Source organism: Nocardioides segetis (assembly GCF_051390595.1).
Classification (GTDB): domain Bacteria; phylum Actinomycetota; class Actinomycetes; order Propionibacteriales; family Nocardioidaceae; genus Nocardioides.
This window is the reverse complement of the sequence record NZ_JBNINR010000005.1, coordinates 1-111,592: the sequence shown is the minus strand read 5'-3', so window position 1 is coordinate 111,592 and position 111,592 is coordinate 1. Positions and strand designations below refer to the sequence as shown.

Genomic DNA, 111,592 nt, shown 5'->3' with positions numbered 1-111,592 from the left:
GGTGGCTCCGCCGTTGTAATCCCGACCTCTGTCGATCGCTATTGATGCGGTTTGGTCCCAAACCGCATCAATAGCGGCCTCGGACGTGCGGTTTGTGCCCAAACGGTGCGCTCCCACATCGGCCGATCGTGGCGTGCCCGGAACGGATATCCACAGCCGGGACGAGGGCACTTGTTCCCGGCCGCACGTCCGTCGAGTCTGGGCGTCATGCAGATCGGACCCGACGGCGCCATACGTGGCGAGGTGCGTGCCGCCGGTCATCAACGTGTGGCGCACGGCCTGTACCGGATCGAGACACCGGAGCTCGCCCCGTGGGAGAACTTCCTGCGTGACCTCGGCGCGCTACGGCTCGTGCTGCCCGCAGACGCCGTCTTCACCCACGTGACAGCAGCGCGCCTGCTCGGTTGGCAGCTGCCGGCGCTGCCGGAACAGGTCCCTCACTTCGCAGCGGTCAGGGGAGCCAACCGTCCCCGCCGGCCCGGTCTGATCTGCTCGCGACTGGTCCATGACACGAAGGCCCGCCTCGTCCACGGACTGCCCGTGGACGAGCCAGCTGAGATCCTGTTGCGCGCCGCCCGTGACCTCGGCCATCTCGATCTCGCGATCATGGTCGATTCGGCGGCGCGGCTGGGGCACGTGACGGATCGGGACGTTCGCGAGGTCCTCGCCTCGAAGCGCCCTGGGGTCCGGCGGCTTCGCGACGTGTGGCTGAGCCGCAACGAAGGCGCCGAGTCCGCTGGCGAGACGCTTCTCCACAGGTTCCACCAGGTCCTGGACGTGCCGACCAGGTCACAGGTCGACATCGTCGACGACGACGGGCGCTTCGTCTGTCGTGCCGACCTGCTGGTCATCGGGACGCAGAGCCTCCATGAGTACGACGGCGCGGTGCATCGCGACAAGGCCGTTCATCGCCGCGACCTCCGCCGCGAGCGGGCCCTCACCCGCACGTCGTACGTGCGGCGTGGCTACACCCTGGACGACCTGCTCAACCATCCCGCGGTGTTGATGCACGAGTTCGACCGGCTTCTCGGGCGTCCGCACAAGGCTGCGAGACTCCGCGCTTGGCGGGCTCTGATCGGAGATTCCCTCTATTCGGATGCGGGGCGCACGCGGGTGATGAACCGCTGGTACCGCTCGACGAACCCCGTCGATTGGGCGAGAACCGCATGACTTTGGCCCGGAACGTTGCGGTTTGGGACCAAACCGCAACCACCGGTCCCACATCCCCCTACGAGCGCCCAGTACGGCAGTACTGTGCCTTCATGGACCGTCGGATCTTCGGGATCGAGAACGAGTACGGCGTGACGTGCACGTTCCGGGGGCAGCGCAGGCTGAGTCCCGACGAGGTGGCGCGCTATCTGTTCCGCAAGGTCGTCAGCTGGGGACGCAGCAGCAACGTGTTCCTCCGCAACGGCGCCCGGCTCTACCTCGACGTCGGCAGCCACCCGGAGTACGCCACGCCCGAGTGTGACGACATCACGGAGCTCGTCACCCACGACAAGGCGGGCGAGCGGGTCCTCGAGGGGCTGTTGCTGGACGCGGAGCAGCGTCTGCACGACGAGGGCATCGCCGGGGAGATCTACCTGTTCAAGAACAACACCGACTCGGCCGGCAACTCCTACGGCTGCCACGAGAACTATCTCGTCAGCCGGGCGGGCGAGTTCAGTCGGCTGGCCGATGTCCTCATCCCGTTCCTGGTGACCCGGCAGATCGTCGTGGGCGCAGGGAAGGTGACTCAGACCCCGCGAGGGACGACCTACTCGGTGAGCCAGCGCGCCGAGCACATCTGGGAGGGCGTCAGCAGCGCGACCACCCGCAGCCGGCCGATCATCAACACCCGCGACGAGCCGCATGCGGACGCGGAGAAGTACCGCCGACTGCACGTGATCGTGGGCGACTCCAACATGAGCGAGACCACCACGATGCTGAAGGTCGCCTCGTGCGACCTCGTGCTGCGGATGATCGAGGAGGGCGTGGTGATGCGCGACCTCACGATGGAGAACCCGATCCGGGCGATCCGCGAGATCTCCCACGACGTCACCGGTCAACGGAAGGTCCGCCTGGCCAACGGCCGCGAGGCGAGCGCTCTGGAGATCCAGGGGGAGTACCTCGCCAAGGCGCGCGACTTCGTCGACCGGCGCGGGATCTCCACCCCGGTCATCGAGCGGGCCCTCGACCTGTGGGAGCGGGGCCTCAAGGCGGTCGAGTCCGACGACCTCGGTCTGGTCGACCGCGAGATCGACTGGGTGATCAAGTGGAAGCTGATTGACCGCTACCGCGCCAAGCACGGCCTGCCGCTGAGCCACCCTCGGGTCGCGCAGCTCGACCTGGCATACCACGACATCCACCGCAACCGTGGCCTCTACTACCTGCTGGAGAAGCGTGGCGCCGTCGCCCGGGTGACCTCCGACCTCAAGATCTTCGAGGCGAAATCGGTGCCGCCGCAGAACACCCGCGCGCGGCTGCGCGGCGAGTTCATCCGCCGAGCTCAGGAGCGTCGCCGCGACTTCACGGTCGACTGGGTCCATCTCAAGCTCAACGACCAGGCGCAGCGCACCGTGCTCTGCAAGGACCCGTTCCGGGCGTACGACGAGCGGGTCCAGCGCCTGATCGACGGCATGTGACCCACGGCGACCTGGCACTCGGTAGGGTTTGCGCGTGCTGATGCGCCTGCGACGTCCCTCCCTGCTGCTTCTGTCGACCCTGCTCCCCGCGAGCCTGGCTCTGGCCGCGTGCGGCGGATCCGACTCCGACGAGGTCAAGGGCCTCGACGCGGTCGAGATCAGCGGCCCGGTCGGCGAGACCCCCGAGCTGGACTGGAAGGCGGTCATGACCGCCGGCAAGCCCCAGACCAAGGTCCTCGCCGAGGGCGACGGCGCCGAGTTGAAGAAGGACGACGTCGTCCGGGTCGAGTTCACGCTCGCCGACGGCTGGACCCACAAGATCAACTACGACAGCTACGACGCCACCTCGCTCAGCACCCTCGTCAAGGTCGGCGCCGAGAAGGAGCCGCAGACGCTCACCGATCTGCTCTCGCTCGCCTTCGCCGACCAGATCGAGGCCGGTCAGACGATCGGCACTCGGCTCGCTGTCACGGTCGGCAGCGACGTCGCCTTCGGCGGCTACCTCGGCAGCCAGGCCGCGGGCCTGCTCGCCGGACTCGACATCGGCAACGAGGACGGGCTGCTCTTCATCGCCGACCTCGTGGGCCTCGCCGGTCCCGAGGGCGCTGAGGAGGCCGCACCCGGCTGGGCGCCGAAGATCGTCGAGGAGGCCGGGCTGCCGGCGAGCCTCGACTTCTCCGACGCGCCGAAGCCGAGCGGCAAGCTCGAGGTGGCGACACTGACGAAGGGCACCGGCCCGGTCGTCGCCGAGGGCCAGACGATCCTGGTGAGCTATCTCGGGCAGATCCCGGACGGCGAGAAGCCGTTCGACGCCAGCTACGCCGACGGCCGCGGCCTCGAGGCCGTCGTCGGCGGCAAGGACGCCACCGTCGTCAAGGGCTGGTCGAAGGCGCTGGTCGGCCTCCCCGTCGGGAGCCGGGTCATGATCCAGATCCCGCCGAAGCTCGGCTACGGCAAGGAGGGCCAGGGCGAGGACATCCCCGGCAACTCGACGCTCTACTTCGTGGTCGACATCCTCGACGCCGCCGACACCAAGCCCAAGCCCGAGCCGGCTCCCGAGGCGACCCCGGAGGCCACCCCCGAGCCGAGTACGGATGCCAGCACCGAAGAGTGAGCGCCTGCTCAACCTGCTGATCATGCTCCTAGTCCAGCGACGACCGATCGCCAAGGAGCGGATCCGCGAACTGCTGTACCCCGACTCGCGCCTCGACGCCTTCGAGAAGATGTTCGAGCGCGACAAGGAGGAGCTGCGCAGCCTGGGCGTCCCCGTCGAGGTCGCGACCATCGACCCGTTCTTCGACGACGAGGTCGGCTACCGGATCCCGCCGGAGGCCTTCGCCCTGCCCGACGTGGAGCTCACCTCGGAGGAGGCGGCGGTCGTCGGCATCGCGTCGCGGGTCTGGCAGCACGCCACCATGGCGCAGGCCACGACGGACGCCGTGCGCAAGCTGACGGCGTCCGGCATCGACGTCGATCTCGACGCGCTCGACATCGCCCGACCGCTGCTGACGGCCGAGGAGCCGGCCTTCGAACGGTGCTGGGTCGCGGTCTGCGAGCGCAACGCGATCGAGTTCGACTACCAGCGGCCCGACGCCGACGCGCCGATGCGCCGGCGCGTCCAGCCGTGGGGCGTCGTGCGCTCCTCCGGACGCTGGTACCTCGTTGGCTACGACGCCGACCGGGGCGCCGAGCGGGTCTTCCGGCTGTCCCGGGTCCAAGGTGAGGTCCGGTTGGTCGGGCCGCCCGGCGCCTACGACGTGCCCGCGGAGACCGACGTCCGCGACATCGCCCGCCGGATGGCGCCGCCGATCCCGGCCACGACCGCGGTGCTCCTCGTGCGCGAGGGCGCCGGGCACGGGCTGCGGCGGAGCGCCGAGGAGGTGACGACCGGGGTCGACGGTCCCGATGACCGCACTCGCTGGGACCGGCTGGTGCTGGTCCGCCCGACCCAGGGGCTGGCCGACGAGGTCCTCTCGCACGGGCCCGACGTGGTCCTCCTCGAGCCCGTCGAGGTGCGCGAGCAGGTCGTCGCACGGCTGAGGCAGTCCGTCTCGTGAGCGGCGTGGAGGATGCGGTTTGGTCCCAAACCGCAGCGACACACCGCATAACGCTGCAGTTTGTGCCCAATCGAGGAGCAGGAGGAGCGAACTCGTGAGGCGTACGCCGGCGCCGGGCGCACGCGACCAGGTCGCCCGCCTGCTCACCCTGGTGCCGTTCCTGCACCACCGTGACGGCGTGCGCCTCGAGGAGGCGGCCACGCTGCTCGGCACGACACCCCAGCAGGTCGTCCAGGACCTCAAGGTGCTCTTCATGTGCGGCCTGCCGGGCGGCCTGCCCGACGACCTGATCGACGTGGACCTCGACGCGATCGTGACCGAGGCGGGCAGCCCGGTCACGGAGGGCGTGATCCGGATCGAGAACGCTGACTACCTGGCCCGCCCGCTGCGACTGAGCGCGACGGAGGCGTCGGCGATGATCGTCGCGCTGCGGATGCTTCGCGACACGGGTGCGGCCGGTGCCAGTCCGGAGCTGGTCGACCGGGTGCTCGCGAAGCTGGAGTCCGCCGCCGGCGCGCCGCGGGTCGAGATCACGCCGTCGCCCCGCGACGCCCAGCAGGTGGTGGTCGCGCAGCTGACCGCGCTCGTCGAGGAGGCGCTCGCCTCGGGCCGGCAGCTGCGGCTGCTGTACTTCGTGCCGTCGCGCGACGAGGAGTCCGAACGGGTGGTGGACCCGTACGGCGTGGTCACGCACGGGGTGTTCTCCTATCTCGACGCCTACTGCCACCGGGCCGGAGCCGACCGGCTGTTCCGGCTGGACCGGATCACCAAGGCCGAGCTGCTCAGGACCGCCCCGACGACGCCAGCGCGGGAGCCCCGCGACCTCAGCGACGGACTGTTCACCGACGACGCGGCGCCCGACGCCACGATCGTCACGCTGCGCCTGGAGCCGGCCGCGCGCTGGGCGACCGACTACTACCCGGTCCGCGAGGTGCGCGCCCACGACGACGGCTCCGCGGAGGTCGACCTGGTCGTGGTCGACCGGCGGTGGCTGACCCGGCTGCTGCTCCGCCTGGCCCCGCATGCCACGGTGATCCGTCCCGCGGAGTTCACCGACACGTTCACCGCCCGTGCACAGGAGACCCTCAGCCTCTATCGGTGAGGAGGCGTAGCATGGACGCCGTCAGTCGAACCCGATGATCGAGAGTTGGTCCCGTCGATGATTCCCCAGATCGGAATGCCCCAGGGAGCCGAGTGGCTCATCATCCTGGCGATCGTGATCCTGGTCTTCGGGGCTGCCAAGCTCCCGGACCTGGCTCGCGGCACGGGACAGGCACTGCGGATCTTCAAGGCGGAGACCAAGGGGCTGCGCGACGACGACAAGAAGTCCTCCGCCGCGCCGAAGTCCACCGGCGAGCTCCCGCCGGCCGACGGCGGACGCCTCGATGACGTCGCCGAGGGCGAGATCGTCGACGAGCGTCGCGAGAACAACGCCTGACCTTGGCGTTCACGGGTCTCTTCAAGCTCTTCATCGGAAAGCCCGTCCATCCCGTCGGAGCCGACGGCCGGATGGCGCTGTCCGACCACCTTCGGGAGCTGCGCGCGCGCATCCTGAAGGCGGGCTTCGCGGTGCTGCTCGCGTTCGCGATCGCGCTGTTCTTCTTCGACCAGCTCTTCCAGCTGGTGCTGGAGCCGTACCTCGACGCCCAGGCGCAGCTGCCGGAGGGGTCGAGCGAGGCGACGACCTCGGGGCCGGCCGGCGGGTTCCTGCTCTATCTCAAGCTCTGCGGCCTGGCGGCCCTGGTCGGTTCCAGCCCGGTCTGGCTCTACCAGATCTGGGCGTTCATCCTTCCGGGCCTGCACCCGAGCGAGAAGCGGTGGACCGGCATCTTCGCGGTCATCGCCGGCCCGCTGTTCGTCGTCGGCATCGTGCTCGGCTACGTGACCCTGCCCAAGGGCCTGGAGATCCTGATCGGGCTCAACCCCGACGAGCTGACCAACCTGGTCGAGTTCAACGACTACCTCACCTTCTTCAGCCGGACCCTGCTCGGCTTCGGCATCGCCTTCGAGATCCCGGTCTTCGTGGTCCTGCTCAACATGGCCGGGGTGCTCAAGGGCAAGACACTCGGGGCGCACCGGCCGTGGATGATCGTGGGGACGTTCATCTTCGCCGCGGTCATCACCCCGTCGGGCGACCCGTTCACGATGAGCTTCATGGCGGTGCCGATGGTGGTGCTGTTCCTGATCTCCGAGGTGATCGCCCGCCTCAACGACCGGCGCCGCGACCGCAGGGCGATCAACGCCGGCCTCTCGCCCGACGAGCCCAGCCCGATCTGATGCCGCGCGCGATCGTCCTCACCAATCCCACCTCGGGGAAGGGGCGGGGCGCCCGGATGCGCGACGAGGCGCTGCCCCGCTTCCACGACGCGGGGTGGCGCACCACGGCACTCACCGGACGTGATGCCGGCGAGGCGCTCGACCTGGCGCGACTGGCGGTCAGCGAGGAGCCCGACGTCCTGGTCCTGTGCGGCGGCGACGGCATGGTCAACATCGGCCTGCAGGCGGCCGCGGGCACCGAGGTCCCCGTCGGGATCCTGCCCGCCGGCACCGGCAACGACTTCGCCCGCTACTTCGACCTGCCGCTCGGGCACGGCGCGGCGGCGGCGACTCGGATCCTGCAGGCCTCGCCGCGCACGATCGACCTGGCGCGGATCGGGGACCGGTACTTCGGGGGAGTGCTGGCCGCCGGATTCGACGCGATCGTCAACGAGCGGGCCAACCGGATGCGCTGGCCCCGGGGTCAGATGCGCTACAACCTGGCCACCCTCGCCGAGCTGCGCGTCTTCCAGCCGCTGTCGTACGTCTTGGAGCTCGACGGCGTCGAGCGGCGCCTGGAGGCGATGCTGGTCGCGGTCGGCAACGGGCCCTCCTTCGGTGGAGGCCTGCGGATCACCCACGGCGCCCAGCTCGACGACGGCCTCCTCGACGTGGTCGTCATCAAGCCGCTCAGCAGACTGGAGCTGGTCCGCACCTACCCCCAGCTCTTCGACGGGAGACACGTGAGCCATCCGCAGTACGAGCGCCACCGCGTCCGGCGCGTGACCGTCGCGAGCCCCGGCATCGTCGGGTACGCCGACGGCGAGCGCTTCGGGCCGCTGCCGGTGACCGTCGAGGTGGTCCCGGGTGCCGTGCGGGTGATGGCGTGAGCGCGGGCGAGGGCGGCGAGGAGCAGCAGAGCCCGGCGGAGCGCTACGCGTCGTACCGCAAGGACCGGGGGCACCCCGTGTTCCGCGACTTCGCCGCGGGCTTCTCCTTCGAGCTCGACGACTTCCAGGTCGAGGGCTGCAAGGCGGTCGAGGACGGCGACGGCGTGCTCGTCGCGGCGCCGACCGGCGCCGGCAAGACCGTCGTCGGGGAGTTCGCGGTCCACCTCGCGCTGGAGACCGAGCGCAAGTGCTTCTACACCACTCCGATCAAGGCGCTGTCGAACCAGAAGTACCACGACCTCGTCGAGCGGTACGGCGCCGACCGGGTCGGTCTGCTCACCGGCGACACGACCATCAACGGCGAGGCGCCAATCGTCGTGATGACGACCGAGGTGCTGCGCAACATGCTCTACGCGCGCTCCCGCACCCTCGTCGGGCTCGGGTTCGTGGTCATGGACGAGGTGCACTACCTCGCCGACCGCTCCCGTGGCGCGGTCTGGGAGGAGGTGATCATCCACCTGCCCGAGTCGGTGTCGGTGATCTCGCTGTCCGCGACGGTCTCCAATGCCGAGGAGTTCGGCGAGTGGCTCGAGACCGTGCGGGGCTCGACCCGCACGATCGTCGCCGAGCGGCGCCCGGTGCCGCTGTTCCAGCACGTCATGGTGGGGCGCCGGCTGCTCGACCTCTTCGCCTCCTCCGACGTCGACGCCGCGGCCGGGTTCGTCCGCGAGGGCGCCCCGGTCAACGACGAGCTGATGAAGCTGGCACGCGACGACTGGGCCTCCTCCCGGCTCAAGGACCGGCGCACGCCGAAGGGCGCGCGCGGCCGCCAGGGCGGGCCGGGCAGCCGCAACGTCGGCAGCGGGCGCCGGATCTGGATCCCCGGACGCCTCGACGTCATCGAGCGGCTGCGGCGCGACGACCTGCTGCCCGCCATCGACTTCATCTTCAGCCGCGCCGGCTGCGACGCGGCCGTGCAGCAGTGCCTCGACGCCAACCTGCGCCTCACCGACCCCGACGAGCGCGACGAGGTCATCGCGTACGTCGAGCAGACGCTCGGCGGGCTGCCGTCGGCCGACCTCCACGTGCTGGGCTACCACGACTTCCTCGACGCCGCCTCGCGCGGGGTCGCGGCGCACCACGCCGGGATGCTGCCGGCGTTCAAGGAGTGCGTGGAGGAGCTCTACCTGCGCGGGCTGATCAAGATCGTCTTCGCCACCGAGACCCTCGCGCTCGGCATCAACATGCCGGCTCGCACCGTCGTGCTGGAGAAGCTCAGCAAGTGGAACGGCGAGACGCACGCCGACATCACGCCGGGGGAGTACACCCAGCTGACCGGGCGCGCCGGGCGGCGCGGCCTCGACGTCGAGGGACACGCCGTCGTGCTCTGGCAGCCCGGCATGAACCCCCGCGAGCTGGCCGGACTCGCGTCCACGCGCACGTACCCGCTGCGCTCGAGCTTCCGGCCGTCGTACAACATGGCCGTCAACCTGGTGCACTCCTACGGACGCCACCAGGCGCGCGAGCTCCTGGAGCAGTCCTTCGCCCAGTTCCAGGCCGACCGGGCCGTCGTCGGGCTGGCCCGGCAGCTGCGCAAGGCCGAGGACGCCCTCGAGGGCTACGCCGAGGCGGCGCGGTGCCATCTGGGCGACTTCATGGAGTACGCCGGCCTGCGCCGGCAGGTCGGCGAGCTCGAGAAGGAGGCGAGCAGGTCCCGCCGCCAGGACCGTCGCGGCGAGGCGCTCGACTCGCTGGAGCGGCTCACTCCGGGCGACGTGATCATCGTGCCGGTGGGCAAGTTCGCCGGCCCCGCGGTCGTGGTCGACCCGGGTCTCTCCGAGCACGGTCACCGCCCCCTGGTCATCACCGCCGAACGGCAGGGCCGCCGGCTGGCGATGATGGACTTCCCGACGCCGGTCGAGCCGGTCGCCCACATCCGGCTGCCCAAGCGGGTCGACGCCCGCAACCCCCACCAGCGCAAGGACATCGCCCAGCAGGTCCGCGAGGCCGTCCGGGCACTGCCCCTGTCGGTCACCCGCCCCCGGGCGGAGCGGGGCCCGGTCGACGAGGCGACCGCGAGCGAGATCCAGGCGCTGCGCGCCCGGATCCGCGAGCACCCCTGCCACGGCTGCGCGGAGCGTGAGGACCACGCCCGCTGGGCCGAACGGCACGCCAAGCTCCAGAAGGACACCGACACCCTCTCCCAGCGCATCGAGCGGCGCACCAACACCGTCGCACGCACCTTCGACCGGGTCTGCGAGGTCCTGGAGGCGCTCGACTACCTCCACGGCGACGAGGTGACCGAGCGCGGGCGCGGCCTGATGCGGATCTACTCCGAGCTCGACCTCGTCGCCGCGGAGGCGCTGCGCACCGGCCTGTGGGACGAGCTCACCCCGTCCCAGCTCGGCGCCGTCCTCTCCGCGCTGGTCTACGAGGCCCGGCGCCCCGAGGACGGACCGCCGAGCGTGCCCGGCGGTGCCATCGCGGTCACGATCGAGGCGATGACCCGGCTCTGGGGCGACCTGGAGCGGCTGGAGCGCGAGCACCGGCTCGACTTCCTGCGCCGCCCCGACGCCGGGTTCGCGTGGACCGCCTGGCGCTGGGCGGAGGGACAGGAGCTCGACGAGATCATCACGCGCAACGACCAGACCGCCGGCGACTTCGTGCGCCAGATGAAGCAGCTCATCGACTTCGCGGGCCAGATCGCCGACGCGGCGGCCGGCACGCCCGTCCGCGACACCGCGCGTCAGCTGGTCCGGCTGCTGCGGCGCGGGATCGTCGCCACGGACTGAGCCGGTCCGGCGGCAAGGGGCTGATCAGCCCCGACGTCCACGATTGGGCACAAACCGCATGCCTCCTCGGCGTGTCGCATGCGGTTTGGGACCAAACCGCACCACCTCAGCCCGCCGACAGCGACCCCAGCACACCCGTCAGCCGCTCGACCGGCGACGCCAGCGACCACCGCTCGACCAGCGCGGCGAGCGCCTCGGGATCGGCCGGCGTGCGGGGGAGGGCGAGGTGGTCGCGGGGCAGGTCGATGTCGCGAGCCACGGCGACCACGGCGGGGGCGACGGCGAGGTAGTCCGCCGCGTCACGGATCTTGGCCCGCGGCCCGGGGCCGAGGTCGCTGGCCGGGTCGTCGACGGCCGCGACGATGCCGGCGAGGTCGCCGTACTTCTGCAGCATGCTGGCCGCCGTCTTCTCGCCGACCCCCTTGACGCCCGGAAGCCCGTCGGAGGCGTCGCCGCGCAACGTCGCGAAGTCGGCGTACTGGTCGGCGCGTACGCCGTACTTCTCGACCACCCAGGCCTCGTCCACCCGCTCGTGCCGGCCGACGCCCTTGCCGACATAGAGCACCCGGACGCCGGCGGCGTCGTCGACGAGCTGGAACAGGTCACGGTCGCCGGTCACCACGTCGACGGGCATGCCGGCGCCTGTGGCGAGGGTGCCGATGACGTCGTCGGCCTCGTAGCCGGGCGCGCCGACCACGGCGATGCCGAACGCGGCGAGCACCTCGCGGATGACCGGCACCTGCAGCTCGAGCGGGTCCGGGACCTCCTCGACGTCGGGTGCGCCGACGACCTCCTCGACGACCCGGTGCGCCTTGTACGTCGGGATCAGGTCGACGCGCCACTGAGGGCGCCAGTCGTCGTCCCAGCAGCAGGCCAGGTGCGTGGGCCGGTACTGGTCCACCAGCTGCGAGATGTAGCCGAGCAGACCCCGCACGGCGTTCACGTTGGTGCCGTCCGGCGCGAGGAGCTCCGGGGAGCCGAAGTAGGCCCGGAAGTACAGGCTGGCCGTATCGAGGAGTAGAAGGCGCTCAGTCATCACGGCGCAGCCTATTAGGGTGGCGCCGTGAGTCAGAGCAGCAATCCGGCGGTCGAGGCGATCGACCGGCAGATCCTGGAGCTCCTGGCCAAGGACGGACGGATGTCCTACACCGACCTCGGGCGCGCCACGGGACTGTCCACCTCGGCCGTGCACCAGCGCGTCAAGCGCCTGGAGCAGCGCGGTCTCATCCTCGGCTACGGCGCGACCGTCAACTACGCCGAGATCGGCGTACCCCTGACGGCGTTCATCGCGATCCGCCCGATCGACCCGTCCCAGCCCGACGACTGCCCGGACCGCCTCGTCGGCATCCCGGAGATCGAGTCGTGCTGGTCGGTCGCGGGGGAGGAGTCCTATCTCCTCAAGGTCCGCACCACCACGCCGGCCGAGCTCGAGCTCCTGCTCGGCCGGATCCGCTCGGCGGCCAACGTGTCGACGCGCACGACGATCGTGCTGTCGACCTACTACGAGAACCGCCCCGTCGGCCACTGACCGGGCGTCCCTCCGGCGCGTCGCCACGCGACACGCCGCACGCGGGCGATTTTTTGCTGATTTCTTGCCGCCCGACCGGCCCGTCCTGACCTGCGAGAATGCGTATCGTCGCAGGTCAGCGGGCGGTTGACAGGACGGTTGAGGGTCACCAAAGTACGGAGACGTTCGCCCGTGCAGGTCGTGGCAGGCGGACCGACGTCCGAGTGGCCGTATGTCGGCGGAGTAGCACCAGCTCCGCGCGGGGACGGTTCGCGGAGGTCGGTTCGCTCCTCGGGGGCGAGCCGGAAGGACTCGGATCTCCCTAGACAACGTCGCGGGCGGCGGCAGCCAGTCGGTCGCCGGGATGGTCCGAAGGCGATCCGAGTCCTTCCGTGCCTGATGACGAGGCCGGATCCCGGGCCGACTAGGCTCACGCCGTGGTGCAGCGTCTCCTTCTCGCGATCGTCGGCGGCGCGCTGCTCACCGCCTCCTTCGAGCCGGTCGCCCTGCCGTGGCTGCTGCCGGTCGGCGTCGCGTGCTACGCCCTCGCCACCCGCGACCTCACCGTCCGCCGGGCCGGAGCGGTCGGACTGGTGTTCGGCGTGGTCTTCTACTTCAGCCACATCTCCTGGATGCGCGCCTCGATCGGCCCGGACGCCTGGCTGGCGCTGGCGAGCATCGAGGCGCTCTTCTACGGTCTGCTCGGCCTCCTCGTCCCGCTGCTGCGGCGCCTGCCGGCCTGGCCGCTGTGGCTCGCGGCGGCCTGGACCACGATGGAGACGGTGCGCAGCGGCTGGCCGTTCAGCGGGATGCCGTGGGGACGGCTGGCGTTCGCCGCGATCGACACCCCGGCCGCGCCGGCGGTGGCGTACGTCGGCATGACCGGTCTCTCGTTCCTGCTGGCGCTCGCCGGCTTCTGCCTGGCGCGGTTCGCCGAGGCGACGCTGAGCCGCGAGCGGCGCGGGGCGTGGGCCGCGGCCAGCGTCGGCGTGCTGGCCGTCCTGGTCACCCCCGCCGTCGTGCCGTACGACGTCCCCGAGACCGGCCGCACCACGGTCGCGGTCGTCCAGGGCGACGTCCCGGGGCCGGGCAACGACATCCTGTGGGACCACGAGGGCGTCACCCGCAACCACGTCGACGCGACGGTGCGGCTCGCGGCCGATGTCGCCGCGGGGCGCGTGCCCCGACCGGACTTCGTGCTGTGGCCCGAGAACTCCACCGCCGTGGACCCGTTCGAGCCCGGCCGCGTGAACACGGGGATCCGGGAGGCGGTGGCGGCCGTCCAGGCGCCGGTGGTGGTCGGCGGCATCGTCGGCGACGGTCCGGAGCACGTCCTCAACCAGGGCATCGTGTGGGATCCGGTCAGCGGCCCGGGGGACCGCTACACCAAGCACCACCCGGTGCCCTACGGCGAGTACATCCCGATGCGCGACATCTGGGACCCGAAGTTCGGCAAGCTGGCGCTGATCACCCGCGACATGAAGAGCGGCACCCGCACCGAGCCGCTCCGCGTCGCCGGGGTGCGGGTGGGGGACGCCATCTGCTTCGACGTGGCCTACGACGACGTGATGCCGCCGCAGGTCCGCGACGGCGCCGAGCTGCTCGTGGTCCAGACCAGCAACGCGAGCTTCATCTTCACCCACCAGATCGAGCAGCAGTTCGCCATCACCCGGCTGCGCGCGATCGAGGCCGGGCGCTGGCTGACGGTGGCCTCCACGAACGGCCAGACGGGCGTCATCGCCTCCGACGGGACCGTCGTGGCCACCGCGACGCCCCGGACGACCGACGTGCTCGTCGAGGAGGTCGGGCTGAGCACCGCGCTCACGCCGGCGATGCGGCTGGGGCCGTGGCCGTCGCGGTTGTTCACCCTCCTGACGCTCGCCGCTCTCGTGTCAGGTGCCGTCGCGTACCGTCGAAGGCAAGAGTTCGATGGCCCCGCGCGGGAGGATCCGTCCGCGGAGCCCCCCGTGCCGTCCCCGACCCCGAGTGAGGCACCCGTTGTCTGACCAGCTCTCCACCCTGGGCCGCACGGTGATGGTCATCCCCACCTACAACGAGGCCGGCAACATCGCCTGGATCATCGACCGGCTGCGGGCCGCCCAGCCCCACGTCGACGTCCTCGTGGTGGACGACGGGTCGCCCGACGGCACCGGCGCCGTCGCCGACCGCCTCGCCCGAGCCGACGACCGGGTCCACGTGCTGCACCGCACCGCCAAGGAGGGCCTCGGTGCCGCCTACCTGGCCGGCTTCGCCTGGGCCCTCGCGGAGGGGTACGACGTGATCGGCGAGATGGACGCCGACGGCTCCCACCAGCCCGAGCAGCTCCAGCGCCTCCTCACGGGGCTGCTGGACGCCGATCTGGTGATCGGCTCGCGCTGGGTGCCCGGCGGCTCGGTGGTCAACTGGCCCTGGCAGCGCGAGGTGCTCTCGCGGGGCGGCAACCTCTACGTCCGGCTCCTGCTCGGGATCGAGGTGCGCGACGCGACCGCCGGCTTCCGGCTGTTCCGCCGCTCCACCCTGGAGAAGATCCGCCTCGACGAGGTCAGATCCACCGGCTACGTCTTCCAGACCGACCTCGTCACGCGCACCCTCCACGCGGGGCTGACGGTGCGCGAGGTCCCGATCGAGTTCGTCGAGCGGGTCCGGGGCGAGTCGAAGATGAGCGGCCAGGTCGCCCTGGAGTCGCTCAAGCGGATCACCTGGTGGGGACTGCGCGAGCGCTGGGCCCAGATGGCGTCCCGACGATGAGGCGGAGATCGCGCCGCGCAGCGGTGCTGCTGTTCCTCGCCTTCGTGGTGATGCCCGTCCTCGAGATCGTCGTCCTCATCCAGGTCGGACAGGTGATCGGTCCCTGGTGGACGATCCTGCTGCTCGTCCTGGACAGCATCGTCGGTGCCTGGCTGATCAAGCGCGAGGGGCGGCGGGCCTGGCTCGCGCTGCGGGAGCGGGTGGAGACCGGCCGGCTGCCGGCCCGGGAGCTCGCGGACGGAGCGCTGGTCGTCCTGGGCGGCGCGTTCCTGCTCAGCCCGGGCTTCGTCACCGACCTCCTCGGCATCCTGTTGATCCTGCCGGTCACCCGGCCGCTGTTCCGCGGGCTGCTGATGGCGTACGCCGGGCGTCAGGTGACCCGGCGGACCTCGCCGACGGGCCCCGGAAATGGCCCTCGCCCCGGACCGACCGTGGTCCGGGGCGAGGTCATCGACGAGGGGGAGTGAAACCCCGGCGTCGCTCAGGCCTTGGCGGGCTTCTTCTTCCGGGCGTTGGCGCGGTGCAGGTGCGCCGGGCCGATCTCGCCGCCGCGGAGCAGCTCGAGGCGCTCGGTGAGGATCTCCTCGAGCTCCTTCTCGGAGCGCCGCTCCAGCAGCATGTCCCAGTGGGTGCGCTGCGGCTTCTCGGCCTTGACCTCACGCTCGATGCCGGCCGTCGACTCGGCCTCGAGGCCGCAGCGCGGACACTCCCAGACCGCCGGGACCTCGGCCTCGATCGACATGGTGATCTCGAACTCGTGACCGTGCGGGCACTTGTAGCCGACCTGCTGCCGGGCAGCGAACTCGATGCCGCGCTCGTCCTCGAAGGACTGGCCCCCCAGTCGGGCACCGCGCAGTGTGCGCTCTGCCATCAGACCCCACCTCCCGTGTTTCGTCCTCGAACCCTTTAACGCTACCCGGCGGTAAAAGGTTCCATCCGCGCTCAGATCACCCCCGGATCGGCTCAGATCACGGCGGGGCGGGCGTTGCCGGCGTCCCGGATGCCGCGCTCGGTGTCGACCCGGAGCAGCAGCAGGCCGCCGAGGACGAAGAACGCGATGAGGGCGAAGATCGCCGGACGGTAGGAGTCGGTGAGCTGGTAGACGACACCGAAGGTGAGCGTGCCGAACCACGACGTGCCGCGGTCCATGGCGTGGTAGAGGCTGAAGTACTCCGCCTCCTTGCCGCGCGGGATGAACAGGGAGAAGTACGACCGGGCGAGCGCCTGGGTGCCGCCGAGGACGAGTCCGATGGCGACCCCCAGCACGAGGAACGGCACCAACCGGCCCTCCGGCACGACGAGCGCGACCGTGACGATCGCCATCCACCCGACGATGCCGCCCAGGATGACCTGCTTCGCCCCGAAGCGGGCGGCGGCCCGGCCGAAGCCGACCGCGCCGAACATCGCGACGAACTGCACCAGCAGGTAGGTGCCGAGGACCGTGCCCTCCTCGAAGTCGAGCTCCTCGATGCCGAAGGTCGAGGCCGACGCGATCACGGTCTGGATGCCGTCGTTGAAGAACAGGTAGGCCACGAGGAAGGTGAGGGCGACGGGATAGTTCCGCAGGTCGCGCAGCGTCGCGGCGAGCTGGCCGAAGGACCGACTCAGCAGACCGCCCGCGACCTCCTCCACGGCGACCGGCTGGTGCCGCTTGATGCCGCGCCACGGGATGATCATGAAGGCCGCCCACCACACCGCCGCGGAGAGCAGCGAGAGCCGCACCGCCAGCTCCTTGTCGAGCCCGAGGGCGTCGTGGAAGGTGACGACGGCGAAGTTGACGGCGAGCAGGAGTCCGCCGCCGGCGTACCCGTAGGCCCAGCCGACCGATGAGGTCCGGTCGCGCTCGGCCTCGGTCGAGATGAGCGGCAGGACGGAGTCGCTGACCACGATCGCCGCGCCGGCCGCGAGGTTGGCGACCATGAAGGCGATGCTGCCGAACAGCCAGTTCTCGCCGCTCATGAAGAACAGCAGGCCGGCGGCCGTGGCGCCCACCCAGGACAAGCCGACGAGCAGGTCGGGCTTGCGGGAGGTGCGATCGGCGAGCGCGCCGACGATCGGGAAGAGCAGGGCGCTCAGCAGCGTCGAGAGCGTGATCACGTACGACGGCAGCGAGCCCGGCGCGATCGCCAGTCCGAGCACATGGATGCGGCCGTGCTCGCCGACCGCGTTCTCGGCGACGGAGATCAGGTAGGGGGCGAACAGGACGCCGGCCACCGTGGTCTGGAAGGCCGAGGCGGCCCAGTCGGTGAAGTACCAGGCCCGCTGCTCCCGCGCGCGGTTGAGCGGCCCCAGGTCCGCGATGCCCGTCGTCCCGCTCATGCCGTCGTCCCTCCCGGCGCGGACCTCCACTGGCCGCGTCCCAGGAGGACATCCTTGAGCAGATCGGTGCGGTCCGTGAAGAGGCCGTCGACGCCGCGGTCGAGCAGGGTGGTCATCTCGGCGGGGTCGTCGATCGTCCACACGTGGACCTGGAGACCCGCGGCGTGCGCGCGCCGGACCAGGCCGGGCGTGGTGACCGTGAACCCGTGCCGGCGGTGCGGGACCTGGAAGGCGGCGAACCCGCCGCCGGCGAGCAGGCGGGCGAGCCGGACACTGGGGGAGAGCCGGAAGGCGACGATCTGCCACGGGTCGGCCGCGGTGGGCACCCGGCCGTCGGTGAGCCTGCGGAAGCGCCGGATCCGGCGGCGGGAGAAGGACGCGACCAGCAGCCGGTCCCACAGGCCGCGCTCGCGCACCAGCTCGGCCAGCGCCTCGACGGCACCGTCGGACTTGAGGTCGATGTTGAAGCGGGCGGCCGGGAACGCGTCGAGCAGCTCGACGAGGGTCGGCACCTGCTCGCGCCCGCCGATCCGTGCTCGGCGTACCTCGGTCAGGGTCAGCTCGTGGATGGCACCGCGCTGGTCAGTCACCCGGTCCAGCACATCGTCGTGGAACGCCAGCAGCACGCCGTCGGCGGTCACGTGGACGTCGGTCTCGAGGTAGTCGTAGCCGAGGGCGGCGGCGTGCCGGAACGCGGCGAGGGTGTTCTCGAGACCCTCGATCTCGGGGTGGTAGGCACCGCCGCGGTGCGCGAACGCCAGCACCCGACCCGGCTCGAGGTAGGTCACGAGACTAGATGTCCCGGAAGGTCTCGATCTCGGCGCCGAGGTCGCTGAGCCGCTCGGCGAGGTCCTCGTAGCCCCGATGGATGACGTAGGTGCTGCGCAGCACCGAGGTGCCCTTGCTGGCCAGCATGGCCAGCAGGACGACGACCGCGGGCCGCAGCGCGGGCGGGCAGACCAGCTCGGTCCCGGTCCACGACGTGGGGCCGTCGATCTGCACCCGGTGCGGGTCGAGCAGGGTGACCCGGCCGCCGAGCTTGTTGAGCTCGGTGAGGTAGATCGCCCGGTTGTCGTAGACCCAGTCGTTGAGGTAGGTCGTGCCCTCCGCGACGGCCGCGATCACGGCGAAGAAGGGCAGGTTGTCGATGTTGAGGCCCGGGAAGGGCATCGGGTGGATCTTGTCGCGCGGCGCGACCAGGTCGGAGGGGTGCGTGGTGATGTCGACCAGCCGGGTGCGCCCGTTGGCCGCGAGGTACTCCTCGGAACGGTCGTAGCGGAAGCCCATCTCCTCCAGGACCGCGAGCTCGATCTCGAGGAACTCGATGGGAGCGCGCCGGATCGTGATCTCCGAGCGGGTCACGATCGCCGCGGCCAGCAGCGACATCGCCTCGATCGGGTCCTCGCTCGGCGCGTAGTCGACGTCGACGTCGATGCTCTCGCGCCCGGTCACCGTGAGCGTCGTCGTGCCGATGCCCTCGACCTCGACGCCGAGCGCCTGCAGGTAGAAGCAGAGGTCCTGGACCATGTAGTTGGACGAGGCGTTGCGGATGACGGTGGTGCCGGGGTGCAGCGCCGCCGCCATGAGCGCGTTCTCGGTCACCGTGTCGCCGCGCTCGGTGAGCACGATCGGCCGGCCGGGGACGATCGCGCGGTTGAGCTGGGCGTGGTACCAGCCGTCGGTGGCCTTGACCTCCAGGCCGAACGGCCGCAGGGCGGACATGTGCGGCTCGACGGTGCGGGTGCCGAGGTTGCAGCCGCCGGCGTAGGGCAGCTCGAAGGTGTCGGCGCGGTGGAGCAACGGCCCGAGGAACATGATTACCGAGCGGGTGCGCCGGGCGGCCTCCTCGTCGATCCGGGTCAGGTCGAGGTCCTTGGGCGGGACGATCTCGAGGTCGTTGTCCGCGTTGATCCAGCGGGTCTGCACGCCGATGCTCGTCAGCACCTCGAGGAGTCGGTTGACCTCCTCGATGCGCGCGACCTTGCGCAGGGTGGTCCGACCGCGGTTGAGCAGCGCCGCGCAGAGCAGGGCGACGCCAGCGTTCTTCGACGTCTTGACGTCGATGCTGCCGGACAGCGTCGTGGGGCCCTTCACCCGCAGATGGGTGGGGCCGGCGCCGAGGGCGACGATCTCGGAGTCCAGCGCCGCGCCGATCCGGGCGAGCATCTCCAGGGAGAGGTTCTGGTGCCCCTTCTCGATCCGGTTGATCGCGCTCTGGCTGGTTGCGAGCCGTTCGGCGAGTTGGGCCTGGGTGAGTCCGCGGTGCTTGCGGGCGTCGCGGATGAGGTTCCCGATCCGGCCCTTGTAGTCGTCGTGCGGCACGTCGAGGGTCATGTCTCGACGGTAACTCACATATGAGATAACGCAAGTCGCCGCGGCGGCGGACCGCGGAGCGGCGTCTGCAAGGATCCTCCCATGCGCGCCACCACGATCCACGCTCCGGGCGACATCCGCTTCGAGGAGGTCCCCGACCCCCAGCTCAAGAAGCCGACCGACGCCATCGTCAAGGTCACCGCCGGCTGCATCTGCGGCTCGGACCTGTGGCCCTACCGTGGCGAGAACCCGATCCGGGCCGGAGCCACCATCGGCCACGAGTGCATCGGCGTCGTCGAAGAGGTCGGCAGCGAGGTCCGCGACGTGCGCCCCGGCGACTTCGTCGTCGTGCCGTTCTGCCACTGCGACAACACCTGCGCCCACTGCCGCGCGGGAGCGCAGTCCGCGTGCGACCAGCTCGGGATGACCACCAGCGGGCAGGCGGAGTACGCCCGGGTCGGCCAGGCCGACGGGAGCCTGGTCCGGGTCGACGGGGCGGTCCCCGGCGAGCTCGACGACGAGCTGGTCGCCTCGCTGCTGGCGCTCAGCGACGTGATGCCGACCGGGTGGCACGCCGCGGTCGCGGCGGGGGTCGAGCCCGGTGACACGGCGGTCGTCGTCGGCGACGGCGCCGTGGGCCTGTGCGGGGTCATCGCCGCGTCGGTCCTCGGCGCGGAGCGGATCGTCGCGATGTCACGCCACCAGCCGCGCCAGGAGCTCGCCCGGGCCTTCGGGGCCACCCACGTCGTCGCTGCCCGCGGCAAGGAGGGGATCGACGAGGTCCGCGAGCTCACCGACGGCATCGGCGCGGACGCGGTGCTCGAGTGCGTCGGCACCAACGACGCCATGACCACGGCGATCGGCGTCACCCGGCCGGGCGGGGGCGTCGGGTTCGTCGGCGTGCCGCACGGCGTGGACCTGCCGGTGCGCACCCTGTTCGAGAGGAACATCGGACTGCGCGGCGGCATCGCGCCGGTGCGGCGCTACCTGCCCGAGCTGCTCGCGCTGGTGCAGGAGCGCCGGATCGACCCCGGACGGGTCTTCGACCTCACCCTGCCGCTCGCGGAGGTCGCCGAGGGGTACCGCGCGATGGACGAGCGCCGGGCGATCAAGGTCCTCCTGCAGCCGTGAGCGGTCGCCGCCCTGTCGTCGCCCGGCGCTAGCGTCGCGCCGTGACCCGTCTCGACCACACCGCCTATCTCGAGCACATCCGCACCGAGTCGGCGCGATTCCTCGCCGCCCTGGAGGCCTGCCCGCCCGGCGCTCGGGTCCCGTCCTGTCCCGACTGGGACGCCGCCGACCTGCTCTGGCACCTCACCGAGGTGCAGCACTCGTGGGACCACGTCATCCGCCACCGGCCCGCCGCGCCGGACGACTACACCGAGCCCACGCGTCCGCGGACCTACGACGCGCTGGTCGCGTCGTTCCGCACCACCCATGCCGCCTTCGTCGAGGCGCTCGAGGCGGCGGCGCCGGACGACGCCGCGTGGTTCTGGTCGGGCGACCCCGACCACCAGAACGTCCGCCACCTGGCCCGACGCCAGGCCCACGAGGCGCTCATCCACCGCCTCGACGCCGAGCTGACGGTCGGCCGGGTCACGCCGTTGCCACCCGCGCTGGCCGCCGACGGGATCGACGAGATCCTCGATGTGATGTACGGCGGACTCCCGCCCTGGGGCCGCTTCGAGCCGCGCGAGCAGTACGCCGAGTTCCGCGCGACCGACACCGGGACGTCGGTGTGGGTGCAGTTGGGCACGTTCTCGGGCACGGCGCCCGACGGCGTGGAGCGCACCGGCGAGCCCGATCAGCACGTCGTCGCCGACCCGGGCGTGGCGGCCGACCTCGTCGTCACCGGCACCGCCGGCGACCTCGACGCCTGGCTGTGGCATCGCGGCGCCGAGGAGCGCGTGGTGATCAGCGGCGACGACGCGGTGCGCGCCCACGTCGGCGCGGTGCTCGGTCAGGCGATCGACTGAGATCCGGTCTCGCGGACCTGCGCCCGGCGACCCGTGCGCCCCGCGACCAGCACGACGCCGAACAGCGCGGCGATGCCCAGGACGAACAGCAGCATGACCCCCAGCACGATCACCAGAGCGAGAAGACTCATGGGCGACAGCCTCGCATGACGCACGTCACATCCCAAGGGTGATGCGAGTCACACTCGCGCAGGCGGGATTGCGACCGGGGGAGGAGGACACCCGGCCGCGGAGGGCGCAGGATCCACCGCATGGGTGATCTCCAGGGCACAACCTTCCTCGTCACGGGAGCCAACACCGGCATCGGCAAGGAGACGGTGCGCGCGCTCGCCGGTCGCGGCGCGCGCGTGGTGCTCGCCGGCCGGTCCGAGGAGCGGACCCGGGCGGCGATCCGCGAGATCGCGGCCGGGACGGGCAACACCGACCTCGACTTCCTCCCGCTGGACCTCGGCGATCTCGCCTCGGTCCGCGCGGCCGCCAGGACCTTCCTCGCCTCCGGCGAGCGGCTCGACGTGCTCATCAACAACGCCGGCCTGGCCGGGAAGCGGGGGATGAGCGCCAGCGGCTTCGAGCTGGCCTTCGGCACCAACCACGTGGGCCCGTTCCTGCTCACCGAGCTGCTCCGCGACCACATCGCCGCGACCGGGCCCGGCCGCATCGTCAACGTCGCGAGCACCGGCCACTACCGGGCCAAGGGCATCGACTGGGCGGCCGTGCGCCGGCCGTCGGCCACCCGGACCGCCTTCGACGAGTACTGCGTCTCGAAGCTGGCCAACGTGCTCCATGCCCGCGAGCTCGGCCGGCGCCTGCAGGGCACCGGCGTGACGACGTACGCGCTGCATCCGGGGGCCATCGCCTCCGACGTGTGGCGCGAGGTGCCGTTCGGCGTGCGTCACGTGATGAAGAGGTTCATGAAGTCGCCGGAGGAGGGCGCCGTCACCTCGCTGTACTGCGCGACCTCGCCCGACGTCGCCCACGACACCGGCCGCTACTACGACGACCGGCGTGAGAAGGAGCCCTCGCGGATCGTCACCGACGAGCTCGCGGCCGAGCTGTGGGAGCGCAGCGCGGCCTGGGTCAGCGCGGGCTGACCAGCACGCCCGGGTTCAGGATCCCGGCCGGGTCCAGCGCCGTCTTCGCCGCACGCAGCGCCGCGGCGAACGGCTCCGGGCGCTGGGCGTCGTACCACGGGCGGTGGTCGCGGCCGACCGCGTGGTGGTGGGTGATCGTCCCGCCGTGCTCGGCGAGGGCGGTCGACACCGCCGCCTTGATCTCGTCCCACTGGGCGAGCGTGCCGCCCCAGCGCCCCGCGGCGTAGATCCCGTAGTACGGCGCCGGGCCGTCCGGGTAGACGTGGGTGAACCGGCAGGTGACCACGCCCCGACCGCCGCAGACCTCCGCGATCGCGGACTGCGCGGCCCGGGTGACGGCCTCATGGAGGGCCGGAAAGGCGTCCCACGTGCACGCGGTCTCGAAGGTCTCGACGATCATCGACCGGCGCGCCAGCTCGTCGCGCTGGTAGGGCATCCGCAGGAACGCCGAGCGCCAGGCCCGCGCGGCGTCCGCGCCCCGGTCGGCGTGGTGCTCGTCCTCCGGGTCGGGCCGGTCGCGCGTCGCGAGCACCACGCCGCCGTGGTCGCGCACCAGCTCCAGCGCCCGGTCCAGCCGGGCGTCGACGGGATGGTCGGCCGACTCGAACGCCACGAGGAGCAGTCCGCCGTCCACCGGGCTGCCGGCGTTGATCAGCGCCTCGGCCGCGTCGAGCAGGCGGCAGTTGGCGGGGTACAGGCCGGACTGGGCGATCGCCCGGGTCGCGGCCACCGCGGCGTCATACGAGCCGAAGCCGACCGAGGCGGTGCGCTGCCAGCGCGGCCGGGGCCGCAGGCGCATCCAGGCCTCGGTGATCACGCCCAGGGCGCCCTCGGACCCGAGGAACATCCGGTCGGGGGAGGGACCGGCACCGGAACCCGGCAGTCGACGCGACTCCCCGACGCCGGCCGGCGAGACGACCCGGATCGCCTCGGTCAGGTCGTCGATGTGCGTCTCGAGCGTGGCGAAGTGCCCACCGGCGCGGGTGGCGAGCCAGCCGCCGAGGGTGGAGAACTCGAAGGACTGCGGGAAGTGGCGCAGCGTCAGCCCGTGTGGCCGCAGCTGGTCCTCGAGGGCCGGGCCGTAGGTGCCCGCCTGGATCCGGGCGGCGCGGCTGACCGGGTCGACCTCGAGCACGCGATCCAGCAGTCCGAGGTCGAGCGAGACGGCCGGCCCGTCGAAGCGCGGCTCGACGCCGCCGACGACCGAGCTGCCGCCGCCGTACGGCACGACGGGGGTGCCGGTCGTGGTGCACCAGTCCAGTACGTCGACCACGTCCTGCTCGGCGCGCGGCCGGACGACCAGGTCGGGCACGTGGGCGATGTCGCCGAGCAGGTTGCGCGCCACGTCGCGGAACGCCTTGCCCCGCGCGTGGGCGAGCCGGTCGACGGGATCGGCGGAGCAGAGCGCGGCCAGGGCGGCGGGTGGCGCCACCCGCGGCGGCGCCACGCCGAGTCCGCGCGGGTCCGGCACGGCGTGGTCGGTGAGGTCGTGACCGGGGAGGAGCCCCGCCACGCGGGCCACCAGGTCGGCGGTCTCGCCAGGGGACAACCGGCTCTCCTCGGTGCCCCAGCCCCACCAGGACCGGGTGGGAGCCGGCGTGGGCACGTGCGTCATGCCGACGCCAGGATCGCGGCAACGGGCAGGCCGACGACGATCAGCAGGAGGAGGACGAGCAGCAGCACGAACGCGAGCATCCCGGGGACCTTCTGCTTCGTGAAGCCCATGGCGCCCGCGATGAAGGTGAGGACCGGCGCGGCGTAGAAGACGTCGACGGTCTGTCCAGGGGCCAGCTGCACCTGCTGGCTGGCCTGGCCGTAGCGCCACATCCACTGCGCGTGGGCGGAGACGGTGTGCACACCGGGCGGCATGGGATAGACGTTCTGGCCGTAGCGCGCCGCCACGGGATAGCCGTTGATCTGCACACTCGGGGTGATCATGGTGAGCATCCGGTTGCCCTGGACGTTGACGCGGAGGTAGCCCGGCGGGGGCGGCGGCGGAGGCTGCATGGTCATGGCGGCGACCCTACGACGCGCGGCGGCGGACCGAGCCACACGGCGGTGACGCGCCGACCGGGCCGTGCGTCCATGATGGGTCCGTGAGCACCCTCGATCCCGAGCGACTGCGCACCCTCACGCTGCTGCGCCGGGTGCGCGACCGGATCGACCGCGAGTACGCCCGCCCCCTCGACGTCGAGGCGCTGGCCCGCGACGTGCACATGTCGGCGGGCCACCTGAGCCGGGAGTTCAAGAAGGCCTACGGCGAGCCGCCCTACTCCTACCTGATGACGCGGCGCATCGAACGGGCGATGGCGCTGCTGCGCCGCGGCGACCTGAGCGTCACCGACATCTGCTTCGCGGTGGGCTTCTCCTCGCTCGGCACCTTCAGCACCCGGTTCACCGAGCTGGTGGGCGTGCCGCCGAGCGCCTACCGCGACGACGCGCCGGAGCCCGAGGACGGCGCCGCCGAGCCGCCGTCGTGCGTGACCAAGAAGGTGACCCGGCCGGTCCGGCGCGGCGGCGCGCAGACGAGTCCGGACGTGCCGGCATCGGTCAGGAATCGAGAAGCACCCCGGTTCGGGCCGCCACTAGCGTGAGCGGCATGGACATCAGCATTCAGCACAGCTTCCTCCCGCAGACCGACCCCGAGGCCTCGCTGGCCTTCTACCGCGACGTGCTCGGCTTCGAGCTCCTCAACGACGTCGGGTACGGCGACATGCGGTGGCTCACCGTGGCTCCGAAGGGCCAGTCGTCCCCATCGGTCGTGCTCTGCCCGCCCGCCGCGGACCCGGGCATCACCGAGGACGAGAAGCGCGTCATCGCCGAGATGATGGCGAAGGGCACCTATGCCACGCTCGTCCTCAGCACCCCCGACCTCGACGGCACCTTCGAGCGCATCCAGGCGACCGGCGCGGAGGTGATCCAGGAGCCGATCGACCAGCCCTACGGCGTGCGCGACTGCGCCTTCCGCGACCCGGCGGGCAATCACATCCGCATCAACCAGGCGGGCTGACCCGCCGACGTCGCGCCCGCCACCTAGGCTGGCGTCGTGCCCGCGTCCGTCCCGCCCCCTGCCCGGGACCGCGCCACCCGGCAGGCCGACGCCCGGGCGCTGCTCGCCACGCCGGAGATCGACGTCTGGGTGGCCACGGCATCCGCGGCCGGCGTACCCCACCTCGTGCCGGTGTCCCTGGCGTGGGTGGGGGAGCGGGTCGTGATCGCGGTCGAGGGCGGCTCCCTCACCGCGCGCAACCTGACCGCCTCGGGGGTCGCGCGCCTCGGGGTCGGCCCCACCCGCGACGTCGTCATGGTCGATGCGATCCTCGACCGGTCGGTGCCCGTCGACGAGGACCCCGCGCTGGGCGAGGCCTACGCCGGCCAGGCCGACTGGGACCCGCGCGGCCTGGCCGGCTACGTGTTCCTCGTGCTCCGGCCCGAGCGGATCCAGGCCTGGCGGGAGTCCAACGAGATCGCCGGCCGCACGATCCTGCGCGCGGGTGCGTGGCTCAGCTGAGCACGACGAGACGCTGCGTGGCCCGGGTCATCGCGACGTAGCGGTCGACGGCGCCCGCGACGCCCGTGCCGAACCGCTCCGGCGCGACGAGGACGACCAGGTCGAACTCCAACCCCTTCGCGTGCTCGGGTCGGAGCGAGCGCACCCGCGGTCCGGTGGGGAGCAGCGGATCGCCGATCACGGCGGCGACGCCCTCGTCGTGCTCGGCCAGCCACTCCTCGAGGACCCGGTCCAGCTCGGCGAGCTCGCCGTACCGGACCGGATCGCCGGTGCTGCGGATCGACGTCGGCACGTTGGCATCGGGCAGCACCTCCCGGATCACGGGTGCGGCGGCCGCCATCACCTCGGCCGGGGTGCGGTAGTTGACGGTGAGCGAGGCGAGCTCGGCGTCGGGCAGGCCGACCCGCCGCAGTCGCTCGGCCCAGGTCTCGGTGAAGCCGTTCCGGGCCTGGGCACGGTCGCCGACCACCGTGAAGCTGCGCGACGGGCAGCGGCGCAGCAGCATCTGCCACTCCGCGTCGGTCAGCTCCTGCGCCTCGTCGACCACGACATGGGCGAACGGCCCCGCAAAGCGCCCGGGGTCGGCCGCGGGCGTCTCGGAGCCGGCCTCGAGCGCGCCGCGGAGGTCGGCGCCGCGCAGCATCGACATGATCATCAGGTCGGAGTCGTCGCTGGCGACGAGGTGGTCGACGACGCGGTCCATCTCCTCGCGCTCCGCGGCCGCCTCCGCCTCCCGGCGGCGCCGGTCGCGGGCCGCGTCTGGGTCGCCCAGCCGGGCCCGTGCGGCGTCGAGGAGCGGGAGGTCGGACACCGTCCACGCCTGCGGTCCGGTACGCCGCAGCGCCCGCACCTCCTCCGCCGACAACCAGGGCGCGCAGTGCCGCAGGTAGGCCGGGACCTCCCAGAGGTCCCCGACCAGGTCCGTGGCCTCGATCATCGGCCAGGCCCGGGTGACGGCCTCGACGAGCCCGCCGTTGCGCCGGTAGGCGCGGCGCAGCTGCTCGTCGGTCGCCTCGGTCCCGTCGTGCTTGTCGACGAGGATGTCGAGCAGCGCCTCCCAGACCTGGTCGCGCGCCTCGTTGTGGGGCGTGCCCGGGTCGGGCGCTGCGAAGGCCTCGGCCCAGTCGCTCGCGCTGAGCCACACGTCCGACCACTCGGTCTCGACGACCATGCCGTCTGTCGGCGGCTCCTCGTAGAGCCGGACCGCGGGCTCGATGGCGCCGACCATCGCGGCGTCCGCCTTGAGCCGGGCCACCTCGGGGTCGTCCTCCTCGACCGCGCCGGCGCCCTCCGCGACGAGGTCGCGGACCGTGCACGTGCGCACGCCCTCCTCGCCGAGGCTCGGCAGCACGTCGGCGACGTAGGACAGGTAGGGCTCGTGCGGTCCGACGAAGAGCACGCCACCGCGTCCGTCACCGAGGCGGGGGTCGGCGTAGAGGAGGTAGGCGGCGCGGTGGAGGGCGACGACCGTCTTGCCGGTGCCGGGTCCTCCGTCGACCACCAGCGTCCCCCGGGACCCGGCGCGGATGATGGCGTCCTGGTCGGCCTGGATGGTGGCGAGCACGTCGCGCATCCGCTCCGAGCGACTGCTGCCGAGACTCGCGACGAACGCCGACTGGTCGTCCCAGGCGGCGCTGCCCGTCGCGCCGTCGAGCGCGGCCGCGGAGAACACCTCGTCCCAGTAGTCGGTGACCCGACCGTCGGTCCACCGGTAGCGACGCCGGCTGGCGAGTCCCATCGGGTTGCCGTGGGTGGCGCCGAAGAAGGGCTCCGCGGCGGGGGAGCGCCAGTCGACGAGCAGGCGGCGGCCCTCCGCGTCGGTCAGCCCGAAGCGTCCGATGTGGACGGTCTCGCCCTCGGTCGACACCATCCGGCCCAGGCACAGGTCGAGGCGGTAGCGGCGCAGCGCCTTGAGCCGCGCGCTGAGGCGGTGCACCTCGAGGTCGCGGTCCATCGCCTCCTGACCGGTGCCACCCGGCTGGCGGCGTACGTCGGCCAGACGCTGCTCGAGCTCGGCGACGGTGCGCGCGAGGTTGTCGCCGATCGCGGCGAAGTGGGCCTCGTCCGCGCCGACGAGCGCCGGGTCGTCCTTGGCCGGGTGGTCGTGGAGGTCGAACGCGCGGGTCGTCGCGTTGGTCAAATCATCAGCTCCCTTGCGGGTTTCGTGACGTGTCAGCCGGTCGGAGACCGGGATTCTGCCCGCTGCGGGGGGCCTTGCGGCAAGACCCCCTGTGCGCTATACGTTGAGAGTGGCAGGGGATGTCCGCGCCGCCCGGTAGAACCGAGGCATGAGCCGCGACATCCAGATCACCTTCGACTGCCACGACCCCCGCGCGTTGTCCTCCTTCTGGCGTGACGCCCTGGGCTACGTCCACCCCGGCCCGCCGGGGGTCCCGCTCGCTCCCGGGGAGGACCCGCTGGCGGCGTGGGACGTCTTCCTCGAGCGGATCGGGGTCCCCGAGGCAGCGCGCAACTCCCGCTCGGCGATCGAGGACCCCGACGGCACGGGACCCCGCGTCTTCTTCCAGCAGATCCCCGAGGGCAAGACCGCCAAGAACCGCGTGCATCTCGACGTCCGGGCCGCGCCCGGGTTGGCAGGGGAGGAGCGGATGGCCGCGCTCGAGGCGGAGTGCGCCCGGCTCGTGGCCCTCGGCGCGACCCGGCTGGCCCGGCACGAGCCGGCGCCGCCGATGGGCGCCGGCCACATCGTGATGGCCGATCCCGAGGGCAACGAGTTCTGCCTCGACTGAGGGCTCGGTACCGTCGGCGCATGGAACGACGTCTGGCGGTGGTGACCGGAGGCAGCCGCGGGATCGGCGCGGCGACGGCTCGGATGCTGGCCGGGACCGGGTGGGACGTGCTGATCACCTACCACGCCGACGCCGACGCGGCTGATGCCGTCGTCGCCGACTGCCGGACGGCCGGAGCGTGGGCCGACGCCGTCCCGCTCGACGTGAGCGACGAGACCGCCGTCGAGAGCGTGTTCTCCGCACTGCCGGCGCAGGCCGGCCCGCTGCGGGGGCTGGTCAACAACGCCGGCATCGTCGCCCCGACCACCACCGTCGCCGAGCTCAGCGCCGATCGGGTGCGGCGCGTCCTCGAGGTCAACGTGCTCGGTCTCCTGCTCTGCTCGCGGGAGGCGGTCCGGCGGATGGCGACCGATCGCGGGGGAGCCGGCGGCGCGATCGTCAACGTCTCCTCCCGCGCCGCCGTGCTCGGCGCGGCGGGGGAGTACGTCGACTACGCCGCCTCGAAGGCGGCCGTCGACGCGGTCACCCGGGGCCTGGCCGCCGAGACCGCCGGCCAGGGGATCCGGGTCAACAGCGTGCGGCCCGGGCTGATCGAGACCGAGATCCACGCCCGCAACGGCGAGCCCGGCCGTCTGGCCCGGTTGGCGCCGGCGGTGCCGATGGGCCGGCCCGGCACGCCCCGGGAGGCCGCCGCGGCCATCTGCTGGCTGCTCGACGACGCGTCGTCCTACACGACGGGCACGATGCTGGACGTCTCAGGCGGCCGCTGACGCTCCACCAGAACGCGGACGTGTCGGTGGGGCGGGTGGGGCGCTCGGACGTGCCGATGTCCCCGCAGGTGTGCTCCTGCGGGGTCTGGGGCGGGCTGGCTACCGGTCGGGCGGGTCGGCGGTCCGGTCGGTCCTGACCGGGTGGGTGCCGCGGTGGTCGACGCGGAACCGGTGGCCGTTCGGGCTGGTCCACACGTACGTCGCTGGTGTCGGGGTGTCGTAGCGCCAGGTCGAGTGGGTCTTCGCGCGATGGTGCCGGCGGCACAGCGGCACGAGGTTGCACGGACAGGTGGCTCCGCCGTCGGCGTGGGGTCGGGCATGGTCGACGTCGCAGGCTCGGGCGGGGCGGGTGCAGTGGGGGAACCGGCAGGTGTGGTCGCGCAGGATCACGCGGGTGCGGTGGCGGTCGGGGATCTCGTAGGCCCCGACCGGGACATGGTCGGCCAGGTCGATCACCGGGCGGACGATGATGGTGGTGTGCCGGGCGCGGAGCCATTCGCGGATCTGGGCCGAGGTGATCGGGCACCGGCCCTCCTCCCACCGACCCACCCGATTCCGGTCGTTTGCGGGGGTGAGGGTGGTGTTGGTGATGTGGACGTTGAGCACGACCTTGCGGCCCGGGACCGTGTCGACGACGTCTCCGGTGTCGGGGTCGGGGATCAACAGGTCGAGGGCGAGGTCGTGGCGGGCGAGCTCGGCGGCGGCCTTGGACCGCCGCACATCCAGAGACGACTCGTCACCCAGCTTGGCGAGGGTCTCGGCACGGCGCGCGTCCGCTTGGTTGAGGTCGTGCCCGTCGGCGGCGTCCATCAGGGCGTCGAGGTGGACCAGGCCGTGCTCGTCGACCTCACCGACGTCGAACCGGCGACCATCCGCCGCGGTCTGCCGCTCAGCCTCAGCCTTCTCCGGATCGAACCGCAGCACCGCCTCGGTGACGAGTCGTTCGAGCTGGGCCCACCCGACACCGGTGGCGTCCCACAGCTGCCGGTCCACGAACGCCGCCGCCTCGGCGGAGAGGGGTCGGGTGAGGTCGGCGATCCGTTCGGCCCGCCACGGCGCCAACCGCCCCGCCACCACCGCGGCATACACCTTCGGGAGGCGCCAGGCGCACTCGATGACCCGCCCGACATACGCCCGCCCACCATCCGGCGACCGGCCGAGGACCGCGATGAGCTCCATCAACGCGAACTCCGACACCAACGGTGCACCCGCACCGGCGATCGGGACCCCGGTGTCGAGGTAGCCCTCCGTGATCGTCGCACCCCCCTCGGGACCGGCGATGACGTGGTTGCTCGCCCAGGCGGTGATGTCCTCCCATTCCTCGACGAGCAGTGCCTCGCGGGACCGGATCCGCTCACCCACACGCGACAGCAGGACTGCTGTCGACGGGGCGCGGGTTCCGAGATCCATGACCGGATCCTCCCACCGGGCCACGACACAACCCGAGCGTCGCAAACCCGCCTGTGCACAAGGGAAACCCACTCGCCGAGCACCGAAAAACAGAGGTCTCGACCAGTGGGAGATGAGCCGGTGACACCCACGGCAGGTCAACGACCCACACCGACCTGCCGCACGTGTCACCGGCCTAGGCCAGACCCCCCGACCGTCGCCAAAACCGCAGCCGGCAACCCAACCCAGCCACGCTGCCGACCCTCCTCGTCGCTGCCTTTCGGAACGAAACCACGCACCCGACCGCAACCCACGGACAATCCCCCGAGCACACTGGCCCCCTGACCGGCGGTCACCGCCTCCGCGATCTCCTCGCCGCCGTCCTGGACGAGGACGGCCCGACCTGACAGTCATGGCGGACCGGGCGCTCGCGTCGCGGGCAACCGGCGGCGCGGAGGGCGAGTCCTAACCCACCGGCGCGACGCGCACCTCCGTGCCGAGCACCCGGCCCGCGGCGTCGAGGAACGTCAAGGTGACCTCGGCCGCGCCGCTCGCCTCCGGGAGGGCGCTGCCGTAGCCGAGAGAGTCGGCGCGCACCGGCAGGGTGCGATCGACGCCGACGCCCTGCACCCGCACACGGACCGTGCCGGGGTACGGCGAGATCCCGTAGACGAGCGGCTCGGAGTCCTTGAAGAAGCCGCCGAGCTGAGCGGGCGAGGTGAGCTCCTGCGGTGGCACGTCGTCGCCGGCCCAGATCACCCCGCCACAGCCGTACTCGAGCTCCTTCCTCGTCGGCGTGCCGGTGCCGTCCCAGGCACCGTCGCTCATCGCGAAGCAGACCTTCCCGGTCGAGGAGGTCGCCACCCAGAAGGCGAACACGCCGTGGCCGGTGTCGAACCGGGCGACCAGTGCGGGCTCGTGAAGCTCGCCGAGCCCGTTGCCGGTCGTGTTCGGCTGGCGGGCGAAGTCCTCGATCGCGCTGGAGACCACCTCGGTCGGTCCGCCGATCGCGACCGCCGTGGCGGCGCCGATGGTCGAGAACGCGAGCCCGAGGCCGATCGCGGTACGACGCCGGGCGCGCCGGCGGCGTACCCGTGCCGCGTGGGCGACCGCTGTCCGGTCCTCGGCGAGGATCCGGGCAAGGGTGACCTCGGACCACTCCGGGTCGAGGGGGAGGGGAGTGGGGGCGAGAGCGGAGAGGGGGTCGGTCATCGAAGGCCACCTTCGGTCACGGGTCGGTTGGGGAGGGCGGTGCGCGGCTCCGCCGGGACGGTCAGGTCGCGCAGGGCGCCGCGGGCACGGTGCGTCCGCACCCGGAAGGTGCCGGGGCGGACCCCGAGGACGGCGGCCGCCTGGTCCGGTGTCAGGCCGTCCCACGCGACGAGCAGCAGGGCCTCGCGCTGCTCGTCGGGCAGTCCGGCGAGCGCCTCGAGCGCGGCCATCCGGTCGGTCGCGACGAGCCCGGCGTCCTCGGCCGGGCGCGCCGCGGCGTCGAGCAGCCGCAGCCGGTCGTGCAAGGCCGTCCGCCGGCGCGCGGCACGCCGGCTGTTGCCGATGACCTTGCGGGCCGCTGCGATCAGCCAGGCGATCGGCGGTCGCGGCACGTCGTCCCAGCGACGCCAGGCCTGCACGAAGGTCTCAGCGACGACGTCCTGTACGTCGTCGGGCGGGACGTGGCGGCGCACGTACGCCGCGACGCGCGGCCCGTCGCGGCGCCACGCCTCGCTGAACTCGGCGTCCTCGGAGGTGCTCATGTCCTCGTAGTGTCCGGCTCCTCCCGGGTGTTACCGACCGCCTGCGACCCACCGCGGAGGTGTCGCTCCTGGGCGTCCGCCTCGCGATGTGGTCCCGATGATCCTCCACCCGACACAGCGGGCTTCGTCCCGCATCCGGCGCGCGGCGACCCGGCCTCGCGGCTCCCGACCGGAGACGACCCGGGCCCGGCCGCTCCGTAGACTGAGGCGGTGCGGCGCGCTCTCCTCCTGACGGCGGCGCTGCTGGCGACGGTCCTCGGCGCGGCCGCGTGGCTCGGCGCCGACCGCGGCGGTGCGGACCCCGACGTGCATCCGGAGGCCGACGATCTCGTCCTCGGCTGGCGCCAGGTCGACGGCGTACCGTGGCCCGAGATGCCGAGCCTGGTCCCGGTGGACTCCTCCACCGAGGACCTCCCCGGCGCGCACGGCACCGTGCTGGTCAACTTCTGGGCGTCCACCTGCGGTCCCTGCCGCGACGAGATGCCGATGCTCGAGCGCCTCGCCGCCACCGGCCGGATCCCGGTCGTGGGAATCTCCCGCGACCTGGACGACGGCGCCGCCCGCGCCGCCCTCGAGGAGTTCGGGGTGACCTATCCGAACTTCCGCGACCACGACAGCCGTCTGGCCGAAGCACTCGCCGACGTCGTCCCGTTCAACGGGGTCCCGTCGTCGGTGCTCGTGGTCGACGGCCGGATCCGGTGGGCCCACCTCGGCGACTTCGACAGCTATGCGGAGCTGTCGCGCGATGTCGAGGCGCGTGCCGCCGACGGCGCGGCGCCCGCGTCGTAGAGTCCGCCCCATGGAGCTGCTCGCCGCCGGCGTCTATCGTCGGACCCGGGCCGAGCGGGACGATCAGCGGCTCTCCTGGTCGCGGCCGGACCGCGCGTTCTTCGCCTCGGGGGCGTGTCACATCCTGGCCTGGACCTGTCGTGAGCTCCATCCGGACCGGCCGATCGGTCTCGCTGCCCTGCGCACCGAAGCCGACGACCAGGTGTTCCACGTCTTCGCCACCTGGTCCGACTGGGCGTTCGACCACAGCGGGTGGCATCCCGCGGGCGACCTGGTCACCGTGAACCAGGAGTTCCTCGGCGAGCCGCTCCTGCGCGTCGACGTCGGCACGGAGCTCGCCACGTTCTGCATCGCGCACCACCACCGGATGCCCGATCAGTACCACGACGATCCGCGGCCCCGCGCGCGGGCCTACGTACGCCGGTTCCCCCCGCCATGGTCGTGACCCGGAGGGCGGGGAGCCGGGCGGCTCTCGGCAGAGAGCTGCCTCGTCATGGCTGAGCCCTACGGACAGGACGGATTCGACGTTCGATTCGACTGGGGCCCGGCCGGCGCGCTGGCCGTCGCGCCCGACGTGGCCGTGGTGGTCGACGTTCTGAGCTTCTCGACCTCGGTGACCGTCGCCGTCGAGCGAGGGATGCGCGTCTTCCCCTATCCCTGGCGCGACGCCGCCGCGGTGGAGTTCGCCGCCACCCACGACGCGGTCCTCGCCGTGGGCCGGCTCGAGGCCGCCGCCGAAGGCACCACTCCTGCACCGTCGCTCTCACCGGCCGGGCTGCTGGCCTGTGAGCCGATCCCGCGACTCGTACTGCCCTCGCCCAACGGCTCGACGATCGCCGCCGCCCTGTCCGCAAGCCGCGCCACGGTCGCGATCGGCTGCCTCCGGAACCGGTCTGCGGCCGCGGCCTGGCTCGCGCCGCTCGCGGCGGCCGGTCGTACGGTCGCCGTGATCGCCGCCGGCGAGCGATGGGACTCCGACGACTCATTGCGGCCCGCGCTGGAGGACCAGCTCGGCGCCGGCGCTGTGCTGTCGGCACTCGTCGGCCTGGGCTGCACGAGCACCTTCAGCCCGGAGGCGCGAGCAGCCGTCGACCTCTTCGACGCGAGCCGTGCCGGCCTGCGCGAGCGGATCCAGCAGTGCGTGGGCGGCCGCGAGCTCACCGGCCGGGGCTTCGGTCTCGATGTCGAGGTGGCGGCTGCTCTCGACGCTTCGACGGTCGTACCTGTTCTCGTCGACGGCGCCTTTGCCTCAGCTGCCACCTGACCGGGACCGACTCGCGCGTCGCTACCTCGACGGTGCAGGTCGGTTCACCAGCGGTGTCCACGGGTCGACGCCCGTCGGGTCCCTGCTCGCCGCTTCGCCAGACATCGCCGATAAGTGACATTATGTCATTCTGCGGAGGTCTGAGCCCGCTCCTCCGCGGCGCACTCGCTTCCCCGGAGACGATGACCCACTCCCTTCGGGAACACCGCCTGCGGCCTGCGGGTGCGGCTCGTCGGCCAGCGCGCTCGGTGGGCGGGGTCGGTCAGCGCATCTCACAGAAGGCGTGCGGTCGACCGTGGTGCCCTCGGAGCACGTCACTTCCGGCCAAGGCGGCGTCTCGCTTGCGTGTCAGCATATGCTGACACGCATGGAGACCTCGATGGAGGACGGCGACGACCGTGGCGTCGTCGCGGAGCTGGCAGCGGTGGCAGAGGCGAAGCGGGAGCTGTCGCGCCGTGAGGAGGTGGCCGTGCGGCGCGCCAGGAACCTGGGCCTGACCTGGGCCGAGATCGGCACGCTGCTCGGCGTCACCCGTCAGACGATGCACCGGAAGTACCGGAAGGTCGGCTAGCCCCGACGGCTCTTCGTCACCGCCCTGGCGACGGCCCCCTCAGCGTTCGCCGACCCGGCCGGCCTCGACGTACAGCTCCCGGTCCGTCGACACCGCGGAACGCATCCGGCGGTCGTGGGTGACCAGGAGGAGGGTGCCCGGGAAGGAGGCGAGCGCCGACTCGAGCTGCTCGATCGCCGGCAGGTCGAGGTGGTTGGTCGGCTCGTCGAGGACGAGGAGGTTCACTCCCCTGGCCTGCAGCAGCGCCAACGCGCCGCGGGTCCGCTCGCCCGGCGACAGCGTCGCCGCGGACCGCAGGACGTGGTCGGCCTTCAGGCCGAACTTCGCCAGCAGCGTGCGCACCGGCTCCGGGGCGAGGTCGGGCACGTGCCGCTGGAAGGCGTCGACCAGCGGCTCGTCGGCCTCGAACAGCCGCCGCGCCTGATCGACCTCGCCGACGACCACGCCCGGCCCCAGGTGCGACTCCCCCGAGGCGAGCTCGGTACGTCCGAGCAGGGCCGCGAGCAGCGTGGACTTGCCGGCGCCGTTCGGGCCGGTGATCGCGACCTTCTCCGCCCAGCCGATCTCCAAGGTCACCGGGCCGAGCGTGAACCCGCCCCGGCGTACGACGGCCTCCCGGAGCGCCGCGGTGACCGCGCCGGAGCGCGGCGCCGCCGCGATCTCCATCCGCAGCTCCCATTCCTTACGGGGCTCGACGACCTCCTCGAGGCGCTCCAGCGCGCGTTCGGACTGACGCACCTTGGCCGCCTGCTTCTCGCTGGACTCGGCGCGGAACCGGCGGACCGACTTGTCGGGCTCCTTGTCGATGCTGCGCCGGGCATTGCGCACGCCCTGGGCCGCCCAACCGCGCTGCGTGGTGATCCGGGCCTGGAGGCCGGCCACGGTGTCGGCGTACTCCGCGTAGGCCTCACGGGCGTGACGACGGGCGATCTCGCGCTCCTGGAGCCAGGCCTCGTACCCGCCGCCGTAGACGTTGATCGCCCGCTGATGGAGGTCCAGCTCGACGATCCGGTTGACGGTGCGGGCGAGGAACTCCCGGTCGTGGCTGACGATGACCGCGGCCGCGCCCAGCTCGGCGACGAAGCGCTCCAGCCGGTCGAGCCCGTCGAGGTCGAGGTCGTTCGTGGGCTCGTCGAGCAGGAACACGTCGTAGCGCGAGAGCAGGAGGCTGGCCAGGCCGGCCCGCGCCGCCTGACCACCCGACAGCGAGGTCATCGGCCGGTCGAGGTCCACCGCGAGACCGACGTCGGCGGCGACCGCCTCCGCGCGCTCGTCCAGGTCCGGCGCGCCCAGCGCGAGCCAGCGCTCCAGCGCCTCGGCGTACTCGTCGTCGGCGCCGGCCTCCCCCGCCTCGAGCCGCGCCGTCGCGGCGTCGAACCGGGCCTGCGCCTCGGCGACACCCGTACGGCGTCCCAGGAACCCCCGCACCGTCTCGCCCGGTCTGCGCTCGGTCTCCTGGGGCAGGTACCCGATCGTCGCCGACGCCGGCGCGATCGTCACCGAGCCGGCCTCGGGCCGCAGCTCGCCGGCCAACGTCCGCAGGAGAGTCGACTTGCCGGCGCCGTTGGGGCCGACCAGGCCGATGACGTCGCCCGGCGCGATCACCAGGTCGAGTCCGGAGAACAGCGCGGTCGCCCCGTGACCGGCCGCCAGCCCGGCGGCCTTCATCGTCGCGCTCACGCGGCCGAGGCTAGCCGCACCGCCTATGGCCGGATCCATCCGCGTCGCAGGCCCTCCTCGACGAGCAGGGAGGTCGCATCCCCCAACGACGTCGACGCGGCGACGACGCCTGCCTCGCGGGCACGCACGGTGGCCTCCGTGGCCCCGGGCAGGCCCCAGGTCCCTCCCCCGGCGAGCCAGTTGAGCAGCATCGGCTCCAGCCGGTCCATCGCCTTGCCGAAGCGTGCCTCGGGCGTGGTGCCCGCCTCGAACTCGTCCCACAAAGCGCGCAGCTCCCCCGCCTGGTCCAACGGCAGCAGTCCGAACAGCCGGTCCGCGGCGGCGGCCTCCCGCTCCTGCTGGTCGTCGGCGGCGCCGGGCACGAACACGGGACTGTCCCCCGCGTAGATCTCCACGAGGTCGTGGATCACCACGAGCTTGACCGCGTGCCCGACGTCGATCGGCTCGTCGGCGTACTCGGCGAGCAGCACCACCATCAGCGCGAGGTGCCAGGAGTGCTCGGCGTCGTTCTCACGACGATCCGCGGCCGCGAGCGGCGAGGCGCGGAGCACGGTCTTGAGCTTGTCGGCCTCCGCGAGGAACCGCAGCTGGGCCGCGAGTCGCTCCGGGATCCCGGCGGGCAGCGGCTGACGGTCGATGATCAGCGCGTCGTCGTCCATGGATCCACCCTGCCACCGCCGGGGCGCCGGCCGGCCCTACAGGGGTACGTCGACGAAGTGCTCGACCACCGGGAACGGCTCGTAGAACCGGTGCAGGAGCTCACGCCAGCGCTGGTAGTCCGCAGAGCCGCGGAAGCCGACGGTGTGGTCCTCCAGCGTGTCCCACTCGACGAGCAGCAGGTAGTGCTGCGGCGTCTCCAGCGAGCGCCGCAGCGCGAGACTGCGGAAGCCGGGCATCGCCGCGATGATCGGGCGCGCCTCGGCGAACGCCGACTCGAAGGCCTCCTCCTCGCCGGGTACGACGGGCAGGACGGCGTGCTCGAGGATCATGGGACGAGTCTCTCAGCAACCGCCAGGCCGGAACGACGCCGGGCGCTCAGGTCCGCTGCGTACGATGCGCCCCATGCGCTCTCGCCTGCTCGCCGGTGTCCCGGCCCTCCTGCTGCTCGCCACCCTGTCCGCCTGCGGCGACGACTCGACCGCCGAGGACCCCGAGACGGGAGACTCGACGACGCCGTCGGCCGACACCACGACGGCCGGCTCGGACGGCGCCCCGGCGGCCGGCGGTCAGTGCGACTGGCAGGAGGACGGCGAGCCCGCCCGCGAGGTCGAGCTGCCGGACGCCTCGGCGCAGTTCTCCGGTGACGTCCCGGCCGTGCTCAAGACGTCCATCGGCGACCTGGCCGTCACGCTCGACGCGGCCAAGGCGCCCTGCACGGTCACGTCCTTCGCCTCGCTCGCGGAGCAGGGCTACTACGACGACACCTCCTGCCACCGCCAGGGCAACGACCCGGGCTTCGAGTTCCTCCAGTGCGGCGACCCGTACTTCGACCCGAAGGCGACCGACGCCGACCCGAAGACGGGCACGAGTGGGCCCGGCTACACGATCCCCGACGAGGTGGACGGCACCGAGACCTACCCCGCCGGCACCCTGGCCATGGCCAACACCGGGCAGCCGCACAGCGGCGGCGGCCAGTTCTTCATCGTCTTCGGCGACTCGCAGTTCCCGCCCGACTACACCGTCTGGGGGCACCTCGACGAGGCGTCGGTGAAGACGCTCAAGGAGGCGACCGCCAGCGGCAACGACGGCTACTGGGCCCAGAGCGGCGGCGGGCGCCCGAACACGCCCGTCACCTTCCAGAGCATCGAGATCGGCTGACGCAGCCGGTCAGCGGCCGGTCAGCAGCCCGTCAGCAGCCGGTCAGCGCGACCGAGCGGTCCCACAGGGCCCGCGCCAGGAGCTGGTCGTCGGCCTTCCGCGACATCCGCGCCGGCGCGGGCCACCCCCACAGCTCGGTGCGCCCGTGCGGGCCGATGTAGGTGCCGCCGGGCACGTCCATCGTGGCCGCGTAGACGGTGCACAGGGCGCCGCGCCAGGCCGGCATGCCGACGAGGCGCTGGCCGTAGTGGCCGATCGCCGTGACGACCGGGTGGCCCGATCCGCTGGTGATGCCGGTCGCCGACGCGCCGGGGTGGGCGGCGACGGCGCGCAGCGGCATCCGCTCGGCCCGGAACCGCCGGTCGAGCTCGCGCATGAACAGCAGGTCGGCGAGCTTGGAGTCGCCGTACGCCTGGAACGGCCGGTAGCGGCGCCGCTTCCAGCCCAGGTCGTCGAGGTCGAGACGGCCGGAGCGATGTTCACGGGAGCTGACCACGACCACCCGGTCGGTGAGGAGCGGCAGGAGCGCCTGCGTCAGCAGGAAGTGGCCGAGGTAGTTGGTCGCGAAGTGCATCTCGACGCCCTCCGCCGTCAGGGCGTACGGCACGCCCAGCACGCCCGCGTTGTTGATCAGGACGTCGACCGGGCGACCCTCAGCCTCGAGTCCCGCCGCGAACGACCGGACCGAGGCCAGGTCGCTGACGTCGACCTGGCGGATCTCGACGCGGCCGCGGTCGTGGCCGGGGACGCTGCGCGCGGCCTCCTCCGCCTTCGCGACGCTGCGGCAGGCCATCACGATGTCGGCGCCGCGGGAGCCGAGGATGCGTGCGGTCTCCAGACCGAGGCCGCCGTTGGAGCCGGTGATGACGAACCGCCGGCCCTGCTGGGGCGGCACCTGGGTCCACGGACGCATGGCCCGAACCCTCCCACATCCGCTCCGGGCCGGAGTGCGTTCTAGGCTGACCGGATGAGCCTCACCCGCGCCGAAGCCGAGCACCGGGCGAGCGTGCTCGCCGTGACGTCGTACGACGTCGAGCTGGATCTGTCGCAGAGCGAGGAGACGTTCCACTCGCTGACCGCGATCCGGTTCCGGAGCGAGCGCGCGACCACCTTCGTCGACGTGAAGCCGCGGGCACTGCACGCGGTCCGGCTGGACGGGCAGGACCTCGACGTGGCGCTGCTCGCCGACGGCCGGATCCCGCTGGACCTCGCCGCGGGCGATCACGAGCTCCTGGTCGAGGCGACGATGGGCTTCCGCAACGACGGCGAGGGGCTGCACCGCTCGGTCGACCCGGCCGACGGCAGGGCCTACGTCTACGGCATGTCGTTCATGGACGCCGCCCCGTCGGTCTTCGCGTGCTTCGACCAGCCCGACCTCAAGGCGTCGTACGCGATGGGGGTGACCGCGCCCGCCGACTGGCTCGTGGTCGGCAACGCGCCCGCCGTCGAGGACGGGTCCGACGGGGCCACGCGGCGGTGGCTGCTCGGGCCGACGCCGCCGCTCGCGACCTACTTCGTCACTCTCGTCGCCGGCCCGTACCACCTGGTCCGCGCCGAGCACGACGGCATCCCGCTGGGCCTGAGCTCGCGGCAGAGCCTCGCCGCGACGCTCGACCGGGAGGCGGAGGAGCTGCTCACCCTGACCCGGCAGTCGTTCGACGAGCTGCACCGGCTCTTCGGGATCCGCTACCCGTTCGGCGACTACCACCAGGCGTTCGTGCCCGAGTTCAACGCCGGCGCGATGGAGAACCCGGGCTGCGTGACGATCCGCGACCCCCTGCTCTTCGAGGGCAGCACCACGCGCGCCGACAAGAGCTTCCGAGCCGCGCTGATCGCCCACGAGATGGCCCACCAGTGGTTCGGGAACCTCGTCACGCCGACCTGGTGGGACGACCTGTGGCTCAACGAGTCCTTCGCCGAGTACCTGGGCTATCGCGTGATCGCCGAGGCCACCGAGTACGCCGACGCGTGGCTCCACCAGTCCTACGCCCGTCGCACGTGGGGCATCACCGCCGACCAGCGGCCGACGACCCACCCGGTGGCCGGGAACGCGGCCCCCGACGCGCTCTCGGCGCTGCAGAACTTCGACGGCATCTCCTACGCACGCGGGTCGAACGTGCTGCGCCAGCTCGCCCACCGGCTGGGCGACGACGCCTTCCTCGGCGGTGTCCGCGAGCACTTCGAGCTCCACCGCTTCGGCAACGCGACCATGCACGACCTCTTCGCGAGCTGGGAGCGGGCCGCCGGCGGGACCTCCCTGGACGGCTTCGTGAAGGACTGGCTGCTGACGCCCGGCGCGGACCGGCTGGAGCTCGACCGCGCCGCCGGCGTGGTCCGACGCTCGTCCCCCGCGGACCACCCCGCCGACCGGCGCCACGAGATCGACGTCGCGGTCCACGGGCCCGACGGCTGGACCTCGCGGTCCCTCGTCGTCGACGCGGCGGCGACGCCCCTCGACCTCGGGGACTCCCCCGCCCTGCTCGACGCCACCGAGACCACCTGGGCCGTGAGCCCGCCGGACGCCGTGACGATGGCCGCGCTGCCCGCCCTCGCGCCGTCGATGACCGACCCGCAGCTGCGCGCGAGCATGTGGAACAGCGTCCGGCTCGGCCTGTTCGAGGGCGTCCTGACACCCGCCCAGGTCGGCGACCTCCTGGCGACCGCGCCGCCCGTCGAGGACACCGCCGACGGCGTCCGCAACCTGCTGCCATGGGTGCTCGACACCGTGCTGCCCATCGCCCCGGCCGGCACGACCGAGCGGTTCCACGCGGCCGTCAGCGACGCGGCACACCGTGCCGCCCCCGGCTCCGAGGTCCAGCTCTCGGCGTTCCGGGCCACCGTCTTGTCCAGCGCCGACGCCGACGCGCTCGAGCGCTGGGCCGCGGGCGAGGACCTGCCCGAGGGCATCCTGGGCGACAGCGACCTGCGCTGGAAGGCGCGCCGCCGCCTGGCCGAGCTGGGGGCCACCGACCGGTCCGCGCTGGACGCCGCCCTCGATGCCGAGCGCACCGGCGCCACGACGGTCCACCATGCCCGCGCGGTGTCGTCGCTCCCGACGGCCGCGGCCAAGGAGTTCGCCTGGGTGCGCGCCACCGGCGAGGTCTCGGTGCCCAACTACGAGGTCAAGGCGGCCGGCATCGGGATGTGGCAGGCCGCGCAGCTCGATGTGACCGCCCCGTTCGCCGCCGTCTACTTCGACCGGCTCGACACGATCATCGGCGCCCACCAGGGCTGGGTGCAGGGCGACGTGGTCGAGGCGTTCTTCCCGATCACCCACCTGGACGACGCGACGGAGGCCGCCGCGGCGACCGCGCTGGAGCGCGACCTCCCCGGCGCCGTACGCCGTCGGCTGGCCGACCGCCTCGACGAGCTGCGTCGGCGGCGGGCTGTGCTGTGACCGGGGTCCGGGCCCGTCGGCCGGGTCCCACCACCCGGCTGCGGGTCGAGGAGCACCGCGAGGACGACGTACGGCGGCACGAGGACCGCGTCATGACCGAGGAGCCCCTGGAGATCCGGCTCGCCTGGCCCGGCGTCGCCGCCCGGCGGGTCTGGACGACGCTGCGCACGCCCGGGAACGACTTCGAGCTGGCGGCAGGCTGGGTCCACCACGAGGGCCTCGGGCGGCCGTCCGCCGTCGCCTACTGCACCGACGTGGAGCTGCGCCCGGAGCAGGAGTTCAACGTCGTCACGGTCACCCTCGATGCCGCACCGCCGCGGGTGCCGCGTCAGCTCGACGCGCTGAGCTCCGGCTCCGCCGCCTGCGGGGTGTGCGGATCCGACGAGGTGGACGAGGTGCTCGCCAGGCGCGCGACGGCGCCGTGGTCGGGCCCCCTCCCCTCCCCCGACCTCGTCCGCCGGCTGCCGGGACTGATGCGGCCCCGGCAGGACCTCTTCGAGCGGACCGGCGGCGCCCACGCGGCCGGGCTGTTCACGGCGGACGGATCGCTCCTCGCCGTCCGCGAGGACGTCGGGCGGCACAACGCCGTCGACAAGGTCGTGGGATCGCGCCTCCTCGCCGGCGCGGCCGCGCCTGCCGCGGCGCTGGTGGTCAGCGGCCGCGCCGGCTTCGAGCTCGTCCAGAAGGCGGTCGCCAGCGGCGTCGGCGCCCTCGTCGCGGTCGGCGCGCCGACCGGACTCTCCGTCCGGCTGGCCGAGGCGGGTGGACTGGCGCTCTACGGCTGGACCAAGGACGAGCGGACCGTTCGCTACACCTGAGACAGCCCGGATCGGCGTGCCCCGCGACGTTGTGTCGTGCCCTGCTGTTTGACTGCTCCCATGGCCATCCTCCTCGCCCTCCTCGTCGGTCTCCTGCTCGGTGCAGGGGTCGGCTGGTTGGTGCGCCAGGCCACGCTGCCCCCGGCCGAGGCGGTCGCGCCCGAGGAGGCGCCCGAGGTGGTCGCGGCACGCCACGAGGCGGTCCTCGCCGGCCTGCGCGCCGAGCACGAGGCGGCCCTGGCCGAGCTGCGCCACGAGGTCCAGCGGGCCCAGCTCCAGGGCGAGTCCCGCATCGCCGAGGCGCGCGCCGAGGAGGCCGTCGCCCGCGCGGCCGTGCAGGCGGAGCTCACCGGCGCCCTCGCGACGGTCGAGGAGCTGCGCGACGCGGTCGACGACGCCCGGGCCCGCTACCGGACCCTGGTCGAGCAGCAGCGCCAGGCCCAGCGGGAGCGGGAGCGCGGCGAGACCGGCCAGACCCAGGTGCTCAAGACCCTCACACCCGTCGTCGAGCACCTGCGCGCGATGCAGCGCAAGGTCGACGACCTCGAGAAGGCCCGCGTCCAGCAGCACACCGAGCTCGCCACCCAGATCAAGCACACCCAGCGCTCGGTCGAGGACTCCCGCAAGGCAGCGGACACCCTCGCCTCGGTGCTCAAGAACAACGCCGTGCGCGGCGCCTGGGGCGAGACGCAGCTGCGCACCCTCGTCGAGACCGCCGGCCTGCTCAACCGGGTCGACTTCGAGCTGCAGCACTCCGTCGAGGCCGACTCCGGCAACCGGCGCCCCGACATGGTCATCAACCTGCCCGGTGGCAAGCAGATGGCGATCGACGCCAAGGTGCCCTACAACGCGTTCATGGAGGCGCAGCGCGAGGGCATCGAGCCCGAGACCCGCCAGCGCCTCCTCGAGGACCACGCACGCAAGGTCCGCGGTCACGTCGACACCCTCGCCCGCAAGGGCTACTGGACCGGCCTGACGGTGAGCCCGGAGTTCACCGTCGCCTTCATCCCCAACGAGCAGCTGCTCAACGCCGCGCTCGAGGTGGACCCATCCCTGATGGAGCACGCCTTCGGCAGCGGGATCGTGCTGGCCACGCCCACCAACCTGTGGAGCATGCTCAAGACGGTCGCCTTCACCTGGAAGCAGGAGGCGCTGACCGAGGACGCCCAGGTCCTCTTCGAGCTCGGCCAGGTGCTCTACCGCCGCATCCTCAAGCTGTCCGAGCACGTCGACAAGCTCGGCCGCTCGCTGCAGCGCAGCGTCAAGGACTACAACGCCTTCACCGGGTCGCTGGAGCGCTCCGTCCTGCCGGCGGCGCGCAAGCTCAACGCCGCCGATCCGGTCGCCGCCATCCCCGCCCCCAAGGAGATCGAGGAGACGCCGAAGGCCCTCACCTCCGGCGAGTTCGCCGCCTTGGCCGACCTCGACCGCGACGAGCTCACCTTCGACTTCGACCTCCCGGTCGACGCCGAGATCGTCGACGACGCCCAGGCGGGCTGAGCCGCGGCGGACCGGGCCCCGGCGGACCGGGCCTCGGCGGACCGGGCCGCGGCGGACCGGGCCCCGGCGGACCGGGCCCCGGCGGACTGAGCCCCAGGCGGGCCCGGCAATGCGGTCCCGCCCCTGCCGGGGTGCGGCCGGTGGTGCTCATGACGGGTGGGGCGACGGCGAGCTGTCACTGGTCGCGGATTGGGCACAAACCGCACGGAATTGCCCCGAATTGCTGCGGTTTGGGACCAAACCGCAACGACCATCGCCCCGTCAGACCGCGCCGCGGGGCTCCACCCCGGCCGACAGGTCGACGGTGCGCCGAGTGTTCGCCAGCGAGGTCACCGTGGCGGTGCCCAGCGTGCCGCTGCCGTCGAACACCTCCGCCGTACCGACGGCGATGCCGTCGCTCGCCACATGGTCGGTCGCGCGCAGACCGAGTCGGCTGCTGTCCGGGAGGCGGCACAGCGCGAGGTCGATGTCGGTGTTGATGTGCTCGACGCCGTGGGCGCCCCAGTTGGTCACCATGCTCGTCGCGTCGGCGATCGACGCCACCGCCTGGAACGGCGTGCACTCCTCGCCGGCGACGATGGGGATCGCGGTCTGCCAGGTCTGGTGCTGCCCGGCGTTCTGGTGGTCGGCGAAGTTGTCCGACCAACCCGCGGCACTGGCGAACATCGGGACGTGATGCTCGCCGGGCGCCGGGAGCAGGTCGTCGGGGGGTGGCACCGGCCGCTCCCCCGGCGCCGACCAGATCTCGCCCGCGGCGTTGGCCGACGGAGCCAGGAAGGTCGCGCCGGCCCGGGCGACGACCTCGTCCTCCTGCTCGACGACGGCGTCGACCAGGACGAGGCGCGGGCCCTCGCGCACGATCCGAGTGGAGGCGGTGGTGGTGATCATCCGCGCCGGCCGGAACAGGTCCACGTGGTAGCGCGCGGGCACCAGCCCGGTCCGCCCGAGGTCGGCGACCGCGTGCTCGAGGGCCCGGGCGAGGAGCCCGCTCACGGCCACCCCGTGCATCTGGTCGTCGCGCCACAGGCTCTGCGCGAGCGGCAGCGGGTCGAAGCCGGCGGCGGACTGCTGGAACCAGGCGAACTGGAACGCGTTCTCGTTCACGGCAGCATCATGCCCCGCCGCTCAGGCCGGCGCGGCAGCGCCCCCGGGGATCGGCGCCAGCGGGTCGTAGGGCGTGCGGGTCCACACGAAGGTCGCGCACTCCAGGTGACCGACCGACCCGTCGGGACGTCGGCGTGGGTGCAGCGTCTCGCCACGGTGATAGCCCGCGACGCCCACGAAGGCCGGCCCGTCCGGTCGGAACCGGTCCTCGAGACTGCCGCTGCGCAGGTCGCGGACCTGCAGCTCCCCGTCCACCCACTCGAGGCCGAGAGCGGTGTTGCCCCAGAACCAGACGCCGAGCACCTCGGCCACCTCCGGCGGCACCGGACGGGCGGACGGCCGCCACGGCCTCACCCCGCCGTCGCCGCCTCCGTCGCCGTCGCCGCCCCCGTCGGCGTGGTCCAGGAAGCGGCCGGGCGCCTCCTCGGTGTCCAGGCCGGTGGTGGCGTCGGCCAGGACGGCCACCGCGTCGCGGGTCGCCGGGTCGACGAAGAGGGAGGCCTGGAAGCCGGGCATCGACCCGGTGTGCCCCACCAGGCGACGACCGCCCGTGGAGAGCAGCCGCAGGCCCAGCCCGTACGCCTCCTCCGCTCCGGGCGGGGACGCACGCACGGCCATCTCGGCCAGCGTCGCCGCGCCGAGCACCGCGGGGTGCCCGGTCGCCAGGAAGTCGGCCCAGCGCAGCAGGTCCGCCGTCGTGCTCCACAGCTGACCGGCCGGCGCCATCGCGCCGGTGTCGGTGTGCGGCTCGGCGCTCAGCGTGTGGGCGAAGTGGTCGACGCTGCGGCCGGGAGCGTGATCGGCCGGCGGGTGGTAGCTCGTCGCCGTCATGGCGAGCGGGTCGAGCAGTCGCTCCCGCACGACGTCCCACCACGAGGCGCCGCGCAGCCGGGCGACCGCCTCACCCAGCAGCGCGAAGCCCAGATTGGAGTAGTGGAACCACTCCCCCGCCGCGGCGACCCGGCCGGACCCGTCGTTCGCCGCCGCCAGCTCGGCGAAGGTCCCGCCGTCCACCCGCTCCCACCAGGCGCCCGCGGGCTCGCTCTGCAGCCCACCGGTGTGCGACAGCAGCTCCCGCACCGTGACGGCCGCATACGCCGTGTCGGGCACGATCCGGCCGACCGGGTCGTCGAGGTCGAGTCGTCCCTCGTCGCGCAGCTGCAGCACGAGGACCGCGGTGAGGGTCTTGGTGATCGACCCGATCCGGTACGACGACGCGCTGGTCACCTCCCGATCCGGCAGCACGCTGAGACAGCCCTGCCAGACCGGGGTGCCGCCGCGGGCCACCGCCGCCGAGACCGACGGCAGCCGGCCCTCGGCCTGCAGGCGGGCCAGCGCTTCGTCGTCAGCGGTCACTCGGCGTAGGCGTCGATCGGCGGGCAGGCGCAGACCAGGTTGCGGTCGCCGTACGCCTGGTCGATGCGGGCCACCGGCGGCCAGTACTTGTCGGGCGAGATGCCGGCCGGGAAGACCGCGACCTCGCGGGAGTAGGGCCGGTCCCACTCGCCGACGAGCGCCCGCGCGGTGTGCGGGGCGTGGCGCAGCGGCGACGCCTCGACGTCCCACTCCCCCGCCGCGACGCGGTCGATCTCACCCTTGATGGCGATCATCGCGTCGCAGAACCGGTCCAGCTCGGCGAGGTCCTCGGACTCGGTCGGCTCGACCATCAGCGTGCCGGCGACGGGGAAGGACATGGTCGGCGCGTGGAAGCCGTAGTCGATGAGGCGCTTGGCGACGTCGTCGACCGAGACTCCGGTCGCGGCCGTGATGCCCCGCAGGTCGAGGATGCACTCGTGGGCCACCAGCTCGGACTCGCCGCGGTAGAGCACCGGGAAGTGCTCACCGAGCCGCGCCGCGACGTAGTTGGCCGAGAGCACCGCGACGGCGGTGGCGCGGGTCAGGCCCTCGCCGCCCATCATCCGGATGTAGGCCCAGGAGATCGGCAGGATGCCGGCGGAGCCGAACGGCGCCGCGCTGATCGCTCCGGTGCCCTCGCGCCGGGCGGTGTCGGGGTGCAGCGGGTGCGTGGGGAGGTACGGCGCCAGGTGGGCGCGTACCGCGACCGGGCCGACACCCGGGCCGCCGCCGCCGTGCGGGATGCAGAACGTCTTGTGCAGGTTGAGATGGGAGACGTCGCCGCCGAACCGGCCGGGCGCCGCGTAGCCCAGCAGGGCGTTGAAGTTCGCGCCGTCGATGTAGACCTGGCCGCCGTGCTCGTGGACCAGGTCGCACAGCTCGGTGATGGTCTCCTCGTAGACGCCGTGCGTCGAGGGGTAGGTGACCATGATAGCGGCGAGGGTCTCGGAGTACTGCTCGCACTTGGCGCGCAGGTCGGCGAGGTCCACGGTGCCGTCCTCGGCCGCCTTGACCACGACGACCTTCATGCCCGCCATCACCGCGGAGGCCGGGTTGGTGCCGTGCGCCGACGACGGGATCAGGCACACGTCGCGCTGGGCCTGCCCCTGCGCGCGGTGGTAGTTGCGGATCGCGAGCATGCCGGCGTACTCGCCCTGCGCGCCCGCGTTGGGCTGGATGGAGACCCGGTCGTAGCCGGTGACCTCGGCGAGCCAGCCTTCGAGCTGGTCGATGAGCCGGCGGTAGCCGTCGGCGTCCGCGGCCGGCACGAACGGGTGCAGGTCGGCGAAGCCGGCCAGCGAGATCGGCTCCATCTCGGTGGTCGCGTTGAGCTTCATCGTGCAGGAGCCGAGCGGGATCATGCCGCGGTCCAGCGCGTAGTCACGGTTCGAGAGCCGCGCGAGGTAGCGCAGCATCGAGGTCTCGTTGTGGTGGGTGTTGAACACCGGGTGGGTGAGGAAGTCCGTCGTTCGGCGCAGCGCGGCGGGGAGTCCGGCCAGCGGCTCCACCGCGGCAGGGGTGACGCCGAAGGCGGTGTGCAGCGCCCGCAGCGTGGGCGCGCCGGCGGTCTCGCCGAAGGAGATGCCGACGAGGTCGTCGTCGACCTGGCGCAGGTGGACGCCCTCGGCGCGGGCCGCGGCCACCACCTCGGCGGCGCGGCCCGGCACGCGCACCTGCAGGGTGTCGAAGAAGGTGTCGCCGACGACGTCGAGGCCGGCGTTGCGCAGGGACGCGGCGGCCCGACCGGCCAGCTCATGGATGGTGCCGGCGATCTCCCGCAGGCCCTGCGGGCCGTGGTAGACGGCGTACATGCCGGCGGTGACGGCGAGCAGGACCTGGGCGGTGCAGATGTTGGAGGTCGCCTTGTCGCGGCGGATGTGCTGCTCGCGGGTCTGCAGGGCGAGCCGGTAGGCCGGGCGGCCCTCGGCGTCGACGGAGACGCCGACCAGGCGGCCCGGCAGCTGGCGCTCGAGGCCCTCGCGGACCGCGATGAAGCCGGCGTGCGGACCGCCGTAGAACAGCGGCACGCCGAAACGCTGGGTCGACCCGACGACGACGTCGGCACCGAGCGTGCCAGGCGCCTCGAGCAGGGTCAGCGCGAGCAGGTCGGCGGCCACGACGGCCAGACCGCCGTGCTCGTGGGCGGCGTCGATGACCGGCTTGATGTCGGCGATCCGGCCCGACGCGCCCGGGTACTGGATCAGCACGCCCGCGACGGGACCGGCGGGCAGGCCCTGGGCGAGGTCGGCGACCAGGATCTCGATGCCGAGGCCCTCGCAGCGGGTGCGCACCACGTCGATGGTCTGCGGGAGAGCGTCGGCGTCGATGACGAACGGGCCCGACGCCTTCCGGTTGGACCGGTAGGCCAACGCGACCGCCTCGGCGGCGGCGGTGCCCTCGTCGAGCAGCGACGATCCGGCCGTGGTCAGCCCGGTGAGGTCGGCGACCATGGTCTGGAAGTTGATGAGCGCCTCGAGGCGGCCCTGGGAGATCTCCGGCTGGTACGGCGTGTAGGCGGTGTACCAGCTGGGGTCCTCGAGCACGTTGCGCCGGATCACGGCCGGGGTGATCGTGGCGTGGTAGCCGAGGCCGATCATCGCCTCGCCGGGGGCGTTCGCGCCCGCCAGCGCCCGGAGCTCGGCGGCGGCGGTCTCCTCGTCGACGCCGACGGCCAGGCCGAGCGGGTCCGTGGCCCGGATGGACTTCGGCACCGCCGCGTCCATCAGCGCGTCGAGGGAGGGGTGACCGAGACGGTCGAGCATCGCCTCGATCTGGGCGTCATCGGGTCCGATGTGGCGCCGGACGAAGGGAGCGGAGACGAAGGGTGCGCTCATGTGCAGGGAGGCTTCCTCGGGGTCGGGTCGATGAGATGAATCGAGCCCTCCCCCTCTGTCGGCGCGTCACTGCACCTTCAGAGTTGCCTGCTCCGCACGGTCCTGGCGCCTGAGAGGTTCCGGGGAGGGATTGCCCCTTCGGCGCAGGCACGGGGCCTGACTCTCCCGTGCGGCATCGAACAGCGACTACAGGCTACCCCACGTTGCGGGCCGCGCGACGAGCGGCGAGCTCGTCACCGGCAACCGGGGCGTGGTGCTCCGCCTCGTTGGCGTGCTCGCTCGGCAGCAGGGCCAGCGTGCCCTCGATCTCGCGCCAGACACCGCCGATGGCGATGCCGAAGACGCCCTGACCGCCTTGCAGGAGGTCGATGACCTCGTCGTTGCTGGTGCACTCGTAGACCGAGGCGCCGTCGCTCATCAAGGTGACCTGGGTCAGGTCGTCGGTGCCGCGCTCGCGCAGGTGGCTGACCGCCGTGCGGATGTTCTGCAGCGAGATGCCGGCGTCGAGCAGGCGCTTGATGATCTTGAGGATCAAGATGTCGCGGAAGCTGTAGAGCCGCTGGGAGCCCGAGCCCTTGGCCCCGCGCACGCTCGGCTCGATCAGGCCGGTGCGGGCCCAGTAGTCGAGCTGACGGTAGGTGATGCCGGCGGCGTTGCACGCGGTCGGGCCGCGGTAGCCGAGGTCGCTGGGCAGCGGGGAGACGTCGTCGGTGAAGAGCAGGCCCTGCTCCTCGGCGGCAGCCGTCGCCGCGGTCGCGTCCTGACCGACCTTCTCGGGCTGCTGCTCGTTCACGGGGCCTCCAGGGGCTGATCACGCTGGGCACGGCGTCGCACCGCTGTCGTGGGCGACTTCTTCAAGGTACGGCGCCGGTGTCGGGCGGGTCAAAGACGTGGGCGGGCGTGTCGCCGAAAACCCTCACCCTGAGGCTGAGAGTCACCCCTCGGAGCCGAAGTCCTCCGGCGACACGTGGTCGAGGAACTCGCGGAACGCCTCGACCTCGTCCTCCTCCTCGGCCGGCGCCGCGAGGCCGGCCTCGGCGAGCACGTCGTCGGCGCAGTAGATCGTGGTGCCCGTGCGCAGCGCGAGGGCGATGGAGTCGGAGGGGCGCGCGCTCACCTCGACGCCGGAGGCGAAGACGAGGGTCGCGTAGAAGACGCCGTCGCGGACGTCGGTGATCCGCACCTCGCTCAACTCGTTGCCGGTCGCGGTGAGCACGTCGCGCATCAGGTCGTGGGTCAGCGGCCGCGGCGGCACGACCCCCTGCTGGGCGAACGCGATCGCGGTGGCCTCGACGGCACCGATCCAGATCGGCAGGTAGCGCTCACCGCCGACCTCCCGCAGCAGCACGATCGGCTGGTTGGACGGCATCTCCACCCGGACACCCATCACGTCGACCTCGCGCATGCGTCCAGCCTACTGCGTGGCCGATCGGCGGATCAGATGCGTCGCAGGCCGGCCTTGACCAGGGTCGCGTGCAGGCGCACCGACAGGGCGGCGATCTCGCTGACCGCCTCCTCCGCGCGGGCGCTCGCCGCCGCGTCACGGCCCTTGCGGGGCGCGACGACCTGCTCGATCAGCCCGACCTCGCGGTCGGCCGCGGCGCGGAACCCGCGCAGGTGGCGGGGCTCGATGCCGTAGTCGGCCAGCTCGCGCGCGGTCTGGGCGATCACCAGGGCGTCGGTGTCGTAGTGGCCCGTCGGCGACGGGGTGATCAGCGCGAACGACTCGAGCTGCCCGAGGAGGTCCTCGTCGATCTCGGCCACCTTGACCAGCTCCTTGCGCGAGAGCCGCAACCGGTCGGTACGGCGGAACGACTCCGGCGCGGGCAGCCCGTCGGCGCCCAGGGCCACAGTGGGCACCGTGGGCACCACCGGCTCCGGCTCGGGCGGCGCCAGGCCGCGGTCGATGGCGTCGAGGTGCTCCCCGATGACCTTGAGCGGCAGGTAGTGGTCGCGCTGCATCCGCAGGACGTAGCGCAGCCGCTCGATGTCGGCCTCGGAGAACTTCCGGTAGCCGGCCGGCGTGCGCTCCGGCTTCACCAGGCCCTCGGCCTCGAGGAACCGGATCTTCGGGATGCTGATGTCCTCGAACTCGACGCGCAGCCGGTCGAGCACCTGGCCGATGTTGAGCCGCGGCTCCTGCGGCCGAGCGACGGCAGCAGTCATCAGGCGCTTTCGTGGCCGGCGAAGAAGACCAGGCGGTACTTCCCGACCTGGACCTCGTCGCTGTCCTTGAGCTGGACCTTCTCGATGCGGTCGCGGTTGACGTAGGTGCCGTTGAGGCTGCCGGCGTCCTCGACGGTGAAGGTGTCGCCGTCGCGGCGGAAGACCGCGTGCCGACGCGAGACCGTGACGTCGTCGAGGAAGATCCCGCTCTCCGGGTGCCGCCCGGCGCTGACCTCGTCGGCGTCGAGCAGGAAGCGACTGCCCGACCCGGGTCCCTTCTGGACCACGAGCAGCGCGTGGCCGACCGGCAGGGCGTCGACGGCGGCGGCGTCGACCGGGCTCAGCGCCCGGTCGGAGGTCTCGACCCGCTCGCCGCCACCGAACTGGATCGTGGCGGTGGCGTCGGTCACCGGGGGCGCCGGCTCGGGCGCGACCAGGCGGTTCCCGCACTGCGAGCAGAAGCGGGCGTCATCGGGGTTCTGCCGACCACAGGCGGTGCAGAACGGCATCAGGAGCTCCTCACGGTGGGTCTGTCTCGAACCTACCGGATCAGGTGTCGAGCTGGGCCTCATATGCGGCGGCGTCGAGCAGGCCGTCGAGCTCCTGGGACTCGGCGGGGACGATCTCGAAGAGCCAGCCGGCGCCGTAGGGGTCGGTGTTGACCAGCTCGGGCGTGGCGTCGAGGGCCTCGTTGACGGCGACGACCTCGCCGGTGACGGGCGCGTAGACGTCGCTGACGGACTTGGTCGACTCCAGCTCGCCGCACGCGTCGCCCGCGGCGACGCCGGCGCCCACCTCCGGGAGCGAGACGTAGACGATGTCGCCGAGCGCGTCCTGGGCGTAGTCGGTGATCCCGACCCGCACCGATCCGGCGACCCCGCCGGGCTGGCGCAGCCACTCGTGCTCGGCGGTGTACTTCAGGTCCGCGGGGTTCGTCATGGCCCGAAGGCTACTGCCCCTGGTCCGGGACCGCATACGAAGGCCGGTCGCGGTCGACGACCGCCTCGATGTCGATCGTGCGCCGTTCCTCGACCTCGACCGTGGCGCCGTCGTCCTCGAGCTGCTTGCGCGGTCCGAGGGAGAAGTTGATCGCTCCCGCGAGCACGCTCGGCTCGCCGATCGCCTCGATGACGAAGGGACCCTCGACCCGCTCCCCGTCGATCTCGAAGCCGCCGTCGGTCTCCGCGAAGGACGTCTGCGCCACCACCCGGACCTTGCCGTTGACCGCGATCGCCTCCGCGCCGACCGTGCGCAGCTCCTGGATCGTGTCGAGCAGCGACGCCAGCCGCACCCGGCCGTCCTCTTCGGTGATCCGCACCCGCAGCCCCGGCCCCGTGACGGGCACCAGCCCGGCCAGGATGTTGAGGCTGTCGACCTCGTCGTCGGCCTGGTCGATCGCGGTCTGCCGCTTGGTCGAGTCGTCGCGCAGCCCGCCCGCGACCTCCTCGAGGCGGTCGATCTCGGCCTCCGTGCGCTGCCGGGTCCCCGCCAGGCCGTCCAGCAGGTCGATCAGCTCCTGCTCACGCAGGCCGGTGTAGTCGTCGTCGACGCCGGTCAGCCGGACCTGGGTGACCGCGCCGAAGCCGAGCAGGGCCAGCAGCACGGCGGCGACCAGCTGGCGGCGCGACGGGCGCAGCAGCGCCGCCCGCAGACGCTCGGTCGGCGTGGCCGGCGCCTCGGCCCCGGGGTCAGGCGTGGAAGACATGTCGACGGATCGCGGCCACGTTGGTGAAGATGCGGATCCCGAGCACGACGATGACGCCGGTCGACAGCTGGCCGCCGACGCCGAGCCGGTCGCCGAGATAGACGATGCCGGCGGCGATCACGACGTTGCTCAGGAAGGACACGACGAACACCTTGTCGTCGAAGATGCCGTCGAGGTAGGCGCGCAGCGCCCCGAACACGGCGTCCAGCGCGGCGACGACCGCGATCGGGAGGTAGGGCTCCACCGAGCGGGGCACGTCCGGTTGGAAGACGAAGCCGAGGACGACGCCCACCACGAGCCCGAGCACCGCGATCACGGCATCTCACCTCCACGCATCTTCGATCGGTCCTGGTCGTGCACCGCCGACCGTAGCTGGCGCAGCCCACCGGGCGCGGCAGGCAGGTGCAGGTCGTCGACCTCGTCCATCCGCTGCTCGAACCCGTACTGCTGGACCAGGGACGAGAAGCGCTGGCCGGCCTGGGACTCGACGAAGTACGAGCGGAGGGTCCGCGGATCGCCGATCGCCAGCACGGTCAGCGGCGGGGCGACACCGACCCCGTTGACCTCGATCGCCTCCCCGACGTTGGTGATCCCGCCACGGGCGTTGAGGCGCTGGCCGTTGACCGAGATGGCCTCGGCGCCCGCGTCCCACAGGCCCGCGACGAGCATGGTGAGGTCGGAGTCGCGCAGTCGCTCGTTCGCGCCGGCGTACGACGGGTTGTCGAGGGTGACCCGCACGCCCGGCCCGGTCACCGGCTCGAAGCCGGTCAGCGCGCCGACGCGCGAGAGGCGGGCCCGCGCGTCGGAGAGCCGGCCGCCGAGCGTGCGCACCGTGTCCTCCGCGGCGGCGTTGGAGGCGCGGAGCGCGGCCAGCTCCTCCTGGAGCCCGCGGACCGTGGCGCGGCGTGACTCGACCCGCTCGATCAGGCTCGCCCGGCTCGCGTCGTCGACGTCGGCGTTCTGCGACGTCTGCACGGCGGCGACGGTGACCAGCATCGCGAACAGGCCCACGACCAGCACGACGGACGCGCGGTAGCCGCGCCGGGGCCCCCGGTCGTCCGCGGTGGCGGCGCGGGCCGCCGCGACCTGGTAGTCGCGGTCGACCGCCTCCTGGGTGATCAGGGCGAGCAGCGGCGTCCGCGCCCGGTCGAGGGTCTCAGGCATGGGCCCGCCGCTCCGTCGTGGCGAGGAGCTTGCGGACCTGCCAGGCGTAAAGGACGCCGGCCCACCAGTACAGGCCGATCCCCCACAGCGCGAACGCCCAGCCGAAGACCTGGGCCAGGGTCGCGACGGTGCCGTCGCCGTCGCCGAGGAGCAGGAGGGGGAACGCGTAGAGCAGGTTGAAGGTGGCGGCCTTGCCGAGGAAGTGGACCGGCAGCGCGCTGTAGCCGCGGGTCCGCAGCAGCGGCACCAGCCCCCACAGCAGCAGGTCGCGCAACGGCAGGCACAGCGCCACCCACCACGGGATGATGTCGCGCATCGCCAGGCCGACCACGACCGCCAGGATGTAGAGCCGGTCGGCGATCGGGTCGAGCAGCTGGCCGAGCTCGGAGGTCTGGTCGAGGCGGCGCGCCAGCCAGCCGTCGAGGAAGTCCGTGACGCCCGAGAGCATGAGGACGACGAGGGCCAGGACGTCGGCCTCGGGGCCGAGCACCAGCCACAGGAACAGCGGGACGCCGAGCAGCCGCAGGAAGCTGATCAGGTTGGGCAGCGTCAGCACAGTCACGATGATGACTCCTCGGAGTGGGCCGCGTCGCGGATCTCGCCGACCAGCTCCTCGATGACGTCCTCGAGCGCGGCGACGCCGAGCGTCGTGCCGTCGAGGTCGACGACCCGCGCCATGTGCGCGCCCCGTCGCTGGAGGACCTCGAGCGCGTCGTGCAGCAGCGCGTCCTGGGTCACCGTCGCGAACGGGCGGATCCAGCGGTCGGCCACCGGGCGCTCGCGACGCTCCTCGACCGGCTCGAGGACGTCCTTGATGTGGAGATAGCCGAGCAGGTCGGCGTCCGCGTCCGCCGAGACGACGGGGAACCGGCTGAAGCCGGTGGCCGCGCACAGCGCCTCGACCTCGGCTCCGGTGGAGCCGCGCACGACCGTCGCCAGCGTGTCCGGGCGCATCATCACCTCGCCGACCGTCTTCTCGGTGAACCCCAGCGCGAACGACAGCCGGTCGTACTCCCCCGCGGCCAGCAGCCCCTCGCCGTGCGACTCCTCGACGAGGGCGGCGACCTCCTCGCGGGTGTAGGTGCTGCCGACCTCGTCCTTCGGCTCGATCCGGAGCAGGCGCAGGATGCCGTTGGCGATCGCGTTGATGCCGGCGATGACCGGGCGCAGCACGGTGACGATGCCGAGCATGGGCGGACCGAGGATCAGCGCCGCCCGGTCCGGACCCGCGATGGCGATGTTCTTGGGCACCATCTCGCCGAGCACGACGTGGAGGAAGACCACGACCGTCATCGCGATCACGAAGGCGACCGGGTGCAGCCAGTCGTCGGGTACGCCGAACTCGTGGAAGAGCGGCTCGATGAGGTGCGCGAGCGCCGGCTCGCCGACGGCACCGAGTCCGAGCGAGCAGATGGTGATGCCGAGCTGCGCGCCGGCCATCATCTCCGACACGCGCTCCATCGCGGCGAGCGTGATCCGAGCCATCCGGGACCCGGCCTGGGCGCGGGGCTCGATCTGACTGCGCCGCGCGGAGATGAGCGCGAACTCCGCGCCGACGAAGAAGGCGTTGGCGGCCAGCAGGACCACCGCGAGCAGGACTCCGCCGAGGTCACCCATCGGCGCCGACCTCCTCGACCCGCATCGAGATCCGGTCGACCCGCCGTCCGTCCATGTGGTCGACGGTGAGGATCGCGCGGCGCGGCTGCTCGTCGTCGTCCTCCCCCGTCACCGGCAGGGGTACGACGACGCTGTCCCCGCTCTGCGGGATGCGTCCCAGCAGCTTGAGCACGAGTCCGGCGACGGTGTCGTAGTCCTCGCTCTCGGGCAGCTCCACCTCGGTGAGGTCCTCGACCTCGTCGGGACGCAGCAGGCCGGAGAGCGACCAGGTGCCGTCGCGGCGCAGCCGGCCGCGGTGGCCGAGCCGGTCGTGCTCGTCGGCGATGTCTCCCACGATCTCCTCGATGACGTCCTCGAGCGTCACGATCCCCGCGTGGTCGCCGTACTCGTCCAGGACTATCGCCATCTGGAAGCCGTCGGCGCGCAGCAGCGCGAGCAGCGGGTCGAGGCGCAGCGAGTCCGGCACCAGGATCGGCTTGGCCATGAGGTGCTTCACCTTGGTCGTGGCGCGCTCGTGGAGCGGCAGCGCGACGGCGTTCTTGACGTGGACGGTGCCGACCACGGCGTCCGTGTCGTCGAGGACCGGGAAGCGCGAGTTGCCGGACTCCCGGGCCAGCGCGATGACGGCGCTGGCCCGGTCGTTGGCGTCGAGCGAGCGGGTGCGCACGCGGGGCGTCATGATCTCGCCGGCGGTGCGCGTGCCGAACTCGACGGAGCGCTCCATCAGCTCGGCGGTCTCGGCGTCGAGTGTGCCCTCGTCGGCGGAGTGCTGGATGAGCGAGGCGAGCTCGGTGGAGCTGCGCGCGGAGCGGAGCTCCTCCTGGGGCTCGACGCCCAGGCGGCGCACGATGGCGTTGGCGCTGCCGTTGAGGACCCGGATCGGGCCCCGGCACACCGCGGTGAACGTCCGCATCGGGCGTTGGGTCAGCCGGGCGGTCGCGAGCGGCAGCGCGATGGCGACGTTCTTGGGCACCAGCTCGCCGATGAGCATGGTCAGCAGCGTGCTCAGCGTCAGGCCCAGCGCGACGCCGACCGGGCGGACGGCGCCGTCGGCCACGCCCAGCTGCGCGAGGGGATCGCGCAGCAGCTCGGCGATCGCGGGCTCGGCGAGGAAGCCGATGGCGAGATTGGTGATGGTGATGCCCACCTGGGCACCCGAGAGCTGCGTCGACAGCGACCGGAGCGCCTTCTGCACGCCGACGGCAGCGACGTCGCCCTCGGCGGCGGCTCGGTCGACCTGGCCGCGGTCGACGGTGACGAAGGCGAACTCGGCCGCGACGAACAGGCCGCACGCGAGCACCAGGAGGATGGCGAGCCCCAGCAGTAGCCAGGCGGTCATCGGGTTCTGCGGCTCCTGCCCACGGTTCGGTACCAGTCGTTCAGCTCGGGACCCACCACCCTACCCGGGGGCGGCCCGGCTCGCGCGCGCCCAGCGCCCCCCGGCGTCGAGATGGCGGAGCAGCTTGGCGGGCACGCCCCCGACGACGGCATGGTCGGGGACCTCGCCGCGGACCACCGAGCCCGCCGCGACCACGACGTTGCGGCCGATGGTGGTGCCCGGCAGGATCATCGCGCCGTGGCCGATCCACGAGCCGGCACCGACGCGCACCGGTCGGTGGGCGCCGAACTGCCGGCCGATCGGGACGTCGGGATCCTCGTAGCCGTGGCTGGCGTCGGACACGAAGACGTCCTGCCCGAACCACACGTCGTCGTCGATCTCGATCGACTCGTGCGCCGTGATGCAGACCCGGGCGCCGAGGACGCAGCGCTCGCCGATGACGAGCCCTCGCGTCGGGAGCACGCGCTGGGTGGGTCCGTAGCCCACGGAGAGGGTGGCGTACTTGCCGATCAGGGTGTCCCGGCCGACGTGGATCGCGGAGGCGTTGACGACCGCCGAGAGCGGGAAGGCGAGACACGCCCCCGGGCCGAAGGTCCCGAACTCGTCGGCGAGCGCGGTGCCCGGCGCGACGTCTCCCATGTGCTCGGCCCACCGCCACGCGGAGTGGACGGATCGATTCAGGAGGCGGCGCAGCGGACGCCGGAGAGCGAGCACCGGGCGAGGCTATCCGACCGGGAGGGCGATCTGTCGGAGCGACCTGACAGGCTGGGGCCCATGCCCGACACCCGTGAGGTCTACGCCGCGGAGGACCTGTTCGCCGGCTGGCTGGACGAGGCGTCGCGCGCGCCGGGCGAGGCGCTGCGGATCCAGGTCGGGCCGGCGCTGGAGACCTTCGAGCCCGAGACCGAGCCCCGGTTCACCGACCCCGCCCACGTCCAGTCCTTCGTCGACAGGGTCCTGGGCCACCTGCGCGCCACCGGCAGCAGGTACGACGACGGCGACGGTCGGGACCTGGCGGCGGTGCCGCTGGCGGTCCGTGCCCGGCGCGGCCACACCCGCGCGCACTACGAGTTCGACGAGCTGCCGGCGCGGGGCGTGATCGCGATCCCGCCGCGGGAGGTCGGGGGCGCATGGTCGCTGCGGGCGGCCGTCGTGCTGCACGAGGTCGCCCATCACCTGGCGGGGGCCGAGGGCCACGGCGCGGCGTTCCGCACGACCTTCCTGCGCCTGCTCGAGGACATCGGCCAGCCGGTGCAGGCCGACCTGCTGCACACCGCCTACCGGCTGCACGGCCTCGACACCGGCGTCGACGGCGAGGACCGGACCCTGCTGCGGATCGGGCGCCTGCTGCGCCAGGCCGAGCGCACCGCCAACGCCGCCGAGCGCGAGGCGTTCTTCGCCAAGGCGCAGTCGCTGGCCACCCGCCACCAGATCGCGCTCGCCGTGGCCCGGGCAAGCGCCGGTGCCGAGGAGCGGCGCGAGGAGCCGGCCTGGGAGACGGTGCTCATCGGCGAGTCGGGGAAGCGGTCGCTGGCCCGCTACGTGCGACTGATGCTGGAGATCGCCCGGGCCAACGACGTCCGCGTGGCCATCTACACCAGCAACACCCGGGTGACGCTCTACGGCTTCCCCTCCGACCTCGCCGTGGTGCAGGCGCTCTACGCCACGCTGGTGACACAGATGGTCGCCGACGGCGACGCCCATCTGCGCTCGGGGGCCCACAAGGCCGACCAGCGCGAGGTGTGGAACGCCCGGCGTCGGCGCTGGGAGCTCAAGCCGGTGCACGGCTCGACCGCCCGGGCCGCCTTCTACGAGGCCTGGGCCGACCACATCGGCGAACGCCTGGCCGCCGCCCGCGCCGAGGCCCGGGCCACCGCGATCGCCGCCGATCCCCCGGTGCCCGAGGGCCCGACGTCGACCGAGCTCGCCCTGCGGGCGCGGGAGGTCGAGGTCGTCGACTACTTCGCCCGGATGCAGCGCGACCACGGCATCCGCGGCACGTGGAAGGGCGCCGCCCACGCGGGCCATGCCGCTCCCGGCTCCCGCGAGGCCGGCACCCGGGCCGCAGCCCGCGCCCGGTTGGGCACCGAGCGAGCCATCGGCTCCGGCTAGGGCGTGTCTGCCACGTCAGCGCCGTCGCGAGCGGCGTTTCCGGCCGATCTGGCAAGGCGGGGACGCGACGGCCTGCTGGATCGCACGACGAGCGGCCCCAACGCCGCCAGATCGAGTCGGAAACGACGCGTAGCAGGCGGGGACGTGGGAGACGCGCCCTAGCTGCTCGGCGGGTCGACGAAGATGTCGTACTCCAGCTCACCCGTGCCGCCGTACGACGACAGGTCCGTGATCCCGGCCTCGCGGAGCACGTCCACGTCGAGGACCGCGTTGCCCGTGAAGTCGCGCGAGGGGCGGGTCAGCACCTCGACGGCCGCGTCGGCCATGATCTCCGGCGTCCGTGCCCTGCCCATCGCCTCGTCGCCTCCGAGCAGGTTCTGCACCGCGGCGGTGGCGATCAGGGTCTCCGGCCACAGGCAGTTCGCGGCGACACCGGCCTCGGCGTACTCCGCCGCCCAGCCGAGGGTCAGCAACGACATGCCGTACTTCGCCACGGTGTACGCCGGGTGCTTGCCCAGCCACGTGGGCGACAGGTTGAGCGGCGGGCTGAGCGAGAGGACGTGCGGGTTGGTGCCCTCGCGCAGGTACGGCAGGCAGGCCCGGGTCAGCAGGTAGGTGCCGCGCAGCTGGATCTGGGTCATCAGGTCGAACCGCTTGACCGGCAGCGCCTCGGTGCCGTCGAGGGCGATCGCCGAGGCGTTGTTGACGCAGATGTCGATGCCGCCGAAGCGCTCGACGGCGCGGGCGACGGCGTGCTCGACCGACGTCTCGTCGCGGACGTCGCCGACCACGGCCAGTGCCTGACCGCCCGCCTCCTCGATCTCGGCGGCGGCCGTGTGCACGGTGCCGGGCAGGCGGGGGTCCGGCACGTCGGTCTTGGCCAGGAGCACCACGTTGGCGCCCTCGCGCGCCGCCGCCAGCCCGATCGCCAGCCCGATCCCCCGGCTGCCGCCGGACATCATCAGGGTCCGTCCCGCAAGTCGTTTCTCCGTCATGACCGCACCGTTACACAACAACGACAGTCGCGCCAAGAGTGTTAGACACAGATCACAACAACCTCCCGACAGCCGCCTGAGGTCTGTAACATCACCGGTGCCATGGCCGACCTCAAGCCCGTCACCACCCGCTCCGCGCTGCTCACCCTCCTGCTGGGCGCGGAGGTCCCCCGGCTGACCACGCGCGAGCTGGTCGCGGCGGCGTCGGCGGTGGGCTTCGCGGAGCCGACCGTGCGGGTCGCGCTGTCGCGGATGACCGCGGCCGGGGACGTCGTCCGCGACGACGACGGCGGCTACCGGCTGTCCGAGCGGCTCGCGGCTCGCCAGCGGCGGCAGGAGGAGGCGACGCATCCCTCGCTCCGTGCCTGGGACGGTTCGTGGGAGCTGGTCGCCGTGACGACCGCGGGGCGCACCGCGAGCGAACGGGCCGAGCTGCGCGCCGAGCTCACGACGCTCCGGCTCGCGGAGCTCCGCGAAGGCGTCTGGACGCGGCCGGCCAACCTGCACCTGGACTGGCCGAGCAGCGTCGAGGACGTCTGCGAGCGGTTCACCGGCGCCGCCCCCGAGGCCGACCCCGCCGCGCTCGCCGCGCGGCTGTGGGACCTCCCGACGTGGGCGGCGACCGCCCGTCGCCTGCTGGCCGCCGCCGAGACCGAGGACCCGGTGCTCCGCTTCACCGCCTGCGCGACCTCGGGCCGCCACCTGCTGACCGACCCGGTCCTGCCCGCCGCCCTGCTCCCCGCGGACTGGCCCGGCGACGCCCTGCGCGCCTCGCACGTGGCCTACCGGCAGTGGGTCGTGGACATGCGGCGCAGCCTCACCGAGGCGTAGGGCGCGTCTCGCGGCTCAGTCCGCGGCCGGCGCCGGCTCGCTGCGGAACCGGTTGGGCCGCCCCGCGATCCCCAGGGCGCGCCAGATCCGCCGCGAGACGGGGTTCATCAGACCGGTCTCCTCCGCCAGCATCCGCACGTCGCCGAACATGTCGCGCAGGAACTTCCGCGACTCCGGGCTCCGCCACCACACCTCGCGCACGACCTCGCGGGGGATGCCCATGTCGCGCACCGCCTTCGGACCGGGCACGACGATCGCGTCGCACAGCACGCGCATCAGCACGGGTGTGAGGATCGAGGCGAACGCCCGCTGGACGCCGTTGAGCGCCGGCGCCCGGTGCTCGAGGAACTGGTGCGCGAAGCCGATGTGCCGCGCCTCCTCGGCGACGTGGATCTGGCTGATCCGCTCCAGCAGCGGGTGCATGGGCGCCCCGGAGCGGAGCATCACCTTCTGGACGTAGTCGATCGGCTCCTCGCCCCCGAGCACGCCCACGAAGAAGATGAAGGGGAGGTGCTTGGCCGCGAGCGGGAGGAAGGGTCCGAGAGCCCGGAAGAGGCTGTGCGCCCCGGGGACGTCGAGGCCGGTCCGGTTGACGAACTCCTGGAACATCTGGGTGTGGTGGCACTCCTCGGTCGCCTCGTGCGTGGAGTAGCGGAACTCGGCGCGCCCGTTGGGCAGGTCGAGGCAGTACATCATCAGGCCGGCGATGAGCACCTGCTCGAACTGCAGCCCGACCTTGACGACATTGGTCTGCCGGTAGAACCCGACCTCGATCTGCCGGTCCACCGGCAGGGAGCGGTACCACTCCGTGCGCCCGAGCGGGTCGACGTCCGGGAGGATCCAGCGCGGGTCCGACGGGTCGATCGCGTACGCCGGGTCGTCCCACGCGATGTCGACGAACGCGTCGAAGTGGTGCTCGACCGACGCCTCGGACAGGGTCCGCAGCTGGTCCTGGTAGTCCGTCTGGTGCACACCGATGCCCATCCCTACATGCTACCGCTGGTAACACCTACCGCAAGGGTCATCCGGTCGGGTCGTCGCCCACCTTGACCAGCAGCTTGCCGAAGTTGCGACCGGCGAGGAGGCCCCGGAAGGCCTCCGGCACCCTCTCGAGTCCCTCGACCACGTCCTCGCGGTAGCGCACGTGGCCGGCGCGCACCCACCCCGCCATGTCGCGACGGAACGGCTCGCTCAACGTCGCCTCGAACTCGCTCTGGATGAACCCGCGCACGGTGAGGCTCAGGGTCAGGACCCGGCTCATGAAGGCCGGCAGGCGATCCGGGCCCGCGGGCGCCTCGGTCGCGTTGTAGTTCGCGACCAGCCCGCAGACCGGGATCCGGGCGTAGGTGTTGAGGCGGCGGACGACCTCGTCGGCCACCGGGCCGCCGACGTTCTCGAAGTACACGTCGATGCCGTCCGGGGTCGCGGCGGCGAGATCGTCACGGAAGGTCGGCGAGCGGTGGTCGAGAGCGACGTCGAAGCCGAACTCCTCGGTGAGCGCGCGCACCTTCTGCGCCCCGCCCGCGATGCCGACGGCACGCGCGCCCTTGAGCTGAGCGATCTGCCCGACCGCCGAGCCGACCGGGCCGGTCGCCGCGGCCACCACGACCGTCTCCCCCGGCTGCGGGCGACCGATCTCCAGCAGTCCGGCATACGCCGTGAAGCCCGGCATGCCCAGCACGCCCAGCGCGGTCGACACCGGCGCCTCGGCCGGGTCGAGCGCGCGGGTGTGCCGGGCGTCGGCGACGGCATGGGTCTGCCAGCCGGTGTAGGCGAGCACCAGGTCCCCCACCGCACGCCTCTCGGAGCGGGTCTCGACGACCTCGCACACGGTCTGGCCGACCATCACCCCGCCCACCGGCACCGGCTCGGCGTACGACCTCGCGGCGCTCATCCGGCCGCGCATGTAGGGATCGAGGGAGAGGTAGACGGTGCGGAGCAGCACCTGTCCGTCCGCGAGCTCGGGAAGGTCCTCGGTGACGAACGCGAAGTCACTGTCGGCCGGCTCACCGACCGGCCGGGCGGCGAGGCGGATCTGGGTGGTCTGCACGGATCGAACCTAGCGGTGCGTCTCGGGAATGGCTCACGCGCCGAAGAACGCGCGGGTCTCCTCGTCCGCCGGCAGGAACGTCTCCAGGGCCAGGCCCTCCAGGGCTGCGTCGGTCGCGGTGGTCAACTGCGCGGCGGTGCTGAACATCCGGAGCAGGTGGCCCTCGTGGTGCAGCTCCAGCGTCAGCACCGGACCGACGGTCACCGGGTCCAGCCTCGGCACACCGCCGGCGAGGTCCGCGATCTCGGCGACCAGCGCGTGATGACGCGGGTCGTGGGTCCGCTCGGCCCGCGCCGCGGCGCGGTGGTAGAGGTGCCCGGCCCACACGTCGAGGTTGCCGATCCGATCGGCCAGCCCGTCCGTGCGCAGACACAGGCGGACGACGTTGATCGGCGGCTCGAGCAGGTCCGGTGCGCACCCGGCGAGGAAGGGACCGATCGCCGCGTTCGCGTCCACGACGTCCCAGTGGTCGTCGAGCAGGAGCGCGGGATAGGGCAGGTGCGCGTCGAGCAGGCCGCGCAGGCCGTCCATGACCACCGCCAGCGAGCCGTCCTCCAGCGAGTGCTCGGCGTAGCGCGGCGCGTAGCCCGCGGCCAGCAGCAGTCGGTTGCGCTCCTTCAGCGGCACCTCCAGGTTCTCCGCGAGGTGCAGGATCATGTCCGGCGTCGGATGCGCCCGCCCGGTCTCGACCCGGCTCAGGTGCCGGGTCGACACGGTCGACCGGTTCGACAGCTCCTGCTGGCTGAACCGGCGGCGCTCACGCCACGAGCGAAGCAACGGCCCGACCTGCGGGCTCTCCATCACTGCGGTCATGGGGGCCACCCTAGGCAGCCGGGGACCGCCCGCCATGACCTCACAGGTCATGGTCCCGCCTCCGGGGGCCCGACCGGCCTCAGGCCCGCGCAGCCGAGGCGGCGGCCAGCTCGATCTGGAACGCGCGCGCCGAGCGCTGCATGCGCAGCAGCAGCGTGGCCGAGGGCGTCACCGCACCCGTGACATAGCTCGACAGGCGCGACGGCGAGGTCCCGATCCGGGCCGCGAACTGCCGCTGGGTGACGCCGCTCAGGGCGATCAGCCGCTGGATCTGCCGCCCCACGACGCGCCGGTCCTGGTCGGCGCGCCACTCACGGCACCAGGCCAGCAGTGTCGCGATGGCGTCGCGGTCGGCCGCGGCGGCTTGGTCGGTGAGCTCGTCGGCCAGCGGCCCCCACGGCTCCGTCGCGAGCATCCCGAGCGCCTCGCGGCCCGCGACCACCGACCCGCCGTGGCTCAACGCGACCAGGGCCGAGCGGACCGAGGTGAGGTCCGTGGGCGCGGCGGCGTCGAGAGCGATGTCGGCGAAGAGGAGCGCCCGGCCGAGCCGGGCCGACGCGTCGGCTCCGAGGAGCCGGTGGACGACGCGGGTCGTCCGCGGGAGGCCGGGATCGGCGTCGACCACCCGGCTCGCCCGGTGCTGGAGCTGGGCCACCCTCTCGACCCCGAGCTGGTCGGCCAGCGCGACCGCCCGGTCGAGGTCGGCCGGGTCGTCGAGGACCGCGAGTGCGACGAAGCTCGCCTGGACCGCGCCGAGCGTGGCCGGCACCCTGCCGCGCTGCCCGTGCTCCCAGCGGCGCCATGCGGCCCAGGCCCTGTCGTCGCGGGCCACGATGTCCGCCTCGCGGAGCCGCAGGCGCTGCAGGGTGTCCTCGAGGAGGCTGGCGGTCGGGAGCGGCTGCACTGCGGCCGGGTTGCTGGTCATCGGTCACCTTCATGGGGAGTTCCAAGAGCCGTCGGCGTGGGCCGACAGTCACTGGACGCCGAGGCACCCACCGTCATGACGCGATTTCTGCGTCGACGACGGAAAATTCCCGACCGGTGATCGTCGGCGGCGGCCGCGCTAGGCCTGGGGCGCGTCTCCCGGGGCGCCGGAGCCGCTCCCGCGCAGGCGCCGGGCGAGGCGGTTGATGCGCAGCATCATCGCCGCCGACGGCGTCACCGTCCCGGTGGCGTACGTCGACAGCCGGGACGACGAGGTGCCCACCAGCGCGGCGAACTCCCGTTGGGTCAGCCCGGTCTCCGCGATCGCGTTGCGGATGTGCGCTGCGATGGCCGAGCGCTCGTCGTCCTCGGCCCATCGGCGGACCGTCTGGCTGACCGCCCGCAGGCTCCTCGTCTCGGCGACGTGGACGGCAGGATCCAGCAGAGCCAGGTGGTCCTCGGCGGAGCCGGACCAGGGCGCGGCCCGGTTGGCCGCCACCAGCGCCCGCCACTCCAGTGCTCCGCCGGTGCGGAAGACCGTCAGCAGATCCTCGAGGGTGAGGATGACCGGCGGCTCGGCCGCGGCCGAGCCGACACTCAGCAGCCGGATGGCCGCCTCCCCGCACGCCGCGACCAGGTCGGGGCGCTCGGCGAGGTCGACACCGGCGATGTCGTCCGCGGGCAGCCCCCAGGCGTGCCGGCCGAGGGCCCGGGCCAGCCTGGTGGTGAGCGGGCGGGTCGGGCCGTCCACCACCTGCAGGCCCCGCTCCTGCCACTCGGCGACCTCGCGGCCGCCGAAATCGCGGACCAGGCGGGCGAGGAGCTCGAGGTCGGACAGGTCGCCGAAGCGGGCGACCGCCAGCGCGTTCGCGAGGACCGCGCGCGCGAAGGGCGCCCGTGCCCCGTCGAGCCGGCCGACCGCCCGAGACCAGGTCTCGGTCAGCTCGGCGTCACCCTCCGCCCGTCGTTCGAACGACGCGACGATCCCCCACATGTCGTGCCCCCTCGTACCGGCGGACCCCCACGCCGCGCGAGACGAGATTGCCCGCACCGGTCGGTGAACCGGCGCATTTCTCGCGGCGCGATATCGGATCTGACATCGGCACGGCCGGACCGACGGTGCTGCCGCCGCTGCCGCGGCGCGCGCAGCTCTGCCCGGAGGACACGACACTAAGATGTCCCGACCATGTCGTACCGGATGCAGCTGGTTGCTCTCGCCGTCCTCGTCAGTGGGATCTGCATCCCGGCCCTCGCGGGCAGCTCCCGGCTCTCGGGACCGATCATCGTGAGTCTCAGCGCCGACCACGGCGTCCACCTCGACGATCTCCTCGTGGTCGCGGCGTGGGCCGCCTGCGTGGGCTGGTGCCTGCGTCAGTGGCGGCGCAGCCGCTGAGCCTCGCGCGCCAGGGCCGGGTCGGCCACGAGGGTGGCCACCGCGGTCGCGACCAGGAACGCCGCTCCCGCCGCGAGCACGGCGGGCAGCAAGGGGGGGATGACCGAGCAGCAGGTCGCGGCCGCCGCGCAGCCGACGACGAGGCCGAGCAGCCCGCGCACCGGCACGACGGGGCCGATCCGGTGCTGCACGACGACCAGCAGCACCGCGGCCTGGAGTGCGAACGAGAGGATGGTCGCCACCGCGGCGCCCATCAGGCCCCACCACGGGATGAGCACCAGGTTGAGGGCGACATTGGCCACCAGCGCGAGCACGCTCGCGAACAGCACCATCGGGTCGGGACGCAGCGCGAGCAGGAGCGAGGCGCACTGGTGCCCGATCCCGAAGAGCGCCGGGGCCAGCGCGAGCGCGACGAGCAGACCCGGGTCGGCGTACTCGGCCCCGAGGAGGGCGGTGACGACGTCGTCACCGCGCAGCGCCATCAGCACGCCGTAGGGAAGGTAGACCGCCAGCATCGCCAGCATCGAGAGCTGGCCCCACCGCCGGACGTGGTCGAGGTCGTCGGGCCGGCTCGCCATGACCGGCACCACAGCGCGCGACAGGGTCCAGGTCACGAAGGTGACCGTCTCGAAGATCCGGTAGTTGGCGGAGTAGACGCCGACCGCGGTGGTGCCGAGCAGGACGCCGACCAGGGCGGTGTCGATGCGGAACAGGCCCATCGACGCGAAGGCGTTGAGGCCCATCACGGGCACCGCCTCGAGGAGGAGGCGGATCTCGGGCCGGCTGCCGCGGAGCTGGAGTCGCACCCCGGCCCGACGGGCCGCGAGGTGCATCGCGATGACGCCGCCGATGGTGCCGCCGACGTACGCCAGGGCGGCCAGGTCGGCGCGCGGGGCGAGCGCCAGCGCGCCACCGACCAGGACGAGGGTGAGGAAGCGCTGGACGACCAGGACCACGGCGGAGCGGTGCTGCTGCTGACGGGCGCCGCAGCAGGCGCGCGCCGCGTCGGTGAACGTGTCGAGCAGGCAGGCGACGACCACCAGACCCACCGTGACGGCCTCGGAGGGCGACATCGTGAGCAGGAGCACCGCGAAGGTGACCACGCCGATGGCCGCGCTGAGCACGGCCCGGATCGCCACGAGCGCGCCGTAGCAGCGGTCGAGCAGGTCGGGCCGCGCACTGCCGAGCTGGATCAGCCGGGCGTCGAGTCCCGACGAGGACAGGACCGCGAGCAGCAGGCCGACCCCGAAGCCGAGCGAGAGCACGCCGAACTCGGCCAGCCCGAGCACCCGAGCGAGCAGCAGGAACATCACGAACGTGGCGACCTTGCCGATCAGCTCGGACGCGGCGAGGACGGCGACCGTGCTGCCGGTGCGGCGCAGGGTGTCCTGGGGAGGGGCGATCGTGGTCGTCACCGCCGGGCGATCCTCCGCAGGGCGCCGTCCGGCAGGGCGGCCTTCACCCGGGCACGGGCCGCCCGCTCCCATCGGTCCAGCCGCTCCACACTCGCGCCCGAGGTCGCCAGGACACCCACGCGGTGCTCCTCGTGGTTGCCGAACTTGCCGTCGGTGCGCCCGCGGAGCCAGTCGAAGGTCGTCACGGTCGGGTCCGCGGCGGCACGAGCGGTGGCGGCGAGGTCGCAGACGACGGCGCCGCGGTAGTGCTCGAGCCCGTCGGCGACCCGGCCGTCGAAGACCCGGTGCACGCCGGACTCCGCCACGACCATGCCGTAGCCGGCCACGAGGCCGTCGACGAGCAGGAGGTCGAGGGTGAGGCTGCCGGTGGCGCACAGGTCGCGCACGAAGCTCTCGTGGAAGGCGCGCACCCCGGGATCGTCGAGGTGACTGCGCCGGCCGCACGCGTGGTCCCGCTGCCGGCGTACGTCGATCACGACAGGCAGCCAGCGCTCGAGCTGCGCGGGGTCGCGGACCACGAGCTGCTCGGCCCGACGCCCGTCGGCGGCGATCCGGTTCAGGGCGTTGTTGGCCTTGCGTCGCCGGTTGCGGCTGACGGCGTACGTCGTGCCGATGCCACGGATCTGCGGGATCGGCGGGCCGGGCACCACCCGCGCCCGCGGGAGCCGAGCCACGAGTGCGGGGAGCACGAGGTCGTCCGCGGCCAGCTGCGCCAGCTCGAGGGACCAGACGGCGTGCTCCCGCTCCACCCAGTCGGCGAGTGCGGCGGCGAGCGCCGTCGCGGCCGCGGGGTGCTCGTAGTGGAGCTGCCCGTAGTCGTTGAGCTCGCCGCCGAGCAGCTCGATCCGCCAGATCCCGCGCCGCCGGGAGCGGCTCAGCGCGACCGCACCGGCCACTGCGCCGTCCTCCTCGCCGTGGGCGGCGACCGTGATCACGACCGGCTCCCCGGGCAGATGGCGGGCCGCGGCGGCCAGCCAGGACGCGGTGGTGCAGTAGGCCGTGCTGCGGGCGTCGAGATAGTCGGCGAGCTCGTGCACCCGGGCCAGTGCCGCGGCACCGGTCGCGACCCGCGTGGTCCAGGTCGGCAGGTCGGTCTGCAGTTCGCTCACGAGTCTCCCCCGTCGCAGGGCCGGCTCCGCCGGGCGCGCCCCGATGGCGCTGCCTCCCTCAGGTGCGCGCTCACGGGCGTTCTGATCCACGGGAGCGACGCAGTGCCGTGGACCACTCCTTGGCCTGGCGCCAGCGCCTGCGGTTGTGGGCCCGCTGCTCGAGATCACGGTCGTCGTCGACGGCCGTGAGCTGCGAGGCGTAGGTGCGCAGCGCGAGCCAGGGGAACTGCCGGCCGATCAGGTCGTGCTCGTCGGCCGGCGCCGAGCGGAGCAGCAGCTCCCAGCCCTCGTGGGCCAGCTCGTCGTCGCGGACGTTGACCAGCAGCTGCAGGAAGTCGCGGTGGACCGGTCCGGGCGTGAGGAACTCCCAGTCGATCACGGCGACCCCGGCGCCCTCGTGCAGGCGGAGCACGTTGCTGCGGTGGAAGTCGTTGTGGATCATCGCGGTGCAGGGCACCCGCTGACCGGTGGCCCGGGTGGCGACGTACTCGCGCGGGCTGACGCCCCCGGCCAGCAGTCGCGCGGCGTTGCCGAGGGCCGCGGACCGCGGCGCCCGCCACGCGTCGGCCACCGGCGCGAGCGGGGGACGAGGGGCGCGCTGGATCCGTTGCGCGACCTCGAGCGCAGCCTCCAGGTAGCCCCGGCTGACTCCGGGTCGGTCCTCGAGCCGACGGCTGACCAGCCAGGCGCCGTGGCGCCCGGCGGCGACCGTCTCCGCAGTCGGGATGCCGTGCTCCGCAGCCCACAGCCGCCCCTCGACCTCCCGCAGGATCCGCGCGCGGTCTCCGGGCCCGGTCGCCTCGTCGACGACGAGCGACGGGTCGGCCCGCAGCTCGTCGAGCAGCCTCCGGGTCATCGGTCGACCGCCGCGAGGTCGGGCAGCACCTCGGCCCGGCGCGACGACCACGCCAGCGCGTCGCGGATCCCCGCGGCCAGGTCGAGCTCGGCCTTCCAGTCGAGCAGCTCGGCCGCCCGCTCGCAGCGGGCGTAGCCGCCCACCGCGTCCCCGTCTCGACGCGGAGCGGCCACCACCCGCACGGGGCGGTGCGCCACCGCGGCGAAGGTGTCGACCAGCTCCCGGACACTCGTGCCACGGCCGGTGCCGAGGTTGATCACCTGGTGCCGTCGGCCGTCGAGTGCGCGGTCGAAGCCCTCGATCGCGGCGACATGGGCCCGCGCGAGGTCCCACACGTGCACGTAGTCCCGGATGCCGGTGCCGTCGGGAGTCGGGTAGTCGACCCCGGTCAGCTCGAACGGCTCGCCTCGGCGGCTGCACTCGACCAGGCGCCCCAGGGCGTGCTGGGGCACCGGCTGATGCGGACCGGTCCGCAGTGCCGGGTCGGCGCCCACCGGGTTGAAGTACCGCAGCGCGAGGGTGCGCAGACCGCTCACCGCGCTGACATCGGCGAGGATGGTCTCCATCATCGCCTTGGTGCGGGCGTACGGGCTGCTCGGTGCCAGCGGCGCCGACTCGTCGAGCCCGAGCCCGGCTCCGGGCGCGTAGACCGAGGCGGAGCTGCTGAACACCAGGTCCGTGACGCCCCCGTCGGCGAGCGCGGCCACCATCTCGAGGGTGCCGACCACATTGGTGCGGTAGTAGCCGACCGGGTCGGCGACCGACTCGGGGACGACGACCCGGGCCGCGCAGTGCACGACCGAGCGGAGGTCGGGGTGGGCGTCCAGGATCCGCTGGACCAGTGCGCGGTCGCCGATGTCGCCGCGGTGGAACGGCAGGTCGCGCACGAACTCCGCCCGGCCCGACGACAGGTCGTCGAGGACGACCGGTCGGTGCCCGGCGTCGAGCAGCGCGGAGACCACCGTGCTCCCGATGTACCCGGCGCCACCGGTGACCAGGACCTCCATCGCTCAGCACCTCCCCTTGCCGCCGTGGGGCACGCCGTCGGGGATGGAGTGCGCGATCACCCGGTCGAGGCGCACGCCGGCGGGCACGGGGCGGTAGAGCTCGAGCCGGATCCGCCGGCGCACGCCGGGCTCGTAGCACCAGTACCGGCCCGAGATGACCTGGGCGACGCGGCCGTCGGCGTCGACCAGGATCGCCTGCGCGGCGACATAGTCGCCGACCGGGCCGGACGCGCGGAGCGTCGCCGTCACGACGGTGTTGTCGGCGGTGCGGTGCAGCCTGCCCTTGCGGGCCACGACCTTCGCCTCCTCCGGACGCACCGGCCGGAAGTCGGTCGAGACGTAGTCGACCGACACGTCGGTGATCTCCGCGGCAGTGGGGTCGATCGGAGCGTAGACCGCGAACTCCTCACCGGGCGGGAGTCCGAACACGGTGCAGCACACGTCGTTCTCGGGCCCGGCGGTCGACACGACCTGCCGTCCCGCGGCGTTGCGACCGATGATCCGCACCCGCGCCTCGTCGAGCATCCGGTCCGTGTCGTTGCGCAGCACCACGGCCAGCTGGCGCCCCTCCCTCCCCCAGGACACCACCTCGGGGCCGACCCCGGCCGTGCCGGCGGTCGCGCCGCCGTCGGTCGGCGTGACCGGCGTGGTGGTGGTCGGCGGCGCGGAGGGGTCGCGGTCGGATCCCCCACCGCCGGCGATCAGGCCCGACATCAGCAGCGGTCCGGTGACCAGGCTGATGGCGAGGCAGCCGGCGCCGACGTAGAGCAGCCGCCGGCTCTGGTTGCGGGTGAGATTCATCGTGACACTCCCGTCGTCGTGGGGATCCGGACCGAGCTTCCGGTCATGGCGGCATGGAGGGCGCGATAGCGCGCGATCATCGGCTCGGCGCCGAAGCGCCGGTCGAAGAGGGCGATGCCCTCGGCGGCCAGGCGGGCCCGGAGGTGCGGGTCGGCCAGCACGGCGCGCACGCCGGCGGCGAGGCCGGCAGCGGAGCCGGCCGGTACGACGTGGACGGCGGGGCCGAACTGGTCGGCGATGCCCGGGACGTCGGAGGCCACGACGGGAAGGCCGGCACCGAGCGCCTCGAGCACCGAGATGGGCAGTCCCTCCCAGTCGGTGGCCAGGGTGAGCAGGTCGCTGGCGGCCATCAGGCGAGGCATGTCGGAGCGCTCCCCCAGCATCCGCACCCGGTCCGCCAGGCCGTGGCGCGCGACCGCGGCGGAGATGCGTGCGCGGTTGGGTCCGGCGCCGGCGAGCAGGAGCAGGGGCGGGCGCTCGAGGGCGGCCCAGGCCTCGACCAGCAGGTCGTGGCGCTTCTGGTCGACCAGTCGGGCCGGGCACAGCGCCACGACCTCGTCGGGAGCGATCTCGAGCTCGGCCCGTGCTCGCGACCGTGGGTAGGACGGCAGCCGGTCGACCCCGTTGGGGACCACGGTGACGCGGTCGGCCGGGAAGCCGAGGCCGGTGAGCTGCTCATGCAGGTGCGGTGAGACGACGACCACGTGGTCGGCGGCGCGGCACAGGATCCGCACGGCCGCGCCGAGCTCGTGGTCGGCGACGCCGTGGAGGGTGACCAGGAGCGGCGTCCGGCGGCCGAAGGCCAGGCGGCACAGCAGTGCCGCCTTCGGGTTGTGGGCGTGGACGAGGTCCGGCGCCGGGAGCCGACGCAGCCGGGCGACGGCGCGCGCCAGGTCCCACGGACGGCGACCGACGGTGGGGAGCGCGAGGTGGCCGATGCCGGCGGCGCGGACCTCGGAGACCCGGAACCCCGGGGCGCTGGCGACCCGGACGGCGTGGCCGTCGGCGGCCGCGGCGCGGGCCAGGGTGAGCGCGACCACCTCCGCGCCTCCGGCGCCGAGCTCGGGAATGACGGTCAGGATCCTCATCCGGCCACCCGCTCGTAGACCTCGACCAGCGCGCGGGTGGTGCGGTCGATCGCGTAGTGCGCGCGGACCCGCTCGCGCGCGCTGTCGCCGAGCCGGCGGCGAAGGGCCGCGTCGCCCGCCAGCTCGGCGAGGGCGCGGGCCAGGCCGCCGACGTCACCCGCGTCGACGAGGAGCCCGTCGCGGCGGTCGCGGACCAGCTCCGGGACGCCGCCGACCCGGGTCGCGAGGACGGGAAGGCCGAGGGCCATGGCCTGCAGCAGCGCCATCGGGCAGGCCTCCGCGGCGGAGGGCAGGGCCAGCAGGTCGGCGGCGCGCAGCGCGTCCGCCGGGTCGTCGCGGAAGCCCGCGAAGCGCGCCCGGTCGGGATGCCCCGAGGCCGCGACGAGGGCCTCCAGCCGGATCCGCTCGGGACCGTCGCCGATCAGGTGCAGCCGCACGCCGGGCACCCGGTCGACGGCCGTCACGAGGTCGGGCAGCCGCTTCACCGGCTGCATCAGGCCGAGCCAGGCGACCTCGACCGTCGCCGCCTCCGTCGGCCGGGGTGCGGGCCGGTCCAGCCAGTCCCGGCCCACCCCGTTGGGAACGGCGTGCACGCGGTCACCGGGGACCCCGACGTAGTCGCGGGCGTAGGCGGCCAGCGCGCGACAGGGCGTGACCACCGCGGAGCGGGGCGCGCGCGCGAGCAGACCCTCGAGACGCAGGTAGCGCAACCGGTCGCGTCGTCGGGACCGGGCGATCGGCAGGTTGCCGGGCACCAGGTCCGCGAGCTGGTCGGGAACACCGTGCAGCGTGTAGACCGACGGCACCGACCGCGGGCCGGCGAGCGCCCGGCCGACCAGGCCGGCGCGGCGGTCCTGGAGGTGGACGACGTCGGGGGCGACCGCGGCGAGGAGTCGGCCCACCGCCCGCGCACCGCGCAGATCGGTGGCCCGGGCGACGGCCGCGACATGGACCGTGACGCCCTGCGTCGCGGCCGGGGCCAGATGGGGGCCGGGTGGGCTCACCAGGTGGCTGTCGTGCCCCTGACGGGCCAGCTCGACCGCCAGCTCCGTCGCGTGGTCGACCGGACCGCCCCGGCTCTGGGTGATCAGTTGGAGGACGCGCATGCTCACCGCCGCCGCTCGAGGACCGGGCCGGGGTCGAGCGCGACGCCCAGCGCCACGAGCAGCCAGATCGGCAGGTAGAACTGCTCGCTCAGGAAGCAGGCGGCGGTGAGCGTGCCGGCGAAGGCGACGAGCACCGCGTCGGCGGGCCGCCGCCGCTCGGGCACCCGTCGTGCGCGCATCGCGCCGCGCACGGCGTACGCCAGCAGGGCGAGGAAGGCGGCCAGCCCGACCAGGCCCAGCTCGGAGGCGACGTCGAGGTACATGTTGTGGACGACCGTCTGCGGCACCGCGGACACGTCGCCGGGCACGTACGACGGCGTCGCGGCCGCGAAGCCGCCCGGACCCTGACCGAGCAACGGGCTGTCGGCGGTCATCTCGGCGGCCATGGTCCAGGTGGTGTAGCGGGAGTCGACGTTCGCGGCGGCGATGTGCTCCTTCTCCGCGATGCTGCGCTCGACGACGTCGGCATGGGTCGCCCAGAGCAGCCCGAGCCCGGTCAGGGCGGCCAGCGCGACCCAGGCCACCGTGGCCACGCGCAGCGTCCGCAGCAGCAGCGCCGCGACCGTCATCACCACGATCGCCAGCAGGGCCCCGCGGGAGAACGTGGCACACGTGGCCACGACCAGCACCGCCGCGCAGGCGGCCACCCCGGCCACCGCCGGAGGGCGGCGGCGATGGGCCACCACGAAGGCGAACGGGAGGGCGGCGACGAGGAAGAAGGCCAGGTCGTTGGGGTCCTCCAGCGGCCCGCCCGCGCGGCCGCCCGTCGCGAGGAAGCGCAGGATCGCGACCGTGCCGGCCGCCGTGCACGCGAGGAAGAAGCAGGTGGCCAGCCGCGCCGCGACGGCCTCGGCACCCGGGCGGCCGCGGCGCACGGCGTCGACCAGGGCGACGACGACCAGCGCGTAGGACCCGTAGCTCACCGCGTGGTCGAGCCCGACCGCGAGATCCATGCCGCGCACCACGAACGAGGCCAGCAGGGCCAGCACGACGACACCGAGCGCGCCGCCCGCGGGATGCCGGGCCAACGACGGGCGGGCGCCCGCGGCCAGCCGCAGCGCCCAGGAGCCGAAGAGCAGCAGCCCGATCGCCTTGACCGCCTCGGGGTGCACCTCGCGGAGCAGATCGCCGAAGGGCTCGGCGACCACCAGCAGCACGGCCGCCCACTCGAGCCGCAGCAACGCCCCGGCGACCACCGCTGCGCCGGCCAGCGCCGCGAGCAGAGGGACCGGCGCCAGCACGGCGAGGGCGGCGGCGCCGAGGCCGATTGCCACGAGGGCGGCCAGGAGTCCGGTCGTGAGGACGGTCCTGGGTACGGCGGACACCGCTCGGCGACGAGGCCGGAGCGTGCGGAGCAGACCGGTGCGATCGGCGGGGTCGAGCACCGCGACGGTCGCGAGATAGGCGGTCAGCGACAGCGTGCCGGCCACGAGGACGCCGCCGAGCGAGTCGCGCGCGACCGGCAGCACTGCGCCGGCGCCGAGCGCGGTGGCGCCGAGAGCCAGGCCGCCGGCGGCCACGGGGAGCAGCCCGCGCCCCAGCTCCGGCCAGGGGATCGCCGGCACCCGCTGGGCGACGAGCGCCCCGGCGGCGAGGACGGTGAGGGCCACGGCGACGACCTGCGCGGCGGCGACGGCGGTGATGCCGCGATCGACCACGAGGAGCAGCACGGTCAGCAGCAGCACCAGGTGGAGGCCGGTCAGCGCGAGGACGTCGGTCGTCCGGCCCGCCGCCTTGAGCACCACGACGAGCACCTCGAGGGCGCTGAGCGCGAGGCCGTAGACCGCGAGCCAGCGCAGCGCGGGCACGGCCGGTGCCCACTGCTCCCCCAGCACGGTCAGACCGGGTGCGAGCACCAGCAGGCCGGCGTACAGCGGCACGACGAGGGCGTGCACCAGCAGCGCGGCGTCGATCGCGGCCCGTCCCACGGCGGCACCGCGCATCCGGCTCAGGTGGGCGAACAGGCTGCCGCCGATCACCATCGCGATGAGGAGATAGGGCATGTAGGCGAGCCGGAACGCCATCGAGTAGGTGCCGACGTCGTGGGCGCCGAGTCGGTGGGCGACGAGCAGGAAGTCGAGGTTCAGGATCAGCAGGGTCAGCAGGCTGCTGCCCGCCCAGCCGCCGCCGAACGCGAGCAGCGCGCGCACGTCGCCGCGCGACCAGCCCGGAAGCACCGGGTGTTGCAGCAGCCAGAACAGCAGCAGGACGAGTGCCGCCTGCACCAGCTGACCGATGACGAGCGCGAACGCCCCCTGGCCCGCGGCGAGCGCGGCGACGGTGACCACGGCACCGACCGCGTTGCCCCCGATGTCGGGGAGCACCCGGCGCCGGAAGTCGAGAGAGCGCCGCACCAGCTCGGCGCTGACCCCGGCCGCGGCCGCGAACGGCAGGCAGAGCACGACCCCACGCAGCACCGTGGCACCCTCGGCGCCGATCTGCAGCACGGCCGCGAGCCGAGGCGCCACGGCCCAGACGACGGCGACGAGGGTCAGCGAGAGACCCAGGGCGAGGGACAGCGCGCTCCGGGCGGCCCGCTCGGCGTCGCCGCGGAACGGCACCAGGGCGGTACTGGTGCCGAGGTCGGCGACCACGACGCAGACGTTCAGCAGCACGGCGGCCAGCGAGATGATGCCGAACTCCGCGGGTGCGAGCACGGCCGCGAACACCAGGAGCACCGCGGTCTGGCAGGCCTTGGCGGCGACCGCACCGAGCCCGAGCCAGCCCGCGCCGGCGACGGCCCGGACGCGGGACTCGGGCGTGGTGCCGAGGGCGGTCATCGCGCGGGCCCCTCCGGGAGCAGGTCCCCCAGCGCCCGCTCGGTGGCACGCGCCGTCGTGAACGCGACGTCCAGCAGCGCACGCACCTCCGCCGCGGAGGCGCGCAACGGCAGCACCGCACGGGCCGCCTCGGCGACCCGGAGCCGGGCCGCCGCCCGGGCGGTGTCGGCCAGGAGCGCGGCCCGGACCGCCTCGCCGACCACGTGGGCCAACGCCTGTGCCCGAGCCTCGTCGGCCGCGGTCGCCCGCGCCCGGGCCCGGATCAGGTCGGCCGCCTCCGCGCGGTCGGCGACCAGCCGGGCAAGCACCGTCTCGACGTAGGCGAGGCCCTGGTCCCATCCGGTGATCTCCTCGACCGCGCCGTCCGGCGCCGCAGGCGGCCCACCGGGTCGATCCGTCGGATGCGGCTCAGTCACCTCGGACCGCCGCCTCGAAGGACCGCAGAGCCGGCTTGGCGCGCAGGTCCGCTCGCATCAGGCCGAAGCCGTCCTGGTAGGCCTTGGTCGGGCCGTCGACGTCGCGGTACCAGATGATCGGACCGACGTAGGGGTACTCGGCGCGGACCAGGTCCACCGCGCGGCGCAGGAAGTCGGCCTGCTGGGGAATCGAGACCGGTCGGTCCCAGGGGTTGCCGTCGTTCTCGGTGCCCGTCGACCAGCCCAGCTCGGTGATCCAGACCTGCTTGCCGCCGTCGCCCCACTGCGCCATCACGTCGTGGACCATGGGTGTGCTGGTCAGGCGCCAGACCGCGCCGACCGACGCCGTCTCGGGGGCCGCGTCGCTGGGCCCGATGTAGGGGTGGACGGCGAGGGCGTCGAAGCACCCGGCGGCGCCGGCCTCGTAGGCGCGGGTCAGCCAGGGCGCGTCGTTGTACATGATGCCGCCGAACAGGACCGGGGCGTCGTCGTACGCCTTGACCGCGGGATAGGCCGCGCAGAGCAGGTTCACGTACGTCTGTGGGTCGGCGCCCTCGAAGAAGCCCTCGAAGTTGGGCTCGTTCCAGACCTCCCAGGCGTCGACGAGGTGTCCCCAACGCTGCGCGGCGCGGCCGATGGCCCGGGCGTAGGCGGCCGGGTCGGTGGGCGGGGCGTAGCGACTGCCGTTGGGGCTCGACCAGGACGGGGTCAGCCAGAACTCCACGATGACCTTGAGGTCGTGGTCGCGCGCCGCGGCGAGCACGTCGTCGATCAGCTCGGCGTACCACCGCTCGAAGCGGCCCGACGGCGTCGGCTGCAGCGTCGCCCAGCCGACGTCGACGCGGACCCATCCGGCGCCGGACTCGGCCAGCCGGGCCAGCACCCGGCGGGCGTAGTCGGGCTTGGACCGGTGGTGGGCCGACAGCTGGACGCCGAGGTCCGGGTCAGGGGCCGCCGGGACGGGCGGCTCGGCCCGCTCGGCCCTCGTCGGGTCGGAGGTGACCGTCGAGGCCGCCGGGCTCGGGCCGGGGTCGGCCGACGGAGCCCAGGTCAGCCGGGTGGCCAGGGCGCCGGTCGCCAGCAGCCCGACGACCCCGAGCGCGACCAGTGCCCGCTGCAGCAGCAGCCTCACGAGCGGTTCACCTCCAGCGGGTCTCCGGCACCGGCGGGCGCCGGCTCCGGAGCGTCGTAGGCGCTGCCGAGCAGGTCGTGGACCAGGCGGCGGGCGCGCGGCACATGCCGCGAGGTACGCCGGGCGGCCGGGTAGAGCCCGTGCAGCTTGACCCGGAGCGTGCGCAGGGTGTCGGTGGCGTTGACGTCGACGCGCTGGATGCCGAACCGGCCGGCCGGCCGGTGCACGGAGAACGCCGCGCGGTAGCCCGCGGCCGCCACCGCCTCACGCGCGCGCCGATCGTGGGCGCCATACGGGAACGCGAAGGTCGAGACGTCCGCGCCGAGCAGCTCGGTCAGCGCGGCCCGCGTCTCGCGCGTCTGGCGGCGCAGCTCGGCGTCGTCGACGGCGGTCAGGTCCGCGTGGTCGAGGCCGTGGGCACCGATCGCCATCCCCTGCGTACGAAGCCCCTGCACCTCCCCGGCGGACAGCAGCGGGTAGCCCAGCCGGTCGCCCAGCCAGTCGGCGCGGCCCCCGAGGAGGTCGGCCAGCACGTACAGGACGCTCGGGATGCCGAGTGACTCCAGGATCGGAGCGGCATGCTCCCCCACCCCCTGGTAGCCGTCGTCGAAGGTGACCAGCACCGCCTTGCGCGGGAGTCGGGCGCCCCCCAGCGCCGCCAGGTAGGCCGCCTCGGTGACGGGGACGAACCCGGCCTCCAGGAGCTGCTCCATCTGCGCCCGGAAGTTGGCCGGCGTCACGAACATGCCGTGCGGGTCCCGTTCGCGGGACACGTGGTCGACGCCGTGGTACATCAGCACCCGGGCGGGTGCCGGGGGCCTCACGTCCGCTCCCGGATCCGGTAGAGCCCGCCCGCGAGCACCAGCGCCGCGAGACAGAGCAGCGCCGCGATGTAGAGGTGGCGGGGCGGCACCGAGCTCACCCCGGCGACGCCCGCCTCGACGACCGGCACCACGCGGGTGGTGGTGTCGTCCTCCCCCTGGGCGACGGCGTACGACGCGAGCTCGTTCGCGACCCGGATCGCGGCGCTGCGACTGGTCGACGAGACGACGATCCGCAGCGTGGCGGTGCCGGGATCCTGGACGGTGCTCACCGACACGTCCGCGTCGTTGCCGCCGGCGGTCCCCGCGGAGGCGGCGTCGGACCGGGCGATCTCGGCGGTCTCGGCGGAGCTGAGCGAGACGCCGTACTCGTGGGCCAGCATCTCGACCGTGTCGGCCGGGACCTCGGCCGCGAGCGGGCGCAACGCGACCGCGCTGGTGGCGGTGTAGGTCGTGGGGATCAGCAGGATCATCTGGATCCCGAAGCCGATCGCCAGCACCAGCCCACCCACCAGGATGCCGATGGAGCGCCATCGGTCACGCTGCCGCTGGGCCTGTCCTGCGGTGGTCATGAGGGGGTCCTCGCTTCTTGCTGGGGGGTGGGGGCGGGCGGGGTGCCGGCGGGGGCGGGGCGGACGAGGGGCACGATCTCCGCCACGACGGCCATCCCGAGGAGGGTCCAGGTGAAGCCGTAGACGATGGGGTTCCACAGCGGCATGTCGAAGACGCCGTGCACGGCGATGGCGAGCAGCCCGGCGAGCACCGCCAGGCTGCGCGCCGACAGCACGGCGCCCTCCTCGTCGGGGGCGCTCGCCTGGGCGAGCAGATGCCGCCGGGCGGCGACCAGACAGCCGAGCAGCACCACGACACCGGCCGTCATGCCGATCACGCCGCGCTCCACGAGCACGCTGAGATAGAGGTCGTGGGCGTGGTCGGCGCCGTAGGCCGAGACCGTGCTCAGCGAGTCGGTCGCGGCGACCCGGTAGCCGTCGGGGCCCACGCCGAACCACGGGCGGTCGGCGATCTGGCGCCACGCCTCGCCCCAGATCAGCGGGCGGGCGTCGTACTCGTTGGCTCCGGTGTCGCCCATCGAGCGCAGCCGGATGCCGAGGATGCCGAGGAGCGGGGTTCCCGGCGGCAGCGCCAGGGCCAGCCCACAGGTGGCGACCGCGACCGCCGCGGCCCGTAGCAGCAGCCGACGGCTCCGCGGGACCGCGACGGCGAGGACGACCAGCGCGACGCAACCGCCGATCCAGGCGCCGCGGGACATGCTGAGCACCCAGGCCAGCACGATGGCGAGGGTGGCCGCCGCGAGCAGCGCGGTGCGCAGCCGGGAGCCTGCGGTCACCAGGCAGGTGACCGCCACCGGGAGCAGCCCGGCGCAGAAGATGCCGAGCTCGTTGGGCTGGGAGAAGGGGCCGGTCAGCCGGCCGTCGACGACCCAGCCCCCCGCGGCGGCCTGCAGGGCGCCGGCGCCGCTGAGCGCGTAGGCGCCGACGCAGCCGCCCATCACGACCAGCAGGTCGAGGCCGAGCCGCTCGAAGCCCGGGCGGTAGGCCATGGCCAGGCCGACGGCGTACCCGAGGGCGATGAAGGCGACCACGACCCGGGTGATCGCGTCCCCCGGGTTCACTCCCCCGGCGGCCGCGATCAGGCTGGTCACGATGCCGAGGGCGAGGCCGAGCAGGATGAGGGAGGCCGGCACCGGCCGCCGGTCGGTCACCAGGAACCACGCCGCGATCGCCGCGGGCAGGCCCATCGCCACGAACGCGACGCTGAGCCCGACCGAGACGGCCCCACCGAACGGCAGCACCGCGAGGACGGCCACGACCGCCAGCGCGGGCACCGGAAGACGGCGCTGCAGCGTCATCGCCGACGGCTCCGACGGCTCCGACGGCGCGCGGCGGCGGCCAGGGCGCCGTAGGCCTTGGCCAGGTCGCGCGCGGCCGCGACCGCCGGCACCAGCGGCACCGTGCGGAGCGGGTCCGGGCCTCGCAGGGCTCGGGTGACGGGGAGGGAGAGGTACGCCGCCAGGCCGGTGGCCACCGCCGTCCGGGCGCCGGCGGAGCCGCGGACCGCGATGCCCGCCGCGGCGGTGTAGGCGGCCACCCGGGCCAGGTCGCGGCCGAGCAGGCGGGCGTCGAGCGAGTTGCCGCTGCCCTCGCCGTACCGACGGAACATGGTGAGGTTGGCCCGGAACGTCGGGCGCTGCGCCCAGCTCACCTCGGCGTCGCGCACCATCCGGGCGGTGCCGCCGGCGGCGACGATGCTGCGGCCGAAGAGCACGTCCTCGCCGGTCTGCAGGTGCTCGGGGAAGCCCCCGACACCCGCCCAGGCGACGCGCGCGAAGGCCACCGAGCGGCCGGTGGGCATGGACGCGTCGAAGGACCGGCCGAAGAGCCGGCCGTAGGTGCGGGCCCACGGCGTGGGCCGGGCCAGCTCCTCGATCCGGGGGTAGCCGGCCGCGGCGAGGGCGTGCTCCCAGGGCTGGTGGGACTCGACCCGGTAGGTGCCGGTCCACAGGTCGACCTCGGGGTCGCGGGCGAAGGCGCGGCGGAAGGCGGCGAGCCAGCCCGGCGCCGGCACGCAGCCCGCGTCGGTGCAGGCGATCCGGTCGTGGCTCGCGGCGCGGATGCCGACATTGCGGCCCCGGGAGATCCCCGCACCGGGCTCGACGATGAGGCGCACCCTCTCGTCGAAGGCGGCATAGGCGCGCACCACCTCGACGGTGTCGTCGGCGGACCCGCCGTCGACCACGATCACCTCGTCGTCGGGCCCGAGCTGGGGCACCAGCGCGGAGAGCAGCTCCTTGGTGGCCGCCTCGTCGTCGAGCACGGTGGTGACCACGCTGATCGCGGGCGCGGACGGGGCGAGGCCGATCCCGGGCCGGTGGACGAGGTCGGCGAGGAAGTCGACCAGCACGCGGGCCGCGGTCGCGGCGTCGGGGTACGCCGCGGCGACCCGGGCGCCCGTCGTGCCGCGCCGGGTGCGGGTGCCGGCGTCCTCGAGCGCGACCAGCGCCGCGGCCACGTCGGCCGGCGCGCCGGGTCGGACCTCGATGCCGCCCTCCTGGGCCATCGCGCCCAGCGGCGGTGTGACGACCACAGGGACGCCGGCGCTCAGCGCCTCGAAGGCGGCCATGCCGAACGCCTCGCGGTGCCAGGGCAGCGACGCCGTGGGCTTGGTGAGCACGAGGACCGCGTCGAAGGCCCGGGCGAGGCGGCCGAATGCCGGGACCTCGCCGAGGAAGCGCACCCGCCCGCCGACGCCGAGCTCGTCCGCCAGCGCGGTGAGCCGGTGCTCCTCGCCGGGGTCGTCGGGGTCGTGGATGCCGGCGACGACCAGGTCCCAGGCGGCGGCCGCGGGGTCGGCGAGCGCCCGGATGGCGTCGTCGATGCCCTTGCCGTGGACGATGCGCGTGCCCATCGCGGCGATCAGGCGCTCGCCCGGGAGATCCACGCCCAGCGCGGCGCGGGCCTGTCCCCGGGTGAGGTGGTCGGTGGTCCGGGGCGGGTTGAGCAGCAGCGGGTGCGCCGCGCGTCGGCCCTCGAACAGCCAGCCACCGGTGGCGATCTGGCCGTCGCTGACCCGGTCGAGGAGCGCCGTCGGCCAGCCCGCGAAGGAGCCGTCGTGACGGACCCAGACGAACGGGATGCCGAGGGCACAGGCGGCCGGGGCCGCCGCGAGGGCCGCCTTCACGCCGTGCGCCACGACCACATCGGGCGGCGCGGCCCGCAGGGCGGCCCCGACGCGGGCCGCGAGCAGCGGGATGCGTGCCGCGCGGCGCTCCGACCGGACCGTCGCCACCGGCGCGCCCCGGTCGCGCCAGGTGGCGGCCGTCGGGCCGTCGCCGACGGCGATCACGGCGAGGTCGAGCCGGTCGGTCGCCTCGGCGAGGGTGAGCTGCCAGCGCTCGGCACCACCCAGCACACCCCCCTGCTGGACCACGGTGACCCGCAGCCGCTGCCGGAGGTCGGTCCCGGGCAGGGCCACGGGATCGAGAACCTGGGTCATCGTCGCGCTCCGCTCTGGTCTGGGGGGACCGGCCCCACTCGGGGGCCGGCCGTCACCGCACCAGTGCGTCGGGGACCATCCGGTGATCCATCTCGGCCCGGGGAATTTCCGCGCCCCGGCTCGTCGACGACGGCACGTACCGGTAAGCGGTGGTGAGGCGATAGCGCTGGAGCGAGGCCGAGTGCTCGGCCGAGAAGCTCAGGGAACGGCGGTGCGCCCGGGTCCAGGCGAGCGGCTCGCGCAGGTCGTGCAGTCGCTCGGCCAGGCCCTCCACCGTCGTCTCCAGGCCGGGGACGTCGTCGCTCGCCAGGGTCGGCAGCACCCGCGCGACGATCGGCAGGCCGACCGCGGCCGCCTCGAGGATGCTCACCGGCGCGCCTTCCCAGGCGGCCGTGTGCACATAGGCCTGGGCCGAGCCGAGGCGCGCCATCACCTCGGCACGCGGCAGCCAGCCGGACACCTCGACGCCCGCCGCGCGCAGCGCCTGCTCGCCCTCGGCGTCGCCGCTGCCGAGCCATTCCCACCGCAACGGCGTCAGGTCGGCGGCGGCCCGGCGGTCGGCCTCGCGCTTGACCTCGATCAGGTGGCGCCAGTCCTTCTGCTCGGCGACCCGACCGACGGCGACGACCCGGAACGGCTCGCTGCGCCGCGCCCGTCCCTTCGGCGGATGGAGGGCACGGTTCGGCACGGTCACCACCCTGCGGAATCCGAGCTCGGCGGCCAGGCCGCCCTCGTGGGGCGAGCAGGCGACGAGCACGTCGGTACGACGGACCAGGGATCGCTCCACCTCACGCAGCGCCGCTCGGGCCACCGCGCCGAGGTCGGTGCGCTCGAAGGCGAAGCAGTGGGGGCTGTAGGCCACCGACGTGCCGAGGTCCGAGGAACGGGCCAGCACCCCGGCGTACGACGAGTGCGCGTGGACCAGGTCCGGCGCCAGCGTCGCGACCAGGTCGCGCAGTTGGCGGGCGGCGCGGTGCGGCTGACCGGGCAGGTCGTGCACGGTCGTGAACGCGCGCCGCTGGTCGCCGGTGTCGGCGTGCTCGCGGCGGTGCCAGATCGCCAGGTGATGCTCGAGGTCGGACGTGGCGTCGACCATGCTGAGCACCGAGGTCAGCACTCCCCCGCCGAGTGACTCCACGACGTGCAGGACGCGCATGTCAGTAGGCTCCGCGGCCACCGAAGACGGCGGGGAGGGTGCGCAGCAGGATGCGCAGGTCCATGCGGAGCGAGCGGTGGTCGGCGTACTCCAGGTCGAGCTCGATCGCCCGGTCCCACTCGAGGTCGCTGCGCCCGTTGACCTGGGCCAGACCGGTCATCCCGGGACGGACGGCGTGCCGGCGGTGCTCCGACGGCGCGAACCTGGCGACCTCGGTCGGCGTGTTCGGGCGTGGCCCGACGAGCGCCATGGTGCCGTTGACGACATTCCACAGCTGGGGCAGCTCGTCGAGCGAGAGCCGGCGCAGCCACTGCCCGACCGGGGTGACCCGCGGGTCCGCCCGGAGCTTGGTCAGCGGCCCGGATCCGTCGTTGTGCCGCGCGAAGACCTCGGCCGCACGTGCCTCGGCGTCGGCGTACATGGTGCGGAACTTCAGCACCTCGAACACCCGGCCGCCGTGACCGACCCGCTCCTGGCGGAACAGCACCGGCCCACGACTGGTGCCGAGGATGAGGACCGCGATCAGTGCCACCAGGGGCAGCAGCACGATCAGCAGGGAGCCGGCCACGACCGCCTCGGTGACCCCGCGCAGCCGGCCGTGGCGCTGCACCCGGAAGAAGGGGCCCTCGGCCGGAGCCGTCCCGGCCGGGACCGGGGTCCGGACGACGGACAGCAACTCCGGCGAGCTCTGGTGGGCGCTCACGGCGCCGGCTTCGGGGCGAGCCGATCGGCGCGCAGCTCGACCTCGCAGGCCGCCCGGGTGTGTGCGGTCACCCGGTCGGCCTCGGCGACCCTGCTGTCGAGCGCGGACAGTGCGGAATGGAGGATCCGCTCGGCCTGCGCCGTCGACTGGGCCACGATCCGGTCGGCCTCACGGCTGCCCTCCCCGAGCATCTCCGTGATCCGGGTGAAGGTGCTCCCCCGGACCCTGCGGGCGTGGTCGGCGAGGGATCGCAGCACGCGCGGTGCCTCGTCGGGGTCGACGGTGACGGCGTACTCCAGATGGGCGAGGAACCGCGCCATGTCGGCGAACGTCTCGGTCGGCTCCGACCGGTCGGCGGGAGCCTGGGTGGTGGTGCTCATGGAATGCCCCTCCTGGGGATGTCGGTCCGGGACGTCAGGCAGAGCGCGTACGACGCTTGCGGCGGCCCGGTCGGGCGCCGACGAGGACGGTGCCGAGGACGCGGAGCCGGATCGTGCGCAGGTGCTCGGCGGCGCGCTGCACCGAGCGCGGGTGCACCCGGCCGGAGGGCACGGTGAGCACCATCGCGCCGTGGATGGCCATGATCCGGGCGTCCTCGGAGCTGGCGACCGAGGCGGCGTGCACGATCACGACGTCGTAGAGGCCCTCGGTGTCGTCGAGCATGCCGCGGAACCGCATCTCGAGCAGGCTCGGCGCGGCCAGGTGCGCCTGGCCGAGGGGCAGCACGTCGATCCGCGGCGCCGGGCCGTCGATGACGACGTCGCGCAGGTCGCAGGAGCCGGCGAGCACGTCGTAGAGGCCGGGCTCGCCGGGGTTCTCCAGCGCGGGATGCACCTTGGCGTCGCGGTCGGCGTTGACGACCAGGACCCGGTGGCCGACGTCGGCGAGCGCCGCGGCCATGTTGACCTCGAGCCAGCCGGCGCCGGGCTCGGTGGTGCTGGCGGAGGAGACGACCAGCAGCCGGCTCGGGTCCTCGACGCTCGCGAACTCGATCGCGATCCGCAGCGCGCGCAGCGCCTGGAACTCGTCGGCACGCGGCTCGACGGCCGGCACGCTGTCGAGGTCCTCGGGCTTCGGGATGACGCCGAGCACGGCCGTCTGGGTGATCGCACCCATCTCCTCGGCCTCGGTGACGGTGCGGAACAGCCGGTCGACGGCGGCCGCCGCGACGACCGCGAGCAGCAGGGCGAGCAGGAGGCCGGCGAGCGCCGTCACCGGGACGTTGGGCGAGCTGAACCGGTCGGGCGCGACGGCCTCCTCCGTCACCTTGAACTCGAAGGAGCCACTGCTCGGGTCGTGCTCGGGCAGCGCCGCGACGACCAGGTTGGCGATCTCGGCGGCCCGGTCCGGGTCGGCGTCGTGGACGGACACCTGGATGATGACGGTGCCGGGGATGACCTTCCCCTCGACCTCGTCGCGCAGCTGCGCGACCGAGCGGTGGGACACCTGGGCGGCCACGTCCTCGAGGAGCGGGCGCGACCGGGCGACGTCGGCGACCGTGCCGAGCAGGTCGGTGTAGCTGGCCGGGGAGCCGGTCGTCGCCGTCGCCGGCGGCGTCGCGGCCACCCGGGCGGAGGCGGTGTACTCGCGCGGCGCGATCACCAGCCCGGCCGCCACCGCGTTGACGACGAGTGCGAACACCAGCAGGACCACCCAGCGGCGCCGCCAGACGAGAGCGCCCAGCGCCCGGAAGCCCCCGCGGGCCACCGACGTCACCGACGGCTGGTCGGTGGGATCAAGGAGTGTGGTGGTCATGACTGGTCCTCACTGGAAGTACGACGTCGTGCGGGGGTCGGGGCGCGCTCAGCTGGCCGGGTCGCGGAAGAGCGCGCCGAGCTTGCGGGAACCGTCGCCGGGCTCCTCGGCGTCGGACGCGGAGGCGGACCGGTCGGTGTCGGGCCCGCCGGTGTCGGGCCCGCCGGTGTCGGACGCCGCCCCGGGCTCGGAGGCCGGCTCGCCGGAGGTCTTCTCGGGCACCGCGGCGTCGCCCGACGCCGCCGGGTCGGCCGACGCCTCCGGCGCCGTCGTGGCCGCGGCGGCCGAGTCGCGGCGGACCTCGTCGAGGAGCGCGTCGATCGCCTGGAGCTGGTCGCTGACCGCTCCGGTGGCGAGCTGGAGCACCTGCACCAGCTCCCCGAGCGAGGACTGGAGGTCGGCCCCGAGCTCGGCGGCCCGGTGGAGCACCTCACGCGCGGTGCCGCGGATCTCCTCGGCGTCGCGGGCGCCGCGGGCCGCGGCCTCGCCGACGTAGAGCCGCGCGGTCTGCTCGGCCTCGAGCATCGCCGAGCGCATCGCCTCGGTGCGGATGTTCTCGGCGTCGCGCTCGGCGTTGCGCGTCAGCATCGCGGTCGCGCTCTCGACCCGGGCGCGCTGCTCCTTGACCCACTCCACGGCCTCGCGCCGGGCGCGCTCGGCCTCCTCCTCGGCCGCGGCCCGCACCTGCTCGGCGGCGGTCTTGGCCTCGAGCACGATCTGCTCGGCCTGGTCGGTGGCCTCGCTGCGTGCGGTCGCGGCCAGGGCGAGCATCTCCTCGGCCTTGTGCTGGGCGTCGCGAGTGGCGCGCAGGGTCTCGGCGTGCTCGGTGATCCGGTCGGTCGCCGAGACGGCCGGGGTCGCCGGCTGCGCCGGCTCCGAGGTCTCGGTCTGGACGCTCGGGTCGGCCCCGGCGGCGCCGCCCTCGGCAGCGACCGCGGCCGGCTCCTCGGAGGCCTTCGAGCCGAGCTCGGCGAGCACGTCGTCGAAGGCGGAGGCGATCGCGGACTGCTGTCCGCTCTGGTTGCGCGTGCGGTTGAACATCGGTTCCTCCAGGGGAAGGGATCGTCGGGGTGGTCGCGGGCGGCGCCGGTCAGGCGTCCCTGAGGTGGGTGGCGCGCAGCTCGAGGCGGAAGGCCTCGCGGACGGTCGCCATCAGCTGGTCCGCCTCGTCGAGGCGGGAGTTGAGCGTCGCGAGCCCGACGCTCCGCATGGAGTCGGCATGGCTGAGCGCCTCGTTGAGGATCCCGCTGGCCTCCCGGTCCGCCTCGGCGAGCTTCTCCGTGGTCATCCGCAGCGCCATGGCCCGCAGCCGCTGCGCCTCCTTCGAGATCATCCGCAGCAGCCGTGCGGCCTCGGCCGGCTCGACGGCGGCGGCGTTCTCGATGCGCTCGAGCAGGCCGTCGATCTCACGGTGGGGGATGAACGCGGGCCAGCTCGGCGTGGCGGCGTCATCGGCGTCAGCAGTCGGGTCGGCCAACGGAGTCGCTCCTGTGTCGGATCAGGGATGGGGAGGCCAGGTCGCCCGGAATGTGGGGCCGGGCGACCTGACCTCCCTCCAGTGCGGTCCGCGGTGCGCGTTGATCCACGCGGGGCGGAGATTCTCGGGAAAGTTGGCTGGAGACCCGCCCTAGATGATTGATGCGCGGGGATCGTGCTGCGAGCGGCGCTCGGCGCCGCGCTCGCAAGGCGCCGGCGCGAAGGCATGCTGGGCGCACGTCGAGCGTCGGCAACGCAGCGAGCGCGGATGCTGAGCGTCGCGGAGCGTGCGAGACCCGCGCATCAATCATCTAGGCCGGGACCGGCGGGCGCCAGCTGCTGCGGTGGGCGAGGGTGACGGCGGCGAGCTGGGAGGAGACACCCAGCTTGGTGAGGATCGCGTGCACCTGCGAGCGGACGGTGGCCTCCGAGACCACCTGGTCGGCGGCGATGTCGCGCACGTGCATGCCCTTCATCAGCAGCCCCAGGACCCGGGCCTCGCGCGGGCTGAGCCGGGCCAGCCGGACCTCGTCCGCGGCCCGCTCGGCGACCCGCTCGCGCCAGGTCGCGACCAGCGCGGAGCGCTCGTCGGGTGACAGCACGGTATGACCGTCGTCGACCCGGCGGACCGTGGAGATCACCTCGATCAGCGCGCTCGACTTGGGCACCACGGTGTGCGCGCCCTCCGCCAGCGCCCGGCCCCAGCGAGCCCGGTCCGGCTCCCCCGTCAGTACGACGACCCGCAGTCCGGCGGCGTGCAGCGGGGCGATGACAGGGGTCGCGTCCCCGAACCTGCCGAGGTCGAGGTCGAGCAGCAGCACCCGGGGACGCAGCCGGACCAGCGCGTCGACCAGGGTCCGGGGCGCGCCACCGTCGGCGGGAACGGGGACCCGGCGCACGTCGTACCCGTGGACGGAGAGGGCGATCTCCAGCGACTCCGCGAGCAGCTCGTGGTCGTCGAGGATCGCGACCCGGCGCTCGACGGTGCTCATCGGCCCACCGCCGGAAGGTCGATGACGAAGGTGGTGGGGGCCGTGCCCTCCAGGCGCAGGTCGGCGTCCCACTCGCGCAGCCGGCCACGGGCCACGGCCAGGCCGATGCCCTGTCCGGGCGAGCCGTCCCGCTGGCGCCCCCAGCCGAACAGCTCGTCACGCAGCTCGGGCGGGACGCCGGGGCCGGAGTCGACGACGCGCAGCTCGACCCGGTCGCCCCGCTGCCTGGCCTCGACCCGGATGTCGTCGGTCGCGCCGTGGCGGGCGGCGTTGTCGAGGAGCACGTTGACCGCCTCGCTCAGCACGTCGGCGCTGCCGGCGGCGCGCAGGCCGCAGCCGGGCCACCGCACCCGACGGCCGCGTGCCCCGTGAGCGACGACCAGCGGGCCGACGACCTCGTCGACCACGATCTCGCGCACCGCGCTCCCGACATCGCCGACGACCACACGCTGGAGGCGGCGCAGCTCGCTGAGCATCATCGCCTCGAAGCGCTCCCGCTCCCCGACCGGGAGGATCGGCAGCACCTCGGCGGCCGACGCGAGTCCGGCGACGGTGGTGCTGATCTCGTGGAGCTGCGCCTGGTAGCGGCGTACCTGGCGTGTCGTCATCGGGCTTCCTCTCACTGTCGAGCGGTCCTTCCGAGCCCCGGACTCCCGGTGCTCCCCTCTCCAGTGCGGGAACCGGCCCTGCCTGATCCACGCTTTTCGCCAAGATTGTTGAAGGTCTCCCATCGCCCACCACTCGGGCGACGTCGTGGGGTTGGTTCGCGGCATGTCCATCCCCGCACCCGGCCCGGTTCTGCTGGCATCCTCCGTCGGCGGGCACTTCAAGGAGCTCGAGTTCGTCGTCGACGCGCTCGAGATCCCCCGGGCCGAGAGGCACTGGGTGATCCCCCGGCACATCCAGACCGACGAGCGCCTGGCCCGCGAGCAGGTCACCTGGTCGCCGCTGGTGCAGTCCGGCGAGTACGCCAGGGCGGCGCGCAACCTGCGTTTCGCCCTCACGCTCCACCGCCGCCTGCGTCCCCGGCTGGTGGTCTCGACGGGCGCCGCCCAAGCGACGCCGCACCTGGTGGCCGCGGCCCTGCTCCGCACCCCGATCCTCTACGTCGAGTCGGTGGCCCGGATGGACAGCCCGTCGGCCACCGGCCGCCTGGCCGCGCTGCTGCCGAAGGCGCGCCTGCTCGCCCCGCAGCCCGGCTGGCCCGCGCCCTGGGAGCGCGGGCTCGACGCGTTCAGCGCCTTCGAGGTCACACCTGCACCCGACGTCCCACTACGCCGGGTCATGGTCGCGCTCGGCAGCGAGCACTTCCCGTTCCCCCGCGCGGTCGACGCGATCGTCGCGGCGCTCCCGGCCGGGGTCGACGTGACCTGGCAGGTCGGCGAGACGCTCGGCAGCGACGGCGTCGAACGCAACCGCTGGCTGACCGCCAGGCAGATGACGTCCTCGATGCGGGCCGCCGACGTGGTGATCACCCACGGCGGCGCCGGCTCGATCCTCACCGCGCTCGACGCGGGCCGGGTCCCGGTGGTGCTGCCGCGGCAGGCCGCCCACGGCGAGCACGTCGACGACCACCAGGTGCGGATGGTCGAGAGCCTGTCCCGGCGCGGCCTGGTCGTCGCCGTCCCCGATGCGACCCGGCTCGCCGTCGAGCACCTGCTGGAGGCCGCCGCCCTCTCCGCGGTCCGCCGCAGCCGGCCGGCGCTCGTCCCCGCGCCAACCGTGCTGTCCCACGTCGCCTGAGACGCGGGCCGGGGCGGGTCAGCAGTCAGCAGTCCGGGTCCGCCGGGAAGGTCTGGCGCACGACCTGCCATTCGTCGCCCGCCCGCACGAGGGTGAAGACCATCCAGGTCCGGGGCGCGCCGGTGCCCGTCGGCAGCCGAGTGCCGGCGCCGTCGGTGACCACCACGGCCGACTGGTCGACGCACGCCCTGACCCGGACGCGGGCTCCCTGGCCGCGCACCACCGTGCGCACGACGCGGGGCTGGCCGGTGACGGTCCACCCGTTGTCCTCGTACTCCGCCGCCTGCGCCAGCAGCGCCTCGCGCGCCGCGCCGGCGACCACCGCGTCGTCGAGGATGGTGGCGGCCTCGCCCGGTGACGCCAGCGCGTCGTTCACCGAGGTGAGTGCCCTGCCCACGATGTCCGACGCCTCCGATGCGGTCGCCTCCGGCACGCCGTGAGCGCGGATCTCGGGCGGTGCCGGAGTCAGGGGCGAGCCGCTCGCCGTACCCGCGGGGCTTCCCGAAGCACCGTCCGACCCGACCGGCGCACTCGACGTCGCCGGGTCGTCCTCACCGGAGCAGCCGGCCAGCAGGAGTGCGGCCGCGAGCATCGACCCGAGCCGCAATGTGACCTGTCCCACGTCGCCCCGACCTTCCTTCAACAACCTTGATGAGGACACGGGGTGGTCGCGCCGACCAGAATCGTCCCCCGCATGGGACACACCTTCCCATGCCCGAGACGTCAGGATCCCCGTTGCCCAAGCTTCGCGTCCCTGCCGCGACCCTCAGCATCCTCGCCCTCGCCACCGGCCTGGTCGCACTCGACGCCCCCCTGCCCGCCGCCGCGACCGCCGCGGGGACGCACCGGCCCGCGAGCGTCGACCGGCCCATCGCCCCGGCGGCGCTCGGCAACGCCCCCGAGACCGCCGCCGGCTCCTGCTGGGAGATCAAGCAGCAGCGCTCGAGCGCGCCGAGCGGCGTCTACTGGCTGCTCACGCCGGCGATGACCGAGCCGATCCAGGTCTACTGCGACCAGACCACCGACGGCGGCGGCTGGGTCATGATCGGCAAGGGGCGCAACGGCTGGACCACCGACTACGACGGCCGCAACGCCGACGCCGGTCTCCTCGACCCCGGCTACGCCGGCGGCCAGGACGTGCACCAGATGTCCAGCGCCACTGTCGACCAGCTGCTCGACGGCGGCCGGGTCGACGCTCTCGCCGACGGCATCCGACTGCGCCGGGCGGCCAAGAACGACGGCTCCAGCTGGCAGGAGACGCGGCTCCGGCTCGCGCGGCGCGACCGGTGGGTCTGGAACTTCGACGCGCTGCACCCGATCTCGTCGTACACGATCGCCGGCACGACCAGGACCGGCGGCACGACCAACGCCTTCGGCACCGACAGCACCTGGAAGTGGGTCGACACCCGCAGCCGCGCGGTCACCGGGTGGGACTACGGCTTCGGCTACGGCTCCAAGGCGACCGGGTCCAGCGCCACGTCGGCGTACCTCTACTCCCCGACCGACACCGGCAGCGCGCTGCCGGTGACCCAGGTCTACCTGCGTCCCCAGGTCTCCTCGGCCTCCTTCGACGCGATCCCCGACAGCGGCACTGCGGAGGTCCGGCAGCGGGCGCAGGCCTCCTCGCTCGCCGACTCGCTCAACTGGAGCGTCTCCGGCCTGGCCTCCCACGCGTCGGCGGAGGGTGACGTCGAAGTCCAGGCGTTCACGCAGTCCGGCGACCGGATGTTCGTCGCCGGCAACTTCCGCTATGTCAGGACCGACGGCGGCAGCGAGTGGGAGCAGCCCTACCTCGCCGCGTTCGACGTCACGACCGGCAACTGGATCTCCTCCTTCCGGCCCACCTTCGACCAGCAGGTCCGGACCCTGGCGACCCTGCCCGACGGCCGGATCGTGGCCGGCGGACTGTTCAGCCAGGTCAACGGCCAGCCGGCGGCGGCCCTCGTCGCGCTCGACCCCGAGACCGGTGCCACCGCGACGGACTGGTCCACCCAGGTCGAGAACCGCCTCACCGGCGGAGTCGCCTCCGTGCGCTCGCTCGCCGTGGTCGGCGACCACCTGGTCGTCGGAGGCGGCTTCACCCACGTCAAGGGCGCCGGCCAGGCCACCTGGTCCTACATGCGCAACCTCGCCCTGCTCGACGTCTCCGACGGGCTGCCCGTCTCCGGCTGGAACCCGGAGCTCAACGGCACGGTGGCCAGCGTCGCCGGCTCCGAGGACGCCACCCAGGTCTACGCCGTCGGGTTCTTCTCCCAGGCCAAGGGCGCGGTGAGCGCGAAGCGCGCGGCCGCGGTGCTGGTCGACGGCTCGGGCTCGCTGGCCACCCCGGCCTGGAACCCGACGTGGAGCAACACCAACGACTATCAACGCACCGTCGCCACGGCGCCCGGCCAGATCTGGGTCGGCGGCTCGGAGCACAGCATGTTCGGCTTCTCGCCCACGACGTTCGCCCGTCAGCGCACCACGATCTTCGACCCGCACGGCGACCTCCAGGCGCTCGGTCGCGACGGCGACGTGATGTACGCCGGCTGCCACTGCAACGCCAACTCCTACACCGACGCCACCACCTGGCCGCTCAACTCCACGCCGTGGACCCAGGCCGACACGGTGCACTGGGCCGGCGCCTTCGACGCCAGCACCGGCGAGCGGATCCCCGGTTTCACCCCGACGCTCAGGTCCCGGCTCGGCAGCGGCATCTGGGCGATCACGACCGACTCCCACGGCCGGGTCTGGATGGGCGGTGACATCGTGACAGCCGCCTCCGCCCGCAGCGCCAAGGACCCCTCCGGCGGCTTCGCCCGATTCAGCCCGCGCGATGTGAGCCCGCCGTCGCGGCCCTCCGGCCTGCGCGTGGTGGGCCAGACCGGCACCACCGTGACCCTCGGCTGGGACGCGAGCAGCGACCCCAGCGGCGTGCGCTACCAGGTGCTGCGCGACGACCGTCCGATCGCGACCACCACCGCCACCACGGTCACGCTCCCGTTCGACGGCACCTCCCGCTACTTCGTGCGCGCCGCCGACGGCGCGGGCAACGTCTCGGCGAGCACCTCGGTGCTCACCGTCGCGCGGGTCACCGAGCTGGTCGCCGCGGACGCGGCATGGTCCTGGTGGTACCAGCCCGTCGCGCCCGGCGACGGCTGGGCGGAGCCCGGCTACGACGACAGCGCGTGGCCGACCGGTGCCGCGACCCTCGGCTGGGGTGCCACCTCGGTCGGCACGCCGATCGACACGTTCGCCACGACGAAGGACCGGCCGTTGACGGCGTACTTCCGCCACACCGTCGACATCGCGGACCCGGCCGACCTGTCCTCGCTCAGGCTGATCGCGGTCGCCAACGACGGCGCCGCGGTCTACGTGAACGGTGTCGAGGTCGCCCGCAAGGGACTGCCTGCCGGGCCGCTGACCTCGACGACCTACGCCACCGCCGCCATCCGCGACGCGGCGGCTGCCGCGGATCCGCTCGTGGTCGAGGTACCGTTGGCACTCCTGCGTGCGGGGGCGAACGAGATCGCCGTCGAGACGCACCTCAACTACCGGGCGACGCCGGATCTGACCTTCCGACTGCAGGCTCTCGCGACCGAGGCGGGATGACCTGGCTGAGTCCGGCTCCGACCTGGGAGGGACTCCGGCCGATGGCTTCCGCTCCCCGTCGCGGTCGCCATCGCCGACCCGTCTGGGTCGGGCTGGCCCTGGTCGCCGCCCTGGCCGCCGCCGTCGTCGTGGTGCGGCTCGACGAGACCGCGAGCCACCCCGCCCGCGTCGACGCGGGCCGGCAGGGCGGCACCACCGCTCCGGCCGCCCCGTCCGCGACGCCGCCCCCGTCGGGCCCGCTCACCCTCGCCGACCTGCAACAGGTGCCCGCCGCGAGTCGCGGCTGCCTGCTCGGCCGGCCCCGTTCGGTGATCCGTCCCGACCGCCCACGCACGTCCGCCCGGTGGCGCATCGACCTCGACGAGAGCTTCGACCGGCTCCGGCCGCGGATCTGGAACACCCGCGACCAGACGCTGCTCGACCACGACGTGGCCTACCTGCTCGAGCGCAATGTGACCATCCGGCGCGGGCGCCTCGCCATCGCCGCCCGCCAGGAGTCGGCGGGCGGGCGCGACTACACCTCCGGGTACGTCGACACGAACGGTCGCTATGCGCTCCCGTCGACCTTCCAGGTCGCCATCCGGGCCAAGGCACCGTCGCGCCAGGGCCTGTGGGCCGCGCCCCTGTGGCTGCGACCGACCGACCGCAGCGGCGGCGAGATCGACCTGGTGGAGACCACCCGGCGCCCCGGCGAGCCGGCGCGGGTCAGCCAGAGCATCCACTCCGCGTACGGCGCCGGCCACCAGGTGGCCGCCCGCCGCTTCGACCTCGCCGACCTCGGAGACCGCGACGGCACCGGCTGGCACGACTACGTCATCCGCAAGACCCCCGGCCTGATCGTGATGTGGATCGACGGCCAGGTCACCTCCGCGTTCTGCGCCGGCTCCCCCAGCTGGTACGAGGAGTACTACGACGCCGGCAAGCGTTGGAACCTGCGGATCAATCTGCAGGTCGGCGGCTGGGGCGGTCCACCGCGGATCGGCGACGACTGGTCCGGTGGTCGGTCGACGCTGCTCGTCGACTCGGTGCGCACCTGGGTCCGCAAGGAAGGCTGAGCCTGCCGCGATCCGTGGGTTCCGTGGATCCGGCGAGGGTCAGCGGGCGGTCGCGCCGCGGCGGCGTACGATCCCCGAGAACTGGTCGAGGCGCAGGGGGCGGCGACCGACCCGGGCCGCGGCCACGAGGCCGGAGCCGGTGAGGAGCACGGCGACGGCGAAGCCGAGCAGGGACTGTCCACCGACCACGAGGCCGACCAGAGCGGCGGGTCCGGCGACCACGACCGCCGCGGCGATGCCGGCGGCGATCCGGCTGGCGGAGGGCCGGATGCCGGTGAGGCGGGCGACCTGGAGCGCGGAGAGCACCCCGTCGAGGATCCAGCACAGCGCCCAGGTGGTGGCCGCGCCGGCGATCCCCCAGACCGGGATGAGGAGCAGGTTGCAGCCGACGCTGGTCGCGACGACGACGACCTTGTTGAGCAGGGCGCGGCCGCTGCGGCCGGTCATCAGCAGCAGGGACTGCAGGTTGCCGGCGGCGAGCAGGGCGACGCCGCCGGCGCAGAGCACGACCATCGCGGTGCGGCCGCTGCCGAACTCGGCACCGGGGATCGACAGCACGAAGGGCGCGAAGCAGGCGAGCAGCACATAGACCGGGACGCCGAAGAAGACGATCCAGGTCGAGGTGACCGCGTAGAGCCGGCCGGCCTCCGCGTTCTCGCCGGCGGCGAGCCGGGCGCTGAACTGCGGTGCCACCACGATCCGCAGCGCGGTCATCATGACCAGTCCGCCGGCGACGAAGCGGGATGCGACCCCGTAGACGCCGGCGGCGGCCGGGCCCAGCAGGACGCCGACGAGGACGACGTCGAGCCAGCCGAGCGCCTGCTCGAGCAGCGTCGAGAGGGTCCGGGGCAGGCCGAAGCCGAGGATCTGGCGCACCAGGACCCGCGGCGGGCGGGCCGCGCCGGTGACGCCGAGGGCGTGCTCCGTGCCGCGCAGCCGGCGAGCGAGCACGAGCACCGCGACGCAGGCGCCCGGGACCAGCACGACGGCCCACCCGGTGGCCGCGGCCACCGCCGAGCCCCCGAGCGCGGCGACGACGACCACGACGACCGGCCGCAGCCCGGGCACGGCGATGTTGCCGATCAGGTTGAAGGGCAGCACGCCGCCGAAGCCGCGGGTCGCCGCCAGCGCGGTCGTCATCACCGCGCCGAACGGCAGCGCCCAGGCGACGGCCGTGAAGGCGTCGTCGACCCGGGCGTCGCCGAGCACGTCCCCGCCGCTCATCGCGTCGACGAACAGCCAGGCCGCCGCCACGGCGATCCCGCCCGCCGCGGCGAGTGCCAGCAGTGTGCCGCAGGCGGCTCGCATTCGCTCCGGGTCCTGGGCCCGCAGCCGCGGCAGCAGCCAGACGGCGGTGGTGTCGGAGCCGAGCCGGCCCAGGGCGAGCGTCAGGGTCGCGACCGCGATCACCTGCTGGACGACGCCGGCGCCGGTGGCGCCGAACTGCCGCGCCAGCACCATGGTGAGCACGAAGCCCATCGCCGTGCTGGTGGCCGCGCCGGCGACGGTGACCACCCCGCCGCGGGCTGCGGAGCGCAGGTCCGCGCCGACCTCTGCCCGGGAGGTCTCAACGGCGGACATCGGCCGCGGCCCGCTCCGGCGCCAGGGCGCGGGCGTGCGCCACCAGCGCCACCGCCTCGTCGCGACGCAGCCATGCGTCGTCCCAGACACCGTTGTCGGCGGCCAGCGAGACCGCTCGCTCGACCAGAGCGGCCACGTACAGCAGCGGTACGACCGCCGCGCTCGTCGCCGAGTGGCCGGCCGCCGTCAGCGCGGGCCCGGCCCGGCGCCGGGCCGTGGCGAGCAGCGCGCCGTCGTAGCGGGTCCCGTCGAGGGTGGCCCCGCCCGCGGCCCAGTGCACCGCGTCGAGGCCCGCCACGGCGTCGTCCTCGGTCGACTCCCAGTCCCAGCACCACAGCCGGCCCTCGTCGTCGCGTGCGGTGTTCCACGCGGTGAGGTCGCCGTGCCAGCGCGCCGCGATCGGGACCTCGACCTCGGCGATCCGGTCCAGCAGGTCGTCGACGGCGTCGACCAGCTCGGCGTCGCCCCCGCTCCCACGCAGCGCCTCCAGCCGGTCCCGCAGGTCCTGGAACTGACCGGAGCGCGCGACCAGGTCGCGTCGCTGGACCGGACACAGCGCGAACAGCTCCTCGGCGCTGGGCAGCCGGCCCGGTTCGGGGCGTCGGCTCGCGGCGGGCAGCGGCTCGGTCACCAGGTACGGCCGTCCCAGCCAGGTGCCCTGCGCCAGCAGCCGGGGCGCGCGCACGCCATCGGTGCCACCGGCGAGGACACGCAGCGCGTCGGCCTCCCGGACGACCGCCTCGGTGCTGGCCCGGTCCCAGCCGAACTTCGCGAACCCCACGGCGGTGCCGCGGTCGTCGACGAGCTGCAGGGTGGCCTTGCGGTTGGATCCGGTGCGGACTCCGATCGACGCGTGCACCCGGGGCAGCCCGAGGTCGGCGGCGACCTGCTCGGTCGGGAGCAGCACGCGGTCGATGCCGAGGCGCGCCTGCAACCGCACGTGCGGGAACGGCAGGGGCAGCCGGCCGGACACGACCGACCCGAGCACGCGGCGCTGGGCCCGGGTGCGGGCGTCGCGGAGCCCGCGGAAGTTGAGCAGCGAGCCGGCGAGCACCCGGCGGTTCGCCGTCGGGAGCAGCATGGTCGCGCGCGCGATCGACGGCAGGACCTGGTAGGTCTCCACGTCCGTCCAGCCCGGCGTCGGACCGCGCCCCTGCTCGAGCCGCAGATCGCCGGTGTCGAGCGCCGGGGCCCACAGCTGCTCGACGAGGTGGTCGAGGGCGCTCACCGTGGTGACCCCGGCGTCGTCCAGCCCAGGTCACGGCCCAGGAACTCCTCCAGCGCCCGGTTGTGGGGCTCGAAGAACTCCGCCAGCTCGCGGCGGCACGGCTCGGGCACCGACGACTTCGTCCGGCTGGCATTGCGCGGACGCACATCCGGCAGCCGGAACGGGCGCACCCCCAGGAAGGCGCAGATGCGATCGAAGACGGCCTGCACGTCGTCGTACATGTCCTCGCTGCGCAGCACCAGCAGCTGGTCGGCCGGGAAGACCGAGAGCCAGTTCCGCAGCTGGGGCAGGTAGACGCCGCGGGCGCGGTAGGTGTACCAGTCGTGCGCGGTGCTGTGGTACGTCGGATCGGCCGTCATCCGCTCCAGCTCGCCGGCCGTGCGCGCGTCCTCCGCGGCCAGCGCCTCGGCGAAGCCGAGCGGCTCGACGCCGTTCTCGGTGCGCTCCTGGTAGTGGGACCAGGCCCGCTCGACCGGGTCGCGGAGCAGCGCGATCGCCTTGACCTGCGGGTAGGCGGCCTGCACCCGACGGGCGATCCGCGGGTCCCACAGGTAGTAGGGCGACGCCTCGCCGCCCAACGGCTGCTCCCCCTGCCGGCGGGCCAGCCGGGCCCGGTAGGCCTCGGCGTGGAAGTGGGAGCGGTACCAGCGCTCGCTGCGCTGTCCCGAGGCGAAGAAGTGATCGGTGCTCTTGCGCCCGCGCGGCTGCGGGAACAGCCCCAGCAGCGAGGGGTGCTGCTGGAGGTAGTTGTAGAGCGAGGTGGTGCCGCCGCGCTTCGTGCCGATGACCAGGAAGTCCGGCCCCGGGCGCGCCGCCGCGGTGCTGAGCGCGTAGCCGCGGGTGGTCAGGTTGGCGACGTCCTTCATCCAGCGCGGGGCGGCCTCGCGCCGCTCGGCGAGCATGCTCATCGCGCCTCTCCCTTCTGCAGCTCGGACGTGCTCGGCTCCGCCGCCGGAGCGGTCGGAGCGGTCGGAGCGGTCGGGGCGGCGGCGACCGGCTCGGTGAACCGGTGGGCCACGACCGTGCCGGCCGGCTCGACGCCGACCGCGCGGAGGTGGTCGGCCAGCACCGCCAGCGCGCGCACGGTGGTGCGTCCGTCCTCGGCGACCAGGACGACGACGGTCGCTCGCGGGGCGAGCGAGAGAGCGACGGCGTAGCCTTCCTCGGCGGGCACGGCCAGCGCCCGGACCCGGCGCGAGACCTGCGGGCTCGCGTCGTCCACCGCGGCGGCGGCGAGCTCCAACGCCCGGGCCACCTCGGCGACCGGGGCGCCGACCGACGCCCCGATCACGAGGATCACCGGGATGTCGTCGGCGATCTGGATCCGGAGCCGGTGCCACACCGAGCGCAGTGCGTCGGAGTCGGCCGGGGCGTCGAGGTCGGCCATGGCGCGGGCCTGCAGCCGGGCGAGCAGCGGGCCGCCGTTGCCGTCGACCACGTCCGCGGCGTCGTAGACCCGGCGGCGCACCATGTCGCCGAGGACGACCACGACCGCACCGAGGATGAGGCCGAGCACCCCGGCGCCGAGCAGCAGCGTCGACGCCGTGGTGCCGGTGGCCGGAGTGGTGTCGGCGGCCCTGACCAGGACCGTGCCGCCCGAGGTGGCGACGCCCGAGACCTTGGTGATCTGGCTGAGGACCAGGTTGAGCTCGCTGAGGATCGCGCCGCGCCCGCTGTCGGTCTGCTGGAGCTGGGCGTTGAGCGCGTCGCGGCGGGCGATGAGCGGCTCCAGCGCGTCCTGCTGCCGCGCAGTGGCCTGCTCGCCGCGGTAGGCGAGGTACTCCGCCGCCACCGCGTCGGCGACGGCCTGGGCACGCCGCGGGTCGGCGCCGGTCCAGCTGATCCGCAGCACGGTCGAGCCGGCGACCATCTGGGCGTCGAGCCCGGCACGGACCGACCGGCCGCTGGTGCCGTCACCGAGCTCGGCCGCCGCGCGGTCGACGACCTCGGAGGACAGCACGATCTGGCGCTCGGTGGCGGCGTCCAGCAGGTCGGAGGAGGTGCGCTGAGCGGCGAACGGGTCGGTGGCGATGACGTTGACGTTGACCTGGGTCGTCGCGGTGGCCGAGCTGGGTGAGACGACCAACCACAGGCTGGCGAGCGCCACGAGCGCCGCGGTCACCAGCGCCACCACCGGCCACCGGCGCCGCAGCACCAGGACGAGCCGGCCGATCTCGACCGTCGACTGCAGGTCTGTGCTCACTGTCCGGGTTCCCTCTCTGCTGATGGTGATCTGCTGCTCGCCGCGGGTCCGCACGCTCACACGCCCCTCCCGAAGCGGTGCAGCGTGTTGAGCACGCGCTCCGCGTTGGGCGGATGCGGCAGCACGGCGAGCGCCACCGCGGCCCGCCACTGCCGCGGGTCGGTGCGGACGGTGCGCCGGATCCACTGCCACGACTCGGCCCGGTCGCCGGCCGCGGCGGTGCCGAACGCGAGCTGGCCGTAGACGCGGGCGGCACCGCGAGGGTCCGCGGCTATCGCCGGGTGCAGCCGCAGGATCGCCCGCAGCGCGGCGTTCTTGGTGTTCCAGCGCCGCGCGAACATCGAGCCGCGGCCCCACTGCACGACCGTCATCGGCTCGTCGAGGTGCGCGATCGGGCGGCGCTCGGCGGCCCGGAGCTTGATGTCCCAGTCTTCGAGCTGGCTCTGCGGCAGGTCCTCGTTGATCAGGCCGATCTCCTCGACCAGCACCCGGCGGTCGAAGAAGAAGCACGACGAGTGCAGCATCGCGTAGATCGACCGGGTCAGGTCCGCATGGGTGACCGCGTCGGTCCCCGCACGGCGGTCGGTGCGGATGCCGTCGTAGTCGACGGTGATCGAGCAGGTCACCATCTCGGGCCGGTCCGGTGCCTCGGCGCGGTCGACCTGCCGGCGTATCTTCGCCGGGAGCCAGTGGTCGTCGTCGTCGCAGAAGGCGACGTACGTCGTGTCGAGCGCCAGGATGCCGGTGTTGCGGGCTCCCGAGAGCCCGGCGGTGCGGTCGTTCGTGACGACGCGGACCGGCCGGGTGCTGTCGCCGGACGCCAGGCTCCCGTCGGGCGTCGTGCCGTCGTAGACCACGACGGTCTCGATCACGCCCGGGTAGTCCTGCGCGACGACCGAGGCGAGCGCGCGGCGCAGCAGCTCGGGCCGGTGGCGGGTGGGGATCACCACGCCGACGCGGGGCGGGACCGTCGTGATCATCGGGGGTCTCCTTCGGAGTGTGCGGGCAGTTCGGGACCGCGGGCCGCGACGGCGGCGGCGACCATGAGGAGGGGCAGGCCGTAGGGCAACATGCCGTAGAACAGGAGCTGGACCGTGCCGACCAGCAGCGTCGTACACGCCGCGACGCCGAGGGGGTCGCCGCGGCGCCGGCCACGGGCGCGCATCGCCAGGAAGAAGGCGACCCACGCGAGCGCCGCCACCGGGCCGTGCGAGACGAGCAGCATCCACAGCTGGCCCTGGGTGCCGACGCTCGGCTCCTCGGGGTTGGCCGACGGGATCGGCGCCGCGTGACCGAGCAGGGGCGAGGCCGCCACCGCCGACAGCGACTGCTCGTAGAGAGACAGCCGGGCGGTGTTGCTCGTGCCCTCGGCCTCCTCGTTGAGCCGCAGCCCCATCCGCTCGCTGACCGGCAACACGTTGAACAGCACCACGCCGAGCGCCACGCTCAGCGCGACCGCCACGACGATCGCGCCCTTGCGGGCCAGCGCAGCCCGGACCGCCAGGTAGGCCACGGCGATGCCGAGGCTGATGAACATGCCGCGGTTGAGGGTGAGGAAGGCCGGGATCGTCGAGGCCAGCAGCAGGGCCGCCACAGCCAGACCCCGGCGCGTTCGCCAGGTGTGCAGCAGGTAGACGACGACGAAGGGCGCCAGCAGGGAGTACACGCTGCCCCAGTTGTTGGTGTAGAGGAACGGCGCGGTCGGCCGCGGCGAGACCTCGAGGAAGCCGTCGGGGTTGTACTGCGCGAAGGGGCGGACGGTCATCTGGCCGATCAGCTCGTTGGCCCGGGCGGCGCCCGGCAACAGGTGGTGGGCGGGCGTGCGCAGCGAGCCGGTGGGGACCGCCAGCCCGAGGTAGCCGCCCACCGTGACGTAGAGGAACCACAGGGTGAGGGTGCCGGTGAGGTAGCGCGAGGTGATCGTGGCGCGGGCGTTGAACACGTAGGCGAAGATCACGCCGGCGGCCACGCACAGCAGCCAGCGGTACCCGAAGAGCACCAGGCCGGCCGCCCGGTCGAGCATCACCACCGACGCCAGCGCCCAGGCGCAGTAGAGCACCCACCAGCCGAAGCCGCGCGGGACCCGGACGCCGCCGACCCGGGTCATCAGCCACGCCATCAGCACCCCGAACGGGATCGTGACGACGTCGAGCACGCCGCACGCCCACCACAGCGGCAGCCCGCCGAAGAGCACCCCGAGCGGCCAGGTGGGCAGGTCGAGGGCCGAGCGCGGCGGACCGCCCGGCCGGGCGGGTGCCGGGCGGGTGGGGTGCTCGCGCACGTTCATCGGGGTCGGGACCTTCTGTGAGGGCGGGTGTCCCTCCACCAGTGCGTCTCCGCCCGGCTCTTGATCCACCGAGCGCGGACTTCTTCCACCGGCGCCGGCTCGGGCTCAGAGCAGGCGCATCGGGTTGCCCACCGCGACGGCGCCCGCCGGCACGTCCTTGGTGACCACGGCGTTCGCGCCGATCCGCGCGCCGTCGCCGACGGTGACGCCACCGATGATCACCGCGCCGGCACCGATCTCGACGTCGTCGCCGATGACCGGGCAGGGGCCGCCGGCCGCCGCGTTGCCGATCGTCACGCCGTGGCGCAGTAGCACCCGGGCGCCGATCACCACGCGGTCGTTGACGACCAGGCCGACGCCGTGCCGCAGCCGCGCGCCCGGGCCGATCGAGGTCTTCCAGGGGATCTCGATGCCGAGCACCCACTCGACGAGCACCCGGTAGGCCAACCCGTAGGCCGTCGCGGGGATCCGCCACGCACCGGAGCGATGGCGGCTCGCGCGGTGGGCGAGCCGGAAGGCGAGCATCACCATCCGGCCGCGGTGGTCGGGTCGGTTGGCCCGCCAGTCCTGCAGGACGTCGGCACGAAGGGTCGTCGGCGGCATGCTCACGTCCCACTGGTGCACCCGGGTGGCCGTCCTGATCCCCCCGGCACGGACTTTCGCCCGCGGCTACGACGCCGGCGTGAAGTAGCGGAAGGCCGCCCAGTAGTACGGATGCGGGTACGACGCCGCGACCCGCCGGCGTGCCAGTCCGAGCGCGCGCCTGGGCGGGTCGCCGGACGCGAGCCGCCGGTAGAACTCCCTCATCAGCTCGACCGTGACCGCGTCGTCGACCACCCACAGCGATGCGACGACGCCGGCTGCCCCGGCGTTGAGGCACGCCCAGGCCAGGCCGATCGGCTTGACCAGGTTGCCGGCCGCGCGGCCCGAGCCGCAGGCGCTGAGCACGACGACCCGGTCGTGCATGGGGAAGCTCCCGTCGACCAGCTCGGCGGCGGTCAGCCAGCCGTCGGAGAGGCGAAGCGCGGAGAACAGCGGGTTGCCGGCGTGGAAGCGGCCGTGGGTCGCGAGGTGGACCACGTCGGCGTCGACGATCCGCTCCGCCAGCACCTTCGAGCTGGCCTCCTCTCCCCGGTGCACCTCGGCGTCGGGCAACAGGCCGGCGATCATGTCCGCCTCGGCCTCGATCTCGGGGGCATCCTCGTCGGGCAGCGCCAGCACCAGCACCGCCGTGGACGCCGCCGGCTCGTCGTGCGGCTCCTCCACCAGGTCCGCCGCCGGCGCGAACCGCTCGCGCCAGGGCGCGCCGACGTCGAGCATCGCGTCGAAGGGCACGCCGAGCAGGTGCCGGTGCCCGGCGACCGAGAGCGGCTCCAGCTCGATGTCGCTGAGCAGGTCGGCCAGCGGGCCGACCAGCATCTCGTACAGCGCGTCCAGCCGGGAGAACGTGGGGTAGGTCGGGTGGGCCGGGTCGGTCGCGCCGAGTGCCGCGACCATCTGGCACTCGTGCCGCCAGCCGTCGACCAGGCGTGCCGTCTCCGAGCTGATGCCGGTGAGCCGCCGCACGAAGACCTGGCCCTCACGGATCACGAAGGCGAGGACGTCGTTGCCGATGACGTAGTAGTCGACGGCCGGCCCTTCGGGGACCAGCGGCAGGTCGGGCGCGTCGGCCCGGCCGGGCTCGGTCGTACGGCGCCGCGCGGCCTCGATCAGGTCGTCGGTGTCGGCGATCGAGCCGGCGGCGTCGTCGACGTGCCAACCCGCGGTGTGCTCGCGCAGCGCGGAGAACGCCGAGGCCTTCGACGCGCGGACCCGCTGCCAGGCCTCGATCACCGTCGCGTGGCGACCGTCCGAGACCAGCAGGTCGATCAGCTCGTCGCTGGCCTCGGCCAGCAGGCCCCCGCGGCTCGAGGTGGCGCGCGGCCGCTGGGCCAGCAGCGGCTGCATGGCGCACGCCGCCCGCAACTCGTCGGCGGCGTCGCTGGTGCGGCCGGCACGACGCAGGAACCGGGCGCGGGCGAGGCGAAGCTCCATCCGCAGCTCGGGGCGGGCGAGCCGGTCGACCTCGGCGGAGGCCCGCGCGATCCGCACCTCGGCGTCGTAGGGATCGGTCGCGACCCAGGCCGCGAGCACCATCGCCCGGACCCGGTTGACCTCGAGCGTCGTGTCGTCACCCTGGATCCGGGACAGGCGCATCCCGACCGCGCTGTGGTGACCCTCGAGATGGGCGATCCGCGTGAGCAGCAGCCGCGCCTCGTCGCGGGTCACGACGTCTCCGCACTCCTCGCTGAGCCGCTCCGCCGCGTCCAGCGAGCGCTCGGCGGCGTCGGTGCGGCCGAGCCGCAGCGCGGCGGCGGCGCAGACCAGCTCGGTGCGGCCCAGGTCGGCGATCCGTCCCGAGGCTCGGAACGCGTCGCGCGCCGAGACCGCCTTGCTCAGCGCCTCCTCGGCGAGACCGGCGCTCAGCAGCGCCTCCGCGAGGACCCGGTCACGCTCGGCGAGGCCGACGCCCTGGGTCTCCAGCGTGGGCGCGATCCGCTCCAGCAGCTCCATCGCCGACACCGGGGTCCCGGCGGCCGCCAGCGCCTCGGCGATGGGGATCACCGCCTTCGCGGCGTCCAGCGTCGCGCCCTCGCGGATCAGCTCGCGCCGGGCTTCGCAGAGCACGTCGAGCGCTCGGTGCACGAGGCCGTCGGCGACCAGGACGCGCCCCCGCTGGAGCCCGATCTTGGCGACCGAGAGGCGGTCGCCGATGCGGCGGGCGAGATCGTCGGCGAGGTCGAAGTGACGTACGGCGGCGGCCAGGTCTCCGACCGCGGCGTGCGCCGACCCGAGCTGCTGGTGCGCCCGGACGTGCAGCCGGGTCGCGACCTGCTCGTCGCCGACGCTGCCCCGCTCGACGCCGGTGAGGATCCGGCCCACGACGAGCACGACGTCGGCGTACTCCCCCGCGGCCAGCATCACCGCGGTGCGCCCGAGCATCGCCTCGCGCGCCTCGAGCGTCCGGCCCGCGGCGAGCCAGTCCATCCGCGCCCGCTGGAAGGCGGTGATCGCACCGATCAGGCTGCCGCGGTCCAGCTCGATCTCCCCGCGCAGCAGCGCCAGTCGAGCGCGGCCCGTCGGGTCGTCGACACCGTCGAGCAGTCTGTCGATGGTGTGGATCAGCTTCGCGCACCGCGGCAGATCCTGGTGCTGGATCCGCTCGGCCTGGGCGAGCAGGCGAGCGACGTCGTCGGTGCGGTTCATCGGGAGGTCACGCCGACCCGCCTCAGGCGTCGGCGAGCTCGAGACGTGCCGCGACCCGGACCCCGTCGGCACAGATCCGCAGCTCGTCGACCGCGACCGGCACGTCGCCGAACTCGAAGCGGCCGTCGGAGGTCGTGACGCCGCGGCGACGTACGACGCCGTTCTCGAGCAGGGTGATCTCGGCCGCGACGGGTCCCCGCTCGGCGAGCAGCAGCCCGCGCAGCGCGACCTGGCCGCCGGACGCCGGCTCCGTCTCGAGCACGAAGCGCCCTGCCTCGCTGTCGAAGGCGAGATGCGTCTGGCCGGGCGTGTCGGGCCCGCGGACCCCGGCGAGCTGGGCGCCGCGGGTGTCGTAGAGCAGCCGGGCCCGGCTCCACCCCCGGCCGGCGGGGATGGCACCGGGTTCGCGGAACAGGTCGCGCAACCGGCTGCTCAGGTCCGCCGGCGGCGTCTCCAGCTTGAGCCGTTCGGTGGTCGCGAGGAACTCCTCGACCCAGGCGGCCGCGCCGGCCGCCTGTTCGTCGCGGCCGACGGCGTCCGCGACGCTCTGCGCCCGCTCGGCGGGAAGCCGGCCCTCGATCCAGTCGACGATCTCGGTGAAGGTCGTGCGCCGGGTCACCAGGCACCTCCCTCGGTCAGGATGCCGCGGAGCTTCTCCAGGCAGCGGCCGCGCAGGGGACCGATGCCGCCGATGGAGCGTCCGAAGCGCCGGGCGATCTCGGCATAGCTGGGCGAGTCGGGGTCGAGATAGAGCGCCTCGAGCAGGTCCTTGCAGGTCCCGCCGAGCTCGGCCAGCGCGTCGTGGAGCGCGAGCGTCGAGGCCCACTCCTCCTGGGACTCGTCGACCTCCTCAGGCGCGACCTCCAGCTGGACGTCACGCCGGCTGAGGTTGCGCACCCGCCAGGACTGGCGACGAGTCACGGTCATCAGCCACGAGGCCAGGCGCTCCTCGTCCTTGATCCGGTCGAGGGAGTCGATCAGGGTCAGGAAGGTCCCCTGGGTGATGTCGGCGGCGTCGTCGGCCGAGAGGCCGTTGCGCCGCGCCACGGAGTAGACCAGCCGCTCGTAGCGACCGACCAGCAGATCCCACGCCTCCGGGTCCCGCTGGCGGCAGCGGGCGAGCAGCTCGGAGTCGGTCGGCTCGGTCTCCGCGGCCCGCGACAGCGAGCGCAGCGGGATCACCTTCGCCACGGGGGTGTTCTGGTCGTCGTTCTCGGAGGCGGCGGGTACGCCGTAGGAGGGGCTGGCCATGGTCCTTCGCTCGGTTCGTGGCGCCGTGGCGTGGATCGCACGCCGAACGCCTGTCTGGTGGACGCGGAGACGGGCCCCGAGCCCCCACTCCGACGTTCATCAAACGGTCACCGAGGATGCCTCGTCACGAGTTCGACCCCCCGAGTTCTCAGACCTGATACCGCCGCTCGCGAAACCCCTTTCAGCGTGTCGCGCGCATCACATGAGCGGCGTCCAAGCCGGCCCGGAACCGGCGGTACGACGCGAGCTCGGCCTGCACCGGATCGACCACCTGGACCCGGACCACCCGGCCGATCACCTCCGCGCAGTCGTCGGTCAGCGCGCGGCCGTCCCGGACGGCGGTCCGCCGCCGCGCCGACCGGACCCCCAGCCAGCCGCCGATGCCGGCGAGCACCCCGCAGACGGCGAGCGCGGCCGCGACGACCGACTGGCCGGCAGCCGTGAGCACGCCCGCGCCGACCAGCGCGACCAGCACCGCGGCGGCTGCGCCGGCCAGGATGCCGCGTCCCGTGTCGGCGCCGGATGCGGGGCGCAGGGCTCCGAGCTCGGCGTCGAGCCGTTCGGTCAGCAGCGGCAGGCGTCCGGTCGCCGCCGCGCGCACCGGCGCCCCCCAGACGTCGGTGAGATCACGGGCCGCCTGGTCGGCGAAGGAGCGCACGGCGGCGCCGACGGCCGCGCCGTCGACCGGACCGACCCGGACCTCGCGGCGTGCCCGCCGGTCGGCCCGCGCGACCCGCGCGGCCGCGCCGGGCACCCCGCCGGCGTCGGCGACCCGGCGCACCAGATCGTCGACCCACACCTCCGGCACGGTGTGCGGCGCATCGCCCGCGGCGCGGTCGAGGGTGCTCGCGGCGGACGCGATGTCGGCGGCCATCCGCTCCTCGGCGTGCTGGTTGTCCTCCACCCGGCGGCGCACGGCGGCCCGCAGGTCGTCGACCCCGAGCCCGCTGCGGGCGCTGATCGCGAGAACGCGCGGATCCCTCAGGCCGTCGGCCACCAGCACCTTGCGCAGGTCGCGCAGCAGCCCGGGACGCTCGTCCTCGGCGACGGTGTCGACCTGGTTCATCACGACCATGGTCACCGCGCGGTGCCCGGCCAGCGGGCGCAGGAATCGCTGGTGGATCGCCGCGTCGGCGTACTTCTGCGGGTCGACCACCCAGATCATGGCGTCGGCGAGCTGGATGACCCGCTCCGCCTCGCGGTGGTGCGCGGTCTCGACCGAGTCGTGGTCGGGGAGGTCGAGCAGGATGAGACCCTCCGGCAGGATGCCGCGGGGCGGCGCCTCGAGGAGGGTGGAGCGGAAGTGCTGGTTGGCCGCCGGCACCCCCAACCAGGCCAGCAGGTCGCGCACCTCGGCGTCCGGCTCGCCCCAGACCAGGGCCTTGGCGACGGCGGTCGTCGGGCGCTGGGCGCTCGACTCCGAGAGCGGGGCGCCGGCCAGCGCGTTGAAGGTCGTCGACTTGCCCGAGCCGGTGGCGCCGGCGATGGCGATCACGGTGTGCCGCCCCGACAGGCCGAGCCGGCCGTCCGCTCGCGCGGCGGTGGCCTCGATCTCGTCGAGGAGGGAGTCGTCGAGTCGGCCGCGCGCCTCCTTCACCGCGGTCCGCAGGCCGTCGAGCCGGCGCTCCAGCGACGACTGCCGACGGACCAGCGATGCCGGAGCGTCCCGGAACACCGCGCCCAGTCCACCACTCATGCCGGCACCTTCCTGTCCATCGGGCTGGTCGTCGGGCTGATCGTCGGGCTGATCGTCGGGCTGGTCGTCGGGGCGAGCGCGGCCCGCTCGATCGCCTCCCGTGCGCCGCGGACCAAGCGCGGCGCGTCGGGCGTGAGTCCCCAGGCCGTCACCGGCCGCAGGTAGCGGTCGCGCTCGAGCGCCATCAGGTCGGCGAGCAGCGCGTCCAGGCCGGTGCGGGCGGCGGGGACCGCCCCGGTCAGCGTGCCCACCGCCAACGCGACCGACAGCAGCCGGGCCACCCGCCCGGTCTCGTCGGCACCGGTCGCGCCGCTGCCCAGGCCGCGTCGCCAGCCGGCCACCGCGGACCGGCTGCGGGCGGCGAGGCCGCGGCCGGGGCGGGACAGGTCGTCGCCGGACCAGTCGAGCATCGCCGCGCCGTACGGCGTCGCGCGCAGCGCACGGCTGGTCGCCTCGGCCGCCTGCTCGGCGTGCTCCAGCACCAGCGCCTCCAGAGCCAGGTCGAGCGCGAGCTCGACCGCATCGAGCTGCTCCGGGGCCACGGCGGCGCCCCGGTCGCGAACCCGCTGCAGGAGATCGGCGGGCGCGAGCCGCTCGTCGGTGCCCACCAGGTCCTGCCAGCGCACCAGCAGCGTCCCGCGCAGCACCGAGCCGTCGGTGGCCGCGCGGACCAGGGCGGCCTCGGCGGCGGCATAGGTCCGGTCGGCGACCCGCAGCAGCTCGCCGACGGCACGGACCTGCTCGTCAGCGGCCGCGGCCACCTCGTCGGCGACCTTCCCGGCCTCGCGCAGAGCTCCGGCCACGCACTGGGCGGCGATGTCGCGACGGATCGCCGGCGCGGCGGAGAGCTCCTCGATCGCGCCGCGGATGGCGTCGACCTGGTGGGTGCGGAGCAGGCCGTGCTCGATCCGTCCGTGCTCGACGATCACGACCTTGCCGCGGCCGATCCCCCGGCGGCGGAGCTGGCGGACCAGGTCGGTCGAGACGACCTCGAGGTCCTCGGGCTGGATCCGGTTCAGGACGACCATCAGCGGCGTGTCGCGCCGACGGGCGATGTCGAGCTGGTGCCACGGCACCTGGTCGGCGTACCGGTTGGCGGAGGTGACGAAGAGCCACATGTCGGCCGCCGCGAGCAGGCGCGTCGCGAGCCGGCGGTTGGCGTCGTCGATCGAGTCGAAGTCGGGGGCGTCGAGCAGCGCTGTGCCGCGCGGCACCGCGGTCGTCGGCACCAGCTGGAGGACCTCGGGATCGTCGGTGGCGTGGTCGACCCGGTCGAAGGCGCCGAGGATGCCGTCGCGGGCGAACCAGGCGGCGTCGGCGGGGTGGTGGATCAGGACGGGCGAGCGGGTCGTGGGCCGGATCAGGCCCGACTGGGTGACCCGCTCCCCCACCAGGGTGTTGACGATCGTCGACTTGCCGACGCCGGTCGGGCCGCCGACCACCAACAGCAACGGGCGCTCGGGCTGCGAGAGGCGCGGCAGCACGTAGTCGTCGAGCTGGTGGAGCAGGATCTCGCGGTGCTCACGGACCGGCTCGCTGCCCGGCAGCCCGAGCGGGAGGACGGCGGCCCGAAGCGCGTCACGCAGCCGACGCGCCTCCTCGGCGCCGGCGCTCACCGCCGCCCACCTCGTCTCGACCGCATCCGCTCAGCGCCCACCAGTCACCTCGTACCTCGCACCGCCCGCGCTGGGTCCATGCCAGCCTGTCGAGACACCAGTGGCCCGACGCCGACCAAAAGATCCGACCGGGCTGAGAAAGATCCGCGTCGGCCGGCGCCGGGCTGGTCGGGCGGGCGGGTCGGGCGGGCGGGTCGGGCGGGCGGGGAAAACCAGAAGACCCCCGCCGACCTGCACTGATGCAGATCCGCGAGGGTTCTTCCTTCGGTCGGCCTCGTTGCGCAGTGGTCTAACCTCAAGTGGGCCGCTGGCCCCTTGAGGCGAGCTGCTCGGCTGGCCGAGCAGGCGAAGCCGAGAGAAGCGCAGCCAGCCGAAGTCGCGCACTACCGCGTGAGCTTGCGACTCGGTGACAAGAGAGTCCCCTGGAGTGGTGGGGTTTGAGGACCGGCGGCGGGGCTTCATGACGTAGGCGGCCATCGGC

Annotated in this window: 108 protein-coding genes and 1 riboswitch (1 of these 109 cut by a window edge); of the genes, 36 read left to right on the top strand and 72 right to left on the bottom strand. The window is 73.5% G+C overall.

Annotated elements, in window-relative coordinates:
* From prcA to ACPZVR_RS11080, 10 genes are all read left to right on the top strand, one after another.
* On the top strand, positions 1-19 hold the 3' portion of the coding sequence (gene prcA, locus ACPZVR_RS11125; protein ID WP_436699649.1) for a proteasome subunit alpha. It extends 794 nt beyond the left edge of the window; only the last 19 of its 813 coding nucleotides appear in the window; its start codon lies beyond the left edge, outside the window; it ends in the stop codon at positions 17-19.
* A gap of 188 nt (positions 20-207) precedes the next feature.
* Positions 208-1,170, top strand: a complete 963-nt coding sequence (locus ACPZVR_RS11120) for a putative endonuclease domain-containing protein (RefSeq protein ID WP_436699647.1) — start codon at positions 208-210, stop codon at positions 1,168-1,170.
* Between the two features lie 92 nt (positions 1,171-1,262).
* A complete protein-coding gene (gene pafA, locus ACPZVR_RS11115; protein ID WP_436699646.1) occupies positions 1,263-2,624 on the top strand; it encodes a Pup--protein ligase in 1,362 nt (453 codons plus the stop codon).
* Between the two features lie 40 nt (positions 2,625-2,664).
* A complete protein-coding gene (locus ACPZVR_RS11110; RefSeq protein ID WP_436699927.1) occupies positions 2,665-3,738 on the top strand; it encodes an FKBP-type peptidyl-prolyl cis-trans isomerase in 1,074 nt (357 codons plus the stop codon).
* Positions 3,719-4,681, top strand: coding sequence for a helix-turn-helix transcriptional regulator (locus ACPZVR_RS11105; RefSeq protein WP_436699645.1), 963 nt, complete (start codon positions 3,719-3,721; stop codon positions 4,679-4,681). Before ACPZVR_RS11110 ends, ACPZVR_RS11105 begins: the two co-directional genes overlap by 20 nt.
* 94 nt (positions 4,682-4,775) lie before the next feature.
* Complete coding sequence (locus tag ACPZVR_RS11100; RefSeq protein ID WP_436699644.1) at positions 4,776-5,783, top strand: helix-turn-helix transcriptional regulator; 1,008 nt, start codon at positions 4,776-4,778, stop codon at positions 5,781-5,783.
* A gap of 57 nt (positions 5,784-5,840) precedes the next feature.
* Complete coding sequence (gene tatA, locus ACPZVR_RS11095) at positions 5,841-6,119, top strand: twin-arginine translocase TatA/TatE family subunit (RefSeq protein WP_436699643.1); 279 nt, start codon at positions 5,841-5,843, stop codon at positions 6,117-6,119.
* Positions 6,120-6,121: 2 nt separating this feature from the next.
* Positions 6,122-6,958: a twin-arginine translocase subunit TatC gene (gene tatC / locus ACPZVR_RS11090; protein ID WP_436699642.1), complete on the top strand. Its 837-nt coding sequence runs from the start codon at positions 6,122-6,124 to the stop codon at positions 6,956-6,958.
* Positions 6,958-7,827, top strand: a complete 870-nt coding sequence (locus tag ACPZVR_RS11085) for a diacylglycerol kinase (protein WP_436699641.1) — start codon at positions 6,958-6,960, stop codon at positions 7,825-7,827. The genes tatC and ACPZVR_RS11085 overlap by 1 nt, the downstream gene beginning before the upstream one ends.
* Positions 7,824-10,619, top strand: coding sequence for a DEAD/DEAH box helicase (locus ACPZVR_RS11080; protein ID WP_436699640.1), 2,796 nt, complete (start codon positions 7,824-7,826; stop codon positions 10,617-10,619). Before ACPZVR_RS11085 ends, ACPZVR_RS11080 begins: the two co-directional genes overlap by 4 nt.
* A gap of 106 nt (positions 10,620-10,725) precedes the next feature.
* Here ACPZVR_RS11080 and ACPZVR_RS11075 read toward each other — a convergent pair whose 3' ends face one another.
* Complete coding sequence (locus tag ACPZVR_RS11075; RefSeq protein ID WP_436699639.1) at positions 10,726-11,655, bottom strand: 5'-3' exonuclease; 930 nt, start codon at positions 11,653-11,655, stop codon at positions 10,726-10,728.
* Between the two features lie 27 nt (positions 11,656-11,682).
* On the opposite strand from ACPZVR_RS11075, the gene ACPZVR_RS11070 reads away from it, so the two are divergent.
* The 4 genes from ACPZVR_RS11070 to ACPZVR_RS11055 all read left to right on the top strand — a co-directional run bounded on the left by ACPZVR_RS11070 (position 11,683) and on the right by ACPZVR_RS11055 (position 15,341).
* Positions 11,683-12,147, top strand: coding sequence for an Lrp/AsnC family transcriptional regulator (locus tag ACPZVR_RS11070; protein WP_436699638.1), 465 nt, complete (start codon positions 11,683-11,685; stop codon positions 12,145-12,147).
* Between the two features lie 416 nt (positions 12,148-12,563).
* Positions 12,564-14,132 (top strand): apolipoprotein N-acyltransferase, encoded by a 1,569-nt coding sequence (gene lnt, locus ACPZVR_RS11065; RefSeq protein WP_436699637.1) that lies wholly within the window; start codon positions 12,564-12,566, stop codon positions 14,130-14,132.
* A 28-nt stretch (positions 14,133-14,160) separates the two neighbouring features.
* A complete protein-coding gene (locus tag ACPZVR_RS11060; RefSeq protein ID WP_436699926.1) occupies positions 14,161-14,874 on the top strand; it encodes a polyprenol monophosphomannose synthase in 714 nt (237 codons plus the stop codon).
* Positions 14,871-15,341, top strand: a complete 471-nt coding sequence (locus tag ACPZVR_RS11055; RefSeq protein WP_436699636.1) for an FxsA family protein — start codon at positions 14,871-14,873, stop codon at positions 15,339-15,341. Before ACPZVR_RS11060 ends, ACPZVR_RS11055 begins: the two co-directional genes overlap by 4 nt.
* A 14-nt stretch (positions 15,342-15,355) precedes the next feature.
* Here ACPZVR_RS11055 and ACPZVR_RS11050 read toward each other — a convergent pair whose 3' ends face one another.
* The 4 genes from ACPZVR_RS11050 to ACPZVR_RS11035 form a co-directional block, all read right to left on the bottom strand.
* Positions 15,356-15,745, bottom strand: a complete 390-nt coding sequence (locus tag ACPZVR_RS11050) for an RNA polymerase-binding protein RbpA (RefSeq protein WP_282399561.1) — start codon at positions 15,743-15,745, stop codon at positions 15,356-15,358.
* A 92-nt stretch (positions 15,746-15,837) separates the two neighbouring features.
* The gene (locus ACPZVR_RS11045) at positions 15,838-17,193 is read right to left on the bottom strand and encodes an MFS transporter (RefSeq protein WP_436699635.1); all 1,356 of its coding nucleotides are present in this window, start codon (positions 17,191-17,193) and stop codon (positions 15,838-15,840) included.
* Entirely contained in the window at positions 17,190-17,981 is a 792-nt protein-coding gene (locus ACPZVR_RS11040) for a glycerophosphodiester phosphodiesterase family protein (protein WP_436699634.1), read from the bottom strand. The genes ACPZVR_RS11045 and ACPZVR_RS11040 overlap by 4 nt, the downstream gene beginning before the upstream one ends.
* Before the next feature lie 4 nt (positions 17,982-17,985).
* A complete protein-coding gene (locus tag ACPZVR_RS11035) occupies positions 17,986-19,527 on the bottom strand; it encodes a helix-turn-helix domain-containing protein (RefSeq protein ID WP_436699633.1) in 1,542 nt (513 codons plus the stop codon).
* An 81-nt stretch (positions 19,528-19,608) separates the two neighbouring features.
* On the opposite strand from ACPZVR_RS11035, the gene ACPZVR_RS11030 reads away from it, so the two are divergent.
* Together ACPZVR_RS11030 and ACPZVR_RS11025 are read left to right on the top strand one after the other, a co-directional pair.
* The gene (locus ACPZVR_RS11030) at positions 19,609-20,637 is read left to right on the top strand and encodes a zinc-dependent alcohol dehydrogenase family protein (protein ID WP_436699632.1); all 1,029 of its coding nucleotides are present in this window, start codon (positions 19,609-19,611) and stop codon (positions 20,635-20,637) included.
* 41 nt (positions 20,638-20,678) lie between these two features.
* Positions 20,679-21,482 (top strand): maleylpyruvate isomerase family mycothiol-dependent enzyme, encoded by an 804-nt coding sequence (locus tag ACPZVR_RS11025; RefSeq protein ID WP_436699631.1) that lies wholly within the window; start codon positions 20,679-20,681, stop codon positions 21,480-21,482.
* Here ACPZVR_RS11025 and ACPZVR_RS11020 read toward each other — a convergent pair.
* Positions 21,467-21,613 carry a hypothetical protein gene (locus ACPZVR_RS11020; RefSeq protein WP_436699630.1) on the bottom strand — a complete coding sequence of 49 codons (147 nt, stop codon included), beginning with the start codon at positions 21,611-21,613 and terminating at the stop codon, positions 21,467-21,469. The genes ACPZVR_RS11025 and ACPZVR_RS11020 overlap by 16 nt on opposite strands.
* A 120-nt stretch (positions 21,614-21,733) precedes the next feature.
* Here ACPZVR_RS11020 and ACPZVR_RS11015 point away from each other — a divergent pair, with 120 nt between their 5' ends.
* Positions 21,734-22,573, top strand: coding sequence for an SDR family oxidoreductase (locus ACPZVR_RS11015; protein ID WP_436699629.1), 840 nt, complete (start codon positions 21,734-21,736; stop codon positions 22,571-22,573).
* Here ACPZVR_RS11015 and ACPZVR_RS11010 read toward each other — a convergent pair.
* Positions 22,560-24,188, bottom strand: coding sequence for an FAD-binding oxidoreductase (locus ACPZVR_RS11010; RefSeq protein ID WP_436699628.1), 1,629 nt, complete (start codon positions 24,186-24,188; stop codon positions 22,560-22,562). The genes ACPZVR_RS11015 and ACPZVR_RS11010 overlap by 14 nt on opposite strands.
* A complete protein-coding gene (locus ACPZVR_RS11005; RefSeq protein WP_436699627.1) occupies positions 24,185-24,586 on the bottom strand; it encodes a hypothetical protein in 402 nt (133 codons plus the stop codon). Before ACPZVR_RS11005 ends, ACPZVR_RS11010 begins: the two co-directional genes overlap by 4 nt.
* A gap of 83 nt (positions 24,587-24,669) precedes the next feature.
* Here ACPZVR_RS11005 and ACPZVR_RS11000 point away from each other — a divergent pair, with 83 nt between their 5' ends.
* From ACPZVR_RS11000 to ACPZVR_RS10990, 3 genes are read left to right on the top strand one after another with little or no spacing between them, the layout of a single operon-like run.
* Positions 24,670-25,167 carry a helix-turn-helix transcriptional regulator gene (locus tag ACPZVR_RS11000; RefSeq protein WP_436699626.1) on the top strand — a complete coding sequence of 166 codons (498 nt, stop codon included), beginning with the start codon at positions 24,670-24,672 and terminating at the stop codon, positions 25,165-25,167.
* Between the two features lie 5 nt (positions 25,168-25,172).
* Positions 25,173-25,583, top strand: coding sequence for a VOC family protein (locus ACPZVR_RS10995; RefSeq protein WP_436699625.1), 411 nt, complete (start codon positions 25,173-25,175; stop codon positions 25,581-25,583).
* Between the two features lie 36 nt (positions 25,584-25,619).
* Positions 25,620-26,084, top strand: coding sequence for a pyridoxamine 5'-phosphate oxidase family protein (locus ACPZVR_RS10990; protein WP_436699624.1), 465 nt, complete (start codon positions 25,620-25,622; stop codon positions 26,082-26,084).
* Here ACPZVR_RS10990 and helR read toward each other — a convergent pair.
* The gene (gene helR, locus ACPZVR_RS10985; RefSeq protein ID WP_436699623.1) at positions 26,077-28,224 is read right to left on the bottom strand and encodes an RNA polymerase recycling motor ATPase HelR; all 2,148 of its coding nucleotides are present in this window, start codon (positions 28,222-28,224) and stop codon (positions 26,077-26,079) included. The genes ACPZVR_RS10990 and helR overlap by 8 nt on opposite strands.
* 148 nt (positions 28,225-28,372) lie before the next feature.
* On the opposite strand from helR, the gene ACPZVR_RS10980 reads away from it, so the two are divergent.
* Both ACPZVR_RS10980 and ACPZVR_RS10975 read left to right on the top strand, forming a co-directional pair.
* Positions 28,373-28,834 carry a VOC family protein gene (locus ACPZVR_RS10980; RefSeq protein WP_436699622.1) on the top strand — a complete coding sequence of 154 codons (462 nt, stop codon included), beginning with the start codon at positions 28,373-28,375 and terminating at the stop codon, positions 28,832-28,834.
* Between the two features lie 20 nt (positions 28,835-28,854).
* Positions 28,855-29,604 (top strand): SDR family oxidoreductase, encoded by a 750-nt coding sequence (locus tag ACPZVR_RS10975; protein WP_436699621.1) that lies wholly within the window; start codon positions 28,855-28,857, stop codon positions 29,602-29,604.
* 99 nt (positions 29,605-29,703) lie between these two features.
* Here ACPZVR_RS10975 and ACPZVR_RS10970 read toward each other — a convergent pair whose 3' ends face one another.
* The 3 genes from ACPZVR_RS10970 to ACPZVR_RS10960 form a co-directional block, all read right to left on the bottom strand.
* On the bottom strand, positions 29,704-31,014 hold the full coding sequence (locus ACPZVR_RS10970) for an HNH endonuclease signature motif containing protein (RefSeq protein ID WP_436699620.1): 1,311 nt from the start codon (positions 31,012-31,014) through the stop codon (positions 29,704-29,706).
* 444 nt (positions 31,015-31,458) lie between these two features.
* Positions 31,459-32,205 (bottom strand): hypothetical protein, encoded by a 747-nt coding sequence (locus tag ACPZVR_RS10965; protein WP_436699619.1) that lies wholly within the window; start codon positions 32,203-32,205, stop codon positions 31,459-31,461.
* The gene (locus ACPZVR_RS10960; protein ID WP_436699618.1) at positions 32,202-32,747 is read right to left on the bottom strand and encodes an RNA polymerase sigma factor; all 546 of its coding nucleotides are present in this window, start codon (positions 32,745-32,747) and stop codon (positions 32,202-32,204) included. Before ACPZVR_RS10960 ends, ACPZVR_RS10965 begins: the two co-directional genes overlap by 4 nt.
* Before the next feature lie 210 nt (positions 32,748-32,957).
* On the opposite strand from ACPZVR_RS10960, the gene ACPZVR_RS10955 reads away from it, so the two are divergent.
* From ACPZVR_RS10955 to ACPZVR_RS10940, 4 genes are all read left to right on the top strand, one after another.
* Complete coding sequence (locus tag ACPZVR_RS10955; RefSeq protein ID WP_436699617.1) at positions 32,958-33,536, top strand: TlpA family protein disulfide reductase; 579 nt, start codon at positions 32,958-32,960, stop codon at positions 33,534-33,536.
* A 10-nt stretch (positions 33,537-33,546) separates the two neighbouring features.
* Positions 33,547-33,981 carry a hypothetical protein gene (locus ACPZVR_RS10950; protein WP_436699616.1) on the top strand — a complete coding sequence of 145 codons (435 nt, stop codon included), beginning with the start codon at positions 33,547-33,549 and terminating at the stop codon, positions 33,979-33,981.
* 48 nt (positions 33,982-34,029) lie between these two features.
* Positions 34,030-34,800: a 2-phosphosulfolactate phosphatase gene (locus tag ACPZVR_RS10945; RefSeq protein WP_436699615.1), complete on the top strand. Its 771-nt coding sequence runs from the start codon at positions 34,030-34,032 to the stop codon at positions 34,798-34,800.
* A gap of 367 nt (positions 34,801-35,167) precedes the next feature.
* Positions 35,168-35,371, top strand: a complete 204-nt coding sequence (locus ACPZVR_RS10940) for an RNA polymerase subunit sigma-70 (RefSeq protein WP_436699614.1) — start codon at positions 35,168-35,170, stop codon at positions 35,369-35,371.
* Between the two features lie 39 nt (positions 35,372-35,410).
* On the opposite strand, the gene ACPZVR_RS10935 is transcribed toward ACPZVR_RS10940, so the two are convergent.
* From ACPZVR_RS10935 to ACPZVR_RS10925, 3 genes are read right to left on the bottom strand one after another with little or no spacing between them, the layout of a single operon-like run.
* Entirely contained in the window at positions 35,411-37,051 is a 1,641-nt protein-coding gene (locus tag ACPZVR_RS10935; RefSeq protein WP_436699613.1) for an ABC-F family ATP-binding cassette domain-containing protein, read from the bottom strand.
* 23 nt (positions 37,052-37,074) lie between these two features.
* Positions 37,075-37,710 carry an HD domain-containing protein gene (locus ACPZVR_RS10930; protein ID WP_436699612.1) on the bottom strand — a complete coding sequence of 212 codons (636 nt, stop codon included), beginning with the start codon at positions 37,708-37,710 and terminating at the stop codon, positions 37,075-37,077.
* Between the two features lie 36 nt (positions 37,711-37,746).
* The gene (locus ACPZVR_RS10925; protein ID WP_436699611.1) at positions 37,747-38,040 is read right to left on the bottom strand and encodes an antibiotic biosynthesis monooxygenase family protein; all 294 of its coding nucleotides are present in this window, start codon (positions 38,038-38,040) and stop codon (positions 37,747-37,749) included.
* Positions 38,041-38,113: 73 nt separating this feature from the next.
* Here ACPZVR_RS10925 and ACPZVR_RS10920 point away from each other — a divergent pair, with 73 nt between their 5' ends.
* Positions 38,114-38,869 (top strand): peptidylprolyl isomerase, encoded by a 756-nt coding sequence (locus ACPZVR_RS10920; RefSeq protein WP_436699610.1) that lies wholly within the window; start codon positions 38,114-38,116, stop codon positions 38,867-38,869.
* A 31-nt stretch (positions 38,870-38,900) separates the two neighbouring features.
* Here ACPZVR_RS10920 and ACPZVR_RS10915 read toward each other — a convergent pair whose 3' ends face one another.
* Positions 38,901-39,782 carry an SDR family NAD(P)-dependent oxidoreductase gene (locus ACPZVR_RS10915; RefSeq protein ID WP_436699609.1) on the bottom strand — a complete coding sequence of 294 codons (882 nt, stop codon included), beginning with the start codon at positions 39,780-39,782 and terminating at the stop codon, positions 38,901-38,903.
* A gap of 54 nt (positions 39,783-39,836) precedes the next feature.
* Between ACPZVR_RS10915 and pepN the strand changes: the two genes are divergently transcribed.
* The 3 genes from pepN to ACPZVR_RS10900 all read left to right on the top strand — a co-directional run bounded on the left by pepN (position 39,837) and on the right by ACPZVR_RS10900 (position 44,584).
* Positions 39,837-42,266 carry an aminopeptidase N gene (gene pepN, locus ACPZVR_RS10910; RefSeq protein WP_436699608.1) on the top strand — a complete coding sequence of 810 codons (2,430 nt, stop codon included), beginning with the start codon at positions 39,837-39,839 and terminating at the stop codon, positions 42,264-42,266.
* Positions 42,267-42,358: 92 nt separating this feature from the next.
* Positions 42,359-43,084 (top strand): formate dehydrogenase accessory sulfurtransferase FdhD, encoded by a 726-nt coding sequence (locus tag ACPZVR_RS10905; RefSeq protein WP_436699607.1) that lies wholly within the window; start codon positions 42,359-42,361, stop codon positions 43,082-43,084.
* Between the two features lie 60 nt (positions 43,085-43,144).
* Positions 43,145-44,584: a DNA recombination protein RmuC gene (locus tag ACPZVR_RS10900; protein WP_436699606.1), complete on the top strand. Its 1,440-nt coding sequence runs from the start codon at positions 43,145-43,147 to the stop codon at positions 44,582-44,584.
* Positions 44,585-44,845: 261 nt separating this feature from the next.
* On the opposite strand, the gene ACPZVR_RS10895 is transcribed toward ACPZVR_RS10900, so the two are convergent.
* The 15 genes from ACPZVR_RS10895 to ACPZVR_RS10825 form a co-directional block, all read right to left on the bottom strand.
* Entirely contained in the window at positions 44,846-45,688 is an 843-nt protein-coding gene (locus tag ACPZVR_RS10895; RefSeq protein WP_436699605.1) for an acyl-CoA thioesterase domain-containing protein, read from the bottom strand.
* 21 nt (positions 45,689-45,709) lie between these two features.
* Positions 45,710-47,044, bottom strand: a complete 1,335-nt coding sequence (locus tag ACPZVR_RS10890) for a serine hydrolase domain-containing protein (RefSeq protein WP_436699604.1) — start codon at positions 47,042-47,044, stop codon at positions 45,710-45,712.
* Positions 47,041-49,878: an aminomethyl-transferring glycine dehydrogenase gene (gcvP, locus tag ACPZVR_RS10885; RefSeq protein ID WP_436699603.1), complete on the bottom strand. Its 2,838-nt coding sequence runs from the start codon at positions 49,876-49,878 to the stop codon at positions 47,041-47,043. The genes ACPZVR_RS10890 and gcvP overlap by 4 nt, the downstream gene beginning before the upstream one ends.
* A gap of 87 nt (positions 49,879-49,965) precedes the next feature.
* Positions 49,966-50,056, bottom strand: a riboswitch (glycine riboswitch).
* 15 nt (positions 50,057-50,071) lie between these two features.
* The gene (locus tag ACPZVR_RS10880; protein ID WP_436699602.1) at positions 50,072-50,671 is read right to left on the bottom strand and encodes a MerR family transcriptional regulator; all 600 of its coding nucleotides are present in this window, start codon (positions 50,669-50,671) and stop codon (positions 50,072-50,074) included.
* Positions 50,672-50,812: 141 nt separating this feature from the next.
* Positions 50,813-51,283 carry a bifunctional nuclease family protein gene (locus ACPZVR_RS10875; protein WP_308089912.1) on the bottom strand — a complete coding sequence of 157 codons (471 nt, stop codon included), beginning with the start codon at positions 51,281-51,283 and terminating at the stop codon, positions 50,813-50,815.
* Positions 51,284-51,315: 32 nt separating this feature from the next.
* The gene (gene ftsR / locus ACPZVR_RS10870; RefSeq protein ID WP_436699601.1) at positions 51,316-52,044 is read right to left on the bottom strand and encodes a transcriptional regulator FtsR; all 729 of its coding nucleotides are present in this window, start codon (positions 52,042-52,044) and stop codon (positions 51,316-51,318) included.
* A complete protein-coding gene (locus ACPZVR_RS10865) occupies positions 52,044-52,553 on the bottom strand; it encodes an FHA domain-containing protein (protein WP_436699600.1) in 510 nt (169 codons plus the stop codon). Before ACPZVR_RS10865 ends, ftsR begins: the two co-directional genes overlap by 1 nt.
* Before the next feature lie 40 nt (positions 52,554-52,593).
* A complete protein-coding gene (gene gcvH / locus ACPZVR_RS10860) occupies positions 52,594-52,983 on the bottom strand; it encodes a glycine cleavage system protein GcvH (RefSeq protein ID WP_436699599.1) in 390 nt (129 codons plus the stop codon).
* 10 nt (positions 52,984-52,993) lie between these two features.
* On the bottom strand, positions 52,994-53,749 hold the full coding sequence (locus ACPZVR_RS10855; RefSeq protein WP_436699598.1) for a DUF881 domain-containing protein: 756 nt from the start codon (positions 53,747-53,749) through the stop codon (positions 52,994-52,996).
* Entirely contained in the window at positions 53,733-54,065 is a 333-nt protein-coding gene (locus tag ACPZVR_RS10850; RefSeq protein WP_282399605.1) for a small basic family protein, read from the bottom strand. The genes ACPZVR_RS10855 and ACPZVR_RS10850 overlap by 17 nt, the downstream gene beginning before the upstream one ends.
* Entirely contained in the window at positions 54,062-54,913 is an 852-nt protein-coding gene (locus ACPZVR_RS10845) for a DUF881 domain-containing protein (protein ID WP_436699597.1), read from the bottom strand. Before ACPZVR_RS10845 ends, ACPZVR_RS10850 begins: the two co-directional genes overlap by 4 nt.
* Positions 54,906-55,475, bottom strand: a complete 570-nt coding sequence (gene clsA / locus ACPZVR_RS10840) for a cardiolipin synthase ClsA (RefSeq protein ID WP_436699596.1) — start codon at positions 55,473-55,475, stop codon at positions 54,906-54,908. Before clsA ends, ACPZVR_RS10845 begins: the two co-directional genes overlap by 8 nt.
* Entirely contained in the window at positions 55,472-56,530 is a 1,059-nt protein-coding gene (locus ACPZVR_RS10835) for a hemolysin family protein (RefSeq protein ID WP_436699595.1), read from the bottom strand. Before ACPZVR_RS10835 ends, clsA begins: the two co-directional genes overlap by 4 nt.
* Positions 56,523-57,869 carry a hemolysin family protein gene (locus tag ACPZVR_RS10830; RefSeq protein WP_436699594.1) on the bottom strand — a complete coding sequence of 449 codons (1,347 nt, stop codon included), beginning with the start codon at positions 57,867-57,869 and terminating at the stop codon, positions 56,523-56,525. The genes ACPZVR_RS10835 and ACPZVR_RS10830 overlap by 8 nt, the downstream gene beginning before the upstream one ends.
* A gap of 60 nt (positions 57,870-57,929) precedes the next feature.
* Positions 57,930-58,583: an acyltransferase gene (locus ACPZVR_RS10825; RefSeq protein ID WP_436699593.1), complete on the bottom strand. Its 654-nt coding sequence runs from the start codon at positions 58,581-58,583 to the stop codon at positions 57,930-57,932.
* Between the two features lie 60 nt (positions 58,584-58,643).
* Between ACPZVR_RS10825 and ACPZVR_RS10820 the strand changes: the two genes are divergently transcribed.
* Positions 58,644-59,981, top strand: a complete 1,338-nt coding sequence (locus ACPZVR_RS10820) for a DUF7168 domain-containing protein (protein ID WP_436699592.1) — start codon at positions 58,644-58,646, stop codon at positions 59,979-59,981.
* 158 nt (positions 59,982-60,139) lie between these two features.
* Here ACPZVR_RS10820 and ACPZVR_RS10815 read toward each other — a convergent pair whose 3' ends face one another.
* Positions 60,140-60,976 (bottom strand): SDR family oxidoreductase, encoded by an 837-nt coding sequence (locus ACPZVR_RS10815; protein ID WP_436699591.1) that lies wholly within the window; start codon positions 60,974-60,976, stop codon positions 60,140-60,142.
* Positions 60,977-61,078: 102 nt separating this feature from the next.
* Here ACPZVR_RS10815 and ACPZVR_RS10810 point away from each other — a divergent pair, with 102 nt between their 5' ends.
* Positions 61,079-61,807, top strand: a complete 729-nt coding sequence (locus tag ACPZVR_RS10810; RefSeq protein WP_436699590.1) for a PaaX family transcriptional regulator C-terminal domain-containing protein — start codon at positions 61,079-61,081, stop codon at positions 61,805-61,807.
* A 15-nt stretch (positions 61,808-61,822) separates the two neighbouring features.
* Here ACPZVR_RS10810 and ACPZVR_RS10805 read toward each other — a convergent pair whose 3' ends face one another.
* From ACPZVR_RS10805 to ACPZVR_RS10785, 5 genes are all read right to left on the bottom strand, one after another.
* Entirely contained in the window at positions 61,823-62,791 is a 969-nt protein-coding gene (locus ACPZVR_RS10805) for an AurF N-oxygenase family protein (protein WP_436699589.1), read from the bottom strand.
* Positions 62,792-62,828: 37 nt separating this feature from the next.
* Complete coding sequence (gene curA, locus ACPZVR_RS10800) at positions 62,829-63,857, bottom strand: NADPH-dependent curcumin/dihydrocurcumin reductase (protein WP_436699588.1); 1,029 nt, start codon at positions 63,855-63,857, stop codon at positions 62,829-62,831.
* A 33-nt stretch (positions 63,858-63,890) separates the two neighbouring features.
* Positions 63,891-64,670: a helix-turn-helix domain-containing protein gene (locus ACPZVR_RS10795; RefSeq protein ID WP_436699587.1), complete on the bottom strand. Its 780-nt coding sequence runs from the start codon at positions 64,668-64,670 to the stop codon at positions 63,891-63,893.
* 79 nt (positions 64,671-64,749) lie between these two features.
* Positions 64,750-65,595, bottom strand: a complete 846-nt coding sequence (locus tag ACPZVR_RS10790) for a helix-turn-helix domain-containing protein (RefSeq protein WP_436699586.1) — start codon at positions 65,593-65,595, stop codon at positions 64,750-64,752.
* Between the two features lie 138 nt (positions 65,596-65,733).
* Positions 65,734-66,588 carry a helix-turn-helix domain-containing protein gene (locus ACPZVR_RS10785; protein WP_436699585.1) on the bottom strand — a complete coding sequence of 285 codons (855 nt, stop codon included), beginning with the start codon at positions 66,586-66,588 and terminating at the stop codon, positions 65,734-65,736.
* 192 nt (positions 66,589-66,780) lie between these two features.
* Between ACPZVR_RS10785 and ACPZVR_RS10780 the strand changes: the two genes are divergently transcribed.
* Entirely contained in the window at positions 66,781-66,987 is a 207-nt protein-coding gene (locus tag ACPZVR_RS10780; RefSeq protein ID WP_436699584.1) for a hypothetical protein, read from the top strand.
* Here ACPZVR_RS10780 and ACPZVR_RS10775 read toward each other — a convergent pair.
* The 22 genes from ACPZVR_RS10775 to ACPZVR_RS10670 all read right to left on the bottom strand — a co-directional run bounded on the left by ACPZVR_RS10775 (position 66,966) and on the right by ACPZVR_RS10670 (position 90,222).
* A complete protein-coding gene (locus tag ACPZVR_RS10775; protein ID WP_436699583.1) occupies positions 66,966-68,402 on the bottom strand; it encodes an oligosaccharide flippase family protein in 1,437 nt (478 codons plus the stop codon). The genes ACPZVR_RS10780 and ACPZVR_RS10775 overlap by 22 nt on opposite strands.
* Positions 68,399-69,511, bottom strand: coding sequence for a GNAT family N-acetyltransferase (locus ACPZVR_RS10770; protein ID WP_436699582.1), 1,113 nt, complete (start codon positions 69,509-69,511; stop codon positions 68,399-68,401). The genes ACPZVR_RS10775 and ACPZVR_RS10770 overlap by 4 nt, the downstream gene beginning before the upstream one ends.
* Positions 69,512-69,581: 70 nt before the next feature.
* Positions 69,582-70,367 carry a phosphotransferase gene (locus tag ACPZVR_RS10765; protein WP_436699581.1) on the bottom strand — a complete coding sequence of 262 codons (786 nt, stop codon included), beginning with the start codon at positions 70,365-70,367 and terminating at the stop codon, positions 69,582-69,584.
* The gene (gene galE / locus ACPZVR_RS10760; protein ID WP_436699580.1) at positions 70,364-71,374 is read right to left on the bottom strand and encodes a UDP-glucose 4-epimerase GalE; all 1,011 of its coding nucleotides are present in this window, start codon (positions 71,372-71,374) and stop codon (positions 70,364-70,366) included. The genes ACPZVR_RS10765 and galE overlap by 4 nt, the downstream gene beginning before the upstream one ends.
* A 3-nt stretch (positions 71,375-71,377) precedes the next feature.
* Positions 71,378-72,175 carry a hypothetical protein gene (locus ACPZVR_RS10755; RefSeq protein WP_436699579.1) on the bottom strand — a complete coding sequence of 266 codons (798 nt, stop codon included), beginning with the start codon at positions 72,173-72,175 and terminating at the stop codon, positions 71,378-71,380.
* Positions 72,172-73,263, bottom strand: a complete 1,092-nt coding sequence (locus ACPZVR_RS10750; RefSeq protein ID WP_436699578.1) for a glycosyltransferase family 4 protein — start codon at positions 73,261-73,263, stop codon at positions 72,172-72,174. Before ACPZVR_RS10750 ends, ACPZVR_RS10755 begins: the two co-directional genes overlap by 4 nt.
* Positions 73,260-74,369, bottom strand: a complete 1,110-nt coding sequence (locus ACPZVR_RS10745; protein WP_436699577.1) for a glycosyltransferase family 4 protein — start codon at positions 74,367-74,369, stop codon at positions 73,260-73,262. Before ACPZVR_RS10745 ends, ACPZVR_RS10750 begins: the two co-directional genes overlap by 4 nt.
* Before the next feature lie 2 nt (positions 74,370-74,371).
* Positions 74,372-77,149 carry an oligosaccharide flippase family protein gene (locus ACPZVR_RS10740; protein ID WP_436699576.1) on the bottom strand — a complete coding sequence of 926 codons (2,778 nt, stop codon included), beginning with the start codon at positions 77,147-77,149 and terminating at the stop codon, positions 74,372-74,374.
* The gene (locus ACPZVR_RS10735) at positions 77,146-77,565 is read right to left on the bottom strand and encodes a hypothetical protein (RefSeq protein WP_436699575.1); all 420 of its coding nucleotides are present in this window, start codon (positions 77,563-77,565) and stop codon (positions 77,146-77,148) included. The genes ACPZVR_RS10740 and ACPZVR_RS10735 overlap by 4 nt, the downstream gene beginning before the upstream one ends.
* Complete coding sequence (locus ACPZVR_RS10730; RefSeq protein ID WP_436699574.1) at positions 77,558-78,697, bottom strand: cellulase family glycosylhydrolase; 1,140 nt, start codon at positions 78,695-78,697, stop codon at positions 77,558-77,560. The genes ACPZVR_RS10735 and ACPZVR_RS10730 overlap by 8 nt, the downstream gene beginning before the upstream one ends.
* Positions 78,694-79,521, bottom strand: coding sequence for a polysaccharide deacetylase family protein (locus ACPZVR_RS10725; protein ID WP_436699573.1), 828 nt, complete (start codon positions 79,519-79,521; stop codon positions 78,694-78,696). Before ACPZVR_RS10725 ends, ACPZVR_RS10730 begins: the two co-directional genes overlap by 4 nt.
* Positions 79,518-80,090: a YveK family protein gene (locus ACPZVR_RS10720; protein ID WP_436699572.1), complete on the bottom strand. Its 573-nt coding sequence runs from the start codon at positions 80,088-80,090 to the stop codon at positions 79,518-79,520. Before ACPZVR_RS10720 ends, ACPZVR_RS10725 begins: the two co-directional genes overlap by 4 nt.
* A complete protein-coding gene (locus tag ACPZVR_RS10715; RefSeq protein WP_436699571.1) occupies positions 80,087-81,388 on the bottom strand; it encodes an O-antigen ligase family protein in 1,302 nt (433 codons plus the stop codon). Before ACPZVR_RS10715 ends, ACPZVR_RS10720 begins: the two co-directional genes overlap by 4 nt.
* Positions 81,385-83,532 (bottom strand): glycosyltransferase, encoded by a 2,148-nt coding sequence (locus tag ACPZVR_RS10710; protein ID WP_436699570.1) that lies wholly within the window; start codon positions 83,530-83,532, stop codon positions 81,385-81,387. Before ACPZVR_RS10710 ends, ACPZVR_RS10715 begins: the two co-directional genes overlap by 4 nt.
* Positions 83,533-83,584: 52 nt before the next feature.
* Positions 83,585-84,688, bottom strand: coding sequence for a glycosyltransferase family 4 protein (locus tag ACPZVR_RS10705; RefSeq protein ID WP_436699569.1), 1,104 nt, complete (start codon positions 84,686-84,688; stop codon positions 83,585-83,587).
* A gap of 1 nt (position 84,689) precedes the next feature.
* Positions 84,690-85,391 carry a sugar transferase gene (locus ACPZVR_RS10700; RefSeq protein WP_436699568.1) on the bottom strand — a complete coding sequence of 234 codons (702 nt, stop codon included), beginning with the start codon at positions 85,389-85,391 and terminating at the stop codon, positions 84,690-84,692.
* Positions 85,388-85,771 (bottom strand): hypothetical protein, encoded by a 384-nt coding sequence (locus ACPZVR_RS10695; RefSeq protein ID WP_436699567.1) that lies wholly within the window; start codon positions 85,769-85,771, stop codon positions 85,388-85,390. Before ACPZVR_RS10695 ends, ACPZVR_RS10700 begins: the two co-directional genes overlap by 4 nt.
* Positions 85,772-85,805: 34 nt before the next feature.
* Positions 85,806-87,146 (bottom strand): polysaccharide biosynthesis tyrosine autokinase, encoded by a 1,341-nt coding sequence (locus tag ACPZVR_RS10690; RefSeq protein WP_436699566.1) that lies wholly within the window; start codon positions 87,144-87,146, stop codon positions 85,806-85,808.
* Between the two features lie 48 nt (positions 87,147-87,194).
* A complete protein-coding gene (locus ACPZVR_RS10685) occupies positions 87,195-88,187 on the bottom strand; it encodes a hypothetical protein (RefSeq protein ID WP_436699565.1) in 993 nt (330 codons plus the stop codon).
* Between the two features lie 49 nt (positions 88,188-88,236).
* Complete coding sequence (locus tag ACPZVR_RS10680; protein WP_436699564.1) at positions 88,237-88,623, bottom strand: hypothetical protein; 387 nt, start codon at positions 88,621-88,623, stop codon at positions 88,237-88,239.
* A gap of 310 nt (positions 88,624-88,933) precedes the next feature.
* Complete coding sequence (locus tag ACPZVR_RS10675; RefSeq protein ID WP_436699563.1) at positions 88,934-89,614, bottom strand: LuxR C-terminal-related transcriptional regulator; 681 nt, start codon at positions 89,612-89,614, stop codon at positions 88,934-88,936.
* Complete coding sequence (locus ACPZVR_RS10670) at positions 89,611-90,222, bottom strand: sensor histidine kinase (protein WP_436699562.1); 612 nt, start codon at positions 90,220-90,222, stop codon at positions 89,611-89,613. The genes ACPZVR_RS10675 and ACPZVR_RS10670 overlap by 4 nt, the downstream gene beginning before the upstream one ends.
* Positions 90,223-90,385: 163 nt before the next feature.
* On the opposite strand from ACPZVR_RS10670, the gene ACPZVR_RS10665 reads away from it, so the two are divergent.
* Positions 90,386-91,357 carry a glycosyltransferase gene (locus ACPZVR_RS10665; RefSeq protein ID WP_436699561.1) on the top strand — a complete coding sequence of 324 codons (972 nt, stop codon included), beginning with the start codon at positions 90,386-90,388 and terminating at the stop codon, positions 91,355-91,357.
* Between the two features lie 25 nt (positions 91,358-91,382).
* On the opposite strand, the gene ACPZVR_RS10660 is transcribed toward ACPZVR_RS10665, so the two are convergent.
* Positions 91,383-91,979 (bottom strand): hypothetical protein, encoded by a 597-nt coding sequence (locus ACPZVR_RS10660; protein ID WP_436699560.1) that lies wholly within the window; start codon positions 91,977-91,979, stop codon positions 91,383-91,385.
* A 113-nt stretch (positions 91,980-92,092) separates the two neighbouring features.
* Here ACPZVR_RS10660 and ACPZVR_RS10655 point away from each other — a divergent pair, with 113 nt between their 5' ends.
* Together ACPZVR_RS10655 and ACPZVR_RS10650 are read left to right on the top strand one after the other, a co-directional pair.
* Entirely contained in the window at positions 92,093-94,948 is a 2,856-nt protein-coding gene (locus ACPZVR_RS10655; protein ID WP_436699559.1) for a fibrinogen-like YCDxxxxGGGW domain-containing protein, read from the top strand.
* Between the two features lie 41 nt (positions 94,949-94,989).
* Positions 94,990-96,003 carry a glycoside hydrolase family 16 protein gene (locus tag ACPZVR_RS10650; RefSeq protein ID WP_436699558.1) on the top strand — a complete coding sequence of 338 codons (1,014 nt, stop codon included), beginning with the start codon at positions 94,990-94,992 and terminating at the stop codon, positions 96,001-96,003.
* Positions 96,004-96,042: 39 nt separating this feature from the next.
* On the opposite strand, the gene ACPZVR_RS10645 is transcribed toward ACPZVR_RS10650, so the two are convergent.
* The 12 genes from ACPZVR_RS10645 to ACPZVR_RS10590 form a co-directional block, all read right to left on the bottom strand.
* Positions 96,043-97,584, bottom strand: a complete 1,542-nt coding sequence (locus ACPZVR_RS10645) for an oligosaccharide flippase family protein (protein ID WP_436699557.1) — start codon at positions 97,582-97,584, stop codon at positions 96,043-96,045.
* Positions 97,571-98,812 (bottom strand): hypothetical protein, encoded by a 1,242-nt coding sequence (locus ACPZVR_RS10640; protein ID WP_436699556.1) that lies wholly within the window; start codon positions 98,810-98,812, stop codon positions 97,571-97,573. Before ACPZVR_RS10640 ends, ACPZVR_RS10645 begins: the two co-directional genes overlap by 14 nt.
* Complete coding sequence (locus ACPZVR_RS10635) at positions 98,809-99,720, bottom strand: sulfotransferase family protein (RefSeq protein WP_436699555.1); 912 nt, start codon at positions 99,718-99,720, stop codon at positions 98,809-98,811. The genes ACPZVR_RS10640 and ACPZVR_RS10635 overlap by 4 nt, the downstream gene beginning before the upstream one ends.
* Positions 99,717-101,015 carry a Wzz/FepE/Etk N-terminal domain-containing protein gene (locus ACPZVR_RS10630; RefSeq protein ID WP_436699554.1) on the bottom strand — a complete coding sequence of 433 codons (1,299 nt, stop codon included), beginning with the start codon at positions 101,013-101,015 and terminating at the stop codon, positions 99,717-99,719. Before ACPZVR_RS10630 ends, ACPZVR_RS10635 begins: the two co-directional genes overlap by 4 nt.
* A gap of 56 nt (positions 101,016-101,071) precedes the next feature.
* Positions 101,072-101,995, bottom strand: coding sequence for a glycosyltransferase family 2 protein (locus ACPZVR_RS10625; protein WP_436699553.1), 924 nt, complete (start codon positions 101,993-101,995; stop codon positions 101,072-101,074).
* A complete protein-coding gene (locus tag ACPZVR_RS10620) occupies positions 101,992-103,341 on the bottom strand; it encodes an O-antigen ligase family protein (RefSeq protein ID WP_436699552.1) in 1,350 nt (449 codons plus the stop codon). Before ACPZVR_RS10620 ends, ACPZVR_RS10625 begins: the two co-directional genes overlap by 4 nt.
* A gap of 66 nt (positions 103,342-103,407) precedes the next feature.
* Positions 103,408-103,905: a serine acetyltransferase gene (locus ACPZVR_RS10615; RefSeq protein WP_436699925.1), complete on the bottom strand. Its 498-nt coding sequence runs from the start codon at positions 103,903-103,905 to the stop codon at positions 103,408-103,410.
* A 66-nt stretch (positions 103,906-103,971) separates the two neighbouring features.
* Positions 103,972-106,548, bottom strand: a complete 2,577-nt coding sequence (locus tag ACPZVR_RS10610; protein ID WP_436699551.1) for a CHAT domain-containing protein — start codon at positions 106,546-106,548, stop codon at positions 103,972-103,974.
* A gap of 22 nt (positions 106,549-106,570) precedes the next feature.
* A complete protein-coding gene (locus ACPZVR_RS10605; protein WP_436699550.1) occupies positions 106,571-107,167 on the bottom strand; it encodes a hypothetical protein in 597 nt (198 codons plus the stop codon).
* Positions 107,164-107,799 (bottom strand): RNA polymerase sigma factor, encoded by a 636-nt coding sequence (locus ACPZVR_RS10600; RefSeq protein ID WP_436699549.1) that lies wholly within the window; start codon positions 107,797-107,799, stop codon positions 107,164-107,166. Before ACPZVR_RS10600 ends, ACPZVR_RS10605 begins: the two co-directional genes overlap by 4 nt.
* A 181-nt stretch (positions 107,800-107,980) precedes the next feature.
* Positions 107,981-109,495 (bottom strand): GTPase, encoded by a 1,515-nt coding sequence (locus tag ACPZVR_RS10595; protein ID WP_436699548.1) that lies wholly within the window; start codon positions 109,493-109,495, stop codon positions 107,981-107,983.
* Positions 109,492-111,111, bottom strand: coding sequence for a GTPase domain-containing protein (locus tag ACPZVR_RS10590; protein ID WP_436699547.1), 1,620 nt, complete (start codon positions 111,109-111,111; stop codon positions 109,492-109,494). The genes ACPZVR_RS10595 and ACPZVR_RS10590 overlap by 4 nt, the downstream gene beginning before the upstream one ends.
* Between the last annotated feature and the right edge of the window lie 481 nt (positions 111,112-111,592).

Excerpts from the sequence above, each read along its gene's own strand:
- ACPZVR_RS11035 (WP_436699633.1), bottom strand. The coding sequence starts at position 19,527 with ATGACCCTCGACGTGCCGCACGACGACTACAAGGGCCGGATCGGGAAC.
- ACPZVR_RS10690 (WP_436699566.1), bottom strand. The coding sequence starts at position 87,146 with ATGACCACCACACTCCTTGATCCCACCGACCAGCCGTCGGTGACGTCG.
- ACPZVR_RS10765 (WP_436699581.1), bottom strand. The coding sequence starts at position 70,367 with ATGACCCGGAGGCTGCTCGACGAGCTGCGGGCCGACCCGTCGCTCGTC.
- ACPZVR_RS10755 (WP_436699579.1), bottom strand. The coding sequence starts at position 72,175 with ATGAATCTCACCCGCAACCAGAGCCGGCGGCTGCTCTACGTCGGCGCC.
- ACPZVR_RS10675 (WP_436699563.1), bottom strand. The coding sequence starts at position 89,614 with ATGAGCACCGTCGAGCGCCGGGTCGCGATCCTCGACGACCACGAGCTG.
- ACPZVR_RS10900 (WP_436699606.1), top strand. The coding sequence starts at position 43,145 with ATGGCCATCCTCCTCGCCCTCCTCGTCGGTCTCCTGCTCGGTGCAGGG.
- ACPZVR_RS11075 (WP_436699639.1), bottom strand. The coding sequence starts at position 11,655 with ATGACTGAGCGCCTTCTACTCCTCGATACGGCCAGCCTGTACTTCCGG.
- ACPZVR_RS10815 (WP_436699591.1), bottom strand. The coding sequence starts at position 60,976 with ATGACGGAGAAACGACTTGCGGGACGGACCCTGATGATGTCCGGCGGC.
- ACPZVR_RS11010 (WP_436699628.1), bottom strand. The coding sequence starts at position 24,188 with ATGACGCACGTGCCCACGCCGGCTCCCACCCGGTCCTGGTGGGGCTGG.
- ACPZVR_RS10715 (WP_436699571.1), bottom strand. The coding sequence starts at position 81,388 with ATGACGCTGCAGCGCCGTCTTCCGGTGCCCGCGCTGGCGGTCGTGGCC.
- ACPZVR_RS10980 (WP_436699622.1), top strand. The coding sequence starts at position 28,373 with ATGAGCCGCGACATCCAGATCACCTTCGACTGCCACGACCCCCGCGCG.
- ACPZVR_RS11045 (WP_436699635.1), bottom strand. The coding sequence starts at position 17,193 with ATGAGCGGGACGACGGGCATCGCGGACCTGGGGCCGCTCAACCGCGCG.
- ACPZVR_RS11105 (WP_436699645.1), top strand. The coding sequence starts at position 3,719 with ATGCCAGCACCGAAGAGTGAGCGCCTGCTCAACCTGCTGATCATGCTC.
- ACPZVR_RS10740 (WP_436699576.1), bottom strand. The coding sequence starts at position 77,149 with ATGACCGCCCTCGGCACCACGCCCGAGTCCCGCGTCCGGGCCGTCGCC.
- ACPZVR_RS10835 (WP_436699595.1), bottom strand. The coding sequence starts at position 56,530 with ATGGGTGACCTCGGCGGAGTCCTGCTCGCGGTGGTCCTGCTGGCCGCC.
- ACPZVR_RS10610 (WP_436699551.1), bottom strand. The coding sequence starts at position 106,548 with ATGAACCGCACCGACGACGTCGCTCGCCTGCTCGCCCAGGCCGAGCGG.
- ACPZVR_RS10750 (WP_436699578.1), bottom strand. The coding sequence starts at position 73,263 with ATGAGGATCCTGACCGTCATTCCCGAGCTCGGCGCCGGAGGCGCGGAG.
- ACPZVR_RS10650 (WP_436699558.1), top strand. The coding sequence starts at position 94,990 with ATGGCTTCCGCTCCCCGTCGCGGTCGCCATCGCCGACCCGTCTGGGTC.
- ACPZVR_RS10805 (WP_436699589.1), bottom strand. The coding sequence starts at position 62,791 with ATGGGCATCGGTGTGCACCAGACGGACTACCAGGACCAGCTGCGGACC.
- ACPZVR_RS10820 (WP_436699592.1), top strand. The coding sequence starts at position 58,644 with ATGCCCGACACCCGTGAGGTCTACGCCGCGGAGGACCTGTTCGCCGGC.
- ACPZVR_RS10845 (WP_436699597.1), bottom strand. The coding sequence starts at position 54,913 with ATGCCTGAGACCCTCGACCGGGCGCGGACGCCGCTGCTCGCCCTGATC.
- ACPZVR_RS11020 (WP_436699630.1), bottom strand. The coding sequence starts at position 21,613 with ATGAGTCTTCTCGCTCTGGTGATCGTGCTGGGGGTCATGCTGCTGTTC.
- ACPZVR_RS10945 (WP_436699615.1), top strand. The coding sequence starts at position 34,030 with ATGGCTGAGCCCTACGGACAGGACGGATTCGACGTTCGATTCGACTGG.
- ACPZVR_RS10950 (WP_436699616.1), top strand. The coding sequence starts at position 33,547 with ATGGAGCTGCTCGCCGCCGGCGTCTATCGTCGGACCCGGGCCGAGCGG.
- ACPZVR_RS11120 (WP_436699647.1), top strand. The coding sequence starts at position 208 with ATGCAGATCGGACCCGACGGCGCCATACGTGGCGAGGTGCGTGCCGCC.
- gcvP (WP_436699603.1), bottom strand. The coding sequence starts at position 49,878 with ATGAGCGCACCCTTCGTCTCCGCTCCCTTCGTCCGGCGCCACATCGGA.
- ACPZVR_RS11030 (WP_436699632.1), top strand. The coding sequence starts at position 19,609 with ATGCGCGCCACCACGATCCACGCTCCGGGCGACATCCGCTTCGAGGAG.
- ACPZVR_RS11085 (WP_436699641.1), top strand. The coding sequence starts at position 6,958 with ATGCCGCGCGCGATCGTCCTCACCAATCCCACCTCGGGGAAGGGGCGG.
- ACPZVR_RS10995 (WP_436699625.1), top strand. The coding sequence starts at position 25,173 with ATGGACATCAGCATTCAGCACAGCTTCCTCCCGCAGACCGACCCCGAG.
- pafA (WP_436699646.1), top strand. The coding sequence starts at position 1,263 with ATGGACCGTCGGATCTTCGGGATCGAGAACGAGTACGGCGTGACGTGC.
- ACPZVR_RS11055 (WP_436699636.1), top strand. The coding sequence starts at position 14,871 with ATGAGGCGGAGATCGCGCCGCGCAGCGGTGCTGCTGTTCCTCGCCTTC.
- ACPZVR_RS10790 (WP_436699586.1), bottom strand. The coding sequence starts at position 65,595 with ATGACCAGCAACCCGGCCGCAGTGCAGCCGCTCCCGACCGCCAGCCTC.
- ACPZVR_RS10625 (WP_436699553.1), bottom strand. The coding sequence starts at position 101,995 with ATGATCACGACGGTCCCGCCCCGCGTCGGCGTGGTGATCCCCACCCGC.
- pepN (WP_436699608.1), top strand. The coding sequence starts at position 39,837 with ATGAGCCTCACCCGCGCCGAAGCCGAGCACCGGGCGAGCGTGCTCGCC.
- ACPZVR_RS10920 (WP_436699610.1), top strand. The coding sequence starts at position 38,114 with ATGCGCTCTCGCCTGCTCGCCGGTGTCCCGGCCCTCCTGCTGCTCGCC.
- ACPZVR_RS10875 (WP_308089912.1), bottom strand. The coding sequence starts at position 51,283 with ATGCGCGAGGTCGACGTGATGGGTGTCCGGGTGGAGATGCCGTCCAAC.
- ACPZVR_RS10810 (WP_436699590.1), top strand. The coding sequence starts at position 61,079 with ATGGCCGACCTCAAGCCCGTCACCACCCGCTCCGCGCTGCTCACCCTC.
- ACPZVR_RS10695 (WP_436699567.1), bottom strand. The coding sequence starts at position 85,771 with ATGAGCACCACCACCCAGGCTCCCGCCGACCGGTCGGAGCCGACCGAG.
- ACPZVR_RS10720 (WP_436699572.1), bottom strand. The coding sequence starts at position 80,090 with ATGACCACCGCAGGACAGGCCCAGCGGCAGCGTGACCGATGGCGCTCC.
- ACPZVR_RS10780 (WP_436699584.1), top strand. The coding sequence starts at position 66,781 with ATGTCGTACCGGATGCAGCTGGTTGCTCTCGCCGTCCTCGTCAGTGGG.
- ACPZVR_RS10685 (WP_436699565.1), bottom strand. The coding sequence starts at position 88,187 with ATGTTCAACCGCACGCGCAACCAGAGCGGACAGCAGTCCGCGATCGCC.
- ACPZVR_RS10710 (WP_436699570.1), bottom strand. The coding sequence starts at position 83,532 with ATGACCCAGGTTCTCGATCCCGTGGCCCTGCCCGGGACCGACCTCCGG.
- ACPZVR_RS10975 (WP_436699621.1), top strand. The coding sequence starts at position 28,855 with ATGGAACGACGTCTGGCGGTGGTGACCGGAGGCAGCCGCGGGATCGGC.
- ACPZVR_RS10745 (WP_436699577.1), bottom strand. The coding sequence starts at position 74,369 with ATGCGCGTCCTCCAACTGATCACCCAGAGCCGGGGCGGTCCGGTCGAC.
- ftsR (WP_436699601.1), bottom strand. The coding sequence starts at position 52,044 with ATGACTGCTGCCGTCGCTCGGCCGCAGGAGCCGCGGCTCAACATCGGC.
- ACPZVR_RS11005 (WP_436699627.1), bottom strand. The coding sequence starts at position 24,586 with ATGACCATGCAGCCTCCGCCGCCGCCCCCGCCGGGCTACCTCCGCGTC.
- ACPZVR_RS10865 (WP_436699600.1), bottom strand. The coding sequence starts at position 52,553 with ATGCCGTTCTGCACCGCCTGTGGTCGGCAGAACCCCGATGACGCCCGC.
- ACPZVR_RS11015 (WP_436699629.1), top strand. The coding sequence starts at position 21,734 with ATGGGTGATCTCCAGGGCACAACCTTCCTCGTCACGGGAGCCAACACC.
- ACPZVR_RS11050 (WP_282399561.1), bottom strand. The coding sequence starts at position 15,745 with ATGGCAGAGCGCACACTGCGCGGTGCCCGACTGGGGGGCCAGTCCTTC.
- gcvH (WP_436699599.1), bottom strand. The coding sequence starts at position 52,983 with ATGACGAACCCCGCGGACCTGAAGTACACCGCCGAGCACGAGTGGCTG.
- ACPZVR_RS10905 (WP_436699607.1), top strand. The coding sequence starts at position 42,359 with ATGACCGAGGAGCCCCTGGAGATCCGGCTCGCCTGGCCCGGCGTCGCC.
- ACPZVR_RS10970 (WP_436699620.1), bottom strand. The coding sequence starts at position 31,014 with ATGGATCTCGGAACCCGCGCCCCGTCGACAGCAGTCCTGCTGTCGCGT.
- ACPZVR_RS10665 (WP_436699561.1), top strand. The coding sequence starts at position 90,386 with ATGTCCATCCCCGCACCCGGCCCGGTTCTGCTGGCATCCTCCGTCGGC.
- ACPZVR_RS10925 (WP_436699611.1), bottom strand. The coding sequence starts at position 38,040 with ATGATCCTCGAGCACGCCGTCCTGCCCGTCGTACCCGGCGAGGAGGAG.
- ACPZVR_RS10670 (WP_436699562.1), bottom strand. The coding sequence starts at position 90,222 with ATGACGACACGCCAGGTACGCCGCTACCAGGCGCAGCTCCACGAGATC.
- ACPZVR_RS10830 (WP_436699594.1), bottom strand. The coding sequence starts at position 57,869 with ATGACCGCCTGGCTACTGCTGGGGCTCGCCATCCTCCTGGTGCTCGCG.
- ACPZVR_RS10600 (WP_436699549.1), bottom strand. The coding sequence starts at position 107,799 with ATGGCCAGCCCCTCCTACGGCGTACCCGCCGCCTCCGAGAACGACGAC.
- ACPZVR_RS10965 (WP_436699619.1), bottom strand. The coding sequence starts at position 32,205 with ATGACCGACCCCCTCTCCGCTCTCGCCCCCACTCCCCTCCCCCTCGAC.
- ACPZVR_RS10960 (WP_436699618.1), bottom strand. The coding sequence starts at position 32,747 with ATGAGCACCTCCGAGGACGCCGAGTTCAGCGAGGCGTGGCGCCGCGAC.
- ACPZVR_RS10595 (WP_436699548.1), bottom strand. The coding sequence starts at position 109,495 with ATGAGTGGTGGACTGGGCGCGGTGTTCCGGGACGCTCCGGCATCGCTG.
- ACPZVR_RS10615 (WP_436699925.1), bottom strand. The coding sequence starts at position 103,905 with ATGCCGCCGACGACCCTTCGTGCCGACGTCCTGCAGGACTGGCGGGCC.
- galE (WP_436699580.1), bottom strand. The coding sequence starts at position 71,374 with ATGGAGGTCCTGGTCACCGGTGGCGCCGGGTACATCGGGAGCACGGTG.
- ACPZVR_RS10940 (WP_436699614.1), top strand. The coding sequence starts at position 35,168 with ATGGAGACCTCGATGGAGGACGGCGACGACCGTGGCGTCGTCGCGGAG.
- ACPZVR_RS11060 (WP_436699926.1), top strand. The coding sequence starts at position 14,161 with ATGGTCATCCCCACCTACAACGAGGCCGGCAACATCGCCTGGATCATC.
- ACPZVR_RS10645 (WP_436699557.1), bottom strand. The coding sequence starts at position 97,584 with ATGTCCGCCGTTGAGACCTCCCGGGCAGAGGTCGGCGCGGACCTGCGC.
- ACPZVR_RS10705 (WP_436699569.1), bottom strand. The coding sequence starts at position 84,688 with ATGCGCGTCCTGCACGTCGTGGAGTCACTCGGCGGGGGAGTGCTGACC.
- ACPZVR_RS10785 (WP_436699585.1), bottom strand. The coding sequence starts at position 66,588 with ATGTGGGGGATCGTCGCGTCGTTCGAACGACGGGCGGAGGGTGACGCC.
- ACPZVR_RS11110 (WP_436699927.1), top strand. The coding sequence starts at position 2,665 with ATGCGCCTGCGACGTCCCTCCCTGCTGCTTCTGTCGACCCTGCTCCCC.
- ACPZVR_RS10855 (WP_436699598.1), bottom strand. The coding sequence starts at position 53,749 with ATGTCTTCCACGCCTGACCCCGGGGCCGAGGCGCCGGCCACGCCGACC.
- ACPZVR_RS10930 (WP_436699612.1), bottom strand. The coding sequence starts at position 37,710 with ATGGACGACGACGCGCTGATCATCGACCGTCAGCCGCTGCCCGCCGGG.
- ACPZVR_RS10635 (WP_436699555.1), bottom strand. The coding sequence starts at position 99,720 with ATGAGCATGCTCGCCGAGCGGCGCGAGGCCGCCCCGCGCTGGATGAAG.
- tatA (WP_436699643.1), top strand. The coding sequence starts at position 5,841 with ATGATTCCCCAGATCGGAATGCCCCAGGGAGCCGAGTGGCTCATCATC.
- ACPZVR_RS10795 (WP_436699587.1), bottom strand. The coding sequence starts at position 64,670 with ATGACCGCAGTGATGGAGAGCCCGCAGGTCGGGCCGTTGCTTCGCTCG.
- ACPZVR_RS10915 (WP_436699609.1), bottom strand. The coding sequence starts at position 39,782 with ATGCGTCCGTGGACCCAGGTGCCGCCCCAGCAGGGCCGGCGGTTCGTC.